This window comes from Chryseobacterium potabilaquae (assembly GCF_902728265.1).
Taxonomy (GTDB): Bacteria; Bacteroidota; Bacteroidia; order Flavobacteriales; family Weeksellaceae; genus Chryseobacterium; species Chryseobacterium potabilaquae.
The window spans coordinates 1-115343 of record NZ_CACVBR010000005.1; the positions used below are offsets into that span (position 1 = coordinate 1).

Annotated in this window: 95 protein-coding genes, 3 tRNA genes and 1 pseudogene (1 of these 99 running past the window's edge); 36 read left to right on the forward strand and 63 right to left on the reverse strand. The window is 32.2% G+C overall.

The annotated features are described in order from the left end of the window. The 8 genes and pseudogenes from CHRY9293_RS04305 to CHRY9293_RS04340 all read left to right on the forward strand — a co-directional run. Positions 1-197, forward strand: a 197-nt coding sequence (locus tag CHRY9293_RS04305; protein ID WP_162031761.1) for a hypothetical protein, incomplete at its 5' end; no start/stop codon positions are given. A gap of 12 nt (positions 198-209) precedes the next feature. Then, on the forward strand, positions 210-539 hold the full coding sequence (locus CHRY9293_RS04310) for a hypothetical protein (RefSeq protein WP_162031762.1): 330 nt from the start codon (positions 210-212) through the stop codon (positions 537-539). 5 nt (positions 540-544) lie between these two features. Then, entirely contained in the window at positions 545-1231 is a 687-nt protein-coding gene (locus CHRY9293_RS04315; RefSeq protein WP_162031763.1) for a hypothetical protein, read from the forward strand. Positions 1232-1299: 68 nt separating this feature from the next. Continuing rightward, entirely contained in the window at positions 1300-1560 is a 261-nt protein-coding gene (locus CHRY9293_RS04320) for an RHS repeat-associated core domain-containing protein (protein WP_162031764.1), read from the forward strand. Between the two features lie 18 nt (positions 1561-1578). Beyond that, positions 1579-2142 (forward strand): hypothetical protein, encoded by a 564-nt coding sequence (locus tag CHRY9293_RS04325; RefSeq protein ID WP_162031765.1) that lies wholly within the window; start codon positions 1579-1581, stop codon positions 2140-2142. Positions 2143-2429: 287 nt separating this feature from the next. After that, positions 2430-2720 (forward strand): annotated as a pseudogene (locus CHRY9293_RS04330) (hypothetical protein); the annotation flags it as partial. Between the two features lie 236 nt (positions 2721-2956). After that, on the forward strand, positions 2957-3574 hold the full coding sequence (locus CHRY9293_RS04335) for a hypothetical protein (RefSeq protein ID WP_162031766.1): 618 nt from the start codon (positions 2957-2959) through the stop codon (positions 3572-3574). Positions 3575-3857: 283 nt separating this feature from the next. After that, positions 3858-4310 carry a hypothetical protein gene (locus tag CHRY9293_RS04340; protein WP_162031767.1) on the forward strand — a complete coding sequence of 151 codons (453 nt, stop codon included), beginning with the start codon at positions 3858-3860 and terminating at the stop codon, positions 4308-4310. Between the two features lie 175 nt (positions 4311-4485). Here CHRY9293_RS04340 and CHRY9293_RS04345 read toward each other — a convergent pair whose 3' ends face one another. The 6 genes from CHRY9293_RS04345 to CHRY9293_RS04370 all read right to left on the reverse strand — a co-directional run bounded on the left by CHRY9293_RS04345 (position 4486) and on the right by CHRY9293_RS04370 (position 9427). Further along, positions 4486-5316, reverse strand: coding sequence for a hypothetical protein (locus tag CHRY9293_RS04345; RefSeq protein ID WP_162031768.1), 831 nt, complete (start codon positions 5314-5316; stop codon positions 4486-4488). 51 nt (positions 5317-5367) lie between these two features. Further along, positions 5368-5877 carry a CinA family protein gene (locus CHRY9293_RS04350; RefSeq protein ID WP_228442128.1) on the reverse strand — a complete coding sequence of 170 codons (510 nt, stop codon included), beginning with the start codon at positions 5875-5877 and terminating at the stop codon, positions 5368-5370. 334 nt (positions 5878-6211) lie between these two features. Next, the gene (locus tag CHRY9293_RS04355) at positions 6212-7498 is read right to left on the reverse strand and encodes a cryptochrome/photolyase family protein (RefSeq protein ID WP_162031769.1); all 1287 of its coding nucleotides are present in this window, start codon (positions 7496-7498) and stop codon (positions 6212-6214) included. Positions 7499-7500: 2 nt separating this feature from the next. Continuing rightward, positions 7501-7965: an SRPBCC family protein gene (locus CHRY9293_RS04360; RefSeq protein WP_162031770.1), complete on the reverse strand. Its 465-nt coding sequence runs from the start codon at positions 7963-7965 to the stop codon at positions 7501-7503. Between the two features lie 135 nt (positions 7966-8100). Further along, entirely contained in the window at positions 8101-8745 is a 645-nt protein-coding gene (locus CHRY9293_RS04365) for a murein L,D-transpeptidase catalytic domain-containing protein (RefSeq protein ID WP_162031771.1), read from the reverse strand. 4 nt (positions 8746-8749) lie between these two features. Then, positions 8750-9427, reverse strand: a complete 678-nt coding sequence (locus CHRY9293_RS04370; protein ID WP_162031772.1) for a TIGR02117 family protein — start codon at positions 9425-9427, stop codon at positions 8750-8752. Between the two features lie 561 nt (positions 9428-9988). Here CHRY9293_RS04370 and CHRY9293_RS04375 point away from each other — a divergent pair. The 4 genes from CHRY9293_RS04375 to CHRY9293_RS04390 all read left to right on the forward strand — a co-directional run bounded on the left by CHRY9293_RS04375 (position 9989) and on the right by CHRY9293_RS04390 (position 16276). Next, positions 9989-10453 carry a hypothetical protein gene (locus tag CHRY9293_RS04375; RefSeq protein ID WP_162031773.1) on the forward strand — a complete coding sequence of 155 codons (465 nt, stop codon included), beginning with the start codon at positions 9989-9991 and terminating at the stop codon, positions 10451-10453. Positions 10454-10547: 94 nt separating this feature from the next. Further along, positions 10548-11633 carry an efflux RND transporter periplasmic adaptor subunit gene (locus CHRY9293_RS04380; protein ID WP_162031774.1) on the forward strand — a complete coding sequence of 362 codons (1086 nt, stop codon included), beginning with the start codon at positions 10548-10550 and terminating at the stop codon, positions 11631-11633. 16 nt (positions 11634-11649) lie between these two features. Further along, the gene (locus CHRY9293_RS04385; protein ID WP_162031775.1) at positions 11650-14814 is read left to right on the forward strand and encodes an efflux RND transporter permease subunit; all 3165 of its coding nucleotides are present in this window, start codon (positions 11650-11652) and stop codon (positions 14812-14814) included. Continuing rightward, on the forward strand, positions 14807-16276 hold the full coding sequence (locus CHRY9293_RS04390; RefSeq protein ID WP_162031776.1) for a TolC family protein: 1470 nt from the start codon (positions 14807-14809) through the stop codon (positions 16274-16276). The genes CHRY9293_RS04385 and CHRY9293_RS04390 overlap by 8 nt, the downstream gene beginning before the upstream one ends. 79 nt (positions 16277-16355) lie before the next feature. On the opposite strand, the gene queG is transcribed toward CHRY9293_RS04390, so the two are convergent. Then, complete coding sequence (gene queG / locus CHRY9293_RS04395; RefSeq protein WP_162031777.1) at positions 16356-17282, reverse strand: tRNA epoxyqueuosine(34) reductase QueG; 927 nt, start codon at positions 17280-17282, stop codon at positions 16356-16358. Between the two features lie 108 nt (positions 17283-17390). On the opposite strand from queG, the gene CHRY9293_RS04400 reads away from it, so the two are divergent. The 3 genes from CHRY9293_RS04400 (at position 17391) to CHRY9293_RS04410 (ending at position 20295) form a co-directional block, all read left to right on the forward strand. Continuing rightward, entirely contained in the window at positions 17391-17690 is a 300-nt protein-coding gene (locus CHRY9293_RS04400; RefSeq protein WP_122637025.1) for a rhodanese-like domain-containing protein, read from the forward strand. 185 nt (positions 17691-17875) lie between these two features. Beyond that, positions 17876-19111 (forward strand): YaiO family outer membrane beta-barrel protein, encoded by a 1236-nt coding sequence (locus CHRY9293_RS04405; RefSeq protein ID WP_162031778.1) that lies wholly within the window; start codon positions 17876-17878, stop codon positions 19109-19111. Between the two features lie 527 nt (positions 19112-19638). Further along, positions 19639-20295, forward strand: a complete 657-nt coding sequence (locus CHRY9293_RS04410; protein WP_162031779.1) for a porin family protein — start codon at positions 19639-19641, stop codon at positions 20293-20295. Between the two features lie 79 nt (positions 20296-20374). Here the strand turns inward: CHRY9293_RS04410 and CHRY9293_RS04415 are convergent, their stop codons facing one another. From CHRY9293_RS04415 to CHRY9293_RS04475, 13 genes are all read right to left on the reverse strand, one after another. Further along, positions 20375-23812, reverse strand: coding sequence for a sulfatase-like hydrolase/transferase (locus CHRY9293_RS04415; protein WP_162031780.1), 3438 nt, complete (start codon positions 23810-23812; stop codon positions 20375-20377). After that, a complete protein-coding gene (locus tag CHRY9293_RS04420; RefSeq protein ID WP_162031781.1) occupies positions 23806-24879 on the reverse strand; it encodes a HEAT repeat domain-containing protein in 1074 nt (357 codons plus the stop codon). Before CHRY9293_RS04420 ends, CHRY9293_RS04415 begins: the two co-directional genes overlap by 7 nt. Before the next feature lie 5 nt (positions 24880-24884). Beyond that, positions 24885-25241, reverse strand: coding sequence for a response regulator transcription factor (locus CHRY9293_RS04425; protein WP_122547889.1), 357 nt, complete (start codon positions 25239-25241; stop codon positions 24885-24887). A 13-nt stretch (positions 25242-25254) separates the two neighbouring features. Further along, a complete protein-coding gene (locus CHRY9293_RS04430; protein WP_162031782.1) occupies positions 25255-29163 on the reverse strand; it encodes a response regulator in 3909 nt (1302 codons plus the stop codon). Between the two features lie 327 nt (positions 29164-29490). Beyond that, a complete protein-coding gene (locus CHRY9293_RS04435) occupies positions 29491-30258 on the reverse strand; it encodes an alpha/beta fold hydrolase (RefSeq protein ID WP_162031783.1) in 768 nt (255 codons plus the stop codon). Between the two features lie 13 nt (positions 30259-30271). Beyond that, on the reverse strand, positions 30272-31216 hold the full coding sequence (locus tag CHRY9293_RS04440) for an NAD(P)H-dependent flavin oxidoreductase (protein WP_162031784.1): 945 nt from the start codon (positions 31214-31216) through the stop codon (positions 30272-30274). A 116-nt stretch (positions 31217-31332) separates the two neighbouring features. Then, positions 31333-32700 carry a peptidylprolyl isomerase gene (locus CHRY9293_RS04445; RefSeq protein ID WP_162031785.1) on the reverse strand — a complete coding sequence of 456 codons (1368 nt, stop codon included), beginning with the start codon at positions 32698-32700 and terminating at the stop codon, positions 31333-31335. Between the two features lie 87 nt (positions 32701-32787). After that, positions 32788-33711 (reverse strand): PfkB family carbohydrate kinase, encoded by a 924-nt coding sequence (locus CHRY9293_RS04450; RefSeq protein WP_162031786.1) that lies wholly within the window; start codon positions 33709-33711, stop codon positions 32788-32790. A gap of 31 nt (positions 33712-33742) precedes the next feature. Continuing rightward, positions 33743-34300, reverse strand: coding sequence for a gliding motility lipoprotein GldD (gene gldD, locus CHRY9293_RS04455; protein ID WP_122547894.1), 558 nt, complete (start codon positions 34298-34300; stop codon positions 33743-33745). A gap of 44 nt (positions 34301-34344) precedes the next feature. Then, positions 34345-35358, reverse strand: a complete 1014-nt coding sequence (mutY, locus tag CHRY9293_RS04460) for an A/G-specific adenine glycosylase (protein WP_162031787.1) — start codon at positions 35356-35358, stop codon at positions 34345-34347. A 281-nt stretch (positions 35359-35639) separates the two neighbouring features. After that, positions 35640-36998: a DUF5458 family protein gene (locus tag CHRY9293_RS04465; RefSeq protein WP_162031788.1), complete on the reverse strand. Its 1359-nt coding sequence runs from the start codon at positions 36996-36998 to the stop codon at positions 35640-35642. 14 nt (positions 36999-37012) lie between these two features. Continuing rightward, on the reverse strand, positions 37013-37459 hold the full coding sequence (locus CHRY9293_RS04470) for a type VI secretion system contractile sheath small subunit (protein WP_162031789.1): 447 nt from the start codon (positions 37457-37459) through the stop codon (positions 37013-37015). Positions 37460-37715: 256 nt separating this feature from the next. After that, positions 37716-39812 (reverse strand): M13 family metallopeptidase, encoded by a 2097-nt coding sequence (locus CHRY9293_RS04475; RefSeq protein WP_162031790.1) that lies wholly within the window; start codon positions 39810-39812, stop codon positions 37716-37718. Between the two features lie 704 nt (positions 39813-40516). On the opposite strand from CHRY9293_RS04475, the gene CHRY9293_RS04480 reads away from it, so the two are divergent. After that, entirely contained in the window at positions 40517-40927 is a 411-nt protein-coding gene (locus CHRY9293_RS04480; protein WP_162031791.1) for a DUF4377 domain-containing protein, read from the forward strand. A gap of 553 nt (positions 40928-41480) precedes the next feature. Further along, entirely contained in the window at positions 41481-43055 is a 1575-nt protein-coding gene (locus CHRY9293_RS04485; RefSeq protein WP_162031792.1) for a DUF3472 domain-containing protein, read from the forward strand. 69 nt (positions 43056-43124) lie between these two features. On the opposite strand, the gene CHRY9293_RS04490 is transcribed toward CHRY9293_RS04485, so the two are convergent. The 5 genes from CHRY9293_RS04490 to CHRY9293_RS04510 form a co-directional block, all read right to left on the reverse strand. After that, positions 43125-45182 carry a M13 family metallopeptidase gene (locus tag CHRY9293_RS04490; protein WP_162031793.1) on the reverse strand — a complete coding sequence of 686 codons (2058 nt, stop codon included), beginning with the start codon at positions 45180-45182 and terminating at the stop codon, positions 43125-43127. A 114-nt stretch (positions 45183-45296) separates the two neighbouring features. Further along, positions 45297-46547 (reverse strand): CinA family nicotinamide mononucleotide deamidase-related protein, encoded by a 1251-nt coding sequence (locus CHRY9293_RS04495; protein WP_162031794.1) that lies wholly within the window; start codon positions 46545-46547, stop codon positions 45297-45299. 147 nt (positions 46548-46694) lie between these two features. Then, the gene (locus CHRY9293_RS04500; protein ID WP_162031795.1) at positions 46695-47237 is read right to left on the reverse strand and encodes a lipocalin family protein; all 543 of its coding nucleotides are present in this window, start codon (positions 47235-47237) and stop codon (positions 46695-46697) included. A gap of 74 nt (positions 47238-47311) precedes the next feature. Further along, the gene (locus CHRY9293_RS04505; protein WP_122547904.1) at positions 47312-48046 is read right to left on the reverse strand and encodes a LytR/AlgR family response regulator transcription factor; all 735 of its coding nucleotides are present in this window, start codon (positions 48044-48046) and stop codon (positions 47312-47314) included. A gap of 11 nt (positions 48047-48057) precedes the next feature. Beyond that, positions 48058-49839, reverse strand: coding sequence for a histidine kinase (locus CHRY9293_RS04510; RefSeq protein ID WP_228455469.1), 1782 nt, complete (start codon positions 49837-49839; stop codon positions 48058-48060). 129 nt (positions 49840-49968) lie between these two features. On the opposite strand from CHRY9293_RS04510, the gene CHRY9293_RS04515 reads away from it, so the two are divergent. Beyond that, complete coding sequence (locus CHRY9293_RS04515; RefSeq protein WP_162031796.1) at positions 49969-50643, forward strand: SIMPL domain-containing protein; 675 nt, start codon at positions 49969-49971, stop codon at positions 50641-50643. A gap of 11 nt (positions 50644-50654) precedes the next feature. Continuing rightward, positions 50655-51851 carry a vWA domain-containing protein gene (locus CHRY9293_RS04520; protein WP_162031797.1) on the forward strand — a complete coding sequence of 399 codons (1197 nt, stop codon included), beginning with the start codon at positions 50655-50657 and terminating at the stop codon, positions 51849-51851. A 56-nt stretch (positions 51852-51907) separates the two neighbouring features. Here the strand turns inward: CHRY9293_RS04520 and CHRY9293_RS04525 are convergent, their stop codons facing one another. Further along, positions 51908-53113 carry an NAD(P)/FAD-dependent oxidoreductase gene (locus CHRY9293_RS04525; protein ID WP_162031798.1) on the reverse strand — a complete coding sequence of 402 codons (1206 nt, stop codon included), beginning with the start codon at positions 53111-53113 and terminating at the stop codon, positions 51908-51910. 113 nt (positions 53114-53226) lie between these two features. Here CHRY9293_RS04525 and CHRY9293_RS04530 point away from each other — a divergent pair, with 113 nt between their 5' ends. After that, positions 53227-53607, forward strand: a complete 381-nt coding sequence (locus CHRY9293_RS04530; protein ID WP_122547908.1) for a SpoIIAA family protein — start codon at positions 53227-53229, stop codon at positions 53605-53607. 71 nt (positions 53608-53678) lie between these two features. On the opposite strand, the gene CHRY9293_RS04535 is transcribed toward CHRY9293_RS04530, so the two are convergent. Next, a complete protein-coding gene (locus tag CHRY9293_RS04535) occupies positions 53679-54881 on the reverse strand; it encodes an MFS transporter (RefSeq protein WP_185153193.1) in 1203 nt (400 codons plus the stop codon). A 288-nt stretch (positions 54882-55169) separates the two neighbouring features. Then, positions 55170-56036 carry a lipoyl synthase gene (gene lipA / locus CHRY9293_RS04540; protein WP_122547909.1) on the reverse strand — a complete coding sequence of 289 codons (867 nt, stop codon included), beginning with the start codon at positions 56034-56036 and terminating at the stop codon, positions 55170-55172. Positions 56037-56340: 304 nt separating this feature from the next. Between lipA and CHRY9293_RS04545 the strand changes: the two genes are divergently transcribed. Then, positions 56341-60777 carry an AAA family ATPase gene (locus tag CHRY9293_RS04545; protein ID WP_162031799.1) on the forward strand — a complete coding sequence of 1479 codons (4437 nt, stop codon included), beginning with the start codon at positions 56341-56343 and terminating at the stop codon, positions 60775-60777. Between the two features lie 123 nt (positions 60778-60900). Beyond that, positions 60901-61533 (forward strand): hypothetical protein, encoded by a 633-nt coding sequence (locus CHRY9293_RS04550; protein ID WP_162031800.1) that lies wholly within the window; start codon positions 60901-60903, stop codon positions 61531-61533. A gap of 17 nt (positions 61534-61550) precedes the next feature. On the opposite strand, the gene CHRY9293_RS04555 is transcribed toward CHRY9293_RS04550, so the two are convergent. Next, the gene (locus CHRY9293_RS04555; protein WP_162031801.1) at positions 61551-62111 is read right to left on the reverse strand and encodes an RNA polymerase sigma factor; all 561 of its coding nucleotides are present in this window, start codon (positions 62109-62111) and stop codon (positions 61551-61553) included. A gap of 229 nt (positions 62112-62340) precedes the next feature. Here CHRY9293_RS04555 and tyrS point away from each other — a divergent pair, with 229 nt between their 5' ends. After that, positions 62341-63636, forward strand: a complete 1296-nt coding sequence (tyrS, locus tag CHRY9293_RS04560) for a tyrosine--tRNA ligase (RefSeq protein ID WP_122547912.1) — start codon at positions 62341-62343, stop codon at positions 63634-63636. A gap of 77 nt (positions 63637-63713) precedes the next feature. Here tyrS and CHRY9293_RS04565 read toward each other — a convergent pair whose 3' ends face one another. After that, complete coding sequence (locus CHRY9293_RS04565; protein WP_122547913.1) at positions 63714-64148, reverse strand: hypothetical protein; 435 nt, start codon at positions 64146-64148, stop codon at positions 63714-63716. Between the two features lie 216 nt (positions 64149-64364). Here CHRY9293_RS04565 and CHRY9293_RS04570 point away from each other — a divergent pair, with 216 nt between their 5' ends. The 3 genes from CHRY9293_RS04570 (at position 64365) to CHRY9293_RS04580 (ending at position 66969) form a co-directional block, all read left to right on the forward strand. Then, the gene (locus CHRY9293_RS04570) at positions 64365-65003 is read left to right on the forward strand and encodes an alpha/beta hydrolase (RefSeq protein ID WP_162031802.1); all 639 of its coding nucleotides are present in this window, start codon (positions 64365-64367) and stop codon (positions 65001-65003) included. A gap of 107 nt (positions 65004-65110) precedes the next feature. Next, positions 65111-66439, forward strand: coding sequence for a PDZ domain-containing protein (locus tag CHRY9293_RS04575; protein ID WP_162031803.1), 1329 nt, complete (start codon positions 65111-65113; stop codon positions 66437-66439). Between the two features lie 2 nt (positions 66440-66441). Beyond that, positions 66442-66969, forward strand: a complete 528-nt coding sequence (locus tag CHRY9293_RS04580) for a hypothetical protein (RefSeq protein WP_162031804.1) — start codon at positions 66442-66444, stop codon at positions 66967-66969. On the opposite strand, the gene CHRY9293_RS04585 is transcribed toward CHRY9293_RS04580, so the two are convergent. The 7 genes from CHRY9293_RS04585 to CHRY9293_RS04615 all read right to left on the reverse strand — a co-directional run bounded on the left by CHRY9293_RS04585 (position 66966) and on the right by CHRY9293_RS04615 (position 78890). Further along, positions 66966-68000: a L,D-transpeptidase gene (locus CHRY9293_RS04585; protein ID WP_162031805.1), complete on the reverse strand. Its 1035-nt coding sequence runs from the start codon at positions 67998-68000 to the stop codon at positions 66966-66968. The two genes, CHRY9293_RS04580 and CHRY9293_RS04585, sit on opposite strands and share 4 nt — an antisense overlap. 626 nt (positions 68001-68626) lie before the next feature. Continuing rightward, positions 68627-68700, reverse strand: a tRNA-Asp gene (locus CHRY9293_RS04590). 357 nt (positions 68701-69057) lie between these two features. Continuing rightward, on the reverse strand, positions 69058-69255 hold the full coding sequence (locus tag CHRY9293_RS04595) for an MbtH family protein (protein ID WP_162031806.1): 198 nt from the start codon (positions 69253-69255) through the stop codon (positions 69058-69060). A 42-nt stretch (positions 69256-69297) separates the two neighbouring features. Next, a complete protein-coding gene (locus tag CHRY9293_RS04600; RefSeq protein ID WP_228455470.1) occupies positions 69298-70035 on the reverse strand; it encodes an SDR family oxidoreductase in 738 nt (245 codons plus the stop codon). A gap of 20 nt (positions 70036-70055) precedes the next feature. Continuing rightward, entirely contained in the window at positions 70056-71420 is a 1365-nt protein-coding gene (locus CHRY9293_RS04605) for a cytochrome P450 (protein ID WP_162031808.1), read from the reverse strand. Positions 71421-71528: 108 nt separating this feature from the next. Continuing rightward, the gene (locus tag CHRY9293_RS04610) at positions 71529-74624 is read right to left on the reverse strand and encodes an amino acid adenylation domain-containing protein (RefSeq protein WP_162031809.1); all 3096 of its coding nucleotides are present in this window, start codon (positions 74622-74624) and stop codon (positions 71529-71531) included. Positions 74625-74714: 90 nt separating this feature from the next. After that, positions 74715-78890: a non-ribosomal peptide synthetase gene (locus CHRY9293_RS04615; protein WP_162031810.1), complete on the reverse strand. Its 4176-nt coding sequence runs from the start codon at positions 78888-78890 to the stop codon at positions 74715-74717. A 1619-nt stretch (positions 78891-80509) separates the two neighbouring features. Between CHRY9293_RS04615 and CHRY9293_RS04620 the strand changes: the two genes are divergently transcribed. After that, complete coding sequence (locus CHRY9293_RS04620; RefSeq protein ID WP_162031811.1) at positions 80510-81034, forward strand: hypothetical protein; 525 nt, start codon at positions 80510-80512, stop codon at positions 81032-81034. Positions 81035-81326: 292 nt separating this feature from the next. Here CHRY9293_RS04620 and CHRY9293_RS04625 read toward each other — a convergent pair. The 19 genes from CHRY9293_RS04625 to CHRY9293_RS04715 form a co-directional block, all read right to left on the reverse strand. Then, positions 81327-81400, reverse strand: a tRNA-Asp gene (locus CHRY9293_RS04625). A gap of 30 nt (positions 81401-81430) precedes the next feature. Further along, positions 81431-81504, reverse strand: a tRNA-Asp gene (locus tag CHRY9293_RS04630). 127 nt (positions 81505-81631) lie between these two features. Continuing rightward, entirely contained in the window at positions 81632-81949 is a 318-nt protein-coding gene (gene trxA, locus CHRY9293_RS04635) for a thioredoxin (RefSeq protein ID WP_122547947.1), read from the reverse strand. 72 nt (positions 81950-82021) lie between these two features. Further along, complete coding sequence (locus CHRY9293_RS04640; RefSeq protein ID WP_162031812.1) at positions 82022-83197, reverse strand: cysteine desulfurase family protein; 1176 nt, start codon at positions 83195-83197, stop codon at positions 82022-82024. 2 nt (positions 83198-83199) lie between these two features. Continuing rightward, positions 83200-83658 carry a hypothetical protein gene (locus tag CHRY9293_RS04645; protein WP_162031813.1) on the reverse strand — a complete coding sequence of 153 codons (459 nt, stop codon included), beginning with the start codon at positions 83656-83658 and terminating at the stop codon, positions 83200-83202. Positions 83659-83679: 21 nt separating this feature from the next. Beyond that, positions 83680-84267 (reverse strand): HAD family hydrolase, encoded by a 588-nt coding sequence (locus CHRY9293_RS04650; protein WP_122637064.1) that lies wholly within the window; start codon positions 84265-84267, stop codon positions 83680-83682. Between the two features lie 2 nt (positions 84268-84269). Beyond that, entirely contained in the window at positions 84270-84995 is a 726-nt protein-coding gene (locus tag CHRY9293_RS04655; RefSeq protein ID WP_162031814.1) for an SDR family NAD(P)-dependent oxidoreductase, read from the reverse strand. Further along, complete coding sequence (locus CHRY9293_RS04660; protein ID WP_162031815.1) at positions 84995-86317, reverse strand: FAD-binding oxidoreductase; 1323 nt, start codon at positions 86315-86317, stop codon at positions 84995-84997. Before CHRY9293_RS04660 ends, CHRY9293_RS04655 begins: the two co-directional genes overlap by 1 nt. Further along, entirely contained in the window at positions 86314-87201 is an 888-nt protein-coding gene (locus CHRY9293_RS04665) for a decaprenyl-phosphate phosphoribosyltransferase (RefSeq protein ID WP_162031816.1), read from the reverse strand. The genes CHRY9293_RS04660 and CHRY9293_RS04665 overlap by 4 nt, the downstream gene beginning before the upstream one ends. Positions 87202-87305: 104 nt before the next feature. Further along, positions 87306-87998 (reverse strand): OmpA family protein, encoded by a 693-nt coding sequence (locus CHRY9293_RS04670; protein WP_122547954.1) that lies wholly within the window; start codon positions 87996-87998, stop codon positions 87306-87308. A gap of 22 nt (positions 87999-88020) precedes the next feature. Then, on the reverse strand, positions 88021-88512 hold the full coding sequence (locus CHRY9293_RS04675; protein ID WP_122637068.1) for a lipocalin family protein: 492 nt from the start codon (positions 88510-88512) through the stop codon (positions 88021-88023). Between the two features lie 124 nt (positions 88513-88636). Then, a complete protein-coding gene (locus tag CHRY9293_RS04680) occupies positions 88637-90307 on the reverse strand; it encodes a S8 family serine peptidase (protein WP_162031817.1) in 1671 nt (556 codons plus the stop codon). Positions 90308-90319: 12 nt separating this feature from the next. Continuing rightward, entirely contained in the window at positions 90320-90928 is a 609-nt protein-coding gene (locus CHRY9293_RS04685) for a WbqC family protein (RefSeq protein WP_122547957.1), read from the reverse strand. A 221-nt stretch (positions 90929-91149) separates the two neighbouring features. Beyond that, positions 91150-92814, reverse strand: a complete 1665-nt coding sequence (gene lepB / locus CHRY9293_RS04690) for a signal peptidase I (RefSeq protein ID WP_162031818.1) — start codon at positions 92812-92814, stop codon at positions 91150-91152. Between the two features lie 80 nt (positions 92815-92894). After that, positions 92895-93596: a 4-hydroxy-tetrahydrodipicolinate reductase gene (gene dapB / locus CHRY9293_RS04695; protein ID WP_162031819.1), complete on the reverse strand. Its 702-nt coding sequence runs from the start codon at positions 93594-93596 to the stop codon at positions 92895-92897. A 106-nt stretch (positions 93597-93702) separates the two neighbouring features. Then, positions 93703-94341 (reverse strand): DUF5683 domain-containing protein, encoded by a 639-nt coding sequence (locus CHRY9293_RS04700; RefSeq protein ID WP_162031820.1) that lies wholly within the window; start codon positions 94339-94341, stop codon positions 93703-93705. After that, positions 94342-95232, reverse strand: a complete 891-nt coding sequence (locus tag CHRY9293_RS04705; protein ID WP_162031821.1) for a ParB/RepB/Spo0J family partition protein — start codon at positions 95230-95232, stop codon at positions 94342-94344. Between the two features lie 42 nt (positions 95233-95274). Further along, on the reverse strand, positions 95275-96048 hold the full coding sequence (locus CHRY9293_RS04710; protein ID WP_122547962.1) for a ParA family protein: 774 nt from the start codon (positions 96046-96048) through the stop codon (positions 95275-95277). Positions 96049-96211: 163 nt separating this feature from the next. Next, positions 96212-97057 (reverse strand): energy transducer TonB, encoded by an 846-nt coding sequence (locus CHRY9293_RS04715; protein ID WP_162031822.1) that lies wholly within the window; start codon positions 97055-97057, stop codon positions 96212-96214. A 378-nt stretch (positions 97058-97435) separates the two neighbouring features. On the opposite strand from CHRY9293_RS04715, the gene CHRY9293_RS04720 reads away from it, so the two are divergent. From CHRY9293_RS04720 to CHRY9293_RS04730, 3 genes are all read left to right on the forward strand, one after another. Beyond that, a complete protein-coding gene (locus CHRY9293_RS04720) occupies positions 97436-99046 on the forward strand; it encodes a hypothetical protein (protein WP_122547964.1) in 1611 nt (536 codons plus the stop codon). A gap of 138 nt (positions 99047-99184) precedes the next feature. Then, positions 99185-100999, forward strand: a complete 1815-nt coding sequence (locus CHRY9293_RS04725; protein ID WP_162031823.1) for a hypothetical protein — start codon at positions 99185-99187, stop codon at positions 100997-100999. Between the two features lie 86 nt (positions 101000-101085). Further along, positions 101086-101913 carry an N-acetylmuramidase domain-containing protein gene (locus CHRY9293_RS04730; protein WP_162031824.1) on the forward strand — a complete coding sequence of 276 codons (828 nt, stop codon included), beginning with the start codon at positions 101086-101088 and terminating at the stop codon, positions 101911-101913. A 102-nt stretch (positions 101914-102015) separates the two neighbouring features. Here CHRY9293_RS04730 and CHRY9293_RS04735 read toward each other — a convergent pair whose 3' ends face one another. Then, the gene (locus CHRY9293_RS04735; RefSeq protein WP_162031825.1) at positions 102016-103302 is read right to left on the reverse strand and encodes an adenylosuccinate synthase; all 1287 of its coding nucleotides are present in this window, start codon (positions 103300-103302) and stop codon (positions 102016-102018) included. Positions 103303-103480: 178 nt separating this feature from the next. Here CHRY9293_RS04735 and CHRY9293_RS04740 point away from each other — a divergent pair, with 178 nt between their 5' ends. After that, positions 103481-104560, forward strand: coding sequence for a DUF2971 domain-containing protein (locus CHRY9293_RS04740; RefSeq protein WP_162031826.1), 1080 nt, complete (start codon positions 103481-103483; stop codon positions 104558-104560). 121 nt (positions 104561-104681) lie between these two features. On the opposite strand, the gene abc-f is transcribed toward CHRY9293_RS04740, so the two are convergent. Then, entirely contained in the window at positions 104682-106271 is a 1590-nt protein-coding gene (abc-f, locus tag CHRY9293_RS04745) for a ribosomal protection-like ABC-F family protein (protein ID WP_162031827.1), read from the reverse strand. A 334-nt stretch (positions 106272-106605) separates the two neighbouring features. Here abc-f and CHRY9293_RS04750 point away from each other — a divergent pair, with 334 nt between their 5' ends. From CHRY9293_RS04750 to CHRY9293_RS04770, 5 genes are all read left to right on the forward strand, one after another. Beyond that, the gene (locus CHRY9293_RS04750; RefSeq protein ID WP_162031828.1) at positions 106606-107160 is read left to right on the forward strand and encodes a phosphoribosyltransferase; all 555 of its coding nucleotides are present in this window, start codon (positions 106606-106608) and stop codon (positions 107158-107160) included. Between the two features lie 133 nt (positions 107161-107293). Next, on the forward strand, positions 107294-107872 hold the full coding sequence (locus CHRY9293_RS04755) for an adenylate kinase (protein WP_122547971.1): 579 nt from the start codon (positions 107294-107296) through the stop codon (positions 107870-107872). 70 nt (positions 107873-107942) lie between these two features. After that, complete coding sequence (obgE, locus tag CHRY9293_RS04760) at positions 107943-108926, forward strand: GTPase ObgE (protein ID WP_162031829.1); 984 nt, start codon at positions 107943-107945, stop codon at positions 108924-108926. 116 nt (positions 108927-109042) lie between these two features. Then, the gene (locus CHRY9293_RS04765) at positions 109043-109537 is read left to right on the forward strand and encodes a DUF6438 domain-containing protein (RefSeq protein ID WP_162031830.1); all 495 of its coding nucleotides are present in this window, start codon (positions 109043-109045) and stop codon (positions 109535-109537) included. Positions 109538-109620: 83 nt separating this feature from the next. Continuing rightward, positions 109621-110895 (forward strand): DEAD/DEAH box helicase, encoded by a 1275-nt coding sequence (locus CHRY9293_RS04770; protein ID WP_162031831.1) that lies wholly within the window; start codon positions 109621-109623, stop codon positions 110893-110895. A 55-nt stretch (positions 110896-110950) separates the two neighbouring features. Here the strand turns inward: CHRY9293_RS04770 and CHRY9293_RS04775 are convergent, their stop codons facing one another. The 5 genes in view from CHRY9293_RS04775 to CHRY9293_RS04795 are tightly spaced (at most 57 nt apart) and all read right to left on the reverse strand, a layout consistent with a single transcriptional unit that may run on beyond the window. Beyond that, positions 110951-112096, reverse strand: a complete 1146-nt coding sequence (locus tag CHRY9293_RS04775; RefSeq protein ID WP_162031832.1) for a hypothetical protein — start codon at positions 112094-112096, stop codon at positions 110951-110953. A 3-nt stretch (positions 112097-112099) separates the two neighbouring features. Next, positions 112100-112873 carry a TatD family hydrolase gene (locus CHRY9293_RS04780; protein WP_162031833.1) on the reverse strand — a complete coding sequence of 258 codons (774 nt, stop codon included), beginning with the start codon at positions 112871-112873 and terminating at the stop codon, positions 112100-112102. Between the two features lie 3 nt (positions 112874-112876). Then, a complete protein-coding gene (locus CHRY9293_RS04785; RefSeq protein ID WP_162031834.1) occupies positions 112877-113404 on the reverse strand; it encodes a DUF4269 domain-containing protein in 528 nt (175 codons plus the stop codon). Next, on the reverse strand, positions 113397-114356 hold the full coding sequence (locus CHRY9293_RS04790) for a GSCFA domain-containing protein (protein ID WP_162031835.1): 960 nt from the start codon (positions 114354-114356) through the stop codon (positions 113397-113399). Before CHRY9293_RS04790 ends, CHRY9293_RS04785 begins: the two co-directional genes overlap by 8 nt. Positions 114357-114413: 57 nt before the next feature. After that, positions 114414-115343 carry the 3' portion of a polyprenyl synthetase family protein gene (locus CHRY9293_RS04795; protein ID WP_122548297.1) on the reverse strand. The gene runs 42 nt beyond the window's last position, so only the last 930 of its 972 coding nucleotides appear in the window; its start codon lies off the right edge, out of view; the stop codon is at positions 114414-114416.

Sequence of the window (115343 nt, forward strand, 5' to 3'; positions counted from 1 at the left end):
CACATTATCCTTATAATTTAAGTTATGAGAGAAATAAGAATGATTCTATTTCATTAGATATTTTTTCGGATGACAAAAAAAAATTAGATAGTTGTGATGTAGTTTGGGGATATTTAAAACAACCGTATTTAAAAGATACCATTAGGATTGAAATAGAAGGAATGGGAAAACAGAAAGGAATAATTAAAATATGGTAATATTCCTCGCTCATGGATTTATATAGCAATGAAGAAACAACTCTTAAAACATTTGAGATATTCCCAAATGTAGAGCAGGAAACAGACATTAATGGTGTTCCCGTAGATGGTAGTGGTATTATGAAGCCTTTTGATGCGTCAATTCCACAAGAAAAATGGATGGATAATTTTGCTAAAGCAAAAAGAGGAAAAGAATCTGCTAGACAAAAAGATGTTAAGCATGGAGGGGACGGTGAAGATATAAAAGGACGAGGGTCAAAAGTTGATAAACACACTAAACCAAGATCTGGTCGTGAAAGTACTAAAAATAGACAAAAACCCGGTTTTAAAAAATATAAGTAGACCATATGAAAAATAAAAAAAATATAGGTATAACATTACTTTTTTATTCTAAGAGGAAAAGTAGCTATACTTCGTTTTTAAAATCCTATGTTTTAGAAATTAAAGATTGGGACGATTTACAGACTAAAATAAAAAAAATTACATTCTTAAATAAAACCCTTGAATATGTTGGTATTGAAGATGTTTTTTATGTATCAGGGTTATTTGGAGAAAAAGAAATACTAGGTAAAAGCTATATTGATGAAATAACAAAAATAAAAGAAGCAAAAAAACTCTTATTGAAACAAAAGAAATATACATATAATTTTCAAGAAAATAAACAGAAAGAAAAATGGTTCTTATTTAGTTTAATATATTTCTATCATGATAAAAATACTGGTGATAAATTATCAATATCTTGCCTTACTCCAATTTTTGCAGACAACCTAAAAAATGCTAAAATAAAAGTTAGAAAATTTTGCGAAACAGAAGCTTTTATGAAAAAAATAGTATTATATAAACTTGACAAAATGTATTATACTAATCTTAAATATATAGGTATCGAAGATGTGTCTTATGTTGAAGAAAATGTTGAAAAAGGAGGTGCATATGAGTGTAGTTTTAAAACATATAGAAAAATTGAAAAAATAAAAGATTTGCTGCCTTCAAAGGAAAAAATGCAAACTTCTTTTAAACAAGTTATCAATATATAATTTGAATTTATCTCCCTCCCCCATTGTGCAAAGTTTCCCGACTTTGAGCAGATAAAAAAACACAGCTTTTGCTGTGTGAGGTTTATGATTATGGAGCAAGGTTCTATATGCCGGATATTGGAAGATGGGGCGTAGTTGACCCTAGAACCCAGTATACACACGAAACTTATAGCTACGTTTGGAATAACCTAATTTCATTTAATGATCCAACAGGTATGGAGGGAAAAGAGGGAGTATGTCCTCCTGATTGTCCAGAAGGTGTTACAGAAATAAAAATCCTTCCTAAAGATGATACAAACGCCAAAAGTAGAGGACATCGTTATCCGTAATAATTAGAAATTTTTAAAATGAAAATTAGGTATATCAAAATAGATAATCCAGAAAAAATAAAATATAAAATAAATTGGCAATTACCATATGACCGTTTTCCTCTAATAATTGATCGAGAATATACAGTTTATGCAATAGAATATACAAAAGCAGGTAGAATCAATTTTTTTATTTTAGATGAAAGTGGTAATATTTACCCCCATAATTATCCTTCAGAATTTTTTCAGGTCACAGATAATAGGATGTCAAAGTATTGGGATGGTTTTATCGGAAAAGAAAATTATCCTGTAGAAATTATATTTCCTAACTTAATAGCCTTTAAGGAATGGAAAAATAATAAATATTTTGAAGAAGAAATGATGGATAATATTGGCGATGCTAATGTGATTTTTAAAAAATATCAAAATTTAATTGATAATGAGTATCCTAATAATCAATTGCAAAATGCTATTCTTGCTGGAGATAATTGGGTAATATGTTATAATTGTGATGAAGCTTGGGAAATAAAAAATAATGATGGAGTTATTGAATGTCCTAAATGCAATATCAAACAAAATAACCCGATGTCACCAGATTTGTAATCCGTGATAGATAAAAACACAAAAACCTCGCAAAAGTGAGGTTTTTGTGTTTTATAGAGCAATAATATTTTTAAGTTTCACAGTTTTAATAAAGTTGTCAAGAACATACAGAATATGTGTTTTATCTTAGTTTTGTATATTTTCTAAATCGGACAATCTCTGGGGGCATTCTAAAATAGGTTGACGATAATTAAACAATATTTAAATAAATCCAGAGGAATACATTTTTCTTTGGATTTTTTATGGATCATATATGGTGTTTTTCAGATTATAAATACTTTCCATAAAATAAGTATATTTACAATTATACAGACCATTTGGGAAATGTGCGTTTAAGCTATTTTAACAATGGATCAGGAGTAGAAGTTCTTGAAGAAAACAATTATTATCCTTTTGGATTGAAACATCAAGGATATAATATACTAAATGGGAATTCGAGTTATCGATATAAGTACAATAATAAAGAGCTTCAGGAAACGAGAATGTACGACTACGGAGCAAGATTCTATATACCGGATATTGGTAGATGGGGCGTGGTTGACCCTAGAGCCCAGTATACACACGAAGCTTATAGCTACACCCAATTTCATTTAATGATCCAACAGGTATGGAGGGAAAAGAGGGAGTATGTCCTCCTGATTGTCCAGAAGGTGTTACAGAAATAAAAATCCTTCCTAATAAAGAAAAAGAAGCTGTAATTTAAGAGGTTGTTTTTACTGGAAAAGCTAAAACCAGTGATTCTGGTCCTGGTAGTTTGGCTATGGCAGCTTTGCTGGTTTCGCAGACTGATTAAAATACGATTAAAACCATAAATATGGAAAATTTTGTAACTGATAGAAAAGAGTTTGAAAATTATAAATCGAAAATAAAAAAGTTATTTCCTGATTATATTTCATTTGAAAAAAACTCTTTTAATAATAACTTTAAGTACTTTATAGCTTTTGATTTTGACTATATTTTTGAAGAGATATTTTTTGAAGGAACAATATCTTTTTTAAATAAAATTAAAAATGGGAAGTTATTTTTCTATACAATTGATCCTTCACCTGAAGACTATTTTTTTATACATTTTAATAAGTATAGTGTTTTTGAATTAGAAACAAATAAAAATTACAATGATTTTAATAGTATTGTGTATAAAGACCCTGGTGTAAACACCGCAGATGCTATTGGTATCAACTCAAATGAAATATCATGCTTTTCTCATTCAGATGATTGGGCGATTATAGGTTCAAGAGAGTGGGAAATTTCGATTGTGGGATTCATATCTTTGGAAATGAAAGAAAAATTTTTGAATTCTTTTGGAGATAATTCAGATATATTTACCTCTATTGAACAACAGGTAAATATATTAGATGATATGTTAAATTTTGATAATGAGCTTAAAGCTGACTATAACGAATTGACAGAGAATTATCAGGATAGAGAATAATCCACCTGCTGCGCAAAGTCTCTTGACTTTACGCTATAAAACGCCAACGCCAACCCCATCGCAATTGCGATGGGGTTGTTTTATAATATAAATACATCTCATCCTGAAATAGGTTGACGATAATTAAACAATATTTAAATAAATCCGGAGGAATACATTTTTTATTCGGATTTTTTATGGATCATATATGGAATTTTTCATATTATAAATACTTTCCATAAAATAAGTATATTTACAATTATACAGATCATTTGGGAAATGTACGTTTAAGCTATTTTAACTGATGCAATTATTAAGAATTCAAAGTCGTAATATGGAAGAGATTCCAGAGCTTGTAAATATTCTTGGCAATATAGCTGAGTTTAATCCTGCTATTAAAGAATATCATTATTCAATATCTTTCTTCGATGGTAGTCCAAAGGAAAACTTTAAAGGCTCATTTATTGATTTTCTAAATTCAATAAATGAGAGTGGAAAAGGTTTGATACTTAATTCTAATCAGGTACAAAAAAGCATTTCAAAATTGTTTCAGATATATGATTTATTATTATTAATAGATAAGGAGGTCACTAATTTTGAGAAATCTAAAATAAAGGATGATTCATTTTTGTATAACAATATATTTCTTACCATTACTTATTTCGATAGTGGTTTTTGGGAAATATCTTGCTTGGATAAAAATTTGCTCAATTTTATAAAAACAAAGCAATCAAATTACGAATTTATTCAACTGTAAAACAAAAACTCCACTCAATCGAGCGGAGTTTTTACATTATCAATTGCAATTTAGTTTGCTTTAGAAATGCATCAAGGAGAGCGAAGACGTGCTGTCTGTCGTTCTCTTTTAGTTTTTGAATGTCGCGGATTGACTTTCCGGTTGGAATCAGAAAAATCATTTATACAACTACTATTTAAACCTTAGTAATTTTTATAGAACGAATCCTTGCAAACCGTTCATCCAAGTTATTTTCTAATACCCATTCATGATGACTTTGTTCGGTTAGAGTTTTATTATCTTTTGATATCGATAGCCTTTCAAGATCAACACTTACTGAAATAGTTCCATCTTCATTACTCTTGCACACCAAGTTCCTAGGTGTATGAGCTCCTGCATCCATTCCGGAAGTTATGGACAAAATCCATTTTTTAAGCTGATCTGGAGAGTCTATAATGGATTCGGTACTTACTCCATATATAATAAGTTGATTTGCTAGCAACTCTTTAAAACGATCCATATTCGTATCGTTACAAGTATCCATACAATATAACCAATAGTGTATGAATGACTTGGCTCTATTTTCCGTATAGGCTTCTTCAAATTCAAATTCTTTTATTTCTCCGGTTGGATGTATGCCCACCTTCGTAAAAACTGGTAAATCACCCTCTCTTAATTTGAGTTCGGTGGAATAATGTAATGTATAGCTAAGTTTGGTTTGATCGGGACGAATATTCTGATAAACAATATCAGCTTCCAGCGATAGCATTTTGTCCGATATATTACTCACTTGAGTACGTTGTACATGATGAGCATTTTTCCAGCCGTCAAAAACGGATATGCGTTCTTTCAGATCTGCTTTACCTTTTGAAATACCTGATAATGAATTGATTTCTATATCTTCATCCAAAATATCTTTTTGGTTTTCAATTCTTGCATCAGTAAAGGGAACTTCATATACCTGATACCAACGGTAATATTGTGCTAATGCGAGATTCGCATATTGTATTTCTTTAATTTCTTTCACTTGTATTTGTATTTTATACCAATCAAAGAATGCTAATTTCGTGCCTTATAATTATTTTAAAATTAACATCTTATTGATTTCACTTTTAAAACATCCTAAAATGAATTCAGTATAATACAATTGTGCATTTAAAGCCTGGGTCTTGGGATGCAATTCCAATTTTTTTGTAAGAATCACTTCACCTTTATAAGCAAAAGAAAAATAGGCAAAAATTTTATATTCAGAATTTCGGATAGGAAGACAATATCCTGTAGTAGCAATAGACCAATCAGATTCAAAGAGTTTAGCTACATTCAAAGCCATTACTTCTGTAATATTTTCAGAAACGCAATTACATTCTTCCGCTTCTTCTCTATCTACATTCAGTAATCGTACTTTCTCAAGAATAGTATATGCAGTCATTCCTCCTTTATAAAATAAAGAAGCATTCGGCATTTGTGAAAAAGCAAGTTGAAGACATCCGGAAGTAACACTTTCCACAATAGAAATAGTTTCATCCGTAGACATTAGTGATTTACTAATATATTCCAGCAATTTTTTTTGAAGTTCTATGCTATTCATATTTTAAATGATTGGTTTTATATTAATTTTTAAGAAGAAAACTGAAATATTACCCTCTCTCAATATCTATCTAACAAAACATCTCCTACTCTATCCCATTAAATGGTCATAGACTTAGCTGGCGTAACAAACAAAAAATGATAAATCCTTAGAATAGGGTTACTTCGGAATACAAATTCGGTACAAATTTACTATAATAAAATTCAATTTCGTGTAGTTTTTATCACACAATAATGATTTAAAAACAAAAACTTTCTTTTAAATGGAAATCTCTGAAGATAAGGGTTAATTAGCCACACTCATGAAGATTATGACTTAGATCATAAAAATGGCATTACTTAACTGCCTTACTGTAAACTTCCAACGCTCTTTTCCTTGCAAAAGCATGTTCCACAACAGGTAGAATAGTAAAATCATCTTTTGATAGCCATTTTTTAATATACTTTAAATCTTTATCAAATTTTTTAGTCTGTTCGTAAGGATTAAACACTCTAAAATAAGGGGCCGCATCACAGCCACAGCCTGCTGCCCACTGCCAATTACCATTATTTGCTGAAAGATCATAATCCAATAGTTTTTCAGCAAAATAGGCTTCACCCCATCTCCAATCAATCAATAAATGCTTTGTTAGAAAACTGGCCACAATCATTCTTACTCTATTATGCATAAATCCTGTTTCATTCAGTTCCCTCATTCCAGCATCCACTATTGGATATCCTGTCTTTCCTTCACACCATAATCTAAATTCTTTGTCATCATTTCTCCATTCTATATTTTCATATTTCTCCTTGAAGCAATGATGAACCACTCGGGGAAAGTGAAAAAGAATCTGCATAAAAAATTCTCTCCAAATCAATTCATTCAACCAAGTATTATTGTGTAATAAAGCATATTGAACACATTCTCGAATAGAAATTGTCCCAAAACGGAGTGCTACTCCTAAATGGGTGGTATGATCCATACTCGGAAAATCCCTATACAGATCATAAGTAGTAATAATGGAGTCGGATAAAACGGGCGGAGTATATTGGGTTCCGGTCTTTTTGAAACCTAGACTTTCGAGGCTAGGAATTCGTTTAGCAGAAAATGACAAAAAGCCTGAAAAATCAATTTTAAAATTTATAATTTCAATATTCTTTAGATTCTCCTTCCATTTGTTTGAATAAGGAGTATATACCGTATAAGGCAAACCATCCTTTTTTACCACTTCATTTTTTTCAAAAATTGCCTGATCTTTATAATGGTGAAAATTAATCTTATTCTTTTTTAGGAAGTGAGCAATGGTCGTATCTCTCTTGATAGCTTGTGGTTCATAATCATTATTCCAAAAAACTGTATTGATTTCATATTTTTTAATGAGTTGCTCAAAAACTTCCAATGGAGTACCCATATAAAAATCGATCCCACTTTTATGCTTTTGGAGTTTTTCATGAATATCATGTAAAGCTTGATGAAAATAATCCACTCTCCTATCTGATTTATTTTCAAGTTTACTCAGAATTTCTGTATCGAAAATAAAAATAGGCAACACCGGCAAACCGGATTGTAAAGCATGATGGAGACCCGAATTATCACATAACCTTATATCTCTTCGAAACCAAAAAATATTGATCTTTTTCATTACTAATCTTTTTTATTAAAAAGCGTTTCCAATATTCCATATCGATAATCGAAAATTCCCTCCACTTTTTTCTTCACTAAAAGGCCATGCACAATTTGTCCCACGATCCCCATAGGTAATTCATAATCTACTGTATCTTTCATTAAAACCCCTTTCTCGTTTGGAATAAATTCATGATGATGACGCCATAGCTTATAGGGGCCTTTCTTCTGAAAATCTATAAAACTTTTTTGAAAATCAACTTGTAAGATTTCAGTTTGCCACTTCATTTTTATGCCTAATAATGGAGATATATAGTAGTCAATAATCATTCCTTCATAAATATGATCATTTTCGAATGTTGTCAACACGACAAACTTCATTTCTTTAGGAGTAATCTTAGAAAGGTTATGAGCGGCAGAAAAAAATGTCCAAGCCGTGTCTATATCGCAATTAAGTTGTTGTTCACGAAATAGTCTGTACTTCATAATATTGAGTGTGATGTGATTTTTTTACTATAGCTTCTTGGCATCGAAATACTAGAACAATTGCCCTTGCTTTCAACATATTCGCTTACAAAGTTACGTCCAATTTTAAATATATTGAAAAATCATTGGTAACTTTCAATCATAAATCCACATTAACACAGGTTTTTTGGAATTTTGAAGCATGGGATCAATTACTTTCATTGCATTGTTAGAAACTGTGGGACATCCCCACCCTTCAGGAGAGCCGATTGGAAAAGTCTCAGAATCACTCATCATATCCCAAGAGTGGAAAACAATATACCTTTTCACCGCATTATTATTAGACTCTTCTAATCCTTCCATAATATATTTCACATTAATTCCCCATGCACTAGGACCTCTTTCCTGTACCTTATATTTCCCTAAAGAAGATAAATGGCTTCCATCTTCATTACTAAATTTAGGTTGATCTTTTGAATAGTCCTTACTCCATTCATTTTCTCCACATCCATGTCCTACCAAATATTTTTTTGTAATCGTATTTTTCTTAAAATCCCATATAACTAACCTATAAATTCCTGAATGAAGGCTCATATCAATTAAAATACAGAAATCTGTATTAAAATTTTGGGTAATACAAAATTGGAGAGCTTCAGCTGCTTTTTCTCTTGTCTTTAAAAGGTTGATTCCGGGAGTGTTACTTTTTACTATAACTGTCCGTATTATTTCTTTATCCTCTTTCTTTGTCTCTGTTTTACATGATAACAAAAGAAAAATAACAATTACAATTAACTTTCTCATCAATTTATTTATAATGTAAAAAAATCCCATAATCAGAAGGAGTCCACAAAGCGGCTTTTTGACCTGCAGCTTTTAGCCCATTATTTGCCCACGTATTACATGTATTAAGAAAGCTATACTTGCCTTTAGCATCATAAAAAGCATCATTATCTCCATACACAGCATTCGTAGGAATCAAAATACATTTTCCGTTCTGATCTGTATCAAATTTGTCTTCTATAAATTTAACAAGTTTTTTATATTGTTCTCTGCTAATCATAATTTCCTTACAATCATCTCCTTTACTTATTGTTTCATAATAGGTACAATGCATTGCAGATTCACTCATCCAAAATGCTGCTTTGATGGCGGTAGAAAATTTCAAATCAGCCCAAGTCGGTGTATCAAGATAAAATCCTTTATCTCCCCATCCAATTCCAATGAATTTATAGGTTGTTCTTTTTGAAATAGTATTGGAAAAAGGAATTTTTAAACTCCAATCCTGCAAATCATTTTTTACAGGCATTACAATGTCCGTATGAACACCATTGGTATAAATATAAATAGGAATTTCTTTTTTCTGACCATCGGATTTTTCAGAAACCTGAATAAAAGGAATAAAGAAACCTAAAATTATATATAATATAATGATTCCCAATATCATTCCTAATATTTTTAACACGAGAATTCCCATCTTTTTCACAGCTCGAATATTTGGTTTAAAGTTAACAGAATTTAATGTACATTTTTCACCTAAAAGTATTGGTTTTTATTCAAAAAATAATTAAATTTAAGTATCAATTAATAAGAAATATGCACAAAACTAGCAAAACTCAAAAAAGATTTAAAATAAGAGTAAAAGTTGCTCCTAAAAGAGTTCAAAAAAAACGTTGATTTTCTGTGAGGTTTTAAATCTCCTGAAAGTCAATTTTTATTTGCAAGAAAGACTTTTCTACACTTTTACTTTTATATAATCTTCCTTCCTTAAAACACATGATTTAAGGACCGGTTATTTACCCTCTCTACCTTTGGAAAGTGAAAATTCCAAAAGAGGGTTTGTCACCAAAAAAATGAACATCTATCTCAAACAAATCTTATCATCCATTATTATAGTCTCTCCATACTAAAGAATTCAGCGGCATCATTCTAATTGTAAAATTATAATGAATTGATTAAATAACATTTACGTTGTTTATAATTTTTAACTTTTTTTTAAGCTGAACTTTTTGTCTTACTTTTTAAGTTTAGCTACATTTGCTATTGGATGTTAAGAAGATTTAGCCAATATCTATTTAGTTTATTGTTCGTTTTACTGACCATTTTAGGTTTGTATTCCGGACAAATACAACAATATCTCTCTACCAATACTGAATCTACTCTTCAGAGCTTTACATTTATTACCAAACAAAATAAGCAAATAGAAAAATCGTTTGCTTTCCTTAAAAATAAAGATAATGAAGCTCAAGATCAGTACAACATTTCCCATCCTTTTTATCATAAACTGAGAGCTAGCCTCTCCGAGAATGAAAATGATAACGAAAATGAAAATGTTGAATCATCCGGTTCTACTGAAATACTCATAACTCTTCGGGAAGAATTATGGCGATTTATTTCAGACTTTGTTACCATCTATCATAGTAAGCAAAGTGCAGTTTCACTCGCTCATTCAGAATATCTAAAACCCCATCAGGATAACTTGTATATACAATACAGGGTTATCAGACTGTGATTCCTATATTATTTTTTAAACTCTTAAAGCTTTCATAATTCTCATAGAAAGCAGAAACATTATTTTCTAAAAAAATATTATAAATACTACAATCATGGTCAAGAAAAGTCTCATGTATATAAACCTATGCCTTATTCTCTTGTGCATAAGCTGTCATTCTGAAAAGAAAGAGGAAACAGAAGCAGCTACTTTTAACATTACTAGCCCAATCATTAAAGATACTATTATCGACAAAGATTATGTGGCACAAATTCGCTCTATTAACCATATTGAACTCCGCGCACAAGAAAAAGGATATATTCAATCAATTTATGTGGATGAAGGACAATATGTTCAGAAAGGACAGTTATTATTTAAAATCATGCCTAATCTATACGAGTCTGATGTTAATCGAGCAAAAGCAGAAGTTAAATATGAAGAAATTGAATATCAGAACACTAAAAAATTATCCGAAAAAGATATTGTAGCACCACAGGAAATGGCTATGGCGAAAGCAAAATATGAGAAGGCCCAAGCCGAACTCTCTTCTATGAATACCCATTTAAAATTCACCGAAATCCGAGCTCCATTCAATGGTATCGTAGGACATCTTCACGTAAGAAAAGGAAGTTTAGTAGATGACGGCGAGCTAATTACAGAACTTTCTGACAATAGTAAAATGTGGGTATATTTCAATGTCCCGGAATCTGAATATCTTGACCAGATGAGTAATAAAAAAGAAAATGATCCCCTGCATGTTCATTTAAGAATGGCCAACGGAAAAATGTTTACTCAGGATGGGGTTGTAGAAACCATAGAGTCCGATTTTAATAATGAAACAGGAAATATTGCCTATCGTGCTACATTTCCAAATCCCAATGGGCTTCTCCGATATGGAGAAACCGGAAACATCATCATTACTGCCCCTTATTCAAATGCCATGATGATCCCCCAAAAAGCTACTTTTGAAGAGTTAGAAAAAAAATATGTATATGTTATCACAAAAGATAATAAAGTAAAAGCAAGAGAGATAAAAATTGCTGCTGAATTACCCCATATTTATGTCGTTGCATCAGGACTTGCTAAAGGGGATAAAATTCTTCTTGATGGTCTCAGAATGGTAAAAGAAAACCAGAAAATTAATGCTCGTTTTCAAAGCCCTGAAAAAGTGATGTCGAACCTGGATCTATATGCAGAGTAATTAAAAAAGCAGAATTATGTTTAAAAAAGTAATCCACCGACCGGTATTCGCTATCGTTATATCGGTTGTCATATTATTCATAGGAGGGTTAGCTATTAAACAGCTCCCCACGGAACAGTTCCCTAAAATTGCCCCTACCACCGTTGCTGTTTCTATTGCCTATCCCGGCGCGAGTGCCGATGTATTGGTAAAGTCATCATTGATCACTCTTGAGAATGCCATAAATGGTGTTCAGGGAATGCGATATATCACTACCGATGCTACCAGTGCAGGAGAAGCCACTGTAAATGTTGTTTTTGATCCTGGGACTAATCCCAATGAAGCTGTGGTATTAGTAAAAACAAGAGTGGATCAGGTCATGCCACTACTTCCGGAACTCGTACAGAAAGAAGGAGTTGTAGTAAACCCTATTCAACCTAGTATGTTGATGTATGTCAATCTTTACAGTACAGATAAAAGCATGGATGAGAAGTTTCTTTACAACTATGCCACAGTAAATATTATTCCGGAAATCAACCGTATTCATGGTATTGCTAAATCTCAAATTTTAGGAAGTAGAAGATATGCCATGCGTATTTGGTTAAATCCTGATCGTATGCGTGCTTATGATATCTCTGTTGATGAAGTCATGAAAGCAATTGGTGAACAAAGTATCATTGGTCGTCCGGGAAGAATTGGTCAAAGTTCAGGTATTGCTGCCCAATCTTTAGAATATGTACTGACCTATAAAGGCCAATATAATAAACCTGAAGAATACGAAAACATTATCGTTCGTTCCAATGCTGAAGGAGAAAATATTAAATTAAAAGATATTGCAAAAGTAGAATTAGGGAGTGAATTTTTTGATATTTATTCCAATCTTGATGGGCATCCTTCTGCATCTATTGTTTTGAAACAAAATTATGGAAGTAATGCAAATGATGTCATCAAAGATGTAAAAGCAAAACTGGAAGAGATGAAAGGTAATTTCCCTCCTGGTATTGATTATAAAATCAGCTATGATGTTTCACAGTTTCTTGATGCTTCCATAGAACAAGTAATGCATACATTAAGGGACGCTTTCATTCTAGTTGCCATAGTTGTTTTTATTTTCCTTGGAGATTGGCGATCTACATTAATTCCAATTATTGCTGTTCCGGTTTCATTGATAGGAACCTTCTTTGTAATACAAATCTTCGGCTTATCCATCAATCTTGTCACCCTCTTTGCTTTAGTATTAGCAATCGGAATTGTGGTGGATAATGCGATCGTTGTAATAGAAGCTGTTCACGCAAAAATGGAGGAAAATAGTAGTATTTCTCCCTATAAAGCAGTAAAAGAAGTAATGGCCGAAATTGCAGGAGCTATTATTGCCATCACCGCCGTAATGGTTGCTGTATTTATTCCCATTTCATTTATGACTGGGCCTGTAGGAACTTTCTATAGACAATTTTCTATTACGATGGCAAGCTCCATTGTTATTTCGGCAATTGTAGCGCTTACACTGACTCCTGTTTTGGCAGCGATGTTATTAAAAAATAACCATGGAAAACCTAAAAAATCAAATATCCTTACAAAATCTCTGGATGTATTTAATAAAAATTTTGATAAAATAACAGGCCGATATGCCTCTTTCCTCAGAAAAATTGTAAGTAAAAAAATGGTAACCTGGGGAATCCTAATTGCCTTTTGTGCAGGAATTTTTGTCATTAACAAAGTACTTCCGGGTGGTTTTATTCCTAATGAAGATCAAGGAACTATTTATGCCATTATACAGACTCCTCCCGGCTCTACTCTGGAACAGACTAACAAAGTATCCCGAACTTTACAAAAAATCTGCCAAGGAGTTGAGGGCGTAGAATCCGTTTCATCCCTTGCAGGTTATGAAATCATGACGGAAGGGCGTGGTTCCAATGCAGGAACATGCCTAATCAATCTTAAAAATTGGAATGATCGTGAACATTCTGTAAAAGAAATCATGAAAGAACTGGAAGAAAAATCAAAAGATCTTGGTGCCACCATTGAATTCTTTGAACCTCCTGCTGTACCTGGTTTCGGATCCTCCGGTGGTTTTTCTATGAGATTATTAGACCTCAATAGAACCACCAATTATCAGGATTTCGACAAGGTAAATAAAGAATTTATTGCTAATCTGAAAAAACGCAAAGAGCTCACCGGGGTCTTCACGTTCTTCGCAGCCAATTATCCTCAATACGAATTGGTATTTGACAATAATGCGGCCATGCAAAAAGGAGTTTCTATTGGAAAAGCAATGGAGAATCTTAACATCTTAATTGGTAGTACCTATGAACAGGGGTTCATCCGCTTCGGGCAATTTTTTAAAGTATATGTACAATCATCGCCCGAATTCAGGAGACTTCCATCAGATATTATGGGATTATATGTAAAGAATGATCGTGACGAAATGGTTCCTTATTCTGCTTTTATGACCTTAAAAAAGACACAGGGTCCTAATGAAATTACCCGCTATAATATGTACAATTCTGCAGCGGTTCGTGGTCTTCCGGCTGCTGGATATACAACAGCAGACGCCATTCAGGCAATCAATGAAACTGCAATAAAAACGTTACCTCATGGATATAAAGTAGCTTGGGAAGGTTTATCGTATGATGAATCACAAAGGGGTAACGAAGCCATATATGTTTTTCTAGTAGTGCTTGTATTCGTTTATCTTGTGTTAGCAGCTCAGTATGAAAGTTTCGTGATTCCTTTTGCAGTATTGTGCTCACTACCTGTTGGAGTATTCGGTTCTTTCTTACTATTAAAAGCAATGGGGCTTGAAAATGATATTTATGCACAGGTAGGACTCATCATGATCATTGGATTACTCGGCAAAAATGCGGTGCTTATTGTAGAATTTGCCATAAAAAGACGTCTAGCCGGAGATTCCATACTGGAAGCAGCTATAGAAGGATCAAAAGCTCGTTTCAGACCAATTTTGATGACTTCATTTGCATTTATTGCCGGTTTAGTTCCTCTCATTTTCGCAAGAGGAGCAGGTGCTATCGGAAATCATACCATTGGTGCCTCTGCCTTAGGAGGCATGTTAGTAGGAACTTTATTTGGAGTCATTATTATTCCGGGGCTTTATTACATATTTGCCAAATGGTCTGACGGTAAAAAAATGATTAAAGAGGAAGATGAATCACCATTAAGCGAAGACATGATACATTATGAATAAAATTAAAATATATCACTATACAGGTATGGCGTTCGTATTATTGAGCCTTGCAGCCTGCAAACCCATAGAAATAGAACAACGTACCGAAAACAAAACAGTTCCTGAGAAATATGGATCTGAAGAAAGTAATACTTCCAACACAGGAAAACTGAAGTGGAATGAATACTTTAGCGACCCTAACCTCCAAAATCTCATTAATCAAGCTCTTCAAAACAACCAAGAGCTTAATATCGTTCTTCAAGAAATTGAAATGTCAAAGAATGAGATAAAAGCACGTAAAGGAGAATATTTACCTTCTGTAGGTTTAAAAGCAGGAGCGGGAGTCGATAAAGTGAGTCGCTATACTAATATTGGAGCTATGGAAGCTAATACCGACATAGAACCAGGAAAAGAAATGCCTGATCCTCTGTTTGATTTTGGAGTAGGAGCACAGGCAAAATGGGAAACCGATATTTGGGGGAAGCTTCATAATGCAACCAGAGCTCAAGTACAACGATATTTAGCCAGTGTAGAAGGGAAAAACTTTATGGAGACCCATCTTATTTCAGAAATTGCAGATTCATATTATGAATTGCTTGCACTGGACAATGAACTTATTATTCTCAATCAAAACATCAAAATCCAAAATGACGCATTGGATGTCGTAAAAGTCTTAAAACAATTTGCCCGATCTAATGAACTTGCTGTAAAGAGATTTCAGGCACAAGTTCTTAAAACCCAAGGGATGCAATATGATATCAAGCAAAAGATTGTAGAAACAGAAAACAGAGTCAATTATCTGGTGGGAAGATTTCCCCAACCTGTAGAAAGAAGCCAAAATTCTTTTGATACACTGGTTCCTCCAACGGTATATGCTGGAGTTCCATCCGAACTTTTGGAAAACCGTCCGGATATTAAGCAGGCTGAATATGAGCTTGCGGCTTCCAAGCTGGATATTAAATCAGCAAAGGCAAGATTCTACCCTTCTCTTGATATTTCCGCTGACGTAGGACTCCAGGCTTTCAACCCATCTTATATTGTTAAACCGGAAGCATTCTTGTTTTCTTTAGCAGGAGAGCTTACTGCCCCATTAATTAATAGAAATGCTATTAAAGCTGCTTATAAAAATGCGAATGCAAAGCAAATACAAGCTGTTTATCATTATGAACAAACCATTTTAGGAGCTTATATTGAAGTAGCCAACCAACTTTCTAAAATTCATAATCTGGAAAGTAGTTTTGAAATAAAATCTCAGGAAGTCGATGCACTGACAAAGTCAATCGATATTTCTAACGATTTATTTAAATATGCCCGCGCAGATTATATGGAGGTTCTTTTAACACAACGTGATGCATTGGAATCCAAATTTGAACTTGTAGAAAAGAAAGTTAATCAACTCAAAGCAAGTGTAGCCATATACAGAGCCTTAGGTGGAGGCTGGGATCAAAATCCTCTCACTCCTCCCAATATTATAAAAAAATAAAGCTGTTTGTTTAATATATTTTTTTCAAAAGGGGGCTTATCGAAAGATAGGCTCCCTTTCTATGTACTACTTAGTAAAATTAACTTAAAAACTTAATATTTCTTTTCAATCCCGCAAATTTAGTTCGTTTCACTGGAGATTTTTTAAAAATTTCTGAGAATAGCTCTTGGGTTAATTCTTTCCATTCACTTTTTCTCAAGTTTTTCAAAGAATCATTTGGAGTAAATCGATTTTGAAGATTGGGTGTTGAGAAACGATTCCATGGACATACATCTTGACAAATATCACAACCAAACATCCAGTCTTCCATTTTATTTTTAAAGGAGTCGGGAATCTCATTTTTCAATTCTATTGTGGCATAAGAAATACACTTACTTCCATCAATCACTTTATCAGAAACAATAGCATCAGTGGGACAAGCATCTATACATTTTCTACAAGTTCCACAATGATCTGTTGTTTCGTAATCTGAAACTAATGGTAAATCGCAAATAATTTCCGCTAAAAAATAAAATGATCCACTTTGTTTTGTAATTAGATTGGCATTCTTACCTACCCATCCTATTCCTGACTTTCTAGCCCAACTTCTTTCTAAAACAGGAGCAGAATCTACAAAAACTCTGAAACTAAATTCTCCAATCTCATTTTGAAGCTCTGTAACCATTTCTCGAAGAATTTCCTTAATCACATCATGATAATCTTCTGCATAAGCATACTTTGAAATTTTAAAATTGTCTAATGTTGAAATTTCATTTTTAGGAAAATAATTATAAGAAAGAGAAATTACAGATTGCGAACCTTCCACTAAAAGTCTTGGATCTAATCTTTTATCAAAATGATTCTCCATATATTTCATTTCTCCATGAAAATTATTTTTTAACCACTTTTCCAAAGGCCTGGCATCTTCCTCTAAAAAATCAGCTTTAGAAATACCACAGCTTTGAAATCCAAAACGTTGTGCTTTGGTTTTAATCAATTGTGTATATTTTTCCGCTTTTGAATCCATAATTTATCTTGCAAAACTAAGATAATTTTATAAATTTGTTAAGATTTAGATGTTTGAAAATATTTCTTACATCCTTAATTAATAGTTTTAATATCAAAAACATTAACTATGTCTTTAACAGAAGTATTGCAATCAAAAAATTATGAATTAATTGACGTTCGTGAACCCATGGAATTGGAAATGGACGGAAATATAGAAGGCGCTAAAAATATTCCTTTAGGTGAAGTAGAAGATAGAAAAGATGAAATTTTATCCCTTGAAAAACCTGTTATCATCTTCTGCAGAAGTGGAAATCGAAGTGGAAAAGCTTTAGAGTACTTAAACTCTCAAGGCTTAAAAGATGGATATAACGGCGGCGGATGGGCTGATTTAAAAGCAACTATAGAAGCAAATCAAGGAACTTTTTAAAGTTCCTTTTTTTATGGAGGAATATATTTTTCCCTTTATATTGAAGTTAATTAAAAAAAATGTTAAAAAATAGGCTTTGAATAATATAATCTCTGGTTTAAGATGTAAAAGTTCAATATATTTGTTGTTATTAGATAAATAGATTTCACAAAACATTAGTCTTCACTTTAATATTTAAATATTCAATGAAAACATACCTTAGCTTTTTGTTATTGTTAGTATTTCCATTCACGATATATAGCCAGGAAACATTAAGTGCTGATGAACTATTTCTCAAAGCCCGCACAGCAGCATTTGACCAGAAGGATTATGCTACTTCTATCAGCCTTGCAAAACAAGCATTGGAAAAGGCTCCTAATTATACTGATATTTCTATTTTTTTGGGTCGAGTGTATACTTGGAATAATGATGTAGCATCCGCAAGAACCCTATTTGAAGAATTAGGAAAAAAAGAAGTTCAAAATGAAGATTACTTTCTTGCCTATGCATCTTTGGAATACTGGAATGATCAAAATACAAAAGCTATTGAAATTCTCGATAAAGGTTTAGGATATCATCCTCAATCCGAATCTCTACTGCTATTAAAAGCAAAAGTTTATTATGGTAGCGAGAATTATAAGGAGGCAGAAAGTACCATAAACTCTCTTTTAGCAATTAATCCTAAAAATACAGAAGCCAGGGCTCTTGCTGCAAGAATAAATGATCTTACTTCAAAAAATGCCATAAATATCGTGTATAATTATACTCATTTTGATAAACAATTTGATAATGATTGGCATATTGTAAGTCTTAGCTATAAAAGAATAACTCCAATAGGCTCTATCATTCTTAGAGGTAATTACGCCAATAAATTTGCAGAAAATGGAACGCAAATAGAGTTAGAAGCTTATCCTAAAATTTCAAAAATGTTCTATCTTTATGTAGGAGGTGGATATTCCAACGATGTAGGCATTTTCCCAAAATACCGTACCGGGGTTTCCCTTAATGCTAACCTTCCTCATAGCTTTGAAGCAGAATTAGGGTATCGACAACTTTATTTTAGTAATAATATTTGGATGTATACCGCTTCTGTAGGGAAATATTATAAGAACTTTTGGTTTAACTTACGGACTTATATCACACCAGACAGTAAAAATATATCTCATTCTTATACAGGAACCGTGCGATATTATACTAAAAGTGCTCAAGATTATTTTGCTTTCCAAATTGGAACGGGGATAAGCCCGGAGGAATATCGAAACAATTTACTAGAAAATGAAACTTACAAACTGAAAACATTTAAAGTAGGGGGTGAATATAATTTTTCTATAAAGAAAACCAATCTATTTTCTTTATCCGCCATGTATTTTAATCAGGAGTTCCGGCCTCATGAAAGAGGAAATCAATTTGATATTACTATTGGCTACACGAAGAAATTTTAAAATTGGGAGTTAGTTTTTTTATAAAATTTAAGTAATATATTTGAAATTAGCATTTTCACCGTAAAAAATATCTTTTTAAACTTTTCAAAATTACTTTTAAAAGAAAGATCCTAGTTTGTTGAAAAATAATCTATAATACCTATAATTGAACTGAAATTAGATAGGGAATTTTAGGTTAATTTTCCTCAAAAATACTGTTTTTATTTTATCCAATCCTTTAAAAACAAGTTTCTAAAAACACATATTCCAATTTATAAAATACAAATAAAATTCTATAATTTATTTATTATTAAATTTAAAATTCACAAAAAATAGCTCATTTCTATCTATTTACTAAGAATAAAAATTTACTAACTTTTATTTTTGTTTCTTATAAATCATCATCATAATTTTGCAGTTCTTTTGCCCAAACAAATAGCAACTCCTTGAAATATAATTACAAGGATATGGGTCTTTCTCTAGTTAAAAAAACTGTAGAGAAAAATAAAAGTTAGCTTATTATTAATCATTACTTAAACACACAAATTATGAAAAACTATTTTTTCACTCTTATTTTTATGTTACCATTCGTAGTAACAGCACAAAAAATCACATTTGCTCCCGAAATAGGTATGAATATTTCGAATGTACATACGGATGAAATCAAAGGATCATCTAATAAATTAGGATTTAAAGGAGGAGGAATTGTTAATATACCATTATATCATAATTTTTATTTACAACCTGGTTTATTTTTTTCTCAAAAAGGAGCCCAAAAAACACTAGATAAGCCAACATCAACAGTGAATGTTAAAAAGAATATCAATTATTTAGAATTACCTGTAAATATAATGTATAGATACAGCTTAAATAAATCAGGAGCTTTATTATTATCAACAGGAGGATATATGGCTGTCCCTTTGAACGGAAGTGTTCATACCACCACAACTATGAATAATGGAGAAGTATTAAAAGCCACAAGAGATATTGCATTTGGAAATAATGATAGACAAGTTAAAAATTTTGACTATGGTCTTAACTTTGGTATGGCATATGAAAGTCCTTGGGGAATATATATTAAAGGACAGTATGAGCTAGGATTACAAAATGTTGTGAATACAACAAAATATGTAAAAAACAGAAATTTCCAAATTACATTAGGATATATAATTGGACGTAAATCGAACGATAATAAGCTGAAATAAATAATCATAAAACATCTAAATTTCAGAAATTTACAGCCTATAGAGCTAGTTTATCTTACTTTATTTTTTGGAGAAAGTGTTAAAATTTTGGTTTAGTTTTTTTCATAAAGTTTACCATAACAGAGTCGGGCATTAATTTTTTCGTAGAAAAGAATCGAGCGTTCATACTTTTGTATTCATCAAAGCGCCCATTTACCTTTTTAAAAAGTGTGGCATCCTCATTATCTTCTTCCTCTAAATTATGTAGGCTAAATAATTGCTTTTCATGTATGAAATACTTGTCGTATACAAAATCAATAAGCTGATTCTTACTCTGCATCATAGGAATTCCTGCTTTACTTACCTCAGAATCCGGTGAGAAACCTCGTCCTACCCACGTTACAGTAGAAGGTGTCTGTATTTGGTAATTCTTCCTATAAAAAGCCAAAATAGAAGGCGTGATATCAAAATGACTGACTATTTTATGGAAACGTTTAGACTCTTTTAATAATGGAGAATATATTAACAATGGGACATGGTATCGATCTATTTTAGTTTCTAATGTAATTTCCGGCATACTATGGTCTCCTGTAATCACAAATATCGTATTATTAAAATCTGATCGTTTATTATAATTTTCAAAAAAGCCTTTCAATGCATCATCTGCATTAAGAACAGAAATTAATTGATCTTTTTGCTCTGATGCCCATTTTTTTTGTTCTGCTGATAATATATTGGAAGCAAGTCTTTGATTATATAACTTTTCATAATGCTCCTTGTTATTAATTAAAAATGGATTATGGGTAGATAATGTAAGAATTATATTAAAATAAGGTGTTCTCTGAACTTTTTGTACCTCCAACATTTTTTTTAAAACAGCCTGGTCTTCATATCCCCAACTTTCCCCATTTTTTGCCGGAAGTTTAAGATAAGGTGGTGCATATGAAGCTTGGTCTATGATATTATCTACTTTACTATATTCTAAAAACTCTTTATATCTATCAAATAAAATATGTCCTCCGTAATAAAAGCCGGTTTCAAATCCATTTGCTTTCAATACATTATAAAGATTGAAGTTATCTGGTGTTTCTTCGATTTCTAAAAATCCATTCTTTCCAAATGGTAAAGATCCCGTAATGGACGGCAATGCTCCAAATGTTCTTCCCGCAGAGCTTAAATGATTTTCCCAATACAGACTTTTTCCTGCTAAAGAATCCAGAAAAGGGGTAAAATTACCAATATACCCATTAGGCGAAGTATATGCATGTCCAAAACCTTCTAATACAACAAAAACAAGATTGGGCACTTGTTCAGATGGCATAAAATAATTCCCTAAAAAATCTTGGGTAGTTTCTTTTCTCCAAAAAGGAAATGCCTCATTCAGCATTTCAGTATTCTTAGCAAAGCTCTCATCTCCTCCCAGTAATTTATTTATTTCAGGATGTTCACTAATAAAATTATCCACATTAGAATTAAAGAAATAGTCCCATTTACTTTTTGCGGCATTCTGATCAAACTCATTAGCAGAAGATAACCCTTTAGTATTTAAAATACTTTTAGGAATAAATAAAGCAATTAGGCCAATACATAAAAATATTACCCCCATATAAAGAGACTTAAAGGTAGATTTACCTATTAACCAAAAAGGAATAAAGGAAACCGTAATCAAAATCCCCATTAAAGCAAAATTTTTAAAACTAAGCATTCCACTGGCCTGTAAAATCTGCTTCATTTCATCTTTACTGTAGTATAAGAGATCAGCTCCTAATACATTATGGGTTTCAGAAAAATAAAGGAATAAAACATATTGTAAAACAACCACTAATAGACCTAACAGAATGGCTAATATTTTTGCCCATCCCTCTTGTATAAAATTAACGATCAAATAAATAATTCCAATCCCAAATATAAGCCTGCATATAAATATCAGATTTCCCAATAAAAGACTCTGCACAATAATTGAACTATGAAAGTCTGAAAAATTATATCGATACCATAACCATTCTGCAATAACACCTAGGGAAAAAAGAGTGAAGAACACTAATGCAAAAGCACCATATCTACCGATATGAAATTTAAGTATAGCCCATATTCTCTTTTTCCAAGGTAAATTCTGATTACTTTGGTTAAATCCCTGTCTTGTCATTTCACCCCAACTGTGAGATTTTTTGAAGTAATCTATAAATCCTTTAACCCCAGCTTTTACTACAATAATATGAAAGTAGAAAGGTTCTAAAAATGCAGTTCCAATTAAGGTAAGAAAATCTTTTCGTTTCGTATATACCTGATGGCTCATAAGGTCTACCAATATTCCATAAATAGAAAAAAGAAACCCTGTAGAAATCACCAAAGCACATAGAATAACAAAAAACTGCCAATTAATAATTCCTAAAAATAAAAAAACAATGAAAACAATATAACCAAAGAACTCTACTAGCGGACCCAAAAATTCAAAAAAGAACCAATAAGGAAGACTAATCATTCCTAATTTTCTATACTTAGGATTAAACATCATTTTTCGATGTTTCCAAAGTGTTTCTATCGTCCCCCTCATCCATCTGTTTCGTTGCTTCTTAAGAATATCTTTAGACTCCGGCACTTCTGTCCAACATAAAGGATCGGGGATCGTAAGGACATCGTAAGGCTCATTCTTTTCCTCCATATACTTTCGCATACGCACCACCAATTCCATATCCTCTCCTACCGTATTTCTATCATATCCTCCACATTCTAATACAATTTTTCGGTCAAAAACCCCAAAAGCACCTGATATTAAAATCAATCCCGAGGCCCTTGACCAAGCCATGCGCCCTAATACAAACGCTCTTATATACTCCAAGGCCTGTGTTTTACCTAATAGTGTTTTAGGCATATTAACACTTACAACCTTTCCATTTTCAATAAGGCAATTATTGGCCAAACGAATAACCCCTCCACATGCAATAATTTTTTTTTCAGTTTGTTGTAAAAAAGGTTTTGCCAATTTTAGAATAGCATCTTGTTCAAGAATACAGTCTACATCAATACAAACTAGATATTCTCCGGAAGAAATATTGACCCCTACATTTAGAGCATCTGCTTTCCCTCCATTTTCTTTATCAACGACAATCAGTTTTTTAAATGCCGGATCTTTACTTTTATAAACTCCTTTTACATTTTTTGTTTCTATTTTCCCTTGCACAAAAAAAGATACAGATTCCAAATCATAAGCTTCAATCAATCTCTGTATTGAATCATCTTTACTCCCATCATTGACAATAATGATCTCTAAATTATGATAGTAAAGAGATAATAAGGATCTTACATTTTCTACAATGGTCATCCCTTCATTATACGCAGGAGCTATAAGACTAAAAACCGGAGCATTGGGATTGGATGCAATGATACTATAATCGGTAAAGATGTTTTCTTTTTTATACCTTATTACCGCCCCTAATGCATAGATACCTACCCATCCATAAATAATTGCTACAGCAAGGCCATATAGTAAAAATAACCATATGACTACTTCATAAACAATATGCGAAAACTCTAACATACTTTTTCCTGCAATGCGTATTTAATGATTTGAATTAATTCTTCTGATAAAGATTCATCTTTGACCATTTCTAATAAATATTCTTGATGCCCTAATGAAAAAAGAGCTTCAGCTGCACCAACCTTTATACCTATATGAGGGTTTTCCCATAATTCCTTTTTTAAGAAGCTAATACAACATTGGTCTTTAGAAATTTTCATTGCTTTGAGAATTTCAAGCTGTATTTCCACTTCTTGAGTGGGATAAACCTCAACCAGATATTGAATTGTTGAAGCATTTTCTAAAGAGAGTAAAGTTTGTACGACTTGTATTTTTACTTCAACAGAAGGGTGATCGAGTAGCTTGTCAATGACAGAATAAAAAGACAATATTTGAAATTTTCTCAATAATCGCAGAGTGAAAATAACAACTGAATCATTGGTACTTTCAAGCCACCTTTCCATATCATCATAATGATTTTCAGGAATATCAGAAATAGAAAGTAGTAAGCGTAATTGTTGCCATTCTGAGATTTTAGTGGTTGTGGTATCTAAAAAAAACAACCCCTCAAAACCCTTAAAATATACCATCGCATATTGAGCCTCCTGATATACCTGAGCAAAGGGAAATGTTAAAAACGAAGAAATTTTTGGAACCGCCTTTTTCACATTCATGGCTGTAAGTTCCTGTATACCTCCGGAAACTAAATATACATTTTTCTTGTCCAGTTTTTTAAATGCCTCATTTTCTAACTTATATTCTTGGAATAAATCCCTTATTTTATCTTTTGCAACACCCGAAAACTTTCTTTCCGAATTGATTAATTTCGTCAAAAAAAGATTTCTAAATGAAGAGTCATGGGAAAATGCAGAAAAAGTGTCATTAGAAGGTAAATCCTCCTTATCATACACAATAATTTCCAGGATTTTCTTATTAATAATTTCTGACCATTTAAAAATCCGAACAGATTCTGTATATTGGGAGAAGCCATAAGAAAGTACTATTATGATCAATAGTAATACTAATGATAGCATTCCTAAAAAAGCTAGAAATAGAAAATGAACAGAAGCGATAAAAATTAATATCATTATCTCTAATTAGTAGTAAATCTTTTAATTCTTAACATCAATTCGTTGGGACTAAAAGGTTTCACTATAAAATCAGATGCTCCTAGATCAAAAGCATTAAGTATCACCTCTTCCTGTCCCATACTTGAAAGCATAATAACCGGAATTTTTTTATTCATAGATTTAATAGCCGAAAGGATCTCAATACCCGATGCAAAAGGCATCATAATATCAGTGATGGCAATATCTACGTCTTCCTTTTGCAAGGTATCAATAGCATCTTTACCATTCCGTGTTAAAATTACCTCATGGCCTTCTTTTAATAATTTATGTTCTATTGTTTTTAAAATCAGTTCGTCATCTTCTGCGATTAAAATCAACATAATTTATTCTTTTTTAGTTTTCTAATTTTTTTATCAGGTGTAAACCTCTCGATATTTCACTTATTATTTCCTCCTGCATTGAGCAATAATCATTGTTCTCATCAATTTTAGTCTCCCAATTTGCAGCATATTCTACCAATTTGAGGAGACCGGCAGTACCCGCAGTACCCTTGAGCTTATGTAAGATAGCCTTTACGTCCCCTGATTTTTTTTCTATCACTGCCTCTTTCAATTTCTTTTCAGATTCAGTAAGCTCTTTGATGACTAAATTTAAGAATATTTTTCTAAAATCACCATCATCATCTCCAACATATTCGTCAATAATGTTAACATCAAGATATTTTTCAACTTCAAGGTCATTTTCAGACTCCTTATCGCTACTGTGACTCACATATTTTTTCAACATATCCGAGAGATCAGCTAGCCTTAAAGGTTTAGGTAAAAAATCGTTCATTCCTGCATCTAAACATTTTTCCTTTTCACCTAGTACATTTCCTGCAGTAACTCCAATAATAGGAATATCAGTATATGTATGTAATAAACGTATTTGTTTTGTTGCTTCAATTCCATCCATTACTGGCATTTGGACATCCATCAATACAACATCAAAAACTTTTTCTTTACATTGTTCCAAAGCTTCAAGACCATTTACGGCTTCTGTTAAACTCGCATCTGGCATTAGTGATCTCATCATTTTACTGTTAAGAATCATATTAACCTGATTATCATCTACTAATAAAACCTGAAGTGAAGATGCAAATTCTGTTTCTGAAGTTTCTGGTAATACAATTTTTTGTTCACTTTCTTTTTCAGTAGGTTTTGAAACCCGCCTCAACGCTCTATATAATTCTTCTGATTTTATAGGTTTTAGTAAAAAATAGGATTTTTCTTCCTTACGGAAAGAATTAATTACATCATGTTCTTCTGAAGAAGTATGAAGAACAATAAGCGGTTGATTTTCAGATTGCTGACTAAATAACTCTTTAATTTTATCTATTGTTTCCAATCCAGAAATAACCGGCATATGATAATCCATCAAAATAACATCAAAACGTTCTCCTTTCATTAGAATTTGGAGTGCTTCCATACCGTTAGCTGCTAGCATGGAATCGATATTTTTATAGGCTAACATATGCTGGAGAATAATTCTATTATTCTCATTATCATCTACGATCAGTACTCTATTTATTTTTAAATCTTCTTCTTCAATTTCCCCCATTTCATAAGGAACTTGAATATCAAAGTAAAAAACAGAACCTTTTCCCAATTCACTATTTAGCGAGAGGCCACTTCCCATATACTTCAAAATATTATTTGAAATAGTAAGTCCCAAACCTGTCCCCCCATATCGTTTACTGATAGAACTATTTTCTTGAGTGAAAGCATCAAAAATATACTGCTGCTTTTCTACAGGAATTCCTATTCCCGTATCTCTTACTGAAAATCGCAAACATATATTTTTATCATCCATCTCAAGCTTCTCAACTTTAAGCTCGATTTCTCCTTTCTCAGTGAACTTCACAGCATTTCCCAAAAGATTAATCAACACTTGCTTCAGCCTCGATTCATCTATCCAAACTGTTTTTGGTAAACCTTGTTCAACATTTAAAAGTAATTCAATATTTTTTGCTTGAGATTGATAGAGTATCACATTGATAACTTGGCTTACCATGTTATACATATCTGATTTCTCAACAAAAATTTCCATCTTACCCGATTCTATTTTAGAAAAATCAAGAATATCATTAATAATATTGAGCAAATTCTCTCCAGATTCATTAATATAATTCAGATATTGAGATTGCATCTCACTAAGTGGTGTTTTTAATAAAAGATCAGAAAATCCTATCACCCCATTGAGTGGTGTACGAATTTCATGGCTCATGTTGGCTAAGAATTCTGATTTGGCTTTGCTGGCAATATCCGCCATATCTTTTGCCTTCTTCAGCTCTTCATTTATTTTCACAGATTCGGTAATGTTTTGTACGGAAACAATAATACCACCGATAGTTTCCTCTGAAAGGTACCAAGGTCTGACTTCTACATTATAATGCTGTAACCCTCCTTTATTAGAGACTTCAATAGCAAAATCTTCATTTTTATAAGATTTCCCCCTTAGAGCATCCAAATAAATTTTCCTTCTATCATTCGGAACATTTGGAGAAATCACAAACATATTTTGTCCTACAATTTCAGCAGCATTCACCCCAAATTCATCATTCCAACTATTACTTACTGATAAATAATTAAGGTGTTTATCGAACATGGCAACAGCAGTAGGAACATGCCTGATAAACGATTGTAGCATTGCTTCTTTAGTAGCTAGTTCAAGATAAATAGTTTTAAACGCATCAATGTCCTGAATAATCCCAAAAATCTTAGTACATACCCCATTTTCAAATTCCGGTATTCCCTTTACCCTTACCCAAATAACAGCTCCATCAGTACGTACTAGTTGAAACTCACCATCATAAGGAACTCCTTCCTGTAAAGCCTTTTCTAATAGAACTTCCATTCTTTCTTTATCCTCTCCTTGATAAAAATCCAGAGCATTTTCAAGGTTGGGCTCAAAGTCCTTATCTACTTTATGAATATCTCTTGTCGACTGCGACCAAAATAGTGTATTGTTTTTAAGATTCACCTCCCATCCTCCTACTTGAGCCACCATACTTGTTTGCTCCAACATTTTTTTGGCATACACCAAATCTCTTTCTAACAACATCCTTTCAGTCATATTCAGAGAAGTACTAATGACATACGGCTCTCCTTCCTCATTCGTTTCTACCATATTGTGGTACATCCAATACATTTCCTCACCTTCTTTGGTTTTGAGTACCATCATTCCAATATCTTCTTTATTTTCTGCGATTTTTTGTAAGTATTGATCAAGTAAAGGCCAATTTTTTTTAGGAACAAGATCTCTTAAGTTCAATCCATCAATCTCATCAGCCTCATAATGCAACGTTTCCCGTCCTTTTTGATTCACATCGAGAATATTCCCTTCCATATCATGCATACTCATCAAGCCGATCGCATTTTCAAAAAAGCTTCTAAACCTGCGTTCAGAAATCTCCAACTTAAGTTTTTCTTCAATCAAACTGGTAATATTGATTCCAAAACAAAAAATTTCGTTATTATTTTGATTCCGTTTTAGATACCATTCAATAATAACCTTAGTAGAAGAATCAACCTTTGTTGTGGTTGTAAATGTGCTATCTTCATCTATTTCAGAAAAGTTTTCCGTGATTTGTTTCAATTCCTGATTATGAACTCCTAAAAGAGTCAAAAAATGTTGATTATATGCTTTGTTTTTTCCAATTTTTAAGGTCTTCTCAAAACTTGGATTAGTATCTTTAAGATAAAACTCATTGTCTACAACACAAATCAAATTGTTAGATATAGTAAATGTTTGTTCAAAATATTCTGCTTGAATATTCTTCCTTTTACTCATCAATATTTTTGTAACTGTAGCCCCTATTCTCTGTAAAGTGCTTATTTGATAGTCAGATAACGTTTTAGGCACAAAATCAATCACACAAAGCGTTCCTAATGCTAACCCTTCATCGTCTATTAAAGGAACTCCTGCATAAAAACGAATACCTCCATCTTTAATTATTTGATTATTAAAAGACCTTTCATCTAGCAAAGTATCATTAATCACTACCATATCTCCACTTGCAATGGCATATTGACATACCGTATCTTTTCGGTCTACATAATCCAATGCCAGACCTACACAACTCTGAATAACTTGGGTCTCTCTTTCCATCATAGCAATAAGAGAGGCCGGACAATCAGCAACCAAGCAGGCTATTTCTGCAAATACATCAAACTGCGGATCTTTTCCTAGGTTCAAAAGATCAAGAAATTCTATTTTTTTGAGTCTCTCATCTTCATTATCAGGAATAGGAAATTTACTCATATATCAAAAGTATTTAGTAATTAACATTTTCCGATAAACAGAAAATAATTATCAACATATGCATTTATCAACCCTCATTTCAATTGTGATAAATATCAATAATAAATGAAATAAAAGTTAATTAAATACACATGCGAGCAAGTTACAAATTAATTTGTACAGAATTATAGAAAATTTAAGAATAAAATAATTTTATGTATATATGAAAAAATAGTAGACTCAATTGCAATTATTTAATGTCAATTAAAAAAAATAACCACATTTATATATGAGAATACCACCTTAAAATAAGGTTATTTTTTATACTTAAAAAAGTATGAGATATGATTAGAGATTGTTTATAAATTTTGCGGAGGTTTCCAATACCAATCCAGGTACTTCTTTATGAGGTGTATGGCCTATATTGGGAATAATATATTTTTCTACAGTTCCACTCACCTGAGAAATAGTTTTTTCAACCTGCTCTAAAGTTCCATATTCATCGTTCTCTCCCTGAATAAATAACAATGGGGAAGTAATATTTTTCAGAAGATATTCAATATTCCAACTTTTAAAGTTATCACTCAGCCAAATTTCTGTCCATGCCTTAACAATCATTGATACTTTATCAAAATGATATTTTTGCAACCGTTCTGCAAGATTTGTTGTATTATATGCTACAAGAGCATCTTTAACCCCTTTTACAGTAATATCCTCCACAAAAATATGTCCGGCTTCACATATTATTGCCTTTATTTTTTCAGAATATTTTGAAGCCATAATTAATGCAATCGTTCCCCCATCACTATGGCCAAAAAGAATTGCCTCTTTTATATTTAATGTTTCTAACAAATCGTTTAGCAAATCGGCTTCCAATTCCATATAATTATTTTCCCTCAGAGAAGTGGGCATAGGATATGATTTTCCGTACCCTAAACGGTCATATACTAAAATATTACATTCAGTAGCTTTCGCAAGCTGTATCGGAAAATCTCTCCAAAGCTGAACGCAACCTAAAGAATCATGCAAAAAGACAATTGTTGGCCTATCTTTAAATGAATCATCATATTCTATGTATAACTTTTGACCTTTTACATCAATAGTTTTTCTTTTCATTATCCCTGTTCAATTATAATTTAGGTATTTTAGTATCTTCAAATTCTTTCAATAAATTATCGAAAACTTTTTCTACAGGAAGTATTTCATCAATCAACGCCGAAACCTGCCCAATTTCTAATTCACCTTCTTCCATATCTCCTTCAAACATTCCTTTTTTTGCTCTTGCTCTTCCTAAAGAAGCGATTAAAGACTCCTTATTTCTACCTATATTATAAATATCTTCAAGTTCATTAAAAAATTTATTTTTAACCATTCTTACAGGTGCTAATTCTTTCAATGTTAAATGAGTATCGCCTTCTTGAAGTTCCGTTATTTTTTTCTTCCAATTATTGTGAGCACTCGCTTCAGCAGTTGCCGCAAAACGTGATCCAATTTGTACTCCATCAGCTCCTAATATCATTGCCGCCTTCATCTGAGAACCAAGAGCAATTCCCCCCGCTGCAATCAATGGTTTCGAAATATGTTTTTTTACATTTGGAATCAAACAAAATGTCGTTGTTTCATCTCTTCCATTATGGCCTCCTGCTTCAAAACCTTCTGCCACAATAGCATCAACTCCTGCATCTTCACATTTCATTGCAAACTTTGTAGAAGATACAACATGAACAACTTTCAACCCCTCTTTTTGTAATGTTTCTGTATATGTTTTAGGGTTTCCTGCCGATGTGAAAACAATTTTCACCCCTTCTTCTAAAATAATCTGAATAACTTCATCCAAATTCGGATACAGCATAGGAACATTCACCCCAAAAGGTTTATTGGTAGCTTGTTTGCATTTTTGGATATTTTCCCTTAAAACATCTGGATACATGCTTCCTGCGCCAATCAAACCTAATCCACCGCAATTAGAAACTGCGGAAGCAAGCCTCCAACCGGAATGCCATATCATTCCTGCTTGAATAATTGGATATTGTATCGTAAAGAGTTCTGTGATCCTGTTTTGATCCTGTGTCATATTATGAAGCTTTTTTGCTGAATTAAAATCTATAAAATTACCCATGCCGTAAAAATACTAAAAAAACTATGGAGCTTATCTATAAAAAAACCTTCAGAAATTCTGAAGGTTTTTTTCTATTTTTTGATTGATTCTTTTTTCCAATTTCCTTTGAAATTACATGAATCATAACGTCCGTCTATTGATATAAAAGTAGTGGGAAGTTTTGAGTTGACAAACTTTTCAATCGTCTCACTTTTCTTTTTATTCAGAGCCATTTGTTTGATTCTATCATAATCCGTCTCCAATGTGATTTGATGAGAAGGAATGACATCATCAATTTTAATAATTTTCAGAACTTTTCTTCTATTATCTTCATCATCAAAAGCAGCTGTAATATCTCCTTTATTTAGCCCTGCTAATTCATAGGTTATATTTCCCGGAATACTTTCTCTTTCAATTTTATCAGAACCATCTGCTCCGGCAATCACACCACTATTAAACTTCGTCTTTTTATCATCAGAAAACTTAAATGCAGCATCTTTGAAAGTAATTTTTTCATCAATAATTAATGCTCTAATGCTATCTAATCTTTTTTTACCTGTAGCAATTTCTTCATCCGTAGGAGTTGCTTTTAAAAGAATATGTCTTGCATCATACATTTTTCCAGTCTTTTTAACCAGTTGAATAATATGATAACCAAATTCAGACTCAATAGGATCAGAAATCTCACCTTCTTGAAGGTTCAATGCTGCAGCCTCAAAAGGTTTTACCATCTGTCCTTTATTAATATTCTTATACAACCCTCCATTGGACGCAGATCCTTCATCTTCAGAATAAATTCTCGCCTGGCTTTCAAAGCTCTCACCTCCTTGAATATCTTGCTTTATTTTCTTCAATTTATTGATCAATTCATCTTTATGAGCCTCAGTAAGCTTAGGATAAGTCATAATCTGTGCTATAGAAACCTCGTCTTTAATCTGAGGAAGTTGCATTTTATACATATTGTAAAAATCAGTTACCTCATTCGGCGTAACGTCTGCTTTCTCTGTAATCCTCTGATATTTAGACTGTCCATAATACTGATCATTATCTATTTTTTCAATAGCATTTTTCATTTCATAACCCGTTCTAAATTTATAAGCTGCCAACATTGCTTTTTCATCAGGAAACTGTGAAAGTAATTGCTGATATTTAGCATTCGCACCTTCTTTTATCTGGGCAGAACGGTTTTCAATTAATGTATCTTTTTTAGCTTCATAAACAAGAAGTTTATTATTGATAAGATTCTCTAAGAACTCACATTTATCAGTATTAGAGGCTCCCTGCTGTTTTGCATAATTCATCTGTTCATCAACATCAGATTCCAGCACAATCTCATTACCTATTACAGCAGCAATACCATCCACCAAATCTCCCTGTTTTAGCTGAGCTTTCATCATATTTCCAGAAAATATCATTATAAAAACGCCAAAAAGAAAAGTGATTTTTAATTTATTTACCATTTTACTATTTTAAACAAGTTGCAAATTTAGAATTCTTAATGAATTACATTCCATTTTTTATTATAAATATTTCTTAAAAAGAATTATTTACTGTAATTCTACATCAAAAGTTGTTAATTCTTTGAATTGTCTTAATCTACTGAACATATCCGATTCATTTACTTCTTCGATCCTTTCTGTTCCAAATTTTTCTACCGTGAATGATGCCATTGCAGATCCTACAATAAGAGCTGATTTCATAGTTTCAAAATCAAATTTTCCTTTCTTAGCAAGATAAGCAGCAAAGCCACCGGCAAATGTATCTCCTGCTCCCGTCGGATCAAATACATCTTCCAAAGGAAGTGCAGGAATGGCAAATACATTATTATCATGGAATAAGAGAGCACCATGCTCACCTTTCTTGATAATTACATATTTAGGCCCCATAGTATGAATTTTCTTAGCGGCTTTTACTAAAGAATATTCTCCTGAAAGCTGTCTTGCTTCTTCATCATTAATGGTAATTACATCTGTTTTCGCAATCATTTCCATTAAAATATCCCAAGCTGTATTCATCCAGAAATTCATCGTATCCAAAATAACTAATTTAGGACGATTATTCATTTTTTCAAGAACTGATAACTGAACGCCAGGATGTAAATTCCCTAATACTAATATCTCTGCATCCTGCATAGAATTAGGAATCTTAGGATCAAAGTTTTCCAATACATTAACTTCTGTGGCTAATGTATCTCTTGTATTCAGATCGTTATGATATTTTCCTGCCCAAAAGAATGTTTTCCCTTCTTTTACAATTTCAATTCCTTCAATATTTACCCCTCTGTTTGTAAACATATCTAGATGTTCTTGTGGAAAATCACCTCCCACTACAGAAACTATTCCCGATTTTACACCTAAAATAGATGAAGTGATACCAATATAAGTAGCTGCTCCTCCTAAAATTTTATCTGTTTTCCCAAATGGTGTTTCAATTGCATCGAATGCAACACTTCCTACAACTAAAAGTTTCATATTTTTTTTCAAAGTATATTATAAAAACGAATTAATTTTTCCATTCAAACGTATCAAGCAAATGCTTCATATCATTTTTAATATAGTTTACTGCCGGTGCCAAAGAATCCGGCTTTGGTCTTGAGTTAAAGTATAAATAAGCAGTCACAAAATGTTTTGTACTGTCCGTAATATAAAATTGAAGATTAGAAGCAGTCTGCCCCTTAAGTTCATAAAAGTTTCCGTATACTTTTTTTTCAGGATATTCAAAGGATTTTGTATCAATTGAACTTGCTTTAATGGTATGTTCGTAAACCATTTTTTCAGCTTCCTTTATATGATCATTAAAATCATTCATAATTGGATAATAGGTCACAAATATTTTCGCCTTCATTTTCGGATAATTAAGATAAAACCAACATGCTTTTTTGGCATCTGTGATGGTCGCAAAATTTGAATATTCGAAAGTATATGCACAGTTATTTTCAAACTTTTGATATTTTGGAGTCGGATATTCCAACCTAAGCTCACCATAAGGTTTAGGAATAGGATCTTTCCCACAAGATAACAGGAGCAAGAATACAAAAATAAAAATGATGTTTTTAATCATTTTGCAAAAGTACAAATTAGATTTCAGATTTTATGAGACAAATTTCAGTCTTTCAACGTGTTTTGAATATAGCTCTCTAAAGGCTTTGGAAAAGATTTTTCATGAGAACCTTCCCTATCAGTAATTATGTATTTATTTTCTCTAATCAAATTATTCCATACAATTTCCGAATTAACCTCAACATCAGCAATTTCTATTTGTAAATTTTTATGGGTAAGTTTATGATTAATTACTTTTACACCTTTTACAAAAGGCTCTAAATCAATAGAAATAGAAATGGGAAATTCAAATAATTTTTTCCAAATAAAATCATCTTTTCTTTGTTGAATCAAAAATTGGCCTTTCCTATGCACAAAGTAATATTTCAAATCAAGATTCTCCATTTTTACCTTTTTTGTTTTAACCGGAAAATCGGAAATTTTATTGGTAGAAAATGCAAGACAATCTTCTTGTAATGGACATTCTATACAAACTGGATTCTTAGGTTTACAAATTTCTGAACCCAAATCCATCATAGCCTGATTAAAGTCTCCTACATTATCCGGCAAGATTAAATGTGCTAATTCCGAAAAATAAGTAAAAGCCTTTGATCCGGAAATATCAAAATCATCTGCAAAAACTCTACTCAAAACACGATAAAAATTTCCGTCAACAGCGGGAATTTTACCATTAAAACAGATACTTGCAATAGCTGCTGCTGTATATTTCCCTATCCCTTTTAAAGTCAAAATATCTTCATAATGACTAGGAAAGACCCCTTTATAATCATTCATTATTTGCTGAGCTGCCTTATGTATATTAATGGCTCGTGAATAATATCCCAATCCTTTCCAATACAACAAAACCTCATTTTCTTCAGCCGTTGCCAATGTTTTCACGTCCGGGAATCGTTTAATAAAATTATTATAATGATTTAATCCTTGGTTAATTCTTGTTTGTTGAAATACAATTTCACAAATCCAAATTTTATAGGGATCTTTTGTTTGTCTGAAAGGGAGATCTCTGGCATTTTTTTCGTACCAGTTCAACAGTTTATTACCTAAAATTATCTTTTCCAAATCTTTGTCTTCTTCATTTTTATATGCTCTGAAAAACTACGCATCTCATTCTATCAACATTCGCTTGTAAGTTCAATTTCTGGAAGCATTTTAATATTGCAAAGATAAAATTTTATTTTTCAGCTTCCACATGATAAATTAAAGCGTCTTTTGGACCCACATCTATGTTTTTTCCTTTTCTATAAAAGTAATACCCTTCTATATATTCATTCTCCTACTTATCGAGCATAAAAAAACCAATGTAATTTCTTACATCGGTTGTATCATTAAAATTAATGTTGTTATTCTTGTGAATATTCTGCATCCCACTCATTTCCGTCATCTCCTTTATGACCATCCAACTTAATAACGAAACTTTTTGTAGGAAAATAAGGGGTCAATCGGATATCTAGCCATACTCTATCTTTATTTACTTTATCTTGTTCAAAACGAACAATTTTAAATTTTTCAATAAGTTTATCCGGACCTTTTATACCATCTAAAAAGGTAACTATTTGCCTTCTCAAATCGTCTTCATTTTTTGCATTCCAGTTCTCAAAAGCTCTTCTATTTAAGAAATCTAGCAATACTTTGGTTACATAATCAAATACACGAACAACAGAATACGTCTGAAGCCCTATATTATCTCCTGTAAATAATGTTTTTGCCGAGAACGCCATAATTTTTCCGTATTCATTCACCATAGGAACTAATCCCATTTTTTCCAATTGAGAAATTTCACTTTTCTTCAATTCAAATTTTACGGCATCTACTTCATTAATATTACCATGCTTTTTTCCTGCAGCTACCTGAGACATTAATGTCTTATGAATCTTTCCTGCTAATGATGTAGAAGGCGGAAGATCTACATTATCTTCTTCTCCTACTTCTTCTGCTTTTCCACGTCCAATCAGCCAATTACAGGTCATGATAACATTACTTCTATGAAGCTCTCCTCCCGTAAGATTTGCAGAGTGAAAAAGATCCACTACATCATCCGGCTTATCAAGGTTAGCAAAATCCGTAATCATCATTACTTTATTTTCATTACAGATCTTAGCCCATTTTTCTACCACTTTATTAGACCCTAGATAGCCTGGAATAGCAAGAAGAGAATAGTTATCCCTAAGATCTAAACGATCATAATAATTTTTAAATTCTTCTGCGATAGCCTCTATAAAAATAGGATTATCTAAATCAGTAACCTGTTCAAGAGTAGCATTAATAATATTTACATTATCAACTCTATCGAGTTCTGTATTTTTATAAAATTGAGCTACTGTTCTATAACTAGTTTCCAATGTACGGACCTCATCTAATGTATTTTTCAAATTAATTTTTAGACTTTGATCTGCCTTTTGTGCTTTTTCTTTACAGACTTCAACCATTATATCTGAAGAATCATTATCTTCTAAAAGACTGATCCAAAGATTAATCTTTTGCAGCAACTCTTTTCTTTCATCTTCCTTATTATGATCATTAAGAAAAATTTCTTTTCTTGCTTTTCTGGTAGGATTCATATTTGCAATACCATCTACAACAGATTCAATGAAGCTAAAGCCTCCTATCTTATTAAGCTCAGCAAGGGGATTATTTGGACGTTCTGCATATTGCTGTTGCGCTTGTTGAGGATTTGCTGCTGTTTGTAATTTATTATCCATAGGAAATCTTTAGATTATTTTTCAAGTTCTTGTGCCACTTCTTTCAATACTTCTACAAATGCAACTTTAGTTTGCTCATTTTCCAGCATATTACGTAAAATTTTATTCGTTTTTAGCTGACGAACAATTTTGTTATATTGTTCTTGCTCCATACTGAGCTGTTGTAAATAATCTGAATTCCGAGTAAGATTTTTAGGAGTAAAATCTGAAAGATTTTGAAAACGAAACTCCTCTTGTACACTATTACCATCTTCAGTCTCATGCTGTACCGTTACAGAAGGTTGAAAATATTTGAAAACATCTTCCACTGTCTTTAATCCTGTTACAATTTCAGGAGTGTAAGACTCTTCTGTGGTCAGCTGACTTACTATTAATGATTTATTTTCCTGAATCTCTTGAATAGCTTCATTAGCATCTACTTTCACTTCGTTTCCGCCAACACCATAATTAAACATTGCCATATTATTATTATTTGGAGATTTATTATTTGGGTAAGAATTACTACTATTTAAATCAAAATAATAGATCAACCCAGCGCTTAAATTTAAAAAAAAACTGTAACATATAAAATTTTGTTTAATTTTTTATTAAACAAATGAAAGCAAAATAATGATTATCAATAATTTAAAATACACAAATATAATCACTAAAAAAGGAAAAAAATAAAAACGCACTATTTACAGTGCGTTCTTCTTTCTAACAATTTTTGGTTATTACTTACCAAATTTTTATTCTATCATTAGGAGCTTTATACATTTTATCTCCGGATTTGATATCAAATGCTTTAATAAATGAGTCTTGATTCACCAATGGTCCGAATGCTCTATACATACCCGGAGAATGTGGATCTGTTTTCACCTGATTTACCATATATTGATCAGTTGATTTTGTTCTCCACACCGTCGCCCAGCTCATAAAAAATCTCTGATCCTGGTTAAACCCACTGATTAATCCTGGATTACCATGATCCTTAAGGTACATTTGAAGGGCATCATATGCCACTGCTACCCCTCCTAAATCTCCAATATTTTCACCACTCGTAAATTTACCATTCACAAAACTTCCTTTTACAGGTTCATATTCACTATACTGTGCAGCCAGTTGTGCTACTTTAGCATCGAAATTTTTACGATCTGTATCTGTCCACCAATTATTCAAGTTCCCATCTCCATCAAATCTTGAACCACTATCATCAAAACCATGAGAAATCTCATGTCCAATCACCGCACCAATGCCTCCGAAATTAACTGCAGCATCCGCATTAGGATTATAAAAAGGAGGCTGAAGAATTGCCGCAGGGAACACGATTTCATTGTTTGAACCGCTGTAATAAGCATTTACGGTTTGTGGTGTCATTCCCCATTCGGTTTTGTCTACAGGTTTCCCTACTTTATCCAAACTTCTTTGGTATTGCCAGGCAGCTACATTCTGAAGGTTAGAATATAGGGTTGCACCTTCCTTTGGAGACTCCACTTTTAAAAGAGTGTAATCCTTCCATTTATTTGGATAAGCTATTTTTACACTAAATTTGGAAAGCTTATCCTGAGCTTTTACCTTTGTCTCAGGAGACATCCAATCTAAATTAGCAATGTGTGTTTTAAATGATTTTAGAATATAATCAATATAGGTTTCCATCTGAGCCTTTGCTGAAGGCGTGAAGTATTTTTCAACATACAATTTTCCAAAAGCTTCTCCCAAAACATTATTTACTAAAGAAAGCCCTCTCTTATCCATTGGTCTTTGTTCCTTCTGACCTTGAAGATATTTTGAATAAAAATCAAATCTAATTTGCTCTAGTGTTTCATCCAAATTGCTTGCATTTCCATTAATGAGGTGATATTTCAAATAGTCCTTTAATAATGGAAGATTTTTATCTGTAATGAACTGATCCATATTTTGGTAATATTTCAGTTCTCCAATAATTACTTTATCAGTATTTACTCCTGCGTATTTCAAATAATCGGCAAGATTAATATTTTTCACGACACTAGATAATTCGGATATATTTTTGGGATTATATCTTAAGTTTGCATCTCTATTCTGTTCAAGCGTTAATAAATAATTGGCTAATTGTTTTTCAAAATCTACCACATTTTTTGCCGCTTGGTCTGAATTTTTATATCCTAAAACATTAAATAATTTCCCAACATATACCTGATACTCAGCTAATGTTTTCGTATTTGCTTCATTTGTTTTTTGGTAATAGTCTCTTCCTAATCCCAGGTCCGGCCCTCCTAGATATACAGCATTCATTTTAGAATCCTTCATATCTGCACCCGCTCTCCATCCATAAAATGAATTATCTCCCAACTTTGTTGCTTCTAGCAAATAGTGTTGGAGATCTTTAAGATTATTAATTGCATCAATTTTTGCAAGGTCCCCTTTAATGGGAGCCAAGCCTTCTGCATTCCTTTTAGTAGTATCCATAAAAGAAGCATATAAATTCTGAATTTTTTGTCCTTCAGAGCCCACAGAATATTTTTCAGATAAAATCTTGTCTAAAATATCAAGAGATGCATCATCTACATTTTCTCTTAAAGCGTTAAAAGATCCCCAACTTGCTTTATCAGAAGGAATTTGAGTTGTTTTCACCCAATTTCCATTCACATAACCGAAAAAATCATCTTGAGGGCGAATACTTGCATTCATATAAGATAAATTAATCCCTTCCTCAGGAACTTCTCCTCTTTTTGGCTCCGTAATCGTTAGTGAAGTTTCAGTTTTTGAACCAGAATTTGCAGTTTTTGTCGTACCACAAGAGTTTAAAAATACTAAACCCGAAAAGGCAAGTACCCCAATATTTAGCTTTTTCATTAAAGATAATTTTTTATTTTCATACAGACTTATCAAATATACGAATTTCAACACTTAAAATTAAAACATAATAGATATACGTTTATTATTAATAATTGTTTAAAAAAAAAATTATCTCGAAAGAAAGTTTTAGTAGCACCGTAAAAAGTACCTGTATAGAGTTTACAATAGAAGAAATACAGAACCAATTAACCAAAACTTCAAAATACAATAGTAAAAATACAAAACCTAATAACGCATTCTTGATTAAATAAATTACAACGTTAAGTATATTAATTAAATTATAGGGACAATTATATTAATTAAATTACAAATTTTAATAATATAATTTCAATTTTAAATGTTTTATTTTCTTATTTGTGAATTATTTTAACAATATGACATTCGTCATTTTTTAATTTTTTTCTTGTTGGAATATTGGAAGGAAAAAATAGTTATTGTTTCTTTGCAGCAAAATGATAGAAAATATTAACCACAGCACCATTACTTCAGGCTGTAAACATATCTACAAACTAGACTCGTCAACAACTTTCAAATTAGTAATAAAAAATATTTGAAGGCGGGATTTCCACCGAGCTGCAGAATGCATATGAATTGATCTTCAATAAGTTTCTGCACTTTAAAATTTAAAAATGATCCAGATATATTTAAAATAACTCACAAGTTATTTACAATTTTATTTATTAATTTTAAAAAAAAACAAAATGAAAATTTTTACAGTTGTATCACTATCACTGATTGCTTTAACATTTTTAAGCTGCAATACAAATGATAATGATGATTTATCAAATTTAACTTCTAAAAACACTCCCTCAAAATCCGGAATGACTTCCAAAGTTAAAATGGTCGATTGGCAAGATGGAGAAGAGAAAGTAATTATAGTAGGTCCCAATAAGCAATCTTGCGTTGGTGCTTATCCTATGGAGTGTCTTCAAATAAAAGAAAATCAGGAAGATAATTGGACCAATTTTTATGATGGAATTAACGGATTTGATTATGAACCAGGGTACGAATATGTAATAAAAGTAAGACCTGAAGCTGACCCTTATCGTCCTTCTGATTCTGGCTTTTTTATATATACTCTTGTAGAAGTTATTTCTAAAACAGAGATATAGTAACATAAAGACTGTCTAATGGGTAAATTATTGGGGCAAAGAAATATATTTGGATTCATTTTAATTAAGTATAGTAAGTTACTCATTAGACAGTCATTTCATCAATTTCGGAAAGATAAATACACTCTATTTATCTTTCCGTTTTTATTTTCTACTGCCCCTCTTCAATTTTTTTCCTAAAAGAAGTTCATGATAGAAGGCATTTATCACATAAAGTAAAATATATCCGCCGTAAAGTTTATGTTCTAAAAAGATATAAATCATTGATATTTTTTCACTTTATCACCCCAGTTTATTTGATAAGAAAATCAATATTAAAAGTGATTATAATATAAACTTCTTTGAATAAAAAGATAAAAGCTGTACTTCCTGAACTTTTAACTTAAAATAAGACTCTTGTAAGAGGAGACCTTATAAAATTTCACAACATTTTTAATAGGTTATAAGAGCTTTCAAACCATAAAATGAAAGTTAATAAAATCCTTATGCAATGCTTAAAACTATCAATATTCAACAAAAAAACAAACAATTTCAAATAATAAAAAACAAACAAATGAAACAAAAATTACTATTTCATTTTTTTATCATCTTTTCTTTATGCTCCAACTTTCTGAATGGAGCGGTAAAAAGTAATCCTTTTTCAGATTTTGAAAAAGTCCCTTTAGCCGGAAATGCTTTTATTACACATGCACCCGATAACTGTACTGAAAAAATCACTTATTTAGGACTCGAAAACTGGACTAATTCTGAAACTATTATTAGTACGTACTTCAAAGTAGAAAATGCAGGAAACTTAAGTATTGCAATAAAAGCAAGATTCAACTCTCCGGATACTGTTATAAAGGTTACAGTGAATGGAGTATCTCAAGAGATTTCACATTCTCATGCCTCTAATTTCCTAGAATCTATAGCTGTAGGTGATTTTAATGTCTCTGCTGGCTACGTAAAAGTAGATTTACAAGGTATAACAAAGACAGGAGATTCTTTTCCAGATGTTACACACCTTTTAATTGCCGGAGAAGCTGCTTCAGGCTTTACTATTTTTTGCGATGATTCAGATCAATATATTTGGGCAAGAAGAGGTCCTTCAGCTCAATTACATTATGAAATACCAACCGATAATGAAGTTTCATACTATTATAATGAAGTAACTGTCCCAATAGGAGAAGACAATGTTGGTTCCTATTTTATGGCAAACGGTTTTCAGGATGGATATCTTGGCTTCCAAGTTAATTCCGATACTGAAAGAAAAATATTATTTTCTGTTTGGAGCTCAGACTTAAACTCTCCAGAGCGCGTTTCGGAGAATGATCAACTCACTTTAAATTGCAAAGGAGAAAATACCGAAATAGGAAACTTTGGTGAGGAGGGCTCCGGAAAGCAAAGCTACATCAACTATAACTGGCAAGCAGGAACTACCTATAAGTTTCTTTTGAAAGGAGAACCAGATAAAATGGGAAACACAGATTATACAGCTTGGTTTTTTGCTCCGGAAACAAATGAATGGATACTGATTGCGAGCTGGAAAAAGCCTCACACCGAGAATCATTTAAATAATTTTTACAGTTTTGCAGAAAATTTTATTCCAGAAAATGGCTATTTAGGTAGAAAAGCTGAATTTGCCAATCAATGGATAAGAACAAGTGAAGGAATTTGGTTTCCTATAACTTTTGCAAAATTCACAGTTGATCAGACTTTCACTAATAATCAAAGAGTAGACGCTATTGGAGGAGTCTCTTCTAACAATGCATTCTATTTAAGAAATGGAGGTTTTTTCAATGAATCAGAAAATCCAGAAACCGTCTTTTCTGTTGCAACTCCTACTGAAAGTCCAAATATTAATATCGATGATCTTCCTATATGCCATACGGTAGTAGCGAAAAGCCCTGCTCAGGATATAAAACTATACCCGAACCCTTCAGATCATTTTATTAAAATTCAAGGGTTGAACAATGAGATTTATCAGTACAAAATTTTGAGCATGAATCAAACAAAGGTTGTTCTATCAGGAACTACAGATGGGAATAATGAAATAAATATCTCAGAATTACCTAAGGGAATTTATACGATTATTTTATATGATCAAAACAATACTAATATACAAGCTCTTAAATTCATAAAAAATTAAGAACTAAAAAAAAGAATCCGCCTCCTATGTTAGCAAAGCAAATGTAGGAGACAGATTCTTTATATATTTTTACCAGATTTTGATTCTTTCCTCTGGTTTTTTATAGAGTTTATCTCCAGTTTTCACATCAAACGCATTATAGAAAGCATCAACATTTGTTAATGGTCCAAAGCTTCTGAAATATCCAGGAGAATGCGGATCTGTTTTTACTTGGTTTATCATGTATTTTTCACTTGATAAAGTTCTCCAAACCGTCGCCCAGCTTAAGAAAAATCTTTGATCCTGAGTAAATCCACTAATCATACCAGGATTTCCTTTATCTTTTAGATACATTTGCAATGCATCATAAGCAATATTTACTCCTCCTAAGTCAGCAATATTTTCTCCATTAGTAAAGGTTCCGTTTACGAAAGTTCCTTTTACAGGCTCATATTTATCATATTGACCAGCAAGTGCTTTTGTAGCTTTTTCAAAATTGGCTTTATCTTCTGGTGTCCACCAATCTACCAAATTTCCATCTGCATCAAACTGCGCCCCTGAATCATCAAATCCATGGCTCATTTCATGTCCAATAACAGCACCAATTCCTCCAAAATTCACAGCAGCATCAGCATTCGGATTAAAGAATGGAGGTTGAAGAATTGCAGCAGGGAATACTATTTCATTATTTACCGGATTGTAATACGCATTTACCGTTTGAGGCGTCATTCCCCATTCTGATTTATCAACTGCTTTTCCAATCTTATCCAAATCTTTATTATATTGCCATTCTGTAATATTTTGAAGATTCTTGTAAAGGCTACCTCCTTTAGACTCAGGAACAATTTCTAGCTTAGAATAATCTTTCCACTTGTCCGGATACGCAACTTTTACTGTGAATTTATTCAATTTATTCATCGCTTTCTCCTTCGTTGTTGAAGACATCCAAGCTAAATTATTGATATGAACAGCAAAGCTTTTCTTTAAGTAGTCAATTAATTCAACCATTTGAGCCTTAGCTTCTGCCGGAAAATATTTTTCAACATACAGCTTACCAAAAGCCTCTCCTAAAGTTCCATTAATCAACTCATACCCTCTTTTATTAAGTGCCCTTTGCTCTTGTTGCCCTCTTAGATATTTACCATAAAAAGCAAACTTCATATCACCTAATTTTTCACTTAGGTAAGAAGCACTTCCATGGATCATATGAAACTTCAAATAATCTTTAATTACAGGAAGATTTTGAGCATTAACTAATTTATCAAAGTTCTTATAGTAACCAATTTCTCCTACAATTACTTTGTCTGCATTTACTCCCACTTTTTTCAAATAAGAAGGAAGATCTACATTTTTCACTAAAGTAGAAAGTTCAGACATGGTCTGCGGATTATATTGAAGGGTTGCATCACGAATTTGCTCATTCGTTAAATAGGTTTTTGCTATACTTTTTTCATATTCAACAATTCCTTTTGCAGCTACTTCAGCATTTTTATACCCAAGCTCTTTAAGCATAGAAGCTATATATTTTTGATATTCCGCAATAGCTTCTGTATTTTTATCATTTACTTTCTGATAATAATCTCTACCTAGCCCAAGAGAAGCATCTCCTAAATAAACAGCATTCATTTTAGAATCTTTAAGATCCGCATCTATACCCCATCCGTAGAATGTGTTTTCACCCTCTTTCGTTACAGAAGCAAGATAATTCTGAAGATCTGTAAGATTTTTAATCGCATCAATTTTATTGATATTATCTTGGATAGGCCTTATTCCATCAGCATTTCTCTTTTGCATATTCATATAGGTAGCATACAAATCCTGAATTTTCTTCCCTTCGCTTCCATCTGTAAATTTATCTTTTAAAAGAGAATTTAGGATAGTCATAGAATTATTATCTGTATCTTCAGCTAACTTATTGAAACTTCCCCAAGTTGGTTTATCAGCGGGAATCTTAGCTGTTTTCATCCAAGACCCATTTACATAGTTATAAAAGTCATCTTGCGGACGAACAGATTTATCCATTAAGCTAATATCAAGACCTGTATCTGTAGTAGCCATTACTGTTTTAGTAGCCTTAGCCTGTGCACTCACCATACTCTGAGAACAGATTCCTGCTAATAAAAACAAAGAAAGTGTTATTCTTTTCATTATAATTATAAATTTATCTAATAAGTATATTTTTTTGATTATTTATTACTAAATATTTCAAATTTCTAAAGTAGCCCAACAATGCTATGTTGCGTCTGATCAACCCTATGAATTTTATTCTGAAATTAAAATTCCCACCAAATCTTGAATAATTTTCTGTGAAACAAAATATATAAAATCAAGCCTATCAAGATGTGGCAAATATAGTTTTGACGTATATCCTTTATCTTCAATTCTAATCGTATAAAAAACAGTTCCTACTTCTTTTCCATCCTCTCCTTTTCCAGGCCCTGCAACTCCTGTGGTAGACAAGGAAATATTCGTATTAAAAAGTTTTTGGCATCCTTTTGCCATTTCTTGAGCTACCTGCTCACTCACTACTGTATATTCTTGAATTATTTTTTCGGGGACTTTTAGGATTTCGATTTTCTTTTCTGTCGCATAAGCAACCATTCCTCCCACATAATATTTTGAACTTCCTGAATTTGAAGTAAGCATTTTCGCCAATTCGCCTCCTGTACAGCTTTCTGCCGTGGAAACAGTCAAATTTCTTTCTGCTAAAACTTCTGCAAGTATCTTTTCAATTCGATCTTCAGAAGTAGCTATGATATTCTTCCCGATTAACGGAAATAGCTTTTGAACTTCATTTTCAACCTGATTCTTTAAAACCATCTCATCCCTACCTGTAGCAGTTATTCTCAATTTCACACGAGTTCCTATAGGAAGGTATGATAATGCTACATTTTCTGGAAGGGCAAGTTCCCATTCTTCAATGGTATCGGCTAAAACACTTTCCGGAATTCCCACAACAGAAACGATTCTCGTATGAATGTAATTAAGATTGAATTTTTCTTTCAGGTAAGGAATTATTTGATTTCTAATCAATGGCTTTACTTCATATGGAACACCCGGAAGACTAAAACATAACCTACCTTCCTGCTCCATCATGGTACAAGGTGCTGTTCCGTTATGATTTTGAAAAACAACAGATTTGGTGGGAACAAAAGCTTGCTCTTTATTTCTTTCTAGGATTTCGAGGCGTCCTCTTTTCTCCATAAGAGCCCTTAAATGATTAAAAGTAACTTCATCCAACGCGATTTCATCATGGAAAAATTCAGCAAGAGCCTTTTTGGTTTTATCATCTCTTGTAGGGCCTAAACCTCCTGTTGTAATGATGAGATCACCCAGCTCAAAAGCAGATTGTAAGGTTTCTTTAATGGTTTCAATTTCATCTGAAATCGTAAAAATTTTTGAAACTTTAATTCCGATATTTTTAAGTTCAGTCGCAATAAAATTAGAATTGGTATCCACCGTATTTCCTGAAAGAATTTCATCACCAATAGTAATCAAAACAGCATTTTCCATAATTTATGTTAAAAAAAATCTACTGCAAATGACGGAAAATTCTGTGTCGTGTACAAAAGAAAATTGTTTTTTTATTTTTCACGTATCTTAATTTGATATGATGAAAAATGATAAAATCAATTAGTAAGTAATTTTCTTTTTTTATTTTTATTGATTGTGCTTTACCCAAATCAAAGCATCCGTGTTATATCCAATTTTCTGAGCTTTTTCTAAAAATCGTTGACGAATACTTTCAGGGATTTCTGTCGTTCTTGATAAAATCCAAAGGTATTTTAGACTACTTCCCGCAATCAAAGCATACTTATATTCATCATCAATATCAATCACGTTATATCCTGCCCAAATAGGTTTAAAGAAAGAAACCTTCAAACGAGCTTCAGTTTTGTCAGTAACAAATCGAGCTTCTCCAACAGATTCTTTCCACTCCTTTTTTACATAATTGTATCCTCTGTTTTGTACACGAATTGACCCTTGGGGATTTTGAGAATAGGTAGCGGTAAAGTTATCCATATCTTTTTCAAACTTATAATCGAAACGAGCAATTTCATACCATTTACCTACATATTTTTCCGCATTAAAATTTTTTACAGCCGATGCTCCTTTAGGAATGCCTACTGAACAAGAATTAAATAAGATTATCCCTAGAACACTGAGCGAAAAAGGAATTGCAATTTTTTGAAGAGTTTTCATAATAGAAATATTTGTGGGTGTTCCTTTTGAATCATCAAAAATAGTACCTTCACACTATTAAGAAACCATAAATTCTAGGAAAAAACTTTTAAAAAGCCTTCTTTAAAACTTCCGGAAATTTCAATTTCTGTATTATCAGAAAGTAGTGCCGTCCCACTCTTATGATATGATTTTACAAAATGTGTATTAATGATATGTGATCGATGTACTCTTACAAAGGGGTTCTCCAAAAGGTCATCAAAATGTTTTAAAAATCTACAAACCATTTTTTTTGAACCATCGGTAAGATAAACCTGGGTAAAATTACCGTCGGCTTGAAGCCTGACAATATCTTCTGTTTTTACAACATCAAAACCTTGTAAAGTAGGAAGAATGAGTTGCTGCTTCTCCGGTTTTAATTTTAAATTTTCTAATAAAATTTTATTACGATTAAGCTCTTCTTTTTTTTCAATACTTTCTGACACTTTATTTACTGCTAAAATTAATTCCTGAATATCAATAGGTTTTAGAATATAATAACTAGCCGATTTATTTAAAGCCTGTAAAGAATATTGTGAAAAAGCAGTAATAAATATGGTTTCATAAGAATAATCCTTCGTGGCTTCCAGTACATCAAAAGCATTTCCAAATGGCATTTCTACATCCAGAAAAACCAGTTCCGGCTGTGTATCTTTAATCAGAGGAACAGCTTCTTTAATATTTTCAGCTTCTCCTACCATTTCTACCTGAGGACAATACTTTGTAAGATAGTTTCTCAAAACATCTCTTGCAATGACTTCATCGTCTACGATTATTGCTTTTATTTTCATGGGATTGAAAGTTATTTAATTGATAATTGATAACTAATATTCACCAATACTCCTTTTTCATCTTTCTTATCCGTAATTTCACATTGAATATGCTGATGGTACAAATCGTTCAGTAAAGCAATTCTTTCCAAGGTATTTTTCATTCCACGCCCTTCTCGGCTTTTCTGATGTGGCGTTTTTTGTTTTTTACTTTCCTCTATTCCAATTCCATTATCTTCAATGGTAATTTTCAAATTTTGGGAATCCTTTTCAAAACATAATTTCAAAAAACCTTTCTCTGATCTGTAACGAAGTCCATGCCAGATTGCATTTTCAAGAAAAGGCTGAACAAGCATCCCGGGAACTTGCAAGCTATGCATACTAAGATTTTCATCAACGGTAATTTCATACTCAAACTTATCGGGAAATCTTGTTTTTTCCAGTGCAAGATAATTATGAAGCAAGTCCAATTCTTGTTGGAAGGGAATAAAATCTTCCGTTGAATTTTCCATAACTCCACGCATTAACTTAGAAAATTTGGTTAAATATTGATTAGCCTCCAATTCATTATTTGTTGCAATAAACTGATTAACACTATTTAAACTATTGAAGATAAAATGAGGATTCATCTCTCGCCGGAGTGATTGTAATGCAATTTTTTTATTCTTAATCTGAACTTTTTTTAATGTACGAAATATAAAAACAATCAAAACAGTCAGCAAAACTAAAGCTCCCATTAAACTATAATTGAAAACATTTTTTTTACGGATAAGCTCGTCTTTTAATTTTTTTTCCTTTTCAAGTTGGGCAATCTTCTGCTCTGTGTCTTCAAGAATTTTATCATCAACCAAACTTATATCTTTCGAAACCACTTCAGGTAATTTCCCCAAAAAATCTCTATATAAATGAACTGAAGCTTCTATATTTTCAGAAATACTATAAAGGCTATCGAGTTTTTTTACATTTTTTTGAGCCTCCAAAGTATGTCCTCTTTCCAGAGCAATTTTATACGATTTTTTTAATAAATCAATCGCTTCTTCCGGATCATTTTTTTTTATATAAATGTTAGCAAGCTCCCGAATCTGCTCCACTTCTTTTTTGGAATTTTCTTTTACAAAATCTTCTGTAAGCACTTTCTTTTTAGCCTCAATCGCTTTATCAAATTTCTTATTATCTACATAGAAATCCGTTAGCTTCTGATTAATTTCCAAAGCCTGTTGAGGAGCTTCTTCCTTTGATATTTTATACGCATTATTTAAATTTTGTTCAGCTTTTGGAATATTTCTCTGTTGAATATTGACATCCGCCATTTGGCTATAGTTTTTTGCTAGAGCTTCTTGATCTTGATCTTTTTCATTTATTTGAATATTATTTTGTATGGCTTCTGCTTTTAATTCCGGAGAATTGGAGGAAAGCCTTACGATATCATTAGAATTTACCGCTCTCGTTTTTGAGAAACTCACCTCTGCAGCTCGAGTATAATTACTAATCGCAGGAGTAATTTTATTTTGCTTTTCTTGTGATTGTGCCAGTTTTCGGCTCACTCTTTCAATATTAGGCTTGTCTTTTAATCGTTCATAAATATCCTTAGCCTTGATGTAATATTCTTCACTTTTGGAGAAATTCCCATTATTGAAAAAAGTTTCCCCAATATTATAGTAAGAATCGGCTTGTCCGGATTCATCTTTTGTATCGACAGCTTTTTTAAGCTTCTTACTCTCTTGTTGAATATCATCCACAAGTGTATTTTGCGAATACAATGTATTCGCAAAAAGGATTCCTATAAAAACTGCAAAAAGTTGAAGCATTTTCATAAAACAAAGATATACATATATATGCTTGCTCAAAAACAATCCACCAAGTGAAATCCTCCTTTCACCAAGTCTTCAAATTTCCCTTACTAAATCAACATAATTTTACAGTAGAAACTTAAACGATAAATTATGAAACTAAGAGTTTTTTTATTATTCGGATTATTAATTCTGGGAGGTATTATAAATGCTCAGGATGTAAAGAAAAATTCAATTGAGGTAACAGGGATTGCCGAAATGGAAGTAGAACCAGATGAAATTTTTTTCAATATCGGAATCAAAGCCGATAATAAAAATGAGTTGGCTGACAATGAAAAAAAGCTATTTGAAATCTTGAAAAACGATGGAATAAAAAATGAAGATATCAAATTCAAATCCATGTATCAGAACCCTTATTCAAAAGCTACAAAATTCACCAAAAGTTTTCAATTCAAAGCTTCCACAAAAGCCAATATAAGTAAGCTGTTTGAAGATTTAAATCAAAAATGGATACATAATCTAAGTATCGCAGAAGTTAAGAATACCCAAATTTCAAATTATAGAAAAACGGTTAAAATAAATGCATTAAAAGCCGCACAAGACAAAGCTAATTATCTATTGGAAAGTATCAATAAAAAAACAGGAACACCTCTTGAAATTATAGAAATTGAGGATTACATGAGTGATACTATCGTTCCATTAGCATACAAAGCTCAAATAAGCAATATTCAACTCAATGCAGAACCGGCAGCAGCTGACTATTCTTTTGACAATATTGAAAATATTAAACTGAAATATAGCATTAAAGTAAAATACGAAATCCTTTAAAACACAAAAGTATGACAACTATTAAAACATTAGCATTAGTAATAGTAATAGGAGCAGTTGCATTTCTAAATGCTCAAAATTCCTCAAACAGAATAGGTTTTAGTAAGCCTCTATCCAAAAAAACGATTATTCAAAATGATGGAGAATACTCAGTTACTATAAGCAAAGATAATAAAATTCAAGTCGCTCTTTTATTGGATACCTCTAACAGTATGGATGGCTTAATAGATCAAGCAAAATCAAGATTATGGAATATTGTCAATACCCTGACTACGTTAAAATATAACGGAAAAGCTCCTCAAGTAGAAATTGCACTTTATGAATACGGTAACGATGGAATTCAGGATGAAAACTATATAAGACAGGTAACTCCTCTCACTCAGGATTTAGATTTGGTATCTGAAAAACTATTTGCATTAAAAACAAATGGAGGAAGTGAATATTGTGGTGCGGTGATTAAAGATGCATCCATGAATCTAAATTGGGATGGAAATGATAAAAGTATGAAACTGATTTACATTGCAGGCAATGAACCTTTCGATCAAGGGAAAATCAATTATAAAGAAGTGATTACCAATGCAAAAAAGAAAAACATTTATACCAATACAATTTTCTGCGGCAGCAAAGAAGAAGGAATCAGCAGTTATTGGCAAAATGGAGCTACCCTTGGAGAAGGAAAATATTTTAATATTGATAGTGATAGAAAAGTAATCTATATTGAAACGCCCTTTGATGTAAAAATATCTGAATGTAATACTCGATTGAATGATACGTATATTTATTACGGAAGTCAGGGTGCTGAGTATAAGAAAAAACAAATTGTTCAAGATAAAAATGCAGAAGTACAATCTGCCTCCAATGCAGTTGAAAGAGCTGTAGCCAAAGCTAATAAAAATGCATATCAAAACGTGCATTGGGACTTAGTAGATAAATCGGCAAAAGACTCAGATTTTATGTCAACATTGAAAGAAAGCGAACTCCCTGCGGAACTAAAAGGAAAAAGTAAAGAAGAAGTTAAAAAAATTGTGACTACAAAATCTGCAGATCGTGAAAAAATTCAAAAACAAATTGAAGAGCTTTCGAAAAAGCGTCAAAGCTATATTGATGCCGAAATGAAAAAAAGAGGAAGTTCGGATGCTGATGATCTTGGAAAAGCTATGGAAAAATCTATTTTAGAGCTCGCTAAGAAAAATGGATACAGTTCATAATTGTAATTACAATAGCATTAATTTCGTGTTTCGAGTGTATCTTGAAACACGAAATTTTATCTATCAAATTTAAAATATCTGGATAATGGATGTTTTTTTCCTTTCATAAATAAAGAAGCCATTTTCATTCCTATTACTGAAAAAGTAATTCCATTTCCTCCAAAACCCAGCACAAAATAGGAATTTTTAAACTCTTTATGTTCTCCTATATAAGGAAGTCCATCCTTAGTTTCTCCAAAAGTTCCGGCCCATACAAAATCTGTGTAGAAATGATAATCAGGTTTTATTTTTTTCAAAATTTTCACTATTTCTTTTTCTTTTTTGCTCAGTAATGCGTCACGTTTTTCTGCATTGTAAAAATCCTCGTCTCCACCGCCAATCAATAACCGTCCATCATCTGTTGAGCGCATATACATATAAGGTTCATCTGTATTCCAGACTAAAATATTCGTGATATTTTTAAATTTAGCTACATCTATTTCCGAAACTAAAGCATAGGTACTTTTCAAATTAACAAAATTTTCTTTAATTAAATTTTTACTTTCATATCCTATACAGTAAATCACTTTTTTTGCTTTAATCTGAAATCCTTGATCTGTGATGGCTACATTATATCCTTTGAAATACTCAACATTCGTCACTTCGGTCTTATCATAAATTTTTAATCCCTTTTTTTCATTAAAAATTAATAATTCATGAGCAAATTGGAATGCGTCTATACTGGCTCCTTGTGTAGATAAAATACCTCCAAATGTTTTTTCAAACCCATACTTATTGAGTATCTCTTCTGGAAGAAGCCAACTTACATCAAATCCTGCTTCTTTTCTTTTTTCAAACTCTTCCTTCAGTCCATCGACATCCTTCTTTTGCGAGGCATAATAAAGGGATTTTTTTCTTTTAAACCCTGCTTTAGAGCCTATTTTATGGGTCAACTTTTCAATGGCATCAATAGCATCCGAACAAGCTTTATAACTTTCTACAGCTCCCTTTTCCCCAATCATTTCTACAAGTTCAAAAAGAGGAATATCAATTTCATATTGCAGCATCGAAGTGGTAGCAGAAGTACTTCCATTACAAATCTCACGCTTATCAATAATTATTGCTTTGTATCCGTCTTCTATCATTTGATGCGCAATAAGACTTCCGGTAATTCCACCTCCAATAATTAACACATCCACTTCTTCATTACACTTCAATGAAGGATAAGATTTTATCAATCCGTTTTTTAAAAGCCAAAAAGGTTCGTTAGATTTAAGATCCATAGAATATTTTTCTAAATAAATCAAAAATAATACATTAATTGATTTTAAAACATAAAAATATGGTTTAATTTTTACTACATTTATATCCTTAAACCACTTTAAAAATACATATTATGATAACAATTATTCCAGAAGCTCCGGAAAATGTTGCCGCATTTAATGCAACCGGAGATGTGACTAAAGAAGACTTTGAGAACCTGGTGGTTCCACGTGTAAAGGAAAAAGTAGATAAATTTGGGGAGCTCAATTATCTCTTATATTTGGATACAGATCTGGATAATTTTACCATAGGCGCTTGGTTAGAAGATGCTCTTTTAGGGATTAAAAATTTAACAAAATGGAATCGTACAGCTATTGTTACAGATAAGGAAGGTGTTCAGAATTTCACAGATATTTTCAGCGTACTCATGCCTGGAGAATTTAAATCTTTCCCAAAAGAAAACCTATATAATGCTCTTTATTGGTGCAAAAACGGCAATGAAGTAAATATCTAAATCTGTTTATATAAAAAAGTTTTTTTACATAATTTATCCCAAAAATGATACATACTTTTTGGGATATTTTTTTATTTATCACAAGAAATACACTCCGTTTCCATTTCTTCTTCAACAGACTCTTTCCCATAGAGATATTTATATCTCAAACTTATTATTAAGCCTATACATGTCATTCCCACTCCTATCAAAGAAGGATAATTAAATGCATAGCCATATTCTAAAGGAATTCCTCCAAAAAACGCCCCCATTGCATTTGCTATATTAAACCCGGCTTGCATAAATGCGGCGGCCATCATTTCACTTTTTGGAGCAGCTTTCATCATCATAATATTAATAGGTGCAGCAACTGACATAGATAATGCTCCACAAAGGAAAGTTAATACCAATGAAATATTTCTATATTCTGAAAGGAAAAACACCCCAAGTAAAGAAATCATCATTAAGAAAAGTAATAAAGCACATGTCTTTTCCGGACTTAGCCTATCCGATAAAATACCTCCTACTAAATTTCCTACGACCATTCCTCCTCCTGCTAACATCATTACATAGGCCATCTGGCTTTCTTTTATTCCCGAAATTATGGTCATTAACGGAGTAATATAACTAAACCATGTAAAAAGTCCACCAAAACCAATAGCAGTAATCATTAAAACAAACCAAGATTGTTTATTTTTTAAGAATTTCAACTCTTCTAAAAAGTGAGTGTCTTGGTTACTTTCTATTACAGGAAGCCATAATTTTAAAAATAATAACGCAAATAAACCAATAATGGCAACAATAGCAAAATACCATCTCCAATGATAAATATGTCCAATATATGTTACTAACGGAACCATTGCAAGATTGGCTATCGTAAGTCCAGTAAACATCAATGAAATATAAAAGGCTTCTTTTCCTCTTCCTGCCATACGTGCTGCGACTACTGTTCCTACACCAAAAAATGCTCCATGAGGCAGTCCGGACATAAATCTAATAATCAACATAGTTCCATAATCAGGGGCAATAGCTGATAATCCATTGAATAATGTAAAAAGAAGCATTAAGGTAATTAAAACTTTTTTCGGAGGGAATTTCACAGAATATCCGATTAGAATAGGTGCACCTATTACGACTCCTAAAGCATATGCCGATATCAGATGCCCAGCTTCCGGAATGCTAATCTGCAAAGACTTTGCAATATCGGGTAATAGTCCCATTACCGTAAATTCTGTAGTTCCAATTCCCAAACCACCAATAGCAAGGGGTATGATCCTTTTATCTATCATCTTCATTTTTAATATTTTTGATTACTTGAATTCAGAAAAGTTGAGATGAATAACCTTCCATTATTCGAAACAGCAAAATTCGGAAAAAATAATCACTTTACTTTTAATTAAATATTAAAATTTATTATTCATTCTCTTTTTTAATTAAATTATCTAACGTACGCAAAGAAAAATAGGGGTGAAAATAAAGAAATAGATAAAATACTTGAATTATAATAGAAAAAACAGTATCCTTCACCTAACTATTAATTTATTAGTCAAAAAAATCGCTCTCTATGAGGAGCGATGGATATTTTAATGAATGTGCTTTTCTGCGTGATATGAACTCCTAACCAATGGTGAACTTTCGACATGCCTAAACCCTAAGCTTCTTGCAAAATCTCCCAATTCATCAAATTCTTCCGGAGTAATAAATTTTTTAACCGGTAAATGTTTCTTCGTAGGTTGTAAATACTGCCCTAGCGTAATAACATCTACATTAGCATTACGAATATCTTCAATAGTTTGAAAAACCTCATCTTTAGTTTCACCAAGCCCAAGCATTACCCCCGTTTTTGTCCTTCTTTGCCCTGCTTCTTTTAAATATCTCAAGACCTCCAAACTTCTCTCATATTTTGCTTGAATTCGAACTTCTCTTGTTAAACGTTTTACTGTTTCCATATTATGTGAAATCACTTCCGGAGATACCTCAACCAATCGATCAAGATGCTTTGTGATTCCTTGAAAATCAGGAATCAAGGTTTCCATAGTCGTTCCCGGAGAAATTCTTCTTACAGCATTTACCGTTTCTCCCCAAAGAATGGATCCCATATCTTTCAGGTCATCACGATCAACAGAGGTAAGAACAGCATGTTTGATTTTCATTAATTTTATCGAACGGGCTACTTTTTCAGGTTCATCCCAATTTACATCAAGTGGTTTTCCTGTTTTTACTCCACAAAACCCACAACTTCTGGTACAAATATTTCCTAAAATCATAAACGTAGCCGTCCCTTCGCCCCAACATTCTCCCATATTAGGACAACTTCCACTCTGACAAATTGTATTTAATTTATATTTATCGACCAAAGTTCTAAGCTCTCTGTAGTTCTTTCCTGTCGGAAGTTTTACACGAATCCACTTTGGTTTCTGAACGGTTGTGTCTTGAACTAAATTTTCCATTTCTAAAATTGAAGTTCAAAGTTAAGAATTTTTTAATGGAAACCATCTAATAGAAAAATTGATAGAACATATAATTTTAAAATAAGTTTCAATAAAATATCTCAAAGCATACTCCTTTAATAGCTTAATATAAGTTTAATTTTTATCATTAAAAATTGAAAGTATAGCAATGATAATATATTGTTCCCTAATAAATTTCATGATTAAAAACAACAAGAAATTTATTAGAAAACTTTAGCAATCTGCTAGTTATATATTACTCCAAAAATTGTAAATTTGAGATAACGTCACACTATGAAATAAAATGAATGCACTAAATAAATACATAACTTTTTTAAAAGAATATAAAAAACTTCTTGAAAGAGGAGTAAAAGATGTATTAAATTTAACCGTTTCAAGTAACTTCATTTGGAATAATGAAATTGATAATTTTATAGATGCGGGTATCTGTGAATCAACATTAACTGAAATTTTTTCATCAAAATTTAAAGAACAACCTTTAATTTTTTCGTTAGAAAAGCCATATAAACCAGATATAAAAATTCCAAACAGATTTGAAGGACTCATTAGCTTTGATGAGGCTAAAAACACATTTGAAAGCCTTAATGGTAATGAAGAAGAGATTCAAAATTTTCAAAACTCCGTAGAGGGGAAAGTAGAATTAGAAAAATTAAAAAAGTTTAAAAAAAACAAAGAAATTTATTCAAAACTTTACAGAGCATATAACGACATAAAAAATGATTCAAATTTAGAAATCGTTTTAAGCGTAGGATTTATCCAATATTCTAAACTAAACACTAGTGGAAATTTATCAAAAACAAACCAACATTTATTTCATTTCCCTTTATCTTTAAATATTAATTCTAACAATGTGGTGAAAATTTCATTCTCGGCGTTAGAGAGTCCTTACAGTGATTTTTTCTTTCTCAATAACACTCCTATTGAGAAAGAAGTATTATCAAATATCATTGATAGATTTGAACAACGGGTTTTTGAACTTGGATATGAATATATCTTTGAAAATGACTTTAAAGATTTAATTGCTAAATCACTTCAAAAAATCTCCAGTAATTCAGAATTTAAAGATTCAATTCACAGACCAGAAAGTGATCATTTCAGAGAAAATTATTTCAAAATTTCGTTTTCTCCCGCAATAAATATCAAACAACGAAAACCTCGTTTTTTTGAAAAGCTAACAGATTCAATTATTAAGCATAGTGAAGAAAATAAAATTGAAGCACAATTATTTAATTTATTAATCCGAAACCCTGAATCACTAGAAAACAACTTATATACTAAACCTAACTATTTTAAAGACGAACTTTTTGAAAAGCATAAATTCAAAGCCAAAAATCTAAATGGAGATGAAGATTTTTCTGTATTTTTTCCTCTTCCTTTTAACAAAGAGCAAAAACAGATTTATGAAAACTATTTAAAAAATAGATTGACAGTTGTTACCGGCCCTCCAGGAACAGGAAAATCGCATACCATCGTAAATATACTTTGTTGTTTATTAGCACAAGGCAAAAAAGTCCTTGTAACAGCTCAAACCGACAAAGCTTTAGAATCATTATTAGATAAGATTCCAGAGACTTTTGACGATTTAATTTTCACAAAAATTCAATTGGAAACCAATCAAAATCGTTTTTCTTTAGAAAAAAGTATTGGAAATATTTCAAAAATTTTAACAGAAAGTTTTTACCTAAATGTTGAATCTAAAATTGAAGAATTAGACCGTTTAAAAGCAGATTATGTAAAGCTTAAGTTTAAAATCATCCAAGCTCTTGAAAAAGAATATAATCAAATTAGCCTCAATGATTCTTTTAACAACCTAAAAGCCTATCAAATAGTCCAGAAATTCGAATCTAAAGAATCTAAAGAATGGGATTGGATTCAAGATGAAATCTCTAAAAAAGAGTTATCAAATTTTGAAACGATTAAACAAAAAATTTTGAGGTACAAAGAATTACTTGGCATTGAAATTCTTTACAATAATTTTTTGGACATTGATATTTCCACACTTTTAGAAAAATTGGAAAATTTCGATTTTAAAACCTTTCTATTAATTCAAGAAAAGTATCATGAACATTTAACCCATTTAAAATTAACCGAATACTCAAAGGACAAAATTTTAAACATTCAATTAAATAAAATAACGGAGGTTGCAAATCAATTTTCAAATTCCGATATTGTCCTTAAAACTAACAAAGAATTAGAGCAACTGCAAAAACAAATTAACTTTAATTTTTCACATGAAAATCTAACAACAAATAAAACATTTAGTGACCTTATAGAAAATGGAACAAAATATCTTTTAGATATTGAAACATATTTATCACTTACAGAAAATGAGAAAGTAGGGTTTTTCACAAAACTTATGAATTCAAGGTTTAAAAAAGTCTCATATTTAGAAGAATTTACTATTAATAGAAGAAAGTGCGATACAAAGATTGAAATATTACAATTAAAATCATTAATCGAAAGCCTTATTATTATCAACAAAAATTTCACCCTATTAAGACAAAATGGTTTCTCCATTTCTTTTGATGATAATTCCAATTTACTTGATAAGGATAAAGTTTTAAATGAGGTTTTAGAGAAAGTCAACATAAACAAAGAAATTGTATCTAAAATTCAATTTAATGATGACTTCATCAATCTTTCAGAATACACCCAAATAGATTTGTTCAATATTGATTCTCTATCTAGACAAGCAATTGTATTAAAGAATGATTTTGAAACATTACTAAACCTCGCTTGTAAATTGATTGATCAAAAAGAAATACTCAAAAATATTAATACAATCATAGAAGAGTCCTCCATAAAGGGAGATTTCTTAGAGTTTTTACCTATTAATAAAATTGAGACTCATTACAAATTCGATCACTTAAAAAATAAGCTTGCAGAAATTGGTAAACAAATTGAAATCGAACAGGTTTTCATTAGTCTAACAACATATCTAAAGGATTTATTACCAAATACTTTTGCTTCACTCAAAAACGTTCCTAATCACTTAATTACAAAAGAAAATTTTGAATTTGCTTCTGCGAATGAATTTATAAAACAAAATGAGTTTATAGACTTTCAAAAATGCAAAGAGGAATTATCATTTATCAATAAAAAAATGTTTCAGATCAAATGCGACATTTTATTTGACCTCGCAAAAGCCAACTTCAAAAACAAATTTGAAAAAAATGAAATAGATCCTTTTATAAATTTGCTAGAAGAATATAAATACAATGTTTCCCAAAGCATTAGGAAAATTCGCAATCAAACTCAATATCAAATTCTAAGACGCAAAAACAATATTGATATCAGCAAGAGATTATCTTGCTGGGTAATGAAATTTAATGACGTTTTAAACTCTATAGGGAACAAGCCTGAGATTTTTGATTGTATCATTGTAGACGAAGCAAGCCAATTAGACTTTAACAGCCTTATTTTAGGATATTACACAAAAAATATGATAATAGTGGGAGATGATAAACAAACTTCTCCAAATAGTCTGACTGGGGCAGACGGAAATGATTTTGAAGCTATAAAAAATAAACACCTAGGGTTTTTAGGAACTAATGCACTCCATATAAAAAGTGATAATAGTTTGTTTATGCTCTCAAAGATGGTAGCAGGAACTTCTAACTTAACACTTAGGGAACATTTTAGATGTGTTCCTGAAATCATTGAATTTTCAAAATCCCATTTTTATGATAACTCATTAAGACCATTAAAACAGATTAATTCAAACAGATTAAATCCGAAAGAAACTTTTTTTGTAAAAGATGCTTTTACAGACGACAAAATTGTTTATAAAGAAATTGAGGAAATTAAAAATTTTCTTAAAATTATATTTAAAAATGAATTATATTCTAATAAATCTATCGGTGTTGTGAGTTTAGGATTGACAAAACATACAGAAAAGCTAAAAGACATAAAAGAAGATTTAGTGACTGAATTTGGAAAAGAAAAAATAGATAAGCATAAGCTTATCATTGAAGATTCTCCAAAATTTCAAGGAGATGAACGAGATATAATGATTATTTCGCTAGGTGTAGCATTAGATTTTCAAAAATTAAAAGAAAATCAAAATGCAAAACCAAAAGCAATCATAGCCGATCAAGACGAACTTAAGAAAATCAATGTAGCTTTAAGTAGGGCAAAAGAGCAAATGATTTTATTTCATTCTGTCAAATCGGAACATTTGAAATCAGATGATTTTAGAAACAAAATTCTGACATTTTTTTACACTGAAATCAGACCTATCTCGTCATTGCAAATTGATAATTACAATACTGAAAGATATACATATAATGTCCCCCAACAGTTTGATAGCTGGTTCGAATATGATATAGCAAAATTACTTATTGAAAAGGGGTACAGCTATATCCAACCTCAATATAATGTGAAAGAACCTGAACTTTTTTACAATCATAAACTAGGAAAACAAGTTTATGTTAACTTCAAAATAGACTTAGTCATTCACAACAACGGAAAGATGGTTGCAATTGAGTGTGATGGAGATCCTTTCCATTCTCTGCCAGAGGATGTAGCCTATGATATTGAAAGACAAGAATTTTTGGAACGTGTTGGATGGAAAGTATATCGCGTACTTTATTCTTCATTTAAAAGAAATTCACAAGAAGAGATTGAAAAAATCATAGATTTTATTGAAAATAACACAAAAAAAGAAAATTCAACAATTATTCAACAAAGTATTGAAAATGATGAAGTTTCAGAAAATTAATTAACTAAAGAGTAATTAACTGCAGATACAGCTCACACCTAGAGACATAAATGTTTTATTTCACTACTTTTCATGAAAACTTTAAAATATAATAATTGTACATTTAGTTCCTAAATATCAAGAATGAAAAAATTATTTTATTTTGCATTAAGTATTTCCACTACCTTTTGTTTTGCTCAAAAAGAATTTCAACCGGCAGGTTCTGAAGTCATTGAAAGTATTGAAGGAGATTTAGACAATGATCACATTCCTGAAAAAGTTATTGTATACAACACAAAAGATAGTACCGAACAAGGAAGTATACGCGAAATCCAGATCCTGAAAAACAGAAATGGAAAATGGACAATATTAGAGAAATCGCAAAATGCCATTTTAGAAAGCAATGCAGGAGGAATGATGGGAGATCCCTACGGATCCATTAGAGTGGAAAAAGGAATTTTAAACATTTCTCAATCCGGAGGTAGCAGCTGGAAATGGGGATATACTGATAAATATCGCTTTCAAAATGGACATTTTGAATTGATCGGATATTCCTCTGCTTACGGAAAACCGGAAGAATATTTTGACAGTGTAGATTTTAATCTTTCTACCGGACGCCTAGATTATGAAAAAGAGGTTGAAAATACCCAACAATATGGTCCATCTAAAAAAGAAACTTATTTTAAAAAAGGATTAAAAATCAATCTACAAAACAGAAACCAACCGGAACAAAGAAAAATTACCCTTCCTAAAACCAAAGAAGAAATTTACTTTTAAATCAAATGTAAAATATATCAATCATCTTCAAACTCATTATTCTTTAATAATTCTGCCAATACTTTTTTGGCACGCATTATCCTTATTTTAGTATTAGCTACTGAAAGATTTAATTCTTCGGCAATTTCCTTAATGCTTTTTTCTTCAAAAAATCTCAATCTAATGATATCCTGATAATTAGAATCCAATGATTCAATGGTTTGAATAATCTTTTTTTGCTCTTCATCAGAGATCATCAATTCTTCCGGTGACTTGGCGTACTGATTTTTAACCTCCTCCAAATTCTCCGTAGGATCTTGATTTTCTTTGGATCTTTTTCTCCAGAAATCAATGATTGTATTTTGTGCGATCGTTAAAACCCATGTTTTAAATTGAAAATGAGGATCATATAAATCCAACTTGGATAAAGCTTTTGAAAAAACACTCACTGTAATTTCATCTGCATCATTTTCATCCCTTACCTTTTTCATCACAAAAGAAAAAACATCAACCCAGAAAATATTAATGAGTTTCGTCTGTGCTTTCTGATCTTTATCTTTTGCTTTCTGGATCAACAGGAATAATTGTTCGTCATTCATCTATAACAAATATAACTGATAATAGCGAAAAAGTCAATAGTAAAAAAGCTTTTTAATGAACGAAGATAAATATTATTGTTTTTCCTTTATTTATCCTACACCTTAATAATGAGACGTTTAATTCAAAAAAATATTATTTTCCAATTTTACTCTTTTGATACATAACATTCTATTTACTTAACAGCTAATTTATTATCTTTGCAGGGTTAAATTTTAAACAAAAAAATAAATGAATTCCTTTATAGAAGAATTAAAATGGCGTGGTCTTTTTGCTGATATGATGCCTGGAACTGATGAGCAATTGAATAAAGAGGTAACTACTGCATATATAGGCTTTGATCCAACCGCTGATTCTTTACATATAGGAAGTCTTATTCAAATAAAAATCTTAGCGCACTTTCAACAACACGGCCATAAACCTATTGCCTTAGTGGGTGGAGCAACGGGAATGATTGGTGATCCCTCAGGAAAATCCGCAGAGAGAAATCTACTTGATGAAGAAACTTTATTACACTATGTAGATTGTTTAAAAAACCAGCTTTCAAAATTTTTAAATTTTGAAGGAAATGAGCCTAATAAAGCAGAGCTAGTAAACAACTATGACTGGATGAAAAATATATCTTTCCTTGATTTTGCTAAAAATGTAGGGAAAAATATCACCGTTAACTATATGATGGCTAAAGATTCTGTGAAAAAGAGATTTTCCGGAGAAGCAGGTGCAGAAGGAATGAGTTTTACAGAATTCACGTACCAACTTATACAGGGCTATGATTTTCTTCATTTATATCAAAATAACAAGGTAAAGCTTCAGATGGGCGGTTCTGATCAGTGGGGAAATATCACGACAGGAACAGAATTAATTCGTAGAAAGGCCCAGGGAGAAGCGTTTGCATTAACAGTTCCTTTGATTACTAAAGCAGACGGTTCAAAATTTGGAAAATCTGAAAGTGGTGAAAACTATTGGTTAGATAAAAAGAAAACTTCCCCTTATAAATTTTATCAATTTTGGTTTAATGCAACAGATGAAGATGCTGAAAGATTTATTAAATTTTATACTTTTTTAGGTAAAGAAGAAATTCATCATTTAATTGAAGAACATAAAGAAAATCCTCATGAAAGAAAACTTCAGAAAAAATTAGCGGAAGAAGTTACAGTTTGGGTTCATGGTAGAGAAGAGTTTGAAAAAGCATTAAAAGCTTCCGAAATTCTTTTTGGACGTTCTACAGCAGAAGACCTTGTAAGCCTTGATGAAGAAACTTTTCTTGAAGTTTTTGATGGAGTTCCTCAAAAAGAAGTTTCAAAGGAGAATGTTCTTGGGATCAATATTATTGATCTTCTGGCCGAAAAATCCGGTTTCTTAAAGTCTAAAAGCGAGGCTCAAAGAGAAATTAAAGGAAACTCGATTTCTGTAAATAAGCAAAAAGTAAATGAAGTCTATTCAGCCAATGAAAATGATTTAATTGATGGCAAATTTCTTTTATTACAAAAAGGGAAAAAAAGTTATTTTATCCTAAAAGTAATATAACAAAAAGACTATATACTCAGTATTTCAAATAAAAAAGATCGCACAATTGCGATCTTTTTATTATTATGCTATAATTTTTATAATTCAAGGAAACTATGTGCAGCTGCAGCGCTTTCTACTCCCGTAACTCCCGTAACAGTTTTAGTAGCTACCACTTCCCCATCTACCACAATATTGACTGTTAACTTGGCATCTGTGTTAGGAAATTCAGCATTTGCTGCAAGATTCAATTGAGACTGGCTTGAATTCACAAATATCTCTCCACTTGACCAAGGCAAAGTTATGGGCGTCAATGGCGTATTGTACATATTATTTTGACTGGTTCCTACTTGAGTAACAATTGTTTTCAATACTACTCCAGTAGTAGCTTTCACTTCAAATTGCACTACATGATCCGTAAATTCTTGATCATCATCTTTTTTACATGAATTGATAATAGATAGTGTCGAAAATAATGTGATAAGTAAAAAAGAAAGTTTCAGTAAACTTTTAAATTTGTAAAATTTCTTCATTTCTCCAAATAGATTTTTAAATGCCCAAATATAGCTTTTTTATCAATATAAAAATAATTCATGTAAAAATTTTCTAATAAAGATTTCTAAATACTATCAAATTAATAAAAGTAATCTCATTACTTTTCAAATCTTATATCAATGATCAAAGGCTTCTTCTCTATTCATTATCAAAGAAGAGATTGACAATGCCTTTTATTAATTATCTTTGTTATTATGAATATAGATTATTTAGTAAGAGAACCAGAGAATATTTCATCTGAAACTCCTATACTTTTTATGCTTCATGGCTATGGAAGTAATGAACAAGATCTTTTCAGCTTCCGGGAAACACTTCCAAAAGATTGGATTATTGTAAGTTTCAGAGCCCCTAGATCCACACAATTTGAAGGCTACTCTTGGTATGATATTGACTTTACCAATCCTGAGCTATTTGTCCATGTTGATCAAGCTCAAGAGTCTTTACAATCAGTTCTTCATAGTATGCTCAGTATTATCAATCACTATGGCATAACGGAAGGGAAAACTCATTTGTGTGGATTTAGTCAAGGAGGAATTTTGTGCTATTCATTAGCTCTTCAATATCCTGATATGTTTAACTATGTTGCGTGTTTAAGTAGCTATCCGGAAGAAAAGCTTTTAAAAAATATGGTGAAAGATAAAAAGAAATTGGAAGGACTTCGTTTTTTCATATCACATGGTACAGATGATGCCGTTATTCCTCTAGAATGGGGAAGAAAGGCAGCTGACTTATTATATGATCTTGGCTGCTATTTTACTTTCAGAGAATACATGAGTGGTCATGGAGTAAATCAAAAAAATTATATTGATTTAATGGACTTCTTTTCAAAATAAAATCCGAAAGCAACATACTATATTTAATTCTTTAAAATTCATATAAACATTCTCAATTTCTGGGAATGTTTCTTTATATATAGAAATAATTTCACTAAATTCAGTAAATGAAACTGAAGCATTTCATATTATTTTTTTTCATCAGTATTTGGATAAATGCTCAGAACTCATTTGAAATAAAAGATGCCGAAAAAACGATTATTCCTTTTAAATTAATTAATAATCTTATTTTCATTCCGGTTAATATAAATGGTGCAGAACTTACCTTTTTATTAGATACCGGCGTTTCAGAAACGTCTATTTTCAGTCTTGAAAATAAAGATTTAAAACTTCCTCATCTTGAAAAAATAAAATTTTCCGGTTTAGGAGGTGGTGCCAGTATTGATGGTTTTCAATCCGACAATAATATAGCACGAATTGGAAAAAACTACATCAATCCATCCCTTACACTTTTCATTATTGTTAATCAAGAGTTTAATATTTCTTCACATGTAGGGATACCTGTTAATGGAATTATTGGATATCATTTTTTCAAGAATCATCCTGTTATTATCGATTATTCTTCAAAAAAAATTACTATTTACAATAATGAGAATGCGTTTAAAAAGAAAATAAGAAAATTTGACGAACTTTCCATCCATATTGAAAAGAACAAGCCTTATATTTTTGGAGACGTAGAAATGACTAATGAGAAGAAATCATCAAAGTTATTAATCGATATTGGGAATAGTGATCCCATCTGGCTTTTCCCTACTCTCATTAAAGATTTTGTATATAATAGACCTAATATTGATGATTTTTTAGGGAGAGGATTTAATGGTGATATTTATGGTAAAAGAAGTAGAATTCATGGTTTTTATCTGGGTAATTTTAAATTTGACAAGCCTCTTACCGCAATGCCCGACGAATATTCTATTCAATTTGTTAACTTAGTAGAAAATAGAAAAGGTTCTATCGGAGGAGAAATCATGCGGCGTTTTATGGCTGCATTTGATTACCCTAATGAGAAATTGTATTTGAAAAAAAATAAAAATTTTGATGATCCCTTTCATTTCAATATGAGTGGTTTAGATTTTAAACAAGATGGTTATGAATGGCAAAAAGATTTAGTAAAAATAGAAACCAATAAAACAATGAGTGCTTCTAGTGAAGCAGAAGCTTTTACCACAGATCGTTTTCAATATAAATTTGTTTTAAAATCATTATTTTCCATTGCAGGCGTAAGAAAAGATTCTCCGGGAGACAAAGCCGGTTTCAAAAAAGATGATCAAATTATTACGATTAATGGAAATCAGGCTTCGGAAATGACTCTTCAAAAAATCATGGAAATAATGAAATCTGAAGAAGGGAAAACGATAAAAATAGTAGTGAAAAGAAATCATCAACAAATAGAATTAAGTTTCATTTTAGAAGATCCAATACCCTATCAAGAATAGCTATGAAGACAGAAGAAACCACTTTAGACAAAATCAGAAGCCGTCCAAGATTCAAAATGCTTGCTCACCTCAGCAAGGAAGAATATGCTGAAAATTTAAAAAAATACCTCAATGGGCATAAGGATGAATTTTCCGGCAATATCAATAAAGAAGTGGCAACCATATATGTAAAAACAGAATATGATCACTATTGGAAACCACGACTTTCTTTAAGAATTGAAACAGAAGATAGCCATACTACTATCAGAGGAATTTTTGGTCCCAGCTCAGCAGTATGGACTTTCTTTATGTTTTTATATTTTGCTTTCTCCATTCTATGGATGACTTTTTTCACTATGCATTATGTTCAAAACCAAATTAAAAGTCAAGAATTTCCGTGGGCACTTAATGCTTCATATTTAATGCTCTTATGTATTTTATTAACCTACGCAGCAGCAAGATATGGGCAACATAAGGGTAAAAGTGAAATAAAAAGATTAAGAAAATTTGCCGAAGAATCAACATTAAAGTTTGAAAAAACAGCTCCCTAATTCCCAGGTGACTCTACAGGTTTTTCCGAAGATGGTACCGCCATAGCTTTTGCAGCTTGAATTGAATCCACCACTTTTTCTCTATTATCTTGCTCTTTAAGCATTTTCTCAATATTCGGCTGAAGAAGTTGAGTCATTTCTTCTACAGAAATATTATTAGCATTAGGATCATTTAGCAATTTTCTCCATGGCTTTCTTCCTCCCCATTGATAATCTCCAAATACCATTACAGGAGTTCCTTTTGCCTTAGTAGTAGCACCTCCAGGATTTAATACCCAAGTGTCGGCATAAGAATATAACCATTCCGCATCTTTCAGAAGTAATCGTAAGCAAGAATGTGATGCGGGATAGCCCGGAAGATCATACTGATGCCAACCTATCCCTCCTAGATTATGTATATTGACATTATAAGGAAGCTTCCATTCTGTACTTACAGTTGAAATTGCTAATTTTTTCTTCCAATTGGCAAATGTCAGCCCTCTTGTAGTTTGGGCTGTTTTTTTTCCCATACTTGTTGGACCCCATTTTACAAGACTGCCATTAGAATAAACACCATACGCCTGAATAGGATATGAGAAAATAACAAACTTTTTCACACCACTTAATATATCAATTTGCATAGGAAATGGCGAATAAGACATCAGGGTTGTATCCATCTTAACAGGAACAACAAGAGTATCAGAATTCCATCTATTTTTGGAATCCAATCTATTGAGTGCTAAAATAGCATATCTTTCTTTTTCCGAATATTTTTTGCTAAACTCGGCATATACAGAATCTCTAAGCTTTTTATCTTTAGGAAGAACCCAAGCACTATAAAATCCATTTTTCTGAATTACAGGAGAAACCGACTCCTTTTTCACCACTGAATCTTTTTTTAATGAATCTTTTTTAACAATAGGGAGTTCAGTCGTACTATTATTATCACCTAAAGTCTGATCATTTTTTTCAATTTCTTTTTTACACGATACTAAACACATAGCAATCAGCAAAAAATACAAGTGTAATTTTTTTTCAAACATATTTTTCATAAATAATTTTGGGTCATTAGTTGGGCTAATAAATACAAATATTAGACCTAAAATGAAATAATTAAAAGGACACAAAAACACCATAAAAAAATAGGTTTAATGGGCATGATCTGAATTGAATCTGTTCCTTCAGCCCTATCCTCTATCCTATTTTTTTCTCTTAAAAAATCTTTACCAATTAGTCAATTATGAAAATATATCACAAAACAAAAAAACTTCCCACGTAGGGAAGTAAAAAAACATCAATAATAAAAAAATCACTGTATAGTGAAATACAAATATAGAAAAAAATCCCATATAATGGGCTATATATAAGACAAAATTATAATAAAAAATTATTTTATACATTACAACCACATATATAAAAATAGGTAATTTGATTAGTATCAATTATTTAATTCACTAAATAATGAATTAAACAAGCATGCAATTTTTAGAAATTTACATTCATATTCTTAATAATCAAAAATAGATTAGAGAATCAAGATAAAAAAGAGCTAAGATTAAGGTTTAAATAAGGATATCATTTTGCGGGAAAATGCATACCTAAAAGAAAATTTTGATACAAAAATTAAAAATGCTGTAAAATATACATTTACAGCATTTATACTATTTTAGAATAGTTGCGATCCGGACGGGACTCGAACCCGCGACCTCCGCCGTGACAGGGCGGCATTCTAACCAGCTGAACTACCGGATCAATTTAAAAACACTTCTATTCTTTAATGATGTAATTCAAAAATTACTTTGTGTACATAATATAAAGAGCGCTTGTTTTTAACTGGGGCAAAGATAGGTATTTTTTTATTTTCTACAAATAAATATTTCTCATTATTCCGTTCTATTACATAAACCTCAGATTTTCAAATGCAAAAATATCATATATTTTTACTTAAAAAATTGGACAATGTATTTTTCTATGTCTTTTCCTTAATAAATCTATGCCTACAAGGTAATTTACCTTTAAAACAGATAAGTTATACTACCCTATCAACTATCTTAAAACACAATTTACCTGTTCGCAAATTACAAACAGGTAAATGTAATTTTAATGATCTTATTTTTCTAATAATTTTTTCCGTAAACTAGAAGGCCTCATATCCTTCCATTCATTATTAATAAAATCTAAGCATGTGGATTTACTTCCTTCTTTTCCAACAATACTCCATCCTTTAGGGATTTCTTTGTGTGTTGGCCATATAGAGTACTGTTCTTCCTCATTGATAACTACATGGTAAGTTAATTCTGTGTTCATAAAAATGTGTTCTTTTATTTAGCTGTTTGTATAAAATTTTAATTAGATTAAGCCACCACTAGCTCTTATATTTTGCCCAGTGACCCAACGCGCATCGGAACTTGCTAGAAAAGCAACAATATCCGCAATATCCTCAGGTTCACCAACCCGCCCGAGTGGTGTCATTTCAGCAATCTGCTCTAATACTTCCTGAGGATTATGTTTAATTAATAAATCGGTATTAACTGGCCCCGGAGAAATACAGTTTACCGTTATTCCACGACTTGCCACTTCTTTTGAAGCAATACACGAAAATTGTTCTAAAGCTGCTTTACTTGCAGAGTATAAAGCTGCCCCGGGTTCGGGAAGAACCGTATTTATAGAAGAAATATTAATAATCCTTCCGTTATCGCGAAGGCATTTTATTGCTTGCTGTATGCAGAAAAGGGAACCTTTCACATTGATATCCATCACATCATCATAATTCGCTTCTGTAATATCCTCAATCATATTGGTGCTTATTTTAGCTGCATTATTGACAAGAATATCGACCCCTCCAAATTCATTGTCTGCAACCTCAAATATGTTCTTAATATCAGATAAGCAACTTATATCCGCTGAAATTGCTTTCACCTGTGGACAATTATTAAGATCTGCCATCAGTGTATGAGCCCTATCTTCTCCGTGGAAATAAGTAAACAATACGGAAGCTCCATTCTCTGCTAACTTTTTAACAACGGCACTTCCAATACCACCAGAGCCACCCGTAACGACCGCTACTTTTCCTTTTAAATTATTCATAACCATAATTATATCACTTTTTATTTTTTTAGATATACAGGTAATTCGTATATACTACGCACCTGCAATCCTTCTCTAAATCTAATTTCTTCCGGCGATACCGCTAATGATATATTAGGAAATCGTTGGAATAAAGAACAGATTCCTGCTTTTATTTCAATCATCCCTAAAATTCCTCCCGGACAGATATGAATACCCGCTCCAAACATTAAATGAGGATTTTTGCTTCGATTTAAATCTAAAGAATCAGGATTTTCAAAAACTTCGGGATCTTGATTTGCCGATATTAAAGAAGGCAGCACCGCTTCTCCTTGTTTAATCACAGTCCCATCTGCCATCACCACATCTTCTTTTGCATATCTTGCAAATGTTATATAAGCGTCTACAGGAATGTAACGTAAGAGTTCTTTAATGGCAATATTAGATAAGTTAGGATCTTCTTTCAATTGCTGGGTTAATGTGGAATCACTTAGAATGACAAATAAAGAAAGCATTAATTGCGCTGAAACAGTATCATGTCCAGCAATTAACACTACCGTAATAAGTTCCAGTAATTCTTTATCCGATAATTTTCCTTCTTCATTGGCTCTTGTAAGACCACTAATTAAATCATCGCCCAGATTTTTTCTTTTTATCTCTATCAGCTCCCCCATATAGGCATGCATTGCATCCATATTTTCAGCAACTTGGTCTGCATCCAAAAGTGTAGTACTTGAAAAAGAATCTAGCCATATACGAAACTTTGAACGATCTTCAAACGGAACTCCCATAATTTCGCAAATAGTAAGACCAGAAAAAGGCATCACAAATTCCTCCACTAAATCTATCGGCTCAGAAGGGGTTCCCAATAAATCAATTAATTCATTAGCAGACTCTTCTACTCTATCTTTTAAGGCAAGTGATGCGCTTACACTAAATAATGAGTCTAAAATACTTCGAATACGTGTGTGATCCGGAGCATCTAATCCCATAATACTTGTATCTAAAGGATGTGGAGTAAGTCTAGATTCGTTATGAAATGGGCATTGCTGTCTACTAAAACGATCATCCCTGAGTACCGAACGTACTTCTTTAAAATTTGAAACGAGCCAAGCATTATCTCCATAAGGAGGCTTCACCCATAGTAATCGCTTTAATCTAAGCAATTCTTTTTGTAAAGAATCTATTTCAAGGCCTTTATAGTCAACCCCTTGGATTGGAAAAGAAATGGGACATCTCCCTTGATTACCTTTCTCTTCCCAAGTATTTTGCAGGAACGTGATACATGTCTCTAAATCACTTTTATCAGAAAATTTTTGCCATCCGGATGGAAGCGGAGTATTTTCATCAAGAATAGAAAACTCATCATTTTGATTAGTAATAGTTATAAAAGATCTTTGGTTCATAAAAATTTTATTTTAAAATATTTTTTATTTTTTGTTGAAAAATTAAAAGGAGATAAGAGCAGGTATTTTTTCCTCACTCTTATCTTTTTTCGTGAGAAATGATTCCGACTATTCACTTTTTAACGAAGGAGCAGGGAAAAAACCTATTTGAATAAAATACTTTACGTAATCTACAAGTAGCTCACTTCCTACCATAGGCGATTCAATCTTATTTTGTTTACTTTCATTTTGAATCATATCTGTACAATACTTAATGCTTGAAAGCTTAAACATCCCCTCCATTGAATCACTTAATAAGACTGCTTTTTGTAATTGTTTTTGATCGTCATTCTGATCTGCAAAATGTTTCAATTTATTCTTCCAAGACTGAAAATCTATTGTTTCCAAATGATACCCCATACCTTGAAGAGTATCGATAAGAAGAGAAAATTCTAACTGATTAAACAAATTAGCTGTTCTTCCATTGAAAGCATCATCACTTGAAAAATGCACAATTAAATGAGCTACACAATCAACAGGAATAAGATCGATACAAAGGTTCTCTTCTTTAAAAACAGGGACAGCATTGATCTTTAGCATTGCCAAAACCAGCTGCCAAAATGCATCATTTTGATTCCCTACACCATTTTTAGTTGATCCACTTATCCTTCCCGGACGGTATATAGAAATAGGAACTCCTTTTCCATGAGCAGCCCAAAGCATCTCTTCTTCAACCCATTTGTTTTGCGTATATCCATTAGGCAAGATGTCATTAGCTTGTAATCTTTCATTTTCAGATACAATATGTGCTGGATCATTATTATTAAATGTAACGGCAAGCGTTGAAACATAATGTATTGGCTTAATATTACATTGAGTGGCTAAACGTATCACCTCATAAGTCCCTTTCACATTTGTCTTTTTCAATTCTTGATAAGAACTTACACCACTAATTTTCGCTCCGTTATGATAAATACAGTCTACTTTAGTAACGATCTCATTATATTCTTCAGCAGAAAGTCCAAAATTATCTAAAGAAAGATCACCACACAAAGGCTTAATTCTATCGCTCTTTATTACATGTTCCAGTTTATAATTTGATACATTTTGAATAATACGTTGTTTTGCTTCCTCCTGATTAGCAGCACGAACAAGACAGTATATAGTTGCTTGATTATACTTTGTAATTAAAGCATCTAATAAAAATGCCCCGAGAAACCCCGTGATTCCTGTTAATAAAATATACTGAGGCTCACCTTGGTTAACAACCAACTTCTGACTTTCTAAATCTACCAACACAGAATCAGCTATGCTTGCATCTGCATTCAGTACAGCAATTGGTGTTTGAATTATTTTATTTTCAGTACTATATGATTGATCTATTATTTTACTTAGTTTAACTATGGATGGATACTGAAATAACATTCCTATAGGTAATTCCAAACTCCATTCTTTATAAATTTTACTGATAAGTTGCGCTCCTAAAAGTGAATGCCCTCCTATATCAAAGAAACTGTCATCAATACTTATTTCTTTAAGGTTTAACAGTTCACAGAAAATAGAATATAATCTGATTTCAGTAGGGGTTACAGGATAATTATTATTATTTTGACATTCTATACTATCTATTAATGCCGAATAGTCAATTTTTCCGTTGATTGTTAAAGGAATAATATCAACGATAGATATCATGGCAGGTATCATATAAGATGGCAATATCTTTTTTAGAAAGTTTCGTAACTTTTCAGAACTTATAAGATGATTCTCTTTTTCAGTGTCCAAAACAGTTACATAAGCCTTTAATTGTTTATTTCCTGATTCATCTTCGCTTAGTTTAACTGCAGCTTTCTCAATAAGAGGATGTTCTTCAAGAGCTGTTTCAATCTCGGTAGGTTCAACCCTAAATCCTCTAATTTTTATTTGATTATCCATACGTCCCATAAAAACAAGCTTATGTTCTGCAGTCCATCGGGCAAGATCTCCGGTACGATACATTCTTGAGCCTTCATTTCCAAATGGATCGGGTAAAAATCGTTCTGCCGTCATAGCAGATTCATACAAATAACCACGGGCTAACCCTGGGCTCGAAATATATAATTCTCCACACTCTCCAACAGGAACCGGATCTAGAAACTCATCAAGCACATAGATGCTAGAATTTACAAGAGGTTGTCCGATATTAGGAATTGTATTTTGTAATAAAGGAAGGCTTAATGTTGTACATACAGTAGATTCAGTAGGACCATATCCATTAATAATATTTCTATTATGGGCCCATTTAGAAAGTAGACCACCACTTGGTGCTTCACCAGATACAATAATCATTTCAAGATCTTCCATCTTCTCATTCTCCATAAGAGTAAGAACTGCAGGAGGTAAAGTAACATGGGTAATTTTATGTTCGCTAATTGTATTAACTAAAACCCTTCCTGCTACCAAGTCTTCTGTATCAGCTATCACCAAATGAGCACCTCTCAACAAGCTACATAGCTCCCAAAAAAATCCGTCAAAACTCTGAGAAGCAAATAATAAAACACGACTTGATTCATTAAGCTTAAATTGATTTTTCTGTGTATCAATAACCTGCATTATTCCCTCATGGGTAACCACCACAGGTTTTGGGACTCCCGATGAACCTGATGTATATATAATATAGGCAGGAGAAGATACAAACAAAGGACTCAATAATTCAGATGGTTCTATAAGAGAGTCTGATAAATTATTGAGAGTATCGCAAGTTTCGGGATCATCTATCACAAGAGTTTCAGTTTCGATAAAAGATAATTTCGAAACAAGCTCAGTCGTCGTTACCAAAAGGGAAGCTTTAGATTTGTTAAGCATATAATGTATACGCTCTTCAGGAAATTGACTATCTATTGGCATATAAGCTGCACCCGTCTCTAGGATAGCCAAAGTCGCAATAATCCAATCTATCGATCTTGGAATTGAAAGCGCCACCACTTGCTCTGCTCCTATTCCTTTGGTTATTAATAAACGAGCAAGTCGGTTAACAGAACTTTTAACATCTTCATACGTTAAAATACAATCTTTATGAGATACAGCAATCCCTTTTGGCGTTACATCCACTTGCTTCTGAAATAAAGAAGCAAAATGTTCTGCTTGATAGCCATTCATCCGTTTTTCAGAACAATAATCTATACTATTATTGTAGCCAATATTAATTTTATTGATTTTTTGCTCTGGATTTTCTACAATACTTTTCAAAAGATGAATATAACTCTCAATAAAATGCTCAATTGTTTCTGATTTAAAAAGATCTGTATTATATTCAACAAACCCCTCGATATCTTTATTTTAAGACTGTTTTTCCGCAAATAAATTGATAACTAAATCAAATCGACAACTTTGATTCTTCATAAATTCAAACTTTGAATCTAATCCTGAAAAATGAACTTGAGCTTGTGGCTGATTCTGAAATGCAAATAAAATCTGAAACAGAGGATGCCAGCTTGTTGTTCCTGATTGTTTAAGCTCTTGAACAAGTCGATCAAAAGGAATGTCTTCATGAGCATATGCTGATAAATCTTGTTCTTTTACTTTTTTTAATAGAGCCTGGAAAGTGGGATCCCCTGAAGTATCTATTCGTAAAACTAAATTATTGACAAAAAAACCAATTAAGTCTCGAACCGAAGAATCTTTACGACCTGCAATCGGAGTTCCAATCACAATATCATTACCTGCACCAAATCGGGTTAACAAACAACATAATCCGGCATGTAAAATCATAAACAGAGTAACGTTCTGACTTTGAGACAACAAAATCAAATCATTATGGAGATTAGAGGGAATAATTAAGCTTTTACGATCTCCCTTATAAGCAGGTTTTTCAGGACGAAAATAATCACTTGGTAAAGAAACCAAATCCGGAAGATTATTTAAATTTTTAGTCCAATAATTAAGCTGCCGATCAATCACTGAACTTTGTCCCTGCTCTCCATGAAATGTATTCCTTTGCCAAAGTGCATAATCACTATATTGTATCGGTAAAGGATTCCATTTTGGAATTTCATTATTGATACGTGCAGAATATGCCGTGGAAAGATCTTTCCAAAATGGAGCAAATGACCAACCATCAAAAGCGATATGATGTATGATAATTAATAATACATGTGTATTTTCATCTATATATAATAATTTTGCTTTTATTGGAATTTCTTCGGTTAGATTAAATGCATACCTAGACTCATGATTCAAAGTTTCCTGTAATTCTTTTTCAGAAGCCTCTATACAATCTATATTTGTCTTTACTTGATGAACAATCTTTTGATATGGGATACCTTCTTTCTCATAAAACATCGTTCTCAAACTTTCATGACGTTCTAGTACATCATCTAGTGTATTTGTAAGTTTCTCTTTATCTAATTTTCCAGAAAGATTAATAGCCAAGGGAATACTATATGTTTCATTCGGTCCCTCGAGATTAAACAAAAACCATAATCGTTGCTGCGAAAAAGATAATGGAATGTGAGTTGGCCTATCTTGTTTATATAAAGGTAAGGTAATCTTAGACTCAAAATCTAATTTCTTAATTAAAGTTGCAGGAGTAGGGTTTTCAAAGAATGTTTTAATAGATACTTCTAAATTCAACACATCACGAAAACGGTTCATTAAAGTAATTACTGTTAGTGAATTCCCTCCCATTTCAAAAAAATTATCATCAAGTAGTACTTCAGACAATCCTAATGTTTCACCAAATAACTGACATACAATAGATTCAATATGAGTACTGGCTTTTCTTCCTCCCGAACTTTTATATGAATTTAAAGCTAAAAGAGCTTCTTTATTTATTTTTCCTCTAGACGTTAATGGCATCCTATTAATAGGAATAATCGTACTAGGTAACATGTATTCAGGAAGCTTTTTTTGCAAATGAGTTTTCACTTGAATAAGCAGCTGATTAATATTACGTGACATAGGAGGATAATTCGCACAGCTTTCTATACCATAGGACAAATTATGATCTTGATACAAATGCCCATAAGACCTATTCTCAAATGACTTATGCATAAAAATAATATCAACTACCCCATAGTTTCCGGATTGAGAATGAACTACTGATAATTCATAATTATTTTCTTCAGCCAATACTTGAAATTCTTCAAGTTTCACCTCATTATTAACTAACTGATTATAAGCATTTTTAATAACTCCCAATTCTTCATTATTAGAAACCTTCTCATATGCTCTGATAATAGGAGCAATACGTTCGTTTGGAATTCCTTTTATACATAAAGAGGGTATATTATCTTCTTTAAGAAGACTATTCACATATTGAATATCACAATTATTCCAGTCCAGAATATTTTTATATTCACATAGTTTTTCATCTTTACCTGATTTTTTGAATAATATTGCATCATAACGATATTGCGACATCTCATTAATGCAATTCCCTTCTTTAATTTTTGTTTCGAAAGTAGCTACATCCGATCTGTTTTCACTCCACACAGCAAACAAATCCGGAGAGATTAATAATTCAGGTTCCATCATCATATCTCGCTCAACAGCCATCATAAGATCAAGTTCAGTCTCTATTTTTGTATTATGTAAATGGACCTCTGTGTAAAAATGACGCTGTAATTTAAAATCACGGATATCTCCAATAAATATTTTCCCGGAAGGAGATAATAAATCCATAGCTTTATTAATCACCTCAATAAAGTAATTGATATCTGGAAAATATTGGCAAACGGAATTGATAATAATAGTATCGAACGTTTGTTTTGGAAGCTCATCTATTGAGTCTGCAGATTGATGAAATAACTTAATTCTATCCGATAAGGATGGATCTTCTTCAAAAACAGAATTCAACTTCGTAATTGACTGTTCAGACAAGTCCGTTCCCCAATACAACTCAGTCTCTTTACAAAGATTTTTGATTAACATTCCGGTCCCAACTCCTATTTCTAAAACTTTCTTGGGTTTAAGACTTTTAATTCTTTTCAATGTCATATCTAGCCACTCACGCATATGAGATGGCTCAATAGGCTTACCATCAAAACTACTATTCCAACCTACAAGCTCTTCTGACTCTTCGGTTGTATGAGCTTCTTGATAAATATCATCATAAATTTTTTCCCATTCATCAATTTGTTTTTGCTTTAGCTGATCACTACTTGAGTCAACGCTATAATTAGGAACAATATAAGCCAGTAGCTGATTTCCGTTCTCACTTTTCTGTGCTACAACTGAAGATTCAGAAACATTGGGATGAGCTCTTAGTGCTTCTTCAATCTCTCCAAGTTCTACTCGAAAACCACGTACTTTTACTTGTTGATCTTTCCTTCCTACAAATACTAAGTCTCCATTTTCATTCCAATAAACCAAGTCTCCTGTTTGATACATTCGGGAACCTGGTACTCCAAAAGGATCTGGAAAAAACTTTTCAGCCGTTAAAGAAGGTTGATTCAAATACCCTCTTGCAATACCCGCACTCGAAATATACAATTCACCTATTTCTTTCCCTACAACTTGTTCAAAATCATTATCTAAAATATAAGCACTCATCCCATCCATAGGCTTACCTATAGGAATTGTATTTAAAATTTCATCAGAAGGAATACTATAAGAACAAAAAAAAGTTGTAGTTTCGGTAGGACCGTACACATGAACAATTTCCGTATTCGGTAATTTCTGTTTCATTTTAGCAATAGAGTCTGGTGAGCATTGCTCTCCACCAAACAAAATTTGTTTTACTCCATCCAAATGAGCACCTTTCTCTTTGGCTAAAAGATTAAATAGCATCGTTGTAAAAAACACTGATGTTACTCTCTCTTGAGCAATAAGCTTTACCAAATAATCAACATTTAGACTATCTTCCTTCGCAATCACAATCGTACCTCCTTTTAATAGAGGGACCCAGATCTCAAAAGTAGAAGCATCAAAAGCAACCTGAGAATGGAAAAGAACCCTTGCCTGATTCTCAAGGTTCCATAAAGAGTCTGAAGCAAAATTAGAAATCGCAGAATGAGTAATACAAACCCCCTTAGGGATTCCTGTGGACCCCGATGTATACATTACATAAGCTAGTTGAGACTCATCAATTTCCTCTAAAAATAGATACTTTTCTTCTGAAGGCAGCCCAGAATGCACTACTTTTTTGACATCAACAACCTGTACGGTTTTCTCCCAACTAGTATACTCTTTCTCGCTGATAATTATATTACATTTTGATTCTGCCACCATGTATTGTAAACGATGTTCAGATTCATTTAAATGTAAAGGTAGATATGCAGCACCTACTTTAATCACCGCCAAAATAGAAATAACAAATTGAGTAGATCTAGGCAAATGAATAGCAACTATTTCTTCTTTCCCTACTCCTTTCCGGATTAGCTCATCAGCTAATTGGCTAGATAAAATATCTAATTCTAGATATGTTAACTTTTTTTCAGCATCTATAATAGCTATCGCATTTGGATGATTATCCACTTGCTCCCTAAAGCCATACATTAAATTTTTTGGTAACATTTTTTTAGTTTTCAACGCGTTTTTTTATTTTATATATTTAACAACATTTTTAAACAAATTTCAATAATAATTAAAACTAGAATTATATAGACATAACAATCCCATCATCATTTATTCAAGACAATTTTCAGGTTTCACTTAGTATTCCTGTGACTAAAAATATTAAGCTTAATTAATGATAAAAGAGGAATAGTAAATCCACTAAACCACAGAAATTAATAGAATTTATCTAGTAGAATATCAACAAAATAATTACAATTCAGATTTTAATCCACAGATTAAAGGACCTAATTTTAGATTACGATTTTTATTATTATTTGCATTACAACAATATGATTAGATAAACAATTTTTTTGCTTTGTACAATGTAAAACATACCTTTTGGATAGCCATTTTTTAGCCATTAGTGCCTTTATTTATTTTAGTTATTTAACAACAATAAACATATATAATTATCAATTTTCAAATCTATGTAATTAAAATATTACAACAAATATGCAAGTATATATTGCTCTATAAAAACAATAAATAAAAACAAAAAATAGAATAAAAATAGTAAATAATAAATGGTATAATGTAAAATATCCAATAATGGTGATAATTATAAAAACTCTAAAATACGGATTCGAAATAACTAAGATATGCTCTTCCAATTATATATCAATGATATTAACATATCATGGACAAAAGCAATTCAATAAACACACTTAAAGTAATTCTCTAAATTTGGAACATTAACTTACAAAGATGAATATCTAAGATAAAAACAATCATCCTCCTTTATCCCATTTTTCAGCTCAACGCTAACGATTAAATTTTCAGAAATAGAATCTTGATGAGTTCTACAATATCGCTGGACAACATTATCACAGTTGTTACTTCTAAAGTAATTATTAAGAGCAAATTCACCTTCTCCATTATTTCACATTTGGTATTTAAAAAATTCTTAGCAATTTTAGTTATTTACCATTAAGCAATCTAACCAAGCAGTATAATTTCTTAATTACTTAAATAAATATTAATATAAATTTGGATAGTTTTACATCTACATTAATCAAGTATTTAAAAGCTTATTCTGAGGTAAAATTTGATGAATTTCGAAAAGCAGACTCTATTTCATATTTTTATTTCCTTCACATTCAATTTCGTCACATAAAGAATATCAATACATTAAAAATATACTTATAATAAAAACAACAAAAAGCAGAACCACTAAAAAGATCAATCCAAAAAAAAATTAGTAAATTTTTTTAATTTAAACTATAGTACAAAAACTATATTTTAGATTTTTCAGGAAGATGAGTTTATATTTTGAATAAGATAAAAACATTATAAATAATTCCCTAATTAAGGATATTAAAAGACCAGATTCCAAACAAATCCTCTTATAAATATTTACAATTTGTGTCAAAAAAATACAAGATACAGATTCAATCTCATCTTAAAAAAAAGAACAATATTGGATAATTACCATTCCCCGATAGTAAAAGAATAGCCTATAAAATCAATTCATAAAATTAAAGTATCAGGGTAACATTAGATATTTTATGGAAAAGAAATGAATAGACATGCTCCCTAAACTTCTATATTTCTCAGAAAATTAACTTTATATTTAATGTATGAAACTTAAGGGTAAAGAAAAACAATTTTGGTGGAATTTTGGGCAAATCAATAATTCCAAAAATATTCCTATAGAAATACAAAACATTGTTGGAATAGATGATCCCGACTATAATGATGAATATTTCGCAATGCTTATTGACAAAATAAAGATTATCCAGTCTATTTATCTCAAAGAAACGGACCTCACTGATAAAGGAGTGAAATATATTTCTCAAGTGAAAGGATTAAAGAACCTCACCATGATGAAACATCCCAATATCACTAAAACTTGTTTACCTTATCTCAATAAACTTATTGATCTAGAATATCTGGACATCTGGAGAACTGAAATCATTTTGAAAGACCTTATAGAATTAAATCAGTTGAAAAATCTAAAAAAAATATATGTTTCTTCTGCTAGAAGGGCAGAAGATGAATCTTATCCAGAGTTAGGTAACGAACAAATTTTGGAACAAATAATTATGCTAGAAGAAATTTTTCCTGCTTGTACATTTATCGTGGATCATAAAGAATATTTATAAGAAATACATATTAGAATTTCTCTAAACCTTTGGAATATTTTAGACAGGTTTACAATATGGTTTATGTACCCTTACATATTATCCCCTTACATTTCATCAATATGAAGCGAGAAACCATTATGGTAAAGCTCTCCTTTTTAAGAACCTCATAAATTAATTTTAGCTTATTTCTAAATAATCTGTGATTATAAATTTCGACTAAGATGTTTTTCTATCGACCAACTCTAAAACAAAAAAAAAGCTGTAAAATCTAGGTTTTACAGCTTTTATACTATTTGAATATTAATAGTTGCGATCCGGACGGGACTCGAACCCGCGACCTCCGCCGTGACAGGGCGGCATTCTAACCAACTGAACTACCGGATCAATTTTTTAAAGAAATTGATAAAACTTCTGCGATCCGGACGGGACTCGAACCCGCGACCTCCGCCGTGACAGGGCGGCATTCTAACCAACTGAACTACCGGATCAAATTTTATTAAAGAACGTTGTTTCTTTTTTGTGATTGCAAAATTACACCTTTTTTCATTACCTGCAAATTATTTTCAAAAAAAATACCTTCTAAAAACAGAAGGTATTCATTATCAAAGATATTTTTTATATGTGTGCACTTAATTTTTCGGCAATAACTTCTTTTGGAGTTACACCCACTAATTTATCCACAACCTCACCGTTCTTAAAAATAAGAACCGTAGGAATATTTCTAATCCCATACTGCATAGAAACCTCTTGGTTATTATCAACATCAATTTTCCCTACTACTGCCTTTCCTTCAAACTCTTCTGCCACTTGTTCAATGATTGGTCCTAATGCTCTACAAGGTCCACACCATACTGCCCAAAAGTCAACTAATACAGGTTTATCTGATTTTAAAACCATGTCCTGAAATGAATTATCTGTAATTTCTAACGCCATTTTTATTATTTATATTAAATTAGTATCTATTATTAAATTTTTATTCAAAATTACAACTTTTGAATAAAAGTATCATCTATGTTCAAGATTAGTTTTTTCTATAGCAACATCTTTCGAAATCTCTTTTAAAGCCAAAACTAATGCATCAATTTCTTCTTTGGTCGTCATATGACTAAACGAAATACGTAGAGGTGTACCATTATCCATCTCATCTTCAGACAATACCATCATCATAACCATAGAAGGTTTAGATGCTCCTGAAGAGCATGCACTGCCTTGTGAAATTGCAATTCCTTTCATATCTAACTGCAATCCAATCAAAGGGTTTTTAAATGGTAGTAAAGCATTTAAAACCGTATAAAGGCTATTTTCTTTTTCTGCACTTCTTCCATTAAATTTAATCCCAGAAATTTCGGCAGAGAGTCTTTCCACAGCATAGTCTTTAATTTCTTGCATATGCTGGGTATATTGTACCATATTTTTTAAAGATAACTCCCAAGCTTTTCCCAGTCCTACGATCCCAGCCACATTTTCTGTTCCTGCTCTCAGACTTCTTTCTTGGGGACCTCCCGTTATAATTCCTTTGAGACCGGTGGCTTTTCTTATAAAGGCAAAACCAATCCCTTTAGGTCCATGAAATTTATGAGCACTACAAGACGCAAAATCCACCTGAATATCAGAGAAGTCCAGATTCATATGAGCCATTGTTTGTACAGTATCGGAATGAAAAAGAGCATTATTTGCTTTGCATAATTCTGCCACTTTTTTTATATCCAAAAGATTCCCAATCTCATTATTAGCATGCATTAAGCTTACTAACGTTTTTTTATCCGAAGCTTTTAATAGTTCTTCTAGTTTATGTAAATCAATATCTCCTTTTTCATTAGGACGGATATAATTAACCTCTACCCCTCTTCTACTTTTCATATCAAGGATACATTCAGAAACACATTTATGCTCAAGTGGAGAACTAATAATCCTTTCTACTCCTAAATGCTCTACACTGGATTTAATGATCATATTATTGGACTCCGTTCCGCAAGAAGTAAATATAATCTCAGCCGGAGTGACATGAAGGCAATCTGCTATTTCTCTCCTTACATTTTCAATACATATTTTCGCTTCCTGACCAAAACTATGGGTAGAAGAAGGATTACCGAAACTCATTTTCATGGTATTGACCATTGCATCGATAACTTCTTCTGAAAGAGGTGTCGTAGCAGCATTATCTAAATATATTTTGTTCATCTTTATTTTGAATATTTTAATTGTACTGAATTGAATTGGAAATGTAATGGAACTGTAAAAATTAACCAAGGATTAGAAATCACCTGAATTTCCATTCCACCTGATATATATTGAGGTACTTCTACATATAGAACATTATCTTTTACCGAAAGACTTTTTATCTGTGTAATTCGATGATCTCCTGATCTGAACTCACCCAAATTATACAACACCACTTTTTTATCAGCAGGAAATTCGGGAAGCATAGGTTCTTTATCCGTATCCACGGATAAAAAACTGCTTTTAGCTATGTTTTGGAGCTCTTGCTTATCTTTGACGACTCTGAATCCCTGCTTATCCGCCCCTCCATTTGATTCAGAAATAAAAATCTCTGTTTTTTGATTCATTTCAGATACTTTTGAAGAGGATTTAGTCGCACAATTTACCATGACTGCTAAAAATACAATAATCAGTCTTTTCATTTTTATATTTTGTCCCCAAAATTAATGAAAAAATTGATAATGTCCCTCATTTGCCCACTTGAGCATCTGTTTGTCACCTGAGGTATCCCCAAATGCTATTATTTTATCATACCTAGCATCATTTATCTCTTCTTTTATCCTACTGAGTTTCTCTTCGCCATTACAGTTTCTACCAATAAAATTCCCAGTAAAAATACCATCCTTAAACTCAGCACGTGTGGATATCAACTTCATTTGAAAGGCTTCTGCAAAGGGCTTTGTCCAAATATCAAGAGAGGCCGTTACTAAAAGACTTTTTGTATTATCTCTATCGATATTTTCAATAAAGTCCAATGCGTTCTCTCTTACTATCTTAGGATAATTAACTTCAAAAAATTGCTTTGCTTTCTTTTCAATCTTATCTTGAGATTGTCCTTTAAGGATAGACCCTATAAAGCTTTTTTTTACTTTTTCAGTTTCTGCTAGCCTTAATTTTAATAAGATAAAAAGAGGCACGTGCTTGATAAATTGCACACGAAACTTCACAGGCGCATAAAACTTCAGATACATAAACATGGTATCCTTATATGTCAAAGTTCCATCAAAATCAAAACAATACAATTTTCTCATTTTTAAAGCTTTAATTTTTTAAAAATACGTTCAGGAATATTTTTTATTATAAGCATAATGACACCCCAAACAGGTAAAACATAGGCCACATTTTTTTTATTTTTATAAGCTTTAAAAATGCAGGCTGCTGCTTGTTTAGGAGTTGCTGTTAATTTAGCATTCAATGGTAAACCTTCAGTCATTTTAGTGGCCATAAAACCAGGTTTTATAGTAAGAACATGCACTTTTTTATCAAAAAGATAATTTCTCAATCCACTCAAATAAGCAGTAAAAGCTGCCTTAGCACTGCCATAAATAAAATTACTCTGCCTTCCTCTTTCTCCTGCTACAGAGGATAATCCAATAATTGTTCCGGATCTTTTGCTTTCAAATTTTTGAACAAAGTGGTTTAAAACAGGTATCAATTTCGAATAATTAACATCTATAATTTTCTCTGTATTCTTATGATCGTATAATCCAACTTCCGTATCATCCCCTAAATATCCTATGGCACAAAACAATAAATTTGAATGTATATTTTCAAAACTATTATAGTCAATTTCTTTCATAAGATCAAGTTCAATAACCTCTGCATGTTGAAGAAATTTCACATCGATATGCCTTGCAAATCTCTCTGTCGTTTCTTTATTTGAGCTCAGCAAATAAATTCTTTCAAATCTTTCACCTTCCTGTAAAACCTTTTCTACAAAAGCCTGTGCCACTTCTGACGTACTTCCTAAAACGATCATTAACTGTGATTATTATTTATAATTCTTTTGTGCTGTAAAGACACAAACTTTGGATTTTGAATATTCTTAAGATAATTAGTGAGAGAAGATTTACTCATACTGTCTTTAGTAAGATAAATCCTTCCGCCAAATTCCTGTACGATATTATCTAGTTGCTCAACAAGTTTTTTCAGACTTGAATTCACTTTAAAATCAAGGGCTAAAGTATAACCTTCAAATGGAAAAGAATTGTATGCCTCCTGATTATTTTTCCCAAACAATTTTAAAACAGCAAGAAAAGATCCATTCCCACTATTAGCGATTGTTTCAAGAATTTTTTTCATTCCTTCCTTTCCTCTTTCCTTGGGAATCACCATCTGATATTGAATAAACCCATTTTTTCCATAAATTCGGTTCCATTCATGAATAGCATCCAAGGGATAAAAAAACGTTTCATAATCGATGAAGTTTTTCACCTCTTTTTGCGACTGTTTTTTATAATACAACCAATTAAATATTCTTACGGTAAGTGCATTAAGCACAAATCCCGGAAAATAAAACGGAATAGTGGGCTCCATTTTCTTTTTCAACCTTAAAGGAGTTTTCTTTAAATTTTGAGGCAATTCATGTTGGAAAGCATGTTCTCCCCTCATCAGAATACTTCTTCCAATATTCTTTCCTTTTTGTAAACAATCTATCCATGCAACAGTATAAGTCCAGCTTTCACTTTCATCAAATAATCTGAAAATTTCATCCAAATTTTCTGCCTTGATACTTTCCTGACGGATATATGCTGATTCGATATTCTTTAGTTTAAATTTGGCGGTAAGGATAATTCCTGTAAGTCCCATACCTCCTATCGTTGCCCAGAATTTATCTGTATTTTCTTCTCTCGAACAAGTAATAATATCCCCATTTTCGGTCATGAGTCTAAATTCAATGACATATTCTGAAAAACATCCTTCCGCATGGTGATTTTTTCCATGAACATCAGAGGCAATTGCTCCTCCCACAGATACAAATTTAGTTCCGGGAGTAACATATAAAAAAAGACCTTGAGGGACTGCGATTTCCAAAACGTCTGAAAGCAGCACTCCAGATTCACATTCAATAATCCCGTTCAATCGATCAAAACTAATAAATTTATTAAGCTTTTTAGTGGAAAAAATACTTTCGCCTAAAGAAGCATCTCCATAACATCTTCCATTCCCTCTTGCAATCACTTCATTATGGCTCAGTACAAAATCTTTTATTCTTTTGAAACTATCTTCAGATTTCATTTCTTTCTCCACTACCGGAAAATTTCCCCAGTTTGTAACTTTCTGTATGAAATTCAGCTTCATTTTTTAAAATAAATTTGGATTAAAAACATAGCTACCCATAATATTAAAGTAACCTGAATATATCGATCTCTATATACAATTTTTGTCGGAGATTCGGTTCTATTGTATACCAACGTCTGTTGTAAGTATCTCAGAAAAGCAAATAAAACAAATATTACGGTATAAAAGACTCTTTGATGAAATCTTCCCTGAACTTCCGGTGATAAGGTAAACATTAAATAGCATACAATAGCTAAGGTCACTGAAATAGAAAGAGCTATATCCGCAAACTGCACATTATACCCATCTAATGCCCTTCTTGTTTTTCCTGAAACCTGAGCATTGATAAGCTCTCCTCTCCTTTTGCCTATTGCAAGAACCAATGCTAAGACAAAAGTCAGTAAAATTGCCCATTGTGATATATTGATTCCTGTAATATAACCTCCTGACAAAACCCTTAAAACAAATCCTGTGGCAATGATAGAAATATCTATAATAGGAACATGCTTTAGCTTAAAAGTATAGGCTAGATTCATTACAAAATAAAATCCAACAATGGTTGCAAATTTCCAAAGATTAAGATCAAAATAGGCTTGAGCAAAGAATACCAGTATTATATCTAGTATGATAAGGCCAACAAAAATACCTATAGCTCGAGATTTTGAAATAGCCCCACTTGCCAAGGGCCTTCTTCTTTTTTCAGGATGTTTCTTATCCGCTTCAATATCATTATAGTCATTTAAGATATAGACAACACTTGCTGCGAGGGAAAAAATAATAAAAGCAAATATACTTTTGGTAAGCAAATCCAAATTGGTAATATTCCCTGAGAAAAATAGAGGAACAAAAACAAAAAGATTTTTCACCCATTGCTCTACCCGAAGTAGTTTAAGATATTTCTTCATTTATGTTATTTCAGATACAAAACTATTAAAATAAAAATTTATCATATAAAAATACAAAAAAAACCGCCGCAGCGGTCTTTTATGAAAATATTTTATCTATAAAATTATTTATTCTCTTTCTGAGCTTCGTTTATCATTTTCTCATTTGCGGTAATAGCAAACTCAACTCTTCTATTTTTTGCTCTTCCTTCTTCAGTATCATTTGTAGCTACAGGCATACTTTTTCCTTCTCCTTTTGCAAACAATCTAGAAGAAGCAATTCCTTTACCTGATAAGTAAGTTTTTACTGAATTGGCCCTTTTTTCCGAAAGTGTTTGGTTATAAGCATCCGAACCTTTTCCATCCGTATGTCCGTAAATATTAATATTTGTATCAGGGTTATTAGTAAGAACCTGAGCTAATTTATCAAGATTTGTTTTAGCCGTACTTGTTAGTGCAGATGAGTCAAAATCAAAATTAACAATGCTTTCATTCAACGTAATTTTAATACCATCACCTACTCTTTCTACTTGAGCTCCAGGTAAAGTTTCTTTAATTTCCTTTGCCTGTTTATCCATTTTGTTACCAATTACATTTCCTGTAACACCACCTATAATACCTCCTAGTACTGCTCCTAATGCGGCGTTTTTACCTTTACCCACATTATTTCCAAGAATACCTCCAATCACAGCTCCGGAAGCAACTCCTACCGCTGTTCCTCTTTGTTGATGGTTAGAATTTTGAACTGCATCACAACTGGTAAGCAATAGTGCCGAAGAAAGGAAAAAAGCACCTAAATATGTTTTTGTAAGTTTCATTTTTTAATATTTAATGGTTAAATTATTTCATTCCTGTTTTTTGGAAGTTGTATACAACTCTTACTGTACTTCCTTCAAACGGAACATTTTGTTCAAGTGAAAACTGATCATTAGATTGACTGATCAAATTAAGAGAATAGCCTACTGTATTTTGTTTAGCTTTTGTACCATCAGCTATTTTTTTGAACATAAAAGTATTGCCATTTTTCACCTCAAATTTGATAGGCTGTGTTAAGCTTGGACAAGCTCCTCCCCCATTTAAAGTATAGGCACCTGTATAATTGTTTGGAATTAATTTCCAATGGCTTCCAACAAAACATTGAGCATCAGCTCCTTCATCAAAAGGCTTGATTTTGTATTGTTTATCGTAATCAACGCTTACGATTTCCCAATCTCCTTTCATGCTTAAGAATTCTGATTTTTGGTTTTGGGATGTTGCTGCTTTATTCACAGAGGAACAAGACACTGCAAAGAGTGATGTTCCCAACATTCCTGCAAGTAATAACTTTTTCATTTCTTGTTTATTATTTTGTTACTATAAAATTACAAAAAACTATGCCAAAAGTGACAAAATAAAAATAAAAAAGTCCGAGGTTTTCGGACTTTTTATGTTTTAGCTTAAAAAACAAGCAGATAAATTATTTTTCTGCTTTCTTTTTCATAGGTTTCACTGCTTTTTTTTCTGTAGTTTTACCATTATAAAAGTTAGTATAAGCATATTCTGCTGCTTTTTTCAAGTCAATTACACCACCAGACTGTGATAAATCATTAAACTGATTAGTGGTACTTTGGTTACTTGTCTTTACTAAAGCTTCAATAATCTGATACGGCTTCAAATTGGGCATATAAGCAAGAAGAACCGCTGCTGAACCTGCCACTACAGGAGAAGCCATAGAAGTTCCTTGAAGGTATTTATATTCATTTTTAGGAATGGTAGAATAAATATCTTGACCTGGAGCAAACACGTTCACCATTTTTTTATTAAAATTAGAAAAGCTGGCTCTTAATGCATCATTTTTATTCGTACTGGCTCCTACTACAATCATATTATTAACAAATGGTTTGTCATCTGTTATATTTTTAAAATTGGTTGGATAAGCAAGATGCTCTGCAACATCTTCATTTTCGTTTCCTGCGGCTTTCACTAAAAGCACTCCCTTATCTTCAGCATATTTGAATGCCTCCCAAACTACATTTTTCCCCGGAGAAACAGGTTTTCCAAAACTCATATTCAGGATTTTAGCTCCATTATCAACGGCATATCTAATTGCATTAGCTACATCTTTATCTCTCTCATCACCATTCGGAACCGTTCTTACCGACATAATTTTAGCTACTTTGGAAGCAACACCATACTGTATTTCTTTTCCTTGAGGTAAACCTGCAATAATACCTGCAACGTGAGTTCCATGCATCGCATCAGGACCTTCATAGTGATTATTTCCATAGTTTTTTTCGGAATAGTCATTGTAGTTATCTCCTACAATTTCTTTTCTTGGATCATAATCCAAGTCATATTGTTGAGCTTTAGGAGTATACTCATCAATTGCCTCCTTCATTTGCTCACGTATCAATTTTTCAAACTCCTCAGATGATTTTCCCTTAAATTCAGGATTTTGAGAAATCTGTCCTAAAATCTGTAAAGCAATAGCATCCTTTTGTTCTACAGGTTTGATACCTGCGATATTCTCAGCTGTTAATGATTTACCTGCCAACAATTTAACCATATTAGGAATAAGGTCATTAATCATTGTAAAAGTCTGCAATCCTTGTTTTCCTTCAACACTATTTTTATTATATAGCTCTTTCGCTTTCATATACATGGCAAACTCTTCTGGCATTTTAGCCTGATTCGCTTTATTTTGTGTAGAATCATTTCCTTCAAAAACAGTCTTATATTGAGCAACCACTCTTGTCACTTCCATATTATCTACATCAATATCGCCATTTTTACCACCAATGAAGTTCCATCCATGAATATCATCAATATATCCATTGCCATCATCATCTTTTCCATTATTTGGGATCTCATTGGGATTGCTCCAAATATTCTTCACAAGACCTGGATGATCTACCTGTACTCCACTATCTAAAACTCCCACCACTACAGTCGTAGGCTTTAAACCTTTGGATTCTAAAAATTTATACGCATTTTCAGTATTAATACCATACACTTTTGAAGTTGCAAAATCCTTATGATACCAAGTCATAAGAGCCTCATCCTGATTTATTACCTTTGCTTCCGTTTGTTGTGCAAAGGAAAATTTAAAACCTACTAGAAAAACAGCAGCTAATAATATCTTTTTCATTCTATAATACGATTATTTTATATTTTTAATATAAGTCAAAGACTCAGGTCCTTTGTTACAGATAAGGTCTAAAACTGATAAATCATTCAAGAACCCAAACTTATCCGAAAAGGTCTGATAATATTCCTTCATTTCAAATTCAGAAGGATCTTTGGCAGAAAATTTTTCTCTGAAATTCACCTCATCCGGATTTTTAATATATTCTTCATTCAAAGAGTATGCCTTTTCTGTTTTTAAAATCTGTTGAAGAATGTCTAACCCCTTAATATTAAAATCCAGAAGATATTTTTCATTTATATCAAATATTTTTCTGAATTTATCTTCGTAGTACTCAAAATAGGGAGAGCTTTGATACGCTGTTTTTATCGATTTCCAATGTAACTTTCTCCAGTCTTCTCTATAAGAAATTTCAATATCTTTTAATTCTCTTTTCCCATTATGAGCAATAGGAATTATTAAGGACAATTTTCCATTAGCACCATACACATTGGCTCTGTTTCTGTAGGTCTGTTTGGGAAAACTTTCAAACTGTTCAAATACAACTTCCGTTTCGGAATTTAAGAATACAGAAAACCATGAAATGGGCGGCAAATAAAATACCGGTAATAATATATTTTGCATAATAATTTTAAATTTTTAGAAACAACATTTTTTATCTTTTTATTGTTCTAAACTTTAACTAATTTATAGATACACATCAATGATTCATTTCAATTATCGAATCATTTTCTGCATGGGGTACAAAAGCATATTGCAAAACCTTTAAAGGTTTTGCAATAATAAAAAGCCTCATAATATAGCCTTACGTAAGAAAACTATATTAAATATTTTATTTTTAAACACTATTCTTCTTTAGTTTTTCCTTTTGTAAATAATTTCACAAAATATTCCCATCCAAAGAAAAGTATAAGAATCATTGCTGCAATCCACCAATAAGATGTTTTATTAGCCTCACCCGTATTAGTAGCCTTAAACATTCTTTCCCAACGAATTTTCCAACCGTTTGCCTGATAAGAAGAACTTGAATCCTTAAATGCCCCTTCTATACTCATCCAAGTAAACATAGGTTTTCCCACTATATTTTCTTCAGGAACAAAGCCAAAAAATCTTGCATCTAAGGAAGCATCTCTGTTATCTCCCACCATCATATAATAATCTTGTTTGATCGTATATTGGTTGGTTTCTTTTCCATTAATGAAAATTTTTCCGTTTTTCTTTTCCAAACTGTTATGTTCATATTCAGAAATGATCCACTGATATTCAGGTAATGTTTCTTCATTAATTGTAACTACATCTCCTTTTTTAGGAAGTCTTAATGGTCCATACCAATCAGGATTCCATGCTTTATTAACAGGAAAAATAGACTGCGTAGTATCTATACTCTTAGTATATTCTGTTTTATCTGCATTCAATTTATATTGAATCATAGCAAAGTCTTTTGGTAGAATTTCTTCATTAATACTTATGACCTGTGGTATCTCTTTAATCTCTTTTACAGCAGCATTAGTAAGCCCTTGGAATCTATATTCAAATCCTCCGTTTTTCAAAGGCTTCTCAATTACAGGCAAGAAACCCATTCTATTATAAAGTTCCGGAATATCAATCTGAGATGAAGCCTCAACCATATACGCATGTTGAACTTCCTGATCTCCAAGAACCGTCTCCGGCTTTCCATTCACAAATAGTCTTCCTCCTCTCATTTCAAATGTATCACCTGCAACAGCTACACATCTTTTCACATAAGGATCTTTTCTATCAATAGCAGTATGTACGGAATCTTGAGGATAATTGAAAACAACTACATCATTTTTCTTGGGCTTTTTGAACTGAAAAATTCTCTCATAGGGTAGTTTTATCCCATCTATATAAGATTTTGGATCGTCTTTAGGATTACCTTTTTCTCCAGTATCTGTAATGGTTCCTTGTAAAAAAGGAATAGCTACCGGGCGCATCGGAAGTCTGTATCCGTAGCTCCACTTGTTCACAAAAAGAAAGTCTCCTACCAATAGTGTTCTCTCCATAGATCCTGTAGGAATTCCGAAAGGCTGCGTAACAAATACATGAATAATGGTAGCAAAAACAACGGCAAAGGTTATAGACCCTATGAATGTATCTTTCTTTTTTGCATTCTTTTCCTCATCATTCAAAAATAAATCGTTTGTACTTTCATCTTCTAGCTCTACATCTTTTGAATAGTTCACACTTGCCATATAAATAAATGGAAGGATTACCGTAAGAAGCTGATGTTGGACAAGCGTTTTTCCAAATTTTTTCATCAAATAAAGATGAAAAACAGACATCATAATAGGCCCAACGATAGGTAAATAGGATAAAATTGCCCACCATTTTGGATGTTTTGTTTCTTTTAGAATAATAAAATAATTGTAAAAAGGAATAAAAGCAAATAATGGATTGTGTCCCATTTTTTTGAATAGCTTCCAGGTTGAGATTCCCATTAACACTGATAAAATGAGAACATAGACTGTATAAGTTAAAAAATAATTCATAATTTTTTTGTACTATCTATTTTTGATTTGTGTCTAGCAACTGTATTATTAGTTTACGTTTTGTAAAATTTGTTACAATATTAAAGTCCCAAAACATCGTTCATTGCGAAATTTCCTTTCTTATCCCTGATCCATTCTGCTGCTACAACTGCTCCCAACGCAAAACCATCTCTATTGAAAGCGGTATGTTTAATTTCTATTTCATCAACTTCACTTCTATAAAAAACACTATGAGTTCCCGGAACTTCATCTTCACGTATAGCAAAGATCCCTAGTTGATTCCCCATAGTTTCTTCAAGTTTCCACGCTTCAAATTTAGGATTGTGTTTAAAAATGCCTTCTGCAATAGAAATTGCAGTACCACTGGGTGCATCTTTTTTATGGATATGGTGAATTTCCTCTAACTGGCAAGAATACTCATTAACATTCTTCATAAGATCAGCAAGCTTTTCGTTAAGAGCAAAAAATAAATTTACTCCTAAGCTAAAATTTGAACCATAGAGAAATGCCGTATTATTTTCAATAGCAATTTTTTCAATTTCGTTTTTTTTGTCAAGCCATCCTGTTGTTCCACAGATTACTGGGATTTTATTTTCAAGACAAGCTTTCACATTTTCAAAAGCGACTTCAGGAAGTGAAAACTCAATAACGACATCAGGATTATTGAGATTTCCAGCAGTTGGAGTTTCTTTTAACCGGGCCACAATATCATGACCTCGTTTGGTGGCAACTTCATCAATTATTTTCCCCATTTTTCCATATCCAACTAATGCTATTTTCATGCGATATATTTTATTCTTAATAATTTGGTCACACGAATTTAAACAAATTCATGTGATATCTTTTATTTGTATTCGATACTTTTCAACTTTAAGTATACATACATTATTAAAATCTATAACTTAAACTTAACCCAGTTTTGGGCGGCGTAATCCCATATTGATCTTGAATAATCGTAGGATTAAAAGTAAGATCCGGATCGTGACGGCTTTCATATAAATGAGCATCGACTACCGCATCGACAATATTAAGGATATAAATTAACCCTGTAATGGCTATTGCGTAATCTCGTTGCCTTTTGGCTCTATCTTGAGCGTTTCCTAATGCTACCTTATCCAAGAAAGGACGAGAATCAACAAATTCATTAGGGGTTCCATTTAATTTGGCTACATAATATTCTCTGTACTTTTTATACTGATTATCATTCCAAATTGCAATACCGACTCCTGCTCCGACTGCTCCCCAAACAATAGGTATTTTCCAATATTTTTTGTTATAATATTGACCTAGTCCCGGAAAAACAGCAGAATATAACCCTGCTTTCGTAGGGTTAAGTTTCAATGTTTTTTTCGACGGTCCATTAGCCTTTTCAAGATCAGCTATAATTTTAGATTCAGACTTAGGAAGTTTTTCCACAACCACTTCGTCTTTCGGGGCATTTTCTACCCGAACCGTATCATTAGGAACAACTTGTGAATAAGCAGATGCAAAAAGACACAAGAAAAATGTGAAAAATATTCTCTTCATTTATTTAATATGGGATAAAATATATTCCAGTTCATCTTCATTTTTGAAGTCCAGAACAATTTTCCCTTTTTTACCATTCGCGGAGGCTTTTATTTCCACTTTTACATCTAAAATATCTGCAATCGTTTTTTGGGCTCTTTTATAATTATTAGAGAGCTCGGCTTGAGCTTTTTTAGCTGCCGGTGATTTAGGATTTTTTAGCGCAGTTGCGGCCTGTTCTGCCTGACGAACATTAAGTTTTTCTTTAATAATTAAATCAAACAGAATGTTTTGATGTTCTTCATTCTCAAGACTAATGATAGCTCTACCATGTCCGGCAGAGATTTCACCACTTCTTATTGCATTCTGAATATCAGGATTTAATCTTAATAGTCTAATAGAGTTGGTTATCGTACTTCTGTCTTTACCTACTCTTTGGCTAAGATTTTCCTGCGTAAGACCAATTTCATCCAAAAGTCTTTGATAAGTAAGAGCGATCTCAATCGCATCAAGATCTTCCCTTTGGATATTTTCAACAAGAGCCATTTCTAAAAGCTCCTGATCATTGACTAGACGAATATAAGCAGGAATCGTTGTTAATCCAGCAATTTTACTTGCTCTATAACGTCTTTCTCCGGAAATAATCTCAAATCTACCTCCGTCTTTCCGCAAAGTGATGGGTTGAATTACACCCAAATTTTCAATAGACTGAGCAAGCTCATTCAATGATTTTTCATCAAAATAAGTTCTCGGCTGTGTGGGATTCGGATAGATATCTTCAAGCGCTACTTCTACAATATTGCCCACAAATTTATCTGCTCCTTCATCAGTAGCAGAATTAATTGTTGCTTTGGATTCAGCACTTAAAATTGCACCTAAACCACGTCCCATCGCTCTTTTTTTATCCTTCATATGATAACTTTAGCTTCAAGTTTTGGCTTACTTTAAGCTTTATTAATTTTTTATTAGGTTTTCATTATTCAACAGAACTTCTTCTGCCAACTGAATATATTGAACAGCTCCTTTACTTTCCGCATCATAATTTAAAATACTTTCTCCGAAACTTGGTGCTTCACTTAATCGTACGTTTCTACTTATAATGGTTTCAAAAACCATCTCAGGAAAATGTGCATTGACCTCTTCCACTACCTGATTTGATAATCTTAATCTGCTATCATACATGGTAAGCAATAAACCTTCAATATCTAAGTCTTTATTATGGATTTTTTGAACATTTTTAATGGTATTCAATAATTTTCCAAGACCTTCTAATGCAAAATATTCACATTGAATCGGAATAATCACAGAATCTGCAGCGGTAAGAGCATTTACAGTAATAAGCCCCAAACTCGGTGCGCAGTCAATAATAATAAAATCATAATCCGCTCTTACGCTTTCCAGTGCTTTTTTCAGCATATACTCACGGTCCTCTTTATCCACCAATTCAATTTCTGCAGCTACTAAATCGATGTGGGAAGGAACAATATCCAAGTTGGGTGTAGCTGTTTTCTTGATACAACTTTTAGTATCAATGCTATGCTCCAATAGATTATACGTAGAATATTGAACATCGTCAACTCCTAAACCTGAAGTTGCATTAGCCTGAGGATCAGCATCAATGATCAGTATTTTTTTTTCCAATACCCCTAATGCTGCAGCTAAATTTACGGCAGTTGTAGTCTTCCCTACTCCACCTTTTTGATTAGCGATACCTATGATTTTTGCCATTATTAGAACTTTAGGTCTCAAAAATACACTTTTTTCTTTGCTCTCAATGAATGAGTAAAACAAAAATTGAGTTAAAACACTGTTAATATGCTACTTAACAATAAAAAAAATTATCCACATTTTTTCAAAATTGTGGATAACTATTCAAGATTTGTTTTCCTTATCAGTTATCAAACTTCATGGATATTGGAAATTTAAAATAACTTCTTACCGGTTGGCCTTGTTTATTTTTCCCCGGAGTCCATTTCCCTTTTATAGACTTAATTGTTCGGATCGCTTCATTATTAAATCCACTATCAACACCATTGGCTTTAATTGCTGAAATAGTACCATCCACTTCTACAATAAAAGTAATGGTCGTCCTCATCAGATCATCAGATTCAAATCCAGAGCCATCAAAATTATTCATTACTTTATTTCTGAACACATCTATTCCTCCCATAAAACTTGCTTCTACACTAAGACCATCTGGTCCAAATACTGTATTGTCGGGAATTGTCGATGTTGTAGCAGGCCCTATACGAGGAGGTGCAACAGGTCCGTTTCCCATAGTTGAATGAATAGGGATATGGGTATTATTTTCTATAGGGTCTCCTGTTGGATTATTAGTAAGACCAGGAATCGCATCATCGGGTTTTTCAACTTTTAAAGGCTCCCTCGCCTCCTTGCTAGGCGTAGGTAATTCACTATTAAACTCTTTAGTATTGGGAGGCGATACAGGCTGAATAGGTTTTACAGGTTCTATTGGTGGTGCTTCAGGTTGATCAACATCTACGGGAGGCGGTAAGTGATAGATTGTTCCTGTGATAGGAACATCCACTGTTTTAAAAGCTGAAATAATAAACGGAGTAACGGAAACTGCCGCCAATAACCCCACCCCTATAAAAAGCGCCTTGGTCAATATTCTATCAGATTCATTTCTTAAAACATAAGCTCCATATTCTTTATTACGGTGCTCAAAAAGAATTTCATTAAAACGAAACTCTTGATTTTGGTGTAGTTGCTTCATAAGTAAAAATTTTAAAACCGTCACAAAAGACAATTATTAGTTCAACATAAATTATCAATAATCAATGAATAAATATCAAAACATTTGCCAAATAACTGAAATAAAAATACAATTTTAAAACTTTTTATAATATACAACAAAACAAATGAAACAAAAACAAAATAATCAGACAATACAGATTTACTTATTTTAATTCTAGTAACAAGCTTGCATAAATTAAAAAATTCAACATAAAATGAAAAATACAGTAAAAACCCCATATGAAAATCGGAAAATCACTGACGATTTTTCTATAAACATGAAAGATATTTGTATCATACAATCGGGGACGCTGAAAACCGACAAGAGTAAGCAAGAAAAAATTAAAAACTTATAATTATGCCAACATTAACTCAAGAAGCAAAATCCAACTCTTTAATGAGTATGCTTTTAAAACAAGTTTACGACACTGTAACTAACGGAGGAAATCCAGATTCTCTAGGTCCCAATGATTTCATTGCCTTTGACCCTGTAGGTATTACCCTTTCTGAAGACACTTTCGATTATGCATTGAATGGATTATTTGGTGATGCTCCTTCCCCAAAACCTATGCTTGACGGAAAAGGAAAACCTATTCTTGATGCCAATGGAAATCCAAAAATAGATATGGAAGCTTACCAAAACGCCTTATCTAATAGCAAATTCAGAAAATATCTTCAAATGGAACAGTTTGCTGCTATGGTAGATGTGATTCCTTCTCAGTTACCTCCCCTTACTAAAAATGGTAATGGAAGAGAACTCACCATCATGAGCATCATGAATGATTCTCAAAAAAGAGTTTCTAAAGTATACGAAGATCTTTTACAATGGTCAGTAGTTGTCGATACTCAGTTTGACACGAAAGTTGAAAAGAAATTAAATTCTTTAAGAGATAAACTATTTAAAATCAAAAAAGTAAAAAATCCAGATTTTGATGAAAATGCTCCGATTGATGACATGAACAAGCCAGAGCTATTCCACACTTTCGTTGCTCCAACCTATGCTAAATACATTGAATATCAAATGAAATATTATGATATAGTAGATGCTAATAACGAAATTAGAACCGCAGCAGATAATGGAGACGCCGAAGCTATGGCTAAACTATCGATTGATGGTAAAAACATGAAAAAACGTGAAGACGCTGCATTAAAAGCATGGCAATCTTTAGGATATAAAGAAGCTGTAGAAAATATCCAGAACTATTTAAGTGAAGTTGAGCAAAAAAATATGCTTGTCATCAAAAAAAGAATGGAATCTGAATTTAGAAACAGCCAAAGAACAAGAGTCTTAGATTACACCAACTACTCTCCTTCTATTCCCGTTGCCGCGAACGCATTGAAAGAATCAAAAGGATGGCCAACAGTAACCATCGTAGAAGGTGAATCCAATTATGATTATTCTAAAAGTGTTCACAATTGGGGAGCAGCCGGAGGTTTTAGTTTGGGTATTTTCTCTATTGGGGCAAAAGCCGGAGGAAAACATGAAAAAACTAAAATCAATACGGATTACACTAATATGAAAATATCTTTCAAATTAGGTAAAGTAAGAGTAGAAAGAGGATGGTTCAGCCAACAATTCATAGAATCCAAATACTGGAAATTACATGAACAATCTCCACAAGCATTAAATGGCGATATCATCAGTGATGGTAAAGGTAAAGGATTAATGCCATCGATCATTACTGAGCTGATCATAGCAAAAGATGTTTCTTTAGATTTTGCCAATAACAGTACTGCCTTTACGGATGTTAAAAACTCAGTAAACTCAGGGGCAGCTGTCGGAATCGGACCTTTTGTATTCGGAGGAAGCTACAGCTACGATAACCAAGATGTACAATCGAATGCAAAATGGAATGGTAAAAAATTAACATCAGATGGAATTTACATTATAGGCTACAAATGTCATGTAGTTCCAAAATCACCAAATCCAAATCCTGAAATTAAAAAATGGACTGACGGAAAATCATAATATCCTTCTCATTAAGATATAACCGACAGATTCGCTCTTTCTGTCGGTTATCTCAAAAAACTGTTTGTTTAGATGCAAGCACAAGAGAGAAGTTGAAAGGATACAATAAGAGAAACCAACAACCTAAAACCAATAGCCATGAAATACTTTATAGCCGCATACCAAAAGCTTAGAAACATTTATATGTCTCAAAGCTCTATGGAAAATGATCTACCCATGATCTGCCCTTCTCTGAGAGTATACGAAAATGAAGAATTGGAGCTGCTAAAACCTCAAAGCCTGCTTAATGATGAACAGAAAAAAGCGCTTTCCATCATCAAAAAACAAAACGTGGCTTATGAACTCAATTCCGTACCTATTTCTCCTAATTTCTGGGATTTGAATCCTAACAATGCTCTTTTTGATATCTATCGTGACATTCTCGATAAAAATAATTTAAAGAATCTTGAGGAAAATTTAGATCAAGTCATCGCTAATAAAAGTACCGTCCTCTATGATGCTAAGAATAATGAAACTAAAGAATTTAAAGCCTATAAAAAATACCAAACGGCTCACGAAACCACAGTCAATAGTATTACAACACATCTTGAACTCTTCGACGGACTAGACACAGAGGAAGAAAAAACAAATTGGAATGATCAATTGGTTAACCTCAACAATCTTAAAGCACTCTCTTTTTCCGAATGGAAAGTGAAAGGATATAAAGATCTTATTGAAAAAGAATTAGCTCGAATCAATAAAATATCCGATGCTGATCTTTATCTCGCTATGGCTCAAAATGCAAAAAACACTTTTAATGCAGCCGAAAAAACAGATGTAATCAGCAATGCCTCCATCCATGATATTAATTTTATTCCGTATGATTTTATGGAAAATGAATCCGGATGGACCAATATGAGACTTGAAAAGGCCGAACTTGAAAGTTTATATACAGAAGCTAAAAATTCTAATGAAAATTTACCTTCAGAAATACTATCCATTGATTATGATGAAAGCGTCATACAAGCAGTAGAATTTGATTATTCATTTGTTCATTTAAAAAGAAATTGGTTCAATAAAAACTTTATGCTTTCCGAACTTTTCGACTGGAAAGAAACCAAAAAAATATCCGATGGAAATACTATTTCGAGTGATTTTAAATTACCCGCTATTACTAAAGCCATGATGCTGTTTAAAAATTTAAAAATCATTCTGGACCCATCTATCACCAATGAAACCGTCAACAATCCGAATCAATTAATATATTTCGGACCACTGATTCTGAAACAACAACTTTTTGTCAATAAAAATAATAACCAAAAATTTTTAAAAGCCATTACCAATGTCAGAACAATTAAGTCCGATCAACTCAATAGCCTAACCCGAAAAACAGAAACCGTAGAATCCACTAAAATAGTTTCTGCAAAACCCGTGGTTGCACAACCCGCTACAGAAACCATGAAAGCCAATCCTGTTTTATACAATAAAATCAATGTTTTAAATAATGTAAAAAACATCAAAGTCGGAACTCCGGCTCCCGTTCAACCCCCCCCCGTAAAACCCGTCACTCCTATTATTGCAACTCCTATTAAAATTCCGGGAATCTTTGTTCCTATAAAATTTCCTATCCCGATTACACCTACCGGATCAATGGTGCAGTTCAGGGCTTTTGATAAAATAAACAATGATCCTATTTATAAATGTTCAATCTCTATTAAAGGAACCAATAATAGTAGAATTTATGAGATAGAAACCAATGAATTAGGAATGATCAATCAACTTATTCCTGTGGGGGAATACAGTGTAGAGCTTAGAGTAGATGATTACGCTGTTTTGAATCAAAATTTCAGTGTAGTTAATACAAATCCTCTGAATTTAGACTATAAGCTCCAACGGGAAGAGATCAAATTCAAATCTTTTTTCTTAGTAGGAATGATTTGTGAAAAAATGCCGAAAATACCTGTTAATCAGTAATCATATTATTTTAAATGGAGACTAATTCTCTAAGACTAAAACTAACAATCATCCATATACAAATCTATAATTAAAAACCTATAACCATGAAACTTTTAAAACACTATACCAAATCATCAGAAGTCCTGACCCTGTGTGAAATACTTTACAAATTAGGATACGACATCAAAATTTCCGATTCTTTCACCTTAGAAGTTGATGCAGCCGTGAAAGATTTTCAAAAGAAAAATTCTTTAGTGGTCGATGGCATTGTGGGCGTGAAAACATGGGCCGTACTCATGCAGAAAAGTACGCCTCCTGTTAACACCACCGATAAATTTCTAAAAGAAATCGATCTTATTAATTTCGCCAATCAATATGGATTAGAACTGGCAGCCGTAAAAGCTGTTAATGAAGTGGAAAGCAGCGGAAAAGGATTTTTAATCAACAATAAACCGAAAATTCTTTTTGAAGGACACATTTTCTGGAATGAATTGAAGAAAAGAGGAATTGATCCCAATATTTACTACAATTCTTCTCATAAAGATGTACTATACCCTAAATGGACGAAAATATACTACCAAGGCGGTGTAAAAGAATATGAAAGATTAAATGAAGCCATGACTTTAGGAGCAGATCCTAAATTCAAAGATGCGGCTCTTTCTTCTGCTTCTTGGGGAAGTTTTCAGATAATGGGATTTAATGCCAAATCTATTGGCTATATTGATGTCACCGATTTTGTATCAAAAATGGAAATGAATGAAGGCGAACATTTGAAAGCATTTGGAAAATTCCTTGAAAAAAACGGACTTATCGTATATCTTAAAAATAAAAACTGGGCAAGCTTTGCCCGAGGATATAATGGTCCGGGATACAAACAAAATAGATACGATGAAAAACTCGCAAAAGCATACGCTAAATACTCGAACAACTAGATATCCACCAAATCATATTGAGTTCATTATTATTAGAGTTCCCTTTGTATTATTATAGATTGTAAAAGAGACTGTCAATTGACAGTCTCTTTGGGTTTTATCTTAGAATAATTCTTTTCGGATGATATTTTGACTTCTTTCCGGTCCAACCGAAACTAAGTATACATTGATTCCTAAATATTTTTCAATAAACTCGATATATTTTCTAGCATTGAGAGGAAGTTCATCATAGCTTCTCGCTTTTGTAATGTCTTCTTCCCATCCCGGAAGCTCTTCATAAATAGCTTCGTAATCGTATAGTTTTGTCGTTGAAGACGTAAAGTAATCAATAATTTTTCCGTCCTCAGTTTTGTATTTTGTAGCGATTTTCAATGTTCCAAGACCTGTAAGAACATCCAACTTAGTAATGACCAAATTATTAATTCCGTTAATCATACAAGCATGTTTTAACGAAACTAAGTCTAACCAGCCTGTTCTTCTTGGTCTTCCTGTAGTTGCTCCAAATTCATGACCGATTTGTCTGATTCTCTCACCTAATTCATTGTCTAATTCAGATGGGAAAGGCCCGTTACCCACTCTTGTACAATAAGCTTTCGCTACCCCAATTAAGTTTTGAAGGGAAGTTGGCGGCACTCCTGCTCCTGTACAAACACCTCCTGTAGATGGAGAAGATGAAGTTACATAAGGATAGGTTCCAAAATCGATATCCAACATCAATGCTTGAGCACCTTCAAATAAGATATTTTTTCCTTCTTGGATCGCTTCATTCAATTCCAGTTCCGTATCTACGATTCTATCTTGAAGTTGCTTTCCTATTTCTAAAAATTCGTTATAAACCTCTTCAACATCTAAAGCCGGTTTTCCATAGTATTTTTCAAAAAGAGAGTTCTTTACTCTTAGATTTTTTTCAATTTTCTCTCTTAAAATTTCCGGATTCAAAAGGTCGATCATTCTGATACCTACTCTTGCAATTTTATCTTCATAGCAAGGTCCAATTCCTTTTTTAGTCGTTCCGATTTGAGTCCCTCCTTGTTCTTCCTCTCTATACGTATCTAATAAGATATGGTAAGGCATAATTACATGCGCTCTTCTGCTGATAAAAACGTGGTCTGTTTTCAGTCCTTTTTCTTCAATCTGATTGATTTCTTTAATAAAAGATTTAGGATTTACCACTACTCCATTAGCAATGATACATTTCCCTTTACACTGCAGAACTCCTGAAGGAAGAAGGTGCAATACAAATTTTTCATCGCCTACATACACCGTATGTCCTGCATTGTCTCCACCTTGGAAACGCACTACATAATCCGATTTTGCCGATAAAACATCCGTGATTTTTCCTTTGCCCTCATCTCCATACTGAAGACCTACAACTACGTAAGTTGACATATTTTACTTTTGTTTTTAGATTCGCACAAAATTACTTTTAAAAAATTGGGTGAGCAAATTTGAAGGGATTTTTATTTTTTGGGTGGGTGGAAATCATGGGGTTGAGGAAGGTAAAATTTGAATATAATTCTTTAAAAGAATTATGTATTTTTGAGTAACATCAAAAAAATTATAAAAAATGACTGAGGAATATGAATATAATGGATTCAAATATTTAATGGACTACTCCTTGCCAGAAAGCAATATAAAAATTTCACACAATAAACAAATACCAGAATATCTTTTTAAATTCTATTCAATTAATGAATTCAGTGTTGATGCTTTAATTAAATCTTATATATATGCTTCTCACCCTTTCGAACTAAATGACATTATGGATAGTAGTCCATTTTTATTATACACTTCGAAACCTTTGAGCCTTGATGTTTATGAAAAATTCTTTTCTCATTTTAGATCTAAAGAAGAAATTATTAAAATTTGGGAAAATGATTCCAATAAAGAAAATAAATGTAGAGATTATTTAACTCATATTTATAGCGTTACATCTAACTTAATAGGAGTGATTTCTCTAACAGCGAAAGAAAATAATTTACTAATGTGGCCTCATTATGCACAAGAAAAAGGAATTCAATTAAAACTAAGAACATCTAATCTTATAAACTCTATTACTGAAAATGTTGAGAATGAAAAAGGAGAATTTTTGGGTTTAAATCCAATAAATTACTGTCAAAAATTAAATCCTATTGATGTTCATCCTTATAAAACCTTTTTTGTACCAATAGCATATGCTACAAATGTTAAGTCAAATATGTGGGAATATGAAGATGAATGGAGAATTCTTGTTAGTAAACATGACATGGGTGTTCCACATAGTAAATCTGGTTTAAATATTATTCCGGATCATATTGGCAATAAAGAAAACCGTAAAATTTCTTATAGTAAAGAAATTGTTGAAGAAATATGCCTAGGTTTTAATTTTATAGTTGCTCGAGATTTTAATATAAAAAGAATTAATGATTTGGAATTTGAAGCACAACCTATAAAAGGAAAATATAATTACGAAAACTATATCAAGCTATTAACTTATATATCGGATAATTTATCTGATAGATTATTTTATTCTGGAGTAAAATATGAGTTAGATGATGAACAAAAGTTATTTCTAATAAGAACAAAAGAAAAATTAGAAATAAAAAAAATTAATGATGAAATTTTTCATTTCACCCGAACAAACAATATAATTAGGTTACTAGAATAATTTTAAATATAGATTGATTATGAAAAAGTATTTAACTAAATAGATGTTTTCATTCCGCAGAAACCTTTCAACAACTTAGATTTCTACGAAATGACAAGCAGTATGAATATTTTTATTATTCTTATCTCAACAAAACCTCACTCATCACACCAATCTCCTCCAAAAATACTCCATCATGCGAAATCACCACCAAAGTCCCATGATAATCTTTAATAGAATGGGTAAGAATCTCCACATTTTGCAGGTCTAAATTATTAGTAGGTTCATCAAGAATAATCATATCTGGGGCTTTATTGCTGAGGGAAAGTCCGCACAGAAGAAGACGCAAACGTTCTCCCCCACTCAACACATCACATTTTTTATCCCAAGTTTCTTTTCCAAACAAAAACCTTGACAATAATGTTTTCACTTCAGATTCCTGCAAGGAATTATCATTGAACTGTTGGACAAAATCATAAATCGTTGCCCATTGGTCAATTAAAGAATACTCCTGATCAATATAAATCACTCGAAAATCTGATCTCGAAATAGTCCCTCCCGACGGTTGCAAACCTCCTAGCAAAAGCTTAATCAAAGTTGTTTTTCCTGAACCGTTTGGGCCTTTAATAGAAATTCGGTCACCACTTCGAATCTCAAGATTAAGATTCTCTGTCCAAAGATTTTGATTATCGTATTTGAAATTAATTTCCGATGCGGAAATCAAAATTTTTCCCGAATGTAAATTAGAGTCATTAAAATTCACTTTCATCTGATCATAATTTTTCACAGCCGAACGTAAATCCCTCAAATCTCCGGAAATACCATTGATTTTCTCGGCATGAACACTCTTCAGTTTCGAAGAGTTTTTCTCAGCATTATTTCGCATCGTATTCATCATAATTCTTGCTACACCCGATTTTTCCTGCTTCCCTTTTCCTCTTGCATCCAGCTTTTGTTTTCGTTCCAACGTTTCGCGTTCCTTTTCTTTGGCTTTTTTCAATGCCCGTTCTTTCGAATGAATATCGTTTTGTAGCGCCTCGTTCTCCATTTCTTTTTGACCGACGTAGAAATCATAATTCCCACCATAGCTCGAAATACCTTGATTACTCAATTCAAAAATAGTATCAACCAAATTCAGTAATGTTCTGTCATGACTGACTATTACAATTGTTGAACTTGTTTTTTGTATAAAATCATACAATAGGTTTCGTGCTTCCTTATCGAGATGGTTAGTCGGTTCATCGAGTAAAATAATATCGGGTTCATTGATTTGAATTCCGGCAAGAAAAACTTTTGTTTTTTGCCCTCCGCTCAGGCTTTCCAGCTTTTGATGGATGTCAATATTTTCAAGTTTCCAATATTGTAAAGCTTGTTGACAGCGCTCTTCAATATCCCAGTCATCATTCAATATTTCAAAATAGACTTCATCCACTTCTCCATTCGTAATTTTTTGAAGTGCCTCTAATTTTGTATTGATTTTCAAACATTCCGCCACTGTCAGATCATTAAAATTCCCAAACATCTGTGGAATATAAAAAACTTCACCTTGAACATGAACATTTCCACTCAAAGGTTCAATTTGATAGGCCATCATTTTTAACAACGTAGATTTTCCCATGCCGTTACTTCCAACCAGCGCCGATTTTGTATGAGAAGATAGTGTAATATTAATAGAATTAAAAAGTAGATTCCCCGCAGGAAACCCAAAAGATATATCGTGTAGAAAAAGCATGATTTCTTTCTTAATTAAGGTTAGAACTCCAATAACTTTTTAGCTATTGTTTATTAAATTGGAAAGAAATTGTATCCTACATGTCTGCTATTTGGGGTTTGTGCAGCAAATATAGTGATTTTTTTGGAGCTGTCTCCCGCTTTCCGCTACAATCTTTTTTCTTTAAAAAAAGGATTTCCACTACAATCGGGGCTAAATTTTCCAACACTCTATCAAATAGTTGCCCTTTAAAATCTTCTTCTGAAGCTTTAAAAACTCCTCTTTTACAAATCCGAACTGAACCAATAAATTATTTTCATCAAAAATGCGTAACTTTGCCGCCTACTATTTTTTTATGGAAAGCATTAAAGTTCACGACAAAACTTTCGTTCCTTATTTAGAGGACACCGAGATTCAGGAGATTGTAAAAGAGACGGCATTAAAAATTTATGAAGACTATAAGGATAAAGTTCCTGTTTTTATTGGAGTTTTGAATGGCGTTATCATGTTTTTTTCAGATCTTTTAAAATATTATCCGGGAGAATGCGAGATCGCTTTTATTCAGATGAGTTCGTATGTAGGGACAGAATCTACGGGAATTGTTTATCAGAAAATGGAGTTGACAAAAGATGTAAAGGAACGACATATCATTCTTGTGGAAGATATCGTGGATACAGGGAATACCGTGGAAAGTCTTTTCAAGTATTTTAAGGAAACACAACGTCCAAAATCAGTAAAACTAGCTTCCTTTCTATTAAAACCAGAAGTTTATAAAAAAGATTTTAAACTTGATTATATCGGGAAGGAAATCCCTAATAAATTTGTTCTTGGATATGGATTGGATTATGATGAACTAGGAAGAAATTTACCTAATTTATATCAATTAGAAGAAGGGAAAATCAACGAGTAGTGGTAGCAAATTAGCTACTAGCTACTAGCTACTAGCTTTTTAAATTTAGATCAAGAATACAAATAAAATATTAACTAAAAAAGCTAGAAGCTAACAGCTTATTTTGCTAAAGGCTAAAAGGCAAATCAACATTATGATAAACATTGTTTTGTTCGGCCCTCCAGGAAGTGGAAAAGGAACGCAAGCTCAAAATCTGATCCAAAAGTTTAACTTAAAACAAATCTCAACAGGTGACCTTTTCAGGTTCAACATGAAAAATGACACTGATCTTGGAAAACTGGCTAAATCTTATATTGATAAAGGGGAATTAGTTCCAGATCAGGTAACGATAGATATGCTGATTGATGAGATCAGAAAACCGACCGATACCAATGGCTTCATCTTTGACGGATATCCACGAACAGTAGCTCAAACTGAAGCACTGGAAAAAATCGTAAAAGAAGAACTGAACGACGATATCGATATCTGCCTTTCTCTGGTCGTAAAAGATCAAATATTAGTAGAAAGATTACTAAAAAGAGGAGAAACAAGTGGAAGATCAGATGACAGCAATGTAGAAATCATTGAAAATAGAATTAAAGAATACTACGCAAAAACAGCTGAAGTAGCTGAGCTTTACAAGCAGCAAGGGAAATATGTAGAAGTAAATGGTGTGGGAGAAATCAATGAGATTTCGGACAAGCTTTTTGCTGAAGTAGAAAAAGTAAAATAGTTATAGGAAATGACTGATGGGTTCTTTATTTTACTCATTATTCAGACCTCATAACTCATAATTATAAGAAATGTCAAATTTTGTAGATTACGTAAAGATTCATTGTAAAAGCGGGCATGGAGGTGCTGGTTCTGCCCATCTTCGCCGTGAAAAGTATATTCCTAAAGGAGGTCCTGATGGTGGAGATGGTGGTCGCGGAGGTCACGTTATCATGAAAGGAAATGCTCACGAATGGACTTTACTACCCCTTCGCTATACCCGTCATGTGAAAGCTGAACGCGGTGAAAATGGAGGCAAAAACCAACTTACAGGAGCTTACGGAGCGGATGTCTATATCCAGGTTCCCATTGGAACGATTGCTAAAAATGAAGAGGGTGAAATCATCGGTGAAATCCTAGAAGATGGTCAGGAAATTATCTTAATGCAAGGAGGAAAAGGAGGTTTAGGAAATGAACATTTTAAATCTTCCACCAACCAAACTCCAAGATATGCACAACCAGGACTTCCGGGTGAAGAGGGCTACATAGTTTTTGAACTTAAAATTTTAGCTGATGTAGGGTTAGTAGGTTTCCCTAATGCCGGAAAATCTACTCTGTTAGCCTCCGTTTCTGCTGCAAAACCCAAAATTGCCAATTACGCATTTACCACTTTAACGCCCAATTTAGGAATTGTTGATTACCGAAATTACAAATCTTTTGTAATGGCAGATATTCCTGGGATTATTGAAGGAGCAGCGGAAGGGAAAGGACTCGGTCACAGATTTTTAAGACATATTGAAAGAAATTCTATTTTATTATTTTTAATTCCGGCTGATTCTGAAGATCATTTTCAGGAATTTAAAATTTTAGAAAATGAACTAAAAGAATATAACCCTGAATTGCTAGATAAGGATTTCATTATTTCTATTTCAAAGTCTGATCTTTTAGACGATGAACTGAAAAAAGAAATCGCTGCGGAATTCCCCGAAAATAAACAACCTTTATTTTTCTCAGGGGTGACCAGCGAAGGTCTTGTCGAGCTGAAGGATGTTATTTGGAAACATCTTCACGGATAATAGTCTTAAATATTTATAAAGAAACGTACTACATAAGGGTTGCCTCTGAGGGCAACCTTTATTTTTAGTTCCATTTTGGAATAGTTCTTGAAAGAATGTAACCAAATATAAAAATCATGAAATACTTGCTTAGTTTTCTTGCATTTGCACTGATGTTATCATGTAACTCTCAAACACCTGTTTCCTCATATTCTAAAATTGAATATGAAGCAGGAGGGTGTTTCGGTTCTTGTCCTATTTTTACAATAGCCATCAATCCGGATAGAACGGCTATTTTAGAGGCAGAGCATTTCAATTTCAACAAAAATCAAACATTTTCAAAAAGTGATTTTTCAAAGCCCAGAGAAGGAACTTTTACTACAACCATCAAAGAAAAAGATTATCAAAAATTACTCTCTTTATTAGATGGATTGAATATAAAAAGTCTTAATGAAAACTATGGGAAAAGAAATATTACAGACATGCCATCAGCCTATCTCCGAATTCAATTTAAAGATGGAACATCAAAGAATATTGAGGATTATGGAAAACATGGCACCGAAAAGCTTGCGGAAATGTATACATTTTTTGAGAATTTAAGGCATAATCAACAATGGACCAAAGTAAAGTAGTTCCATTTAAAAATATTAAACTACCTTTGCAAAGCTAATTCCTTCATTGTGAAGGAATTTTATTTTAATTAAAGATCATTCATTTGAATTTTACAGACTTACACTTAATAGAACCTATTGCCAAAGCAATTAAGGAACAAGGATATACAAACCCTACCCCTATTCAGGAAAAATCAATTCCTGAAATTCTAAAAAACAGAGATTTTTTGGGGTGCGCACAAACAGGAACCGGAAAAACAGCTGCTTTTTCAATTCCTATTTTACAAAAATTATCTAAGAATAACTTTAAGAGTCGTCATATCAAAGCTCTTATTCTTACTCCTACAAGAGAATTAGCCATCCAAATTGAAGAAAATATAAAGGCCTATGGGAAATATCTTCCTTTAAAGCATTTGGTTATTTTCGGAGGAGTAAAACCAGGAAATCAGGAAAATGCCTTAAGGAATGGAGTGGATATTCTAGTGGCAACGCCGGGAAGGCTATTGGATTTCATATCTCAAGGAGTCATCAGCTTAAAAGAGCTCGAAATATTTGTCCTTGATGAAGCAGATAGAATGCTTGATATGGGGTTTGTCCATGATGTAAAAAGAATCATTAAGCTTTTGCCTCCAAAAAGACAGACTTTATTCTTTTCTGCAACTATGCCTTCGGAGATTCAAAAATTAGCAGATTCGATTTTAAACAATCCTGTTAAAGTAGAAGTAACTCCTGTTTCTTCTACCGCAGAGACCATTAAGCAATCAGTATATTTTGTAGAAAAGGAAAATAAACTCGACCTTCTTACTCATATTTTACAACATGATATTTCGGAATCTGTATTGGTATTTGCAAGAACTAAACATGGAGCCGATAAAATTGCAAGAAAACTTCAAAAAAGTAAAATTACCACGGAAGCCATCCATGGAAATAAATCTCAAAATGCAAGACAAAATGCTTTGCAAAATTTTAAGTCCGGAAAAACCAGGGTCTTAATTGCTACAGATATTGCAGCTAGAGGGATTGATATTGATGAACTAAAGTATGTTATCAATTTTGAACTTTCCGATGTTTCAGAGACCTATGTTCATAGAATTGGAAGGACAGGAAGAGCGGGTTCTGAAGGCACTTCTATATCTTTTGTGGATGGATTAGATTTACTTAATTTAAGAAATACAGAAAAACTTATTGGTATGAAAATTCCGGTGGTTAAAAATCATCCTTTTCATACAGAAAATTTGATTGCTCAAAAAAGAGATTCTAATAATAAACCTGTTCCTACCGGATCTGAAAAACCACAATCTTCACGAAACAAAAAAAATGGCCCCGCGCCTATTGGCTATAAGAAGCCTCATAATAAAAATTTCACCCGAAAAAAATAAACACATAAGCCTTCTCGATGAGAAGGCTTATTATATTTAGGATAAGAATGATTCTTTACTCACCATCAGAGTATCGTTGTTCTTGCATTTCATAGCAATAGGCTATGATACAGAAAGGCAATGCTGATGCCCAATAAGAAAAACTCATATATTCCAATGTAAATCCTCTTAAAATCGTTTCTATAATAAATGAAGCCATAACACCCCAAATGATCAAAGTAGAAAGAAAAAACACTTGTTTAAATCTTTTAACAAAGAAAGCCAAAATAACAGTCAATACCAAGAAGAGAAGAGTGACATATTTATTTGCTTGCCCCTGAAGCTGTAACGGATTATACTTTAAGATATAATCAAAATCTTTTGCGGGAGCTAGTACAGTAAATAACAAGATAGAAAAAGTAATGATAAACCCTATACAAACTTTAATTTTATTCTTAACGTTTGTCTCAAGAAAAGGTTTTAATAAAAATAAAATTAACGGAATCACCACTACACTTCTCGTAAGACATATTCCTCCCAAGATCAAACCCAATAAAAAAGGTTTTTTAAAATAATCTTCTTGAAATTTCCTATGCCAATAGAGTATAAAAGCTGATACTAAAATAAATGAAGAAATCAGGTCACTCTTACAAACCAGCTCATATACATAGGATAACGAAATACTCAGCAGAAAAATGGCCAAAAATTTAATATTTTGATTCTTAAATTCTTTACTCACCGCGTAACCGAACAAGATAAAAGCCGCTACTTGCAGATAGCCTACATTTCCTAAAAAATAAAAGGGTAATATGATTAAAAGCTGTCCGGGTAGATAAGAGGGAAAGTTGCCCATATAGTTCCGGGTATCATAAATATACTTTCCGTCAAGCCAATATCTCATTGCATATTCTATCGTCTGCCATCGATCTATTTTAAGTTTATAAGGGTCCTTCAGCACATGCGTCAAACCCAAATAAATAACGGAAATAGCAATAACCCAACCGTTTATCATATAAGGTTTTTTTACCCATCTAGAAATCAAAGGGATTCCCCATTTATAAATTCCAATATGGAAAAGTATAAAAATAGGCATGAGAATATAAATAGAAATAACAGATTGCCTCACTCCATATTTTACTAGGAATGAAAAATTAATGACAAAATAGACTAAAAACAGAGTAAATAACTCCCAATTCGAAGCTTTACTGATTTTTTTATCCATAATTTATTGTATTGTTTTGCCGAATATAGTGCAGGCATTCTCTGTTGTGACACGATCGATTTCCGAAAAATCTTTGTTATAGATATTGACTAATTTTCCTACGATCAAATCCAGATAAGCACTCTCATTTCTTTTCCCTCTGTGTGGAACTGGTGCCAAATAAGGTGAATCCGTCTCCAACACTATTTTGTCCAGTGGAATATGTTGTAAAAATTGATCTATTTTCCCATTTTTAAATGTTACAACCCCACCAATTCCTAATATAAAGTTAAGATCAATAGCATGTTTGGCCTGTTCCAGATTTCCTGAGAAACAGTGGAAAATACCACGAAGTTTGGGATGTTTTTTTCTTTCCAAGACTTCAAAGGTTTCATCAAAACTTTCTCTCGTATGGATTACTATAGGAAGATCTTTTTCTATAGCCCAATCAATCTGTTGTTCGAAAGCTTTTCGTTGAATATCTAAAGTGGTTTTATCCCAATATAAATCAATTCCAATTTCTCCAATAGCAGGAAAGTATCTTTGATCAAGATAGTTTTTAACGATTTCCAATTCCTTTTCCCAACTTTCCGGTTTTACATAACATGGATGTAAGCCCATCATCGAAAAAATTTGATTGGGGTACTCTTTTTCCAACTGGAGCATTTTTTCATGAGATTCTGAATCAATAGCAGGAAGATAAAATTCTGTAATTCCCTTATCTAAGGCTCGTTGAATCATTTCTTTTCTATCTTCATCAAATTCTTCCGAATATAAATGAGTATGCGTATCAATCATTTTTTACAGTTTTAAAAGGTCTTCATAGGGATTTTCTAAATTGAGTAACATTCCAAATGCAGGCTCCGTCTTCATTCCCTCTTTCTTTAATTTTATTATTTTTTGTTTAAAATCTTCTCCTTTTTCTTCCAATATTTTATATTCAGCGATCATATGCCTGTAAGCATTTTGCTCCATTGTAGGTTTATTCTGTCCAAAAATCTCAATCGGAAATTCCTCTAACTGAAAATCCAGTATTATGCATCTTTCTTCATTAATCATTATATTTTCTATGCTACATTCAGCATTAGGAGGAATCATTTTAAACAAGGTTATCTTTTCTAAAAAAGCAGCTTTCCCTTGAGGATCCACCTCACAAATAATATCCAAATCGCTTCCTTCAACATCAATCCCAATCGGAATAGTCCCTACTAAAATAGGAGAATAATAGGCTAAATGTTCTAAAATTCGAAACTTAGTAAGAACTTCATACGCCCTTTTCTGTCTTTCATTTCCTTTTTTTAAATAATCAATGGTTGTAAAATCAATCATTTAAAAATATTTCATGTTTTACTTTTTCCCTTTGTTTTTCAATCCTTTGATTGAGTTTTTCCTTAAACTCAATATACTTTGGATTTTGTTGATCCTCCGTTTTATGCTCTAATGCTTTATTAATTTTAAAGTTTTCTTTAATAAAATCTTTGGTGTTGTTTGAAAAATAAGCACTTCCGAACTTATCAAAAATGTAGTTAACTGCTTGAGAATTTGGATGAATCATATCTTCTTTATAAAAGCGATAATCTCTTAAATCATCCATTACAATCTCATAAATCGGAAGATACATACAATCATTATATCGATGAATAGTATCGTGCAATGCGGTTATCAGTTTAGATTTACTTAATTGATTTTCCACCATTCCATCCTTGGTATGCCGAACAGGAGAAACCGTAAATAATATCTGAACACCTTCTTTACAAATATCTTTGATACTCACTATAGTCGAGGAAATGGAATCCATCAATTCTTGATGTGTTAAGAGCCTTTTCTTAAAAAACTTTTGAGGAATTTTATGGCAATTGGCTACTAATTTTTTCTTCGGAAGGAATTCATAAATGAAGGAAGTTCCATACGTAATAATCACCCAATTTGTTTCTTGAAGAAACCGATTACCCAGCTCTATTTTCTCATTAATCTTACTTAAGGTTTGATGTAGATATCGGGTATCAAAACTAGTATGATGATCTAGAGAAATAAACTCATCTTCATAAGCAATTAAATCATCTTGAGAGTAAAATTGAGAATCATGTAAGATGGTGATCGCATTCCGGATTGAAAAAGGATTAAATATAGTCCCAAAAGGGTTATTAACCGCTTGAAGCTGTCCTTTTTGAAATAAGTCTGACATTTCAGAGGCAAAGCAAGAACCTATCGAAAATATTTTATCTTCAACTTCAATCTTCTTCTCTGATTCTTTGATAGCTACCTCTGTCCGAAACTTCATTATATTAGAATTGTGAAATATTAGGATATACCTTGTCGTTTACTTTCCAAGATTCCATTAGCTTTCTCTTCTCAATAAATAATTGGCCAATTCGGAAAATGGTTTTTTCTTTTCTTCCGGAATATCAATTTTCTTTAGATAACTCTGTCCGATTTCATTATGCTTTTCAATCAAACGTAAGGCTTTTTCATCCACTTTGGTTCTTCTAAAAATCTTTTCTACACCATATACCTTATCTATGTTTTCTGTTTTTTTGGAATACCAATAATCCAATTCCTTTCTTTCCTCTTCTGTTCCATGTTCCATTGCTAAAAGGTATAAGACTGTTTTCTTATTTTCATAAATATCTCCTGCATGCTTTTTGCCAAACTGTGCTTGATCTCCAAATACATCAAGATAATCATCCATAATCTGAAAAGCAATTCCAATATGTTTTCCGAAGTTAAATATGGCTTTAGCATCACTAAAATTAGCTTTAGCAATCAATGCTCCGATTTCAAACGAAGAAGCACTTAAAACCCCCGTTTTATAAGTAATCATTCTGATATAATCAGCAAATGTTACATCCTTTTGCGTTTCGAAATTAATATCATATTGTTGTCCTTCACATAATAAAAGTCCGGTATGGGTAAATATTCTAATACACGCTTTGAAAATTTCAGGTTCAAGGTCTTCAAAAAACTTATATGCTTTAAGCATTAATCCATCTCCTGAAAGAATTCCTACATTAAGACCATGCAATGTATGGATAGTGGGTTTATTCCTTCTTAACGGTGCCTCATCCATGATATCATCATGAATAAGTGTGAAATTATGGAAAAATTCAATGGCCAATGCCGGTTTTATAGCTTCTTTAAGATCTCCTCCAAATAAGTCACAAGCCATTAATACCATAATAGGACGTAAACGCTTTCCTCCATGAGAAATGATATAATTCATCGGCTCATATAGTTCTACCGGTTTATCTTTAAAAGTATATTTATCAAT

Bases quoted from the DNA above. Each gene is read 5' to 3' on its own strand.
- CHRY9293_RS04310 (WP_162031762.1), top strand. From the start codon at position 210: ATGGATTTATATAGCAATGAAGAAACAACTCTTAAAACATTTGAGATA.
- CHRY9293_RS04315 (WP_162031763.1), top strand. From the start codon at position 545: ATGAAAAATAAAAAAAATATAGGTATAACATTACTTTTTTATTCTAAG.
- CHRY9293_RS04325 (WP_162031765.1), top strand. From the start codon at position 1,579: ATGAAAATTAGGTATATCAAAATAGATAATCCAGAAAAAATAAAATAT.
- CHRY9293_RS04335 (WP_162031766.1), top strand. From the start codon at position 2,957: ATGGAAAATTTTGTAACTGATAGAAAAGAGTTTGAAAATTATAAATCG.
- CHRY9293_RS04340 (WP_162031767.1), top strand. From the start codon at position 3,858: ATGCAATTATTAAGAATTCAAAGTCGTAATATGGAAGAGATTCCAGAG.
- CHRY9293_RS04350 (WP_228442128.1), bottom strand. From the start codon at position 5,877: ATGAATAGCATAGAACTTCAAAAAAAATTGCTGGAATATATTAGTAAA.
- CHRY9293_RS04355 (WP_162031769.1), bottom strand. From the start codon at position 7,498: ATGAAAAAGATCAATATTTTTTGGTTTCGAAGAGATATAAGGTTATGT.
- CHRY9293_RS04360 (WP_162031770.1), bottom strand. From the start codon at position 7,965: ATGAAGTACAGACTATTTCGTGAACAACAACTTAATTGCGATATAGAC.
- CHRY9293_RS04365 (WP_162031771.1), bottom strand. From the start codon at position 8,745: ATGAGAAAGTTAATTGTAATTGTTATTTTTCTTTTGTTATCATGTAAA.
- CHRY9293_RS04375 (WP_162031773.1), top strand. From the start codon at position 9,989: ATGTTAAGAAGATTTAGCCAATATCTATTTAGTTTATTGTTCGTTTTA.
- CHRY9293_RS04380 (WP_162031774.1), top strand. From the start codon at position 10,548: ATGGTCAAGAAAAGTCTCATGTATATAAACCTATGCCTTATTCTCTTG.
- CHRY9293_RS04385 (WP_162031775.1), top strand. From the start codon at position 11,650: ATGTTTAAAAAAGTAATCCACCGACCGGTATTCGCTATCGTTATATCG.
- CHRY9293_RS04390 (WP_162031776.1), top strand. From the start codon at position 14,807: ATGAATAAAATTAAAATATATCACTATACAGGTATGGCGTTCGTATTA.
- queG (WP_162031777.1), bottom strand. From the start codon at position 17,282: ATGGATTCAAAAGCGGAAAAATATACACAATTGATTAAAACCAAAGCA.
- CHRY9293_RS04400 (WP_122637025.1), top strand. From the start codon at position 17,391: ATGTCTTTAACAGAAGTATTGCAATCAAAAAATTATGAATTAATTGAC.
- CHRY9293_RS04405 (WP_162031778.1), top strand. From the start codon at position 17,876: ATGAAAACATACCTTAGCTTTTTGTTATTGTTAGTATTTCCATTCACG.
- CHRY9293_RS04410 (WP_162031779.1), top strand. From the start codon at position 19,639: ATGAAAAACTATTTTTTCACTCTTATTTTTATGTTACCATTCGTAGTA.
- CHRY9293_RS04415 (WP_162031780.1), bottom strand. From the start codon at position 23,812: ATGTTAGAGTTTTCGCATATTGTTTATGAAGTAGTCATATGGTTATTT.
- CHRY9293_RS04420 (WP_162031781.1), bottom strand. From the start codon at position 24,879: ATGATATTAATTTTTATCGCTTCTGTTCATTTTCTATTTCTAGCTTTT.
- CHRY9293_RS04425 (WP_122547889.1), bottom strand. From the start codon at position 25,241: ATGTTGATTTTAATCGCAGAAGATGACGAACTGATTTTAAAAACAATA.
- CHRY9293_RS04430 (WP_162031782.1), bottom strand. From the start codon at position 29,163: ATGAGTAAATTTCCTATTCCTGATAATGAAGATGAGAGACTCAAAAAA.
- CHRY9293_RS04435 (WP_162031783.1), bottom strand. From the start codon at position 30,258: ATGAAAAGAAAAACTATTGATGTAAAAGGTCAAAAGTTATACATAGAA.
- CHRY9293_RS04440 (WP_162031784.1), bottom strand. From the start codon at position 31,216: ATGACACAGGATCAAAACAGGATCACAGAACTCTTTACGATACAATAT.
- CHRY9293_RS04445 (WP_162031785.1), bottom strand. From the start codon at position 32,700: ATGGTAAATAAATTAAAAATCACTTTTCTTTTTGGCGTTTTTATAATG.
- CHRY9293_RS04450 (WP_162031786.1), bottom strand. From the start codon at position 33,711: ATGAAACTTTTAGTTGTAGGAAGTGTTGCATTCGATGCAATTGAAACA.
- gldD (WP_122547894.1), bottom strand. From the start codon at position 34,300: ATGATTAAAAACATCATTTTTATTTTTGTATTCTTGCTCCTGTTATCT.
- CHRY9293_RS04465 (WP_162031788.1), bottom strand. From the start codon at position 36,998: ATGGATAATAAATTACAAACAGCAGCAAATCCTCAACAAGCGCAACAG.
- CHRY9293_RS04470 (WP_162031789.1), bottom strand. From the start codon at position 37,459: ATGGCAATGTTTAATTATGGTGTTGGCGGAAACGAAGTGAAAGTAGAT.
- CHRY9293_RS04475 (WP_162031790.1), bottom strand. From the start codon at position 39,812: ATGAAAAAGCTAAATATTGGGGTACTTGCCTTTTCGGGTTTAGTATTT.
- CHRY9293_RS04480 (WP_162031791.1), top strand. From the start codon at position 40,517: ATGAAAATTTTTACAGTTGTATCACTATCACTGATTGCTTTAACATTT.
- CHRY9293_RS04485 (WP_162031792.1), top strand. From the start codon at position 41,481: ATGAAACAAAAATTACTATTTCATTTTTTTATCATCTTTTCTTTATGC.
- CHRY9293_RS04490 (WP_162031793.1), bottom strand. From the start codon at position 45,182: ATGAAAAGAATAACACTTTCTTTGTTTTTATTAGCAGGAATCTGTTCT.
- CHRY9293_RS04495 (WP_162031794.1), bottom strand. From the start codon at position 46,547: ATGGAAAATGCTGTTTTGATTACTATTGGTGATGAAATTCTTTCAGGA.
- CHRY9293_RS04500 (WP_162031795.1), bottom strand. From the start codon at position 47,237: ATGAAAACTCTTCAAAAAATTGCAATTCCTTTTTCGCTCAGTGTTCTA.
- CHRY9293_RS04505 (WP_122547904.1), bottom strand. From the start codon at position 48,046: ATGAAAATAAAAGCAATAATCGTAGACGATGAAGTCATTGCAAGAGAT.
- CHRY9293_RS04510 (WP_228455469.1), bottom strand. From the start codon at position 49,839: ATGAAAATGCTTCAACTTTTTGCAGTTTTTATAGGAATCCTTTTTGCG.
- CHRY9293_RS04515 (WP_162031796.1), top strand. From the start codon at position 49,969: ATGAAACTAAGAGTTTTTTTATTATTCGGATTATTAATTCTGGGAGGT.
- CHRY9293_RS04520 (WP_162031797.1), top strand. From the start codon at position 50,655: ATGACAACTATTAAAACATTAGCATTAGTAATAGTAATAGGAGCAGTT.
- CHRY9293_RS04525 (WP_162031798.1), bottom strand. From the start codon at position 53,113: ATGGATCTTAAATCTAACGAACCTTTTTGGCTTTTAAAAAACGGATTG.
- CHRY9293_RS04530 (WP_122547908.1), top strand. From the start codon at position 53,227: ATGATAACAATTATTCCAGAAGCTCCGGAAAATGTTGCCGCATTTAAT.
- CHRY9293_RS04535 (WP_185153193.1), bottom strand. From the start codon at position 54,881: ATGAAGATGATAGATAAAAGGATCATACCCCTTGCTATTGGTGGTTTG.
- lipA (WP_122547909.1), bottom strand. From the start codon at position 56,036: ATGGAAAATTTAGTTCAAGACACAACCGTTCAGAAACCAAAGTGGATT.
- CHRY9293_RS04545 (WP_162031799.1), top strand. From the start codon at position 56,341: ATGAATGCACTAAATAAATACATAACTTTTTTAAAAGAATATAAAAAA.
- CHRY9293_RS04550 (WP_162031800.1), top strand. From the start codon at position 60,901: ATGAAAAAATTATTTTATTTTGCATTAAGTATTTCCACTACCTTTTGT.
- CHRY9293_RS04555 (WP_162031801.1), bottom strand. From the start codon at position 62,111: ATGAATGACGAACAATTATTCCTGTTGATCCAGAAAGCAAAAGATAAA.
- tyrS (WP_122547912.1), top strand. From the start codon at position 62,341: ATGAATTCCTTTATAGAAGAATTAAAATGGCGTGGTCTTTTTGCTGAT.
- CHRY9293_RS04565 (WP_122547913.1), bottom strand. From the start codon at position 64,148: ATGAAGAAATTTTACAAATTTAAAAGTTTACTGAAACTTTCTTTTTTA.
- CHRY9293_RS04570 (WP_162031802.1), top strand. From the start codon at position 64,365: ATGAATATAGATTATTTAGTAAGAGAACCAGAGAATATTTCATCTGAA.
- CHRY9293_RS04575 (WP_162031803.1), top strand. From the start codon at position 65,111: ATGAAACTGAAGCATTTCATATTATTTTTTTTCATCAGTATTTGGATA.
- CHRY9293_RS04580 (WP_162031804.1), top strand. From the start codon at position 66,442: ATGAAGACAGAAGAAACCACTTTAGACAAAATCAGAAGCCGTCCAAGA.
- CHRY9293_RS04585 (WP_162031805.1), bottom strand. From the start codon at position 68,000: ATGAAAAATATGTTTGAAAAAAAATTACACTTGTATTTTTTGCTGATT.
- CHRY9293_RS04595 (WP_162031806.1), bottom strand. From the start codon at position 69,255: ATGAACACAGAATTAACTTACCATGTAGTTATCAATGAGGAAGAACAG.
- CHRY9293_RS04600 (WP_228455470.1), bottom strand. From the start codon at position 70,035: ATGAATAATTTAAAAGGAAAAGTAGCGGTCGTTACGGGTGGCTCTGGT.
- CHRY9293_RS04605 (WP_162031808.1), bottom strand. From the start codon at position 71,420: ATGAACCAAAGATCTTTTATAACTATTACTAATCAAAATGATGAGTTT.
- CHRY9293_RS04615 (WP_162031810.1), bottom strand. From the start codon at position 78,890: ATGTTACCAAAAAATTTAATGTATGGCTTTAGGGAGCAAGTGGATAAT.
- CHRY9293_RS04620 (WP_162031811.1), top strand. From the start codon at position 80,510: ATGAAACTTAAGGGTAAAGAAAAACAATTTTGGTGGAATTTTGGGCAA.
- trxA (WP_122547947.1), bottom strand. From the start codon at position 81,949: ATGGCGTTAGAAATTACAGATAATTCATTTCAGGACATGGTTTTAAAA.
- CHRY9293_RS04640 (WP_162031812.1), bottom strand. From the start codon at position 83,197: ATGAACAAAATATATTTAGATAATGCTGCTACGACACCTCTTTCAGAA.
- CHRY9293_RS04645 (WP_162031813.1), bottom strand. From the start codon at position 83,658: ATGAAAAGACTGATTATTGTATTTTTAGCAGTCATGGTAAATTGTGCG.
- CHRY9293_RS04650 (WP_122637064.1), bottom strand. From the start codon at position 84,267: ATGAGAAAATTGTATTGTTTTGATTTTGATGGAACTTTGACATATAAG.
- CHRY9293_RS04655 (WP_162031814.1), bottom strand. From the start codon at position 84,995: ATGATCGTTTTAGGAAGTACGTCAGAAGTGGCACAGGCTTTTGTAGAA.
- CHRY9293_RS04660 (WP_162031815.1), bottom strand. From the start codon at position 86,317: ATGAAGCTGAATTTCATACAGAAAGTTACAAACTGGGGAAATTTTCCG.
- CHRY9293_RS04665 (WP_162031816.1), bottom strand. From the start codon at position 87,201: ATGAAGAAATATCTTAAACTACTTCGGGTAGAGCAATGGGTGAAAAAT.
- CHRY9293_RS04670 (WP_122547954.1), bottom strand. From the start codon at position 87,998: ATGAAACTTACAAAAACATATTTAGGTGCTTTTTTCCTTTCTTCGGCA.
- CHRY9293_RS04675 (WP_122637068.1), bottom strand. From the start codon at position 88,512: ATGAAAAAGTTATTACTTGCAGGAATGTTGGGAACATCACTCTTTGCA.
- CHRY9293_RS04680 (WP_162031817.1), bottom strand. From the start codon at position 90,307: ATGAAAAAGATATTATTAGCTGCTGTTTTTCTAGTAGGTTTTAAATTT.
- CHRY9293_RS04685 (WP_122547957.1), bottom strand. From the start codon at position 90,928: ATGCAAAATATATTATTACCGGTATTTTATTTGCCGCCCATTTCATGG.
- lepB (WP_162031818.1), bottom strand. From the start codon at position 92,814: ATGAATTATTTTTTAACTTATACAGTCTATGTTCTCATTTTATCAGTG.
- dapB (WP_162031819.1), bottom strand. From the start codon at position 93,596: ATGAAAATAGCATTAGTTGGATATGGAAAAATGGGGAAAATAATTGAT.
- CHRY9293_RS04700 (WP_162031820.1), bottom strand. From the start codon at position 94,341: ATGAAGAGAATATTTTTCACATTTTTCTTGTGTCTTTTTGCATCTGCT.
- CHRY9293_RS04705 (WP_162031821.1), bottom strand. From the start codon at position 95,232: ATGAAGGATAAAAAAAGAGCGATGGGACGTGGTTTAGGTGCAATTTTA.
- CHRY9293_RS04710 (WP_122547962.1), bottom strand. From the start codon at position 96,048: ATGGCAAAAATCATAGGTATCGCTAATCAAAAAGGTGGAGTAGGGAAG.
- CHRY9293_RS04715 (WP_162031822.1), bottom strand. From the start codon at position 97,057: ATGAAGCAACTACACCAAAATCAAGAGTTTCGTTTTAATGAAATTCTT.
- CHRY9293_RS04720 (WP_122547964.1), top strand. From the start codon at position 97,436: ATGCCAACATTAACTCAAGAAGCAAAATCCAACTCTTTAATGAGTATG.
- CHRY9293_RS04725 (WP_162031823.1), top strand. From the start codon at position 99,185: ATGAAATACTTTATAGCCGCATACCAAAAGCTTAGAAACATTTATATG.
- CHRY9293_RS04730 (WP_162031824.1), top strand. From the start codon at position 101,086: ATGAAACTTTTAAAACACTATACCAAATCATCAGAAGTCCTGACCCTG.
- CHRY9293_RS04735 (WP_162031825.1), bottom strand. From the start codon at position 103,302: ATGTCAACTTACGTAGTTGTAGGTCTTCAGTATGGAGATGAGGGCAAA.
- CHRY9293_RS04740 (WP_162031826.1), top strand. From the start codon at position 103,481: ATGACTGAGGAATATGAATATAATGGATTCAAATATTTAATGGACTAC.
- abc-f (WP_162031827.1), bottom strand. From the start codon at position 106,271: ATGCTTTTTCTACACGATATATCTTTTGGGTTTCCTGCGGGGAATCTA.
- CHRY9293_RS04750 (WP_162031828.1), top strand. From the start codon at position 106,606: ATGGAAAGCATTAAAGTTCACGACAAAACTTTCGTTCCTTATTTAGAG.
- CHRY9293_RS04755 (WP_122547971.1), top strand. From the start codon at position 107,294: ATGATAAACATTGTTTTGTTCGGCCCTCCAGGAAGTGGAAAAGGAACG.
- obgE (WP_162031829.1), top strand. From the start codon at position 107,943: ATGTCAAATTTTGTAGATTACGTAAAGATTCATTGTAAAAGCGGGCAT.
- CHRY9293_RS04765 (WP_162031830.1), top strand. From the start codon at position 109,043: ATGAAATACTTGCTTAGTTTTCTTGCATTTGCACTGATGTTATCATGT.
- CHRY9293_RS04775 (WP_162031832.1), bottom strand. From the start codon at position 112,096: ATGGATAAAAAAATCAGTAAAGCTTCGAATTGGGAGTTATTTACTCTG.
- CHRY9293_RS04780 (WP_162031833.1), bottom strand. From the start codon at position 112,873: ATGATTGATACGCATACTCATTTATATTCGGAAGAATTTGATGAAGAT.
- CHRY9293_RS04785 (WP_162031834.1), bottom strand. From the start codon at position 113,404: ATGATTGATTTTACAACCATTGATTATTTAAAAAAAGGAAATGAAAGA.
- CHRY9293_RS04790 (WP_162031835.1), bottom strand. From the start codon at position 114,356: ATGAAGTTTCGGACAGAGGTAGCTATCAAAGAATCAGAGAAGAAGATT.